Annotated in this window: 105 protein-coding genes, 1 tRNA gene and 1 pseudogene (1 of these 107 running past the window's edge); 57 read left to right on the top strand and 50 right to left on the bottom strand. The window is 35.6% G+C overall.

Annotation, left to right across the window (positions count from 1 at the left end; genetic code table 11):
- From VJJ03_RS03830 to VJJ03_RS03795, 8 genes are all read right to left on the bottom strand, one after another.
- On the bottom strand, window positions 1–397 hold the 5' portion of the coding sequence (locus VJJ03_RS03830; protein WP_323973944.1) for a DUF6427 family protein. The gene continues 521 nt to the left of window position 1, outside the view; 397 of the gene's 918 nt are visible here — the first part of the coding sequence; its start codon is at window positions 395–397; the stop codon falls past the left edge of the window.
- Window positions 398–808 carry a Rieske (2Fe-2S) protein gene (locus VJJ03_RS03825; protein WP_117601744.1) on the bottom strand — a complete coding sequence of 137 codons (411 nt, stop codon included), beginning with the start codon at window positions 806–808 and terminating at the stop codon, window positions 398–400. It lies immediately after the preceding gene.
- Window positions 809–831: 23 nt separating this feature from the next.
- The gene (gene gldD / locus VJJ03_RS03820; protein ID WP_009746301.1) at window positions 832–1383 is read right to left on the bottom strand and encodes a gliding motility lipoprotein GldD; all 552 of its coding nucleotides are present in this window, start codon (window positions 1381–1383) and stop codon (window positions 832–834) included.
- A complete protein-coding gene (gldE, locus tag VJJ03_RS03815) occupies window positions 1380–2678 on the bottom strand; it encodes a gliding motility-associated protein GldE (protein WP_009746300.1) in 1299 nt (432 codons plus the stop codon). Before gldE ends, gldD begins: the two co-directional genes overlap by 4 nt.
- 111 nt (window positions 2679–2789) lie before the next feature.
- A complete protein-coding gene (locus tag VJJ03_RS03810; RefSeq protein ID WP_162859676.1) occupies window positions 2790–3146 on the bottom strand; it encodes a single-stranded DNA-binding protein in 357 nt (118 codons plus the stop codon).
- A gap of 25 nt (window positions 3147–3171) precedes the next feature.
- Entirely contained in the window at window positions 3172–4227 is a 1056-nt protein-coding gene (gene mutY / locus VJJ03_RS03805; RefSeq protein ID WP_009746298.1) for an A/G-specific adenine glycosylase, read from the bottom strand.
- Between the two features lie 11 nt (window positions 4228–4238).
- Window positions 4239–4886 (bottom strand): phosphatidylserine decarboxylase family protein, encoded by a 648-nt coding sequence (locus tag VJJ03_RS03800; RefSeq protein WP_323973941.1) that lies wholly within the window; start codon window positions 4884–4886, stop codon window positions 4239–4241.
- Window positions 4887–4924: 38 nt separating this feature from the next.
- On the bottom strand, window positions 4925–5281 hold the full coding sequence (locus tag VJJ03_RS03795) for an SPOR domain-containing protein (protein WP_009746296.1): 357 nt from the start codon (window positions 5279–5281) through the stop codon (window positions 4925–4927).
- 186 nt (window positions 5282–5467) lie between these two features.
- On the opposite strand from VJJ03_RS03795, the gene VJJ03_RS03790 reads away from it, so the two are divergent.
- From VJJ03_RS03790 to bshB1, 4 genes are all read left to right on the top strand, one after another.
- On the top strand, window positions 5468–7084 hold the full coding sequence (locus tag VJJ03_RS03790; RefSeq protein ID WP_009746295.1) for a CTP synthase: 1617 nt from the start codon (window positions 5468–5470) through the stop codon (window positions 7082–7084).
- Window positions 7085–7171: 87 nt separating this feature from the next.
- On the top strand, window positions 7172–9022 hold the full coding sequence (gene yidC, locus VJJ03_RS03785) for a membrane protein insertase YidC (RefSeq protein WP_323973939.1): 1851 nt from the start codon (window positions 7172–7174) through the stop codon (window positions 9020–9022).
- Window positions 9023–9134: 112 nt separating this feature from the next.
- Window positions 9135–10427, top strand: a complete 1293-nt coding sequence (gene eno / locus VJJ03_RS03780; protein ID WP_009746293.1) for a phosphopyruvate hydratase — start codon at window positions 9135–9137, stop codon at window positions 10425–10427.
- Between the two features lie 150 nt (window positions 10428–10577).
- Window positions 10578–11297 (top strand): bacillithiol biosynthesis deacetylase BshB1, encoded by a 720-nt coding sequence (gene bshB1, locus VJJ03_RS03775; protein WP_009746292.1) that lies wholly within the window; start codon window positions 10578–10580, stop codon window positions 11295–11297.
- A gap of 456 nt (window positions 11298–11753) precedes the next feature.
- Here the strand turns inward: bshB1 and VJJ03_RS03770 are convergent, their stop codons facing one another.
- Window positions 11754–13220 carry an MFS transporter gene (locus VJJ03_RS03770; RefSeq protein ID WP_323973937.1) on the bottom strand — a complete coding sequence of 489 codons (1467 nt, stop codon included), beginning with the start codon at window positions 13218–13220 and terminating at the stop codon, window positions 11754–11756.
- A 163-nt stretch (window positions 13221–13383) separates the two neighbouring features.
- Between VJJ03_RS03770 and VJJ03_RS03765 the strand changes: the two genes are divergently transcribed.
- On the top strand, window positions 13384–14727 hold the full coding sequence (locus tag VJJ03_RS03765; RefSeq protein ID WP_323973936.1) for an SWIM zinc finger family protein: 1344 nt from the start codon (window positions 13384–13386) through the stop codon (window positions 14725–14727).
- A 9-nt stretch (window positions 14728–14736) separates the two neighbouring features.
- Here the strand turns inward: VJJ03_RS03765 and VJJ03_RS03760 are convergent, their stop codons facing one another.
- From VJJ03_RS03760 to VJJ03_RS03740, 5 genes are all read right to left on the bottom strand, one after another.
- Window positions 14737–16191, bottom strand: coding sequence for an MFS transporter (locus tag VJJ03_RS03760; RefSeq protein WP_323973934.1), 1455 nt, complete (start codon window positions 16189–16191; stop codon window positions 14737–14739).
- An 88-nt stretch (window positions 16192–16279) separates the two neighbouring features.
- Window positions 16280–17191: a dialkylrecorsinol condensing enzyme DarA gene (locus VJJ03_RS03755; RefSeq protein WP_323973933.1), complete on the bottom strand. Its 912-nt coding sequence runs from the start codon at window positions 17189–17191 to the stop codon at window positions 16280–16282.
- Between the two features lie 7 nt (window positions 17192–17198).
- Window positions 17199–20870, bottom strand: a complete 3672-nt coding sequence (gene purL, locus VJJ03_RS03750; RefSeq protein ID WP_323973931.1) for a phosphoribosylformylglycinamidine synthase — start codon at window positions 20868–20870, stop codon at window positions 17199–17201.
- A gap of 83 nt (window positions 20871–20953) precedes the next feature.
- Window positions 20954–21421: a DUF192 domain-containing protein gene (locus VJJ03_RS03745; protein WP_009746286.1), complete on the bottom strand. Its 468-nt coding sequence runs from the start codon at window positions 21419–21421 to the stop codon at window positions 20954–20956.
- Window positions 21422–21763: 342 nt separating this feature from the next.
- On the bottom strand, window positions 21764–22219 hold the full coding sequence (locus VJJ03_RS03740) for a hypothetical protein (RefSeq protein ID WP_009746284.1): 456 nt from the start codon (window positions 22217–22219) through the stop codon (window positions 21764–21766).
- Between the two features lie 125 nt (window positions 22220–22344).
- Here VJJ03_RS03740 and VJJ03_RS03735 point away from each other — a divergent pair, with 125 nt between their 5' ends.
- Window positions 22345–23583, top strand: a complete 1239-nt coding sequence (locus VJJ03_RS03735) for a 3-deoxy-D-manno-octulosonic acid transferase (protein ID WP_323973929.1) — start codon at window positions 22345–22347, stop codon at window positions 23581–23583.
- Between the two features lie 268 nt (window positions 23584–23851).
- On the opposite strand, the gene VJJ03_RS03730 is transcribed toward VJJ03_RS03735, so the two are convergent.
- From VJJ03_RS03730 to rpmH, 11 genes are all read right to left on the bottom strand, one after another.
- The gene (locus VJJ03_RS03730; protein WP_002670441.1) at window positions 23852–24004 is read right to left on the bottom strand and encodes a DUF4295 domain-containing protein; all 153 of its coding nucleotides are present in this window, start codon (window positions 24002–24004) and stop codon (window positions 23852–23854) included.
- A gap of 8 nt (window positions 24005–24012) precedes the next feature.
- The gene (gene rpmG / locus VJJ03_RS03725) at window positions 24013–24195 is read right to left on the bottom strand and encodes a 50S ribosomal protein L33 (RefSeq protein ID WP_009746282.1); all 183 of its coding nucleotides are present in this window, start codon (window positions 24193–24195) and stop codon (window positions 24013–24015) included.
- 19 nt (window positions 24196–24214) lie between these two features.
- The gene (rpmB, locus tag VJJ03_RS03720; protein ID WP_040358085.1) at window positions 24215–24451 is read right to left on the bottom strand and encodes a 50S ribosomal protein L28; all 237 of its coding nucleotides are present in this window, start codon (window positions 24449–24451) and stop codon (window positions 24215–24217) included.
- A gap of 95 nt (window positions 24452–24546) precedes the next feature.
- Window positions 24547–25209 carry an ABC transporter ATP-binding protein gene (locus VJJ03_RS03715; RefSeq protein ID WP_009746280.1) on the bottom strand — a complete coding sequence of 221 codons (663 nt, stop codon included), beginning with the start codon at window positions 25207–25209 and terminating at the stop codon, window positions 24547–24549.
- 23 nt (window positions 25210–25232) lie between these two features.
- Window positions 25233–26192, bottom strand: coding sequence for a lytic transglycosylase domain-containing protein (locus tag VJJ03_RS03710; protein WP_323973926.1), 960 nt, complete (start codon window positions 26190–26192; stop codon window positions 25233–25235).
- 362 nt (window positions 26193–26554) lie between these two features.
- Window positions 26555–27418 (bottom strand): endonuclease I family protein, encoded by an 864-nt coding sequence (locus tag VJJ03_RS03705; protein ID WP_009746278.1) that lies wholly within the window; start codon window positions 27416–27418, stop codon window positions 26555–26557.
- Window positions 27419–27533: 115 nt separating this feature from the next.
- Complete coding sequence (locus VJJ03_RS03700) at window positions 27534–28394, bottom strand: endonuclease I family protein (protein ID WP_323973924.1); 861 nt, start codon at window positions 28392–28394, stop codon at window positions 27534–27536.
- Between the two features lie 23 nt (window positions 28395–28417).
- Entirely contained in the window at window positions 28418–29737 is a 1320-nt protein-coding gene (gene tilS / locus VJJ03_RS03695; RefSeq protein ID WP_323973922.1) for a tRNA lysidine(34) synthetase TilS, read from the bottom strand.
- A 49-nt stretch (window positions 29738–29786) separates the two neighbouring features.
- Window positions 29787–29868, bottom strand: a tRNA-Leu gene (locus VJJ03_RS03690).
- A gap of 110 nt (window positions 29869–29978) precedes the next feature.
- On the bottom strand, window positions 29979–31199 hold the full coding sequence (locus tag VJJ03_RS03685) for a cysteine desulfurase (protein WP_323973920.1): 1221 nt from the start codon (window positions 31197–31199) through the stop codon (window positions 29979–29981).
- Between the two features lie 113 nt (window positions 31200–31312).
- The gene (gene rpmH / locus VJJ03_RS03680) at window positions 31313–31471 is read right to left on the bottom strand and encodes a 50S ribosomal protein L34 (protein ID WP_002669412.1); all 159 of its coding nucleotides are present in this window, start codon (window positions 31469–31471) and stop codon (window positions 31313–31315) included.
- A 187-nt stretch (window positions 31472–31658) separates the two neighbouring features.
- Here rpmH and rsmG point away from each other — a divergent pair, with 187 nt between their 5' ends.
- Window positions 31659–32270, top strand: a complete 612-nt coding sequence (gene rsmG, locus VJJ03_RS03675) for a 16S rRNA (guanine(527)-N(7))-methyltransferase RsmG (protein ID WP_323973918.1) — start codon at window positions 31659–31661, stop codon at window positions 32268–32270.
- Here the strand turns inward: rsmG and VJJ03_RS03670 are convergent.
- The 5 genes from VJJ03_RS03670 to der all read right to left on the bottom strand — a co-directional run bounded on the left by VJJ03_RS03670 (window position 32265) and on the right by der (window position 35909).
- Window positions 32265–32501, bottom strand: a complete 237-nt coding sequence (locus VJJ03_RS03670; RefSeq protein WP_009746273.1) for a hypothetical protein — start codon at window positions 32499–32501, stop codon at window positions 32265–32267. The two genes, rsmG and VJJ03_RS03670, sit on opposite strands and share 6 nt — an antisense overlap.
- A gap of 165 nt (window positions 32502–32666) precedes the next feature.
- Window positions 32667–33743 (bottom strand): hypothetical protein, encoded by a 1077-nt coding sequence (locus VJJ03_RS03665; RefSeq protein ID WP_323973916.1) that lies wholly within the window; start codon window positions 33741–33743, stop codon window positions 32667–32669.
- Window positions 33744–33815: 72 nt separating this feature from the next.
- The gene (locus tag VJJ03_RS03660) at window positions 33816–34001 is read right to left on the bottom strand and encodes a hypothetical protein (RefSeq protein WP_323973914.1); all 186 of its coding nucleotides are present in this window, start codon (window positions 33999–34001) and stop codon (window positions 33816–33818) included.
- Between the two features lie 357 nt (window positions 34002–34358).
- Window positions 34359–34574 (bottom strand): hypothetical protein, encoded by a 216-nt coding sequence (locus VJJ03_RS03655; protein WP_009746270.1) that lies wholly within the window; start codon window positions 34572–34574, stop codon window positions 34359–34361.
- A gap of 30 nt (window positions 34575–34604) precedes the next feature.
- The gene (der, locus tag VJJ03_RS03650) at window positions 34605–35909 is read right to left on the bottom strand and encodes a ribosome biogenesis GTPase Der (RefSeq protein WP_323973912.1); all 1305 of its coding nucleotides are present in this window, start codon (window positions 35907–35909) and stop codon (window positions 34605–34607) included.
- Window positions 35910–36040: 131 nt separating this feature from the next.
- Here der and VJJ03_RS03645 point away from each other — a divergent pair, with 131 nt between their 5' ends.
- The 6 genes from VJJ03_RS03645 to VJJ03_RS03620 all read left to right on the top strand — a co-directional run bounded on the left by VJJ03_RS03645 (window position 36041) and on the right by VJJ03_RS03620 (window position 41455).
- Window positions 36041–36169, top strand: a complete 129-nt coding sequence (locus VJJ03_RS03645; protein WP_009746268.1) for a hypothetical protein — start codon at window positions 36041–36043, stop codon at window positions 36167–36169.
- Window positions 36166–37134 carry a hypothetical protein gene (locus VJJ03_RS03640; protein WP_009746267.1) on the top strand — a complete coding sequence of 323 codons (969 nt, stop codon included), beginning with the start codon at window positions 36166–36168 and terminating at the stop codon, window positions 37132–37134. The genes VJJ03_RS03645 and VJJ03_RS03640 overlap by 4 nt, the downstream gene beginning before the upstream one ends.
- Window positions 37135–37148: 14 nt before the next feature.
- On the top strand, window positions 37149–38099 hold the full coding sequence (locus tag VJJ03_RS03635; protein ID WP_040358491.1) for a hypothetical protein: 951 nt from the start codon (window positions 37149–37151) through the stop codon (window positions 38097–38099).
- 94 nt (window positions 38100–38193) lie between these two features.
- Window positions 38194–39210, top strand: coding sequence for a hypothetical protein (locus VJJ03_RS03630; protein ID WP_009746265.1), 1017 nt, complete (start codon window positions 38194–38196; stop codon window positions 39208–39210).
- Window positions 39211–39219: 9 nt separating this feature from the next.
- A complete protein-coding gene (locus VJJ03_RS03625) occupies window positions 39220–40047 on the top strand; it encodes an ethanolamine utilization protein EutH (RefSeq protein WP_009746264.1) in 828 nt (275 codons plus the stop codon).
- Window positions 40048–40279: 232 nt separating this feature from the next.
- Window positions 40280–41455, top strand: coding sequence for an alpha-hydroxy acid oxidase (locus VJJ03_RS03620; protein WP_009746263.1), 1176 nt, complete (start codon window positions 40280–40282; stop codon window positions 41453–41455).
- A gap of 72 nt (window positions 41456–41527) precedes the next feature.
- Here VJJ03_RS03620 and VJJ03_RS03615 read toward each other — a convergent pair whose 3' ends face one another.
- Both VJJ03_RS03615 and VJJ03_RS03610 read right to left on the bottom strand, forming a co-directional pair.
- The gene (locus tag VJJ03_RS03615; protein WP_323973910.1) at window positions 41528–42160 is read right to left on the bottom strand and encodes a DUF417 family protein; all 633 of its coding nucleotides are present in this window, start codon (window positions 42158–42160) and stop codon (window positions 41528–41530) included.
- Window positions 42161–42240: 80 nt separating this feature from the next.
- A complete protein-coding gene (locus tag VJJ03_RS03610; protein ID WP_323973908.1) occupies window positions 42241–43065 on the bottom strand; it encodes a helix-turn-helix domain-containing protein in 825 nt (274 codons plus the stop codon).
- A 108-nt stretch (window positions 43066–43173) separates the two neighbouring features.
- Between VJJ03_RS03610 and VJJ03_RS03605 the strand changes: the two genes are divergently transcribed.
- From VJJ03_RS03605 to VJJ03_RS03575, 7 genes are all read left to right on the top strand, one after another.
- Entirely contained in the window at window positions 43174–44343 is a 1170-nt protein-coding gene (locus tag VJJ03_RS03605) for a DKNYY domain-containing protein (protein WP_323973906.1), read from the top strand.
- Between the two features lie 68 nt (window positions 44344–44411).
- Window positions 44412–46130, top strand: a complete 1719-nt coding sequence (locus VJJ03_RS03600) for a DKNYY domain-containing protein (RefSeq protein ID WP_323973904.1) — start codon at window positions 44412–44414, stop codon at window positions 46128–46130.
- 36 nt (window positions 46131–46166) lie between these two features.
- Window positions 46167–47876 carry a DKNYY domain-containing protein gene (locus VJJ03_RS03595; protein ID WP_323973902.1) on the top strand — a complete coding sequence of 570 codons (1710 nt, stop codon included), beginning with the start codon at window positions 46167–46169 and terminating at the stop codon, window positions 47874–47876.
- Between the two features lie 29 nt (window positions 47877–47905).
- Entirely contained in the window at window positions 47906–49594 is a 1689-nt protein-coding gene (locus tag VJJ03_RS03590) for a DKNYY domain-containing protein (RefSeq protein WP_323973900.1), read from the top strand.
- Window positions 49595–49616: 22 nt separating this feature from the next.
- Window positions 49617–51230: a DKNYY domain-containing protein gene (locus VJJ03_RS03585; RefSeq protein ID WP_323973898.1), complete on the top strand. Its 1614-nt coding sequence runs from the start codon at window positions 49617–49619 to the stop codon at window positions 51228–51230.
- Window positions 51231–51267: 37 nt separating this feature from the next.
- Entirely contained in the window at window positions 51268–52935 is a 1668-nt protein-coding gene (locus VJJ03_RS03580; protein WP_323973896.1) for a DKNYY domain-containing protein, read from the top strand.
- Between the two features lie 29 nt (window positions 52936–52964).
- Entirely contained in the window at window positions 52965–53879 is a 915-nt protein-coding gene (locus VJJ03_RS03575) for a hypothetical protein (RefSeq protein WP_009746256.1), read from the top strand.
- A gap of 279 nt (window positions 53880–54158) precedes the next feature.
- Here VJJ03_RS03575 and VJJ03_RS03570 read toward each other — a convergent pair whose 3' ends face one another.
- Entirely contained in the window at window positions 54159–54968 is an 810-nt protein-coding gene (locus tag VJJ03_RS03570; protein ID WP_009746254.1) for a hypothetical protein, read from the bottom strand.
- Window positions 54969–55180: 212 nt separating this feature from the next.
- Between VJJ03_RS03570 and pheT the strand changes: the two genes are divergently transcribed.
- The 9 genes from pheT (at window position 55181) to VJJ03_RS03525 (ending at window position 69680) form a co-directional block, all read left to right on the top strand.
- Window positions 55181–57607, top strand: a complete 2427-nt coding sequence (gene pheT, locus VJJ03_RS03565) for a phenylalanine--tRNA ligase subunit beta (RefSeq protein ID WP_323973894.1) — start codon at window positions 55181–55183, stop codon at window positions 57605–57607.
- A 16-nt stretch (window positions 57608–57623) separates the two neighbouring features.
- The gene (gene recR / locus VJJ03_RS03560) at window positions 57624–58232 is read left to right on the top strand and encodes a recombination mediator RecR (RefSeq protein WP_323973892.1); all 609 of its coding nucleotides are present in this window, start codon (window positions 57624–57626) and stop codon (window positions 58230–58232) included.
- An 81-nt stretch (window positions 58233–58313) separates the two neighbouring features.
- Window positions 58314–60164: a 2-oxo acid dehydrogenase subunit E2 gene (locus VJJ03_RS03555; protein WP_323973890.1), complete on the top strand. Its 1851-nt coding sequence runs from the start codon at window positions 58314–58316 to the stop codon at window positions 60162–60164.
- Between the two features lie 18 nt (window positions 60165–60182).
- Window positions 60183–61061, top strand: a complete 879-nt coding sequence (locus VJJ03_RS03550; RefSeq protein ID WP_323973888.1) for a lysophospholipid acyltransferase family protein — start codon at window positions 60183–60185, stop codon at window positions 61059–61061.
- A gap of 147 nt (window positions 61062–61208) precedes the next feature.
- Window positions 61209–64007, top strand: coding sequence for a 2-oxoglutarate dehydrogenase E1 component (locus VJJ03_RS03545; RefSeq protein ID WP_323973886.1), 2799 nt, complete (start codon window positions 61209–61211; stop codon window positions 64005–64007).
- Window positions 64008–64322: 315 nt separating this feature from the next.
- Window positions 64323–65051 (top strand): iron-sulfur cluster repair di-iron protein, encoded by a 729-nt coding sequence (gene ric / locus VJJ03_RS03540; protein WP_323973884.1) that lies wholly within the window; start codon window positions 64323–64325, stop codon window positions 65049–65051.
- Window positions 65052–65202: 151 nt separating this feature from the next.
- Window positions 65203–66807 carry a signal peptidase I gene (gene lepB, locus VJJ03_RS03535; protein WP_323973882.1) on the top strand — a complete coding sequence of 535 codons (1605 nt, stop codon included), beginning with the start codon at window positions 65203–65205 and terminating at the stop codon, window positions 66805–66807.
- Window positions 66808–66818: 11 nt separating this feature from the next.
- Window positions 66819–69056 carry a DNA methyltransferase gene (locus VJJ03_RS03530; RefSeq protein WP_009746246.1) on the top strand — a complete coding sequence of 746 codons (2238 nt, stop codon included), beginning with the start codon at window positions 66819–66821 and terminating at the stop codon, window positions 69054–69056.
- Window positions 69057–69059: 3 nt separating this feature from the next.
- Entirely contained in the window at window positions 69060–69680 is a 621-nt protein-coding gene (locus tag VJJ03_RS03525) for a WbqC family protein (RefSeq protein ID WP_009746245.1), read from the top strand.
- An 18-nt stretch (window positions 69681–69698) separates the two neighbouring features.
- On the opposite strand, the gene VJJ03_RS03520 is transcribed toward VJJ03_RS03525, so the two are convergent.
- From VJJ03_RS03520 to rpsU, 3 genes are all read right to left on the bottom strand, one after another.
- Window positions 69699–70538, bottom strand: coding sequence for a DUF6048 family protein (locus VJJ03_RS03520; protein WP_323973877.1), 840 nt, complete (start codon window positions 70536–70538; stop codon window positions 69699–69701).
- Window positions 70504–71001: a DUF6452 family protein gene (locus VJJ03_RS03515; protein ID WP_323973875.1), complete on the bottom strand. Its 498-nt coding sequence runs from the start codon at window positions 70999–71001 to the stop codon at window positions 70504–70506. Before VJJ03_RS03515 ends, VJJ03_RS03520 begins: the two co-directional genes overlap by 35 nt.
- Before the next feature lie 61 nt (window positions 71002–71062).
- Window positions 71063–71257 carry a 30S ribosomal protein S21 gene (gene rpsU / locus VJJ03_RS03510; RefSeq protein ID WP_040358084.1) on the bottom strand — a complete coding sequence of 65 codons (195 nt, stop codon included), beginning with the start codon at window positions 71255–71257 and terminating at the stop codon, window positions 71063–71065.
- A 532-nt stretch (window positions 71258–71789) separates the two neighbouring features.
- On the opposite strand from rpsU, the gene nadE reads away from it, so the two are divergent.
- The 4 genes from nadE (at window position 71790) to VJJ03_RS03490 (ending at window position 76791) form a co-directional block, all read left to right on the top strand.
- Window positions 71790–72569 (top strand): NAD(+) synthase, encoded by a 780-nt coding sequence (gene nadE, locus VJJ03_RS03505; RefSeq protein ID WP_009746241.1) that lies wholly within the window; start codon window positions 71790–71792, stop codon window positions 72567–72569.
- Window positions 72570–72704: 135 nt separating this feature from the next.
- A complete protein-coding gene (locus VJJ03_RS03500) occupies window positions 72705–74798 on the top strand; it encodes a carboxy terminal-processing peptidase (protein WP_009746240.1) in 2094 nt (697 codons plus the stop codon).
- A gap of 97 nt (window positions 74799–74895) precedes the next feature.
- A complete protein-coding gene (locus VJJ03_RS03495) occupies window positions 74896–76092 on the top strand; it encodes a serine hydrolase domain-containing protein (RefSeq protein ID WP_253908271.1) in 1197 nt (398 codons plus the stop codon).
- 24 nt (window positions 76093–76116) lie between these two features.
- The gene (locus VJJ03_RS03490) at window positions 76117–76791 is read left to right on the top strand and encodes an SDR family oxidoreductase (protein ID WP_323973873.1); all 675 of its coding nucleotides are present in this window, start codon (window positions 76117–76119) and stop codon (window positions 76789–76791) included.
- Window positions 76792–76794: 3 nt separating this feature from the next.
- On the opposite strand, the gene VJJ03_RS03485 is transcribed toward VJJ03_RS03490, so the two are convergent.
- From VJJ03_RS03485 to VJJ03_RS03475, 3 genes are all read right to left on the bottom strand, one after another.
- On the bottom strand, window positions 76795–77775 hold the full coding sequence (locus VJJ03_RS03485) for a DUF4837 family protein (protein ID WP_009746237.1): 981 nt from the start codon (window positions 77773–77775) through the stop codon (window positions 76795–76797).
- A 379-nt stretch (window positions 77776–78154) separates the two neighbouring features.
- Window positions 78155–79678: a carbohydrate-binding domain-containing protein gene (locus VJJ03_RS03480; protein WP_323973871.1), complete on the bottom strand. Its 1524-nt coding sequence runs from the start codon at window positions 79676–79678 to the stop codon at window positions 78155–78157.
- An 11-nt stretch (window positions 79679–79689) separates the two neighbouring features.
- The gene (locus tag VJJ03_RS03475) at window positions 79690–80355 is read right to left on the bottom strand and encodes a porin family protein (RefSeq protein WP_009746235.1); all 666 of its coding nucleotides are present in this window, start codon (window positions 80353–80355) and stop codon (window positions 79690–79692) included.
- Window positions 80356–80695: 340 nt separating this feature from the next.
- Between VJJ03_RS03475 and greA the strand changes: the two genes are divergently transcribed.
- The 3 genes from greA to VJJ03_RS03460 all read left to right on the top strand — a co-directional run bounded on the left by greA (window position 80696) and on the right by VJJ03_RS03460 (window position 83577).
- Window positions 80696–81169, top strand: a complete 474-nt coding sequence (greA, locus tag VJJ03_RS03470; protein WP_173301506.1) for a transcription elongation factor GreA — start codon at window positions 80696–80698, stop codon at window positions 81167–81169.
- Window positions 81170–81181: 12 nt separating this feature from the next.
- Entirely contained in the window at window positions 81182–81571 is a 390-nt protein-coding gene (locus VJJ03_RS03465) for an HIT family protein (protein ID WP_009746233.1), read from the top strand.
- Window positions 81572–81768: 197 nt separating this feature from the next.
- Window positions 81769–83577, top strand: a complete 1809-nt coding sequence (locus VJJ03_RS03460; protein ID WP_009746232.1) for a GNAT family N-acyltransferase — start codon at window positions 81769–81771, stop codon at window positions 83575–83577.
- Between the two features lie 71 nt (window positions 83578–83648).
- On the opposite strand, the gene VJJ03_RS03455 is transcribed toward VJJ03_RS03460, so the two are convergent.
- From VJJ03_RS03455 to smpB, 3 genes are all read right to left on the bottom strand, one after another.
- Window positions 83649–85763 (bottom strand): TonB-dependent receptor, encoded by a 2115-nt coding sequence (locus VJJ03_RS03455; protein WP_323973868.1) that lies wholly within the window; start codon window positions 85761–85763, stop codon window positions 83649–83651.
- Between the two features lie 239 nt (window positions 85764–86002).
- On the bottom strand, window positions 86003–86707 hold the full coding sequence (locus VJJ03_RS03450) for a tRNA1(Val) (adenine(37)-N6)-methyltransferase (RefSeq protein WP_323973866.1): 705 nt from the start codon (window positions 86705–86707) through the stop codon (window positions 86003–86005).
- Between the two features lie 6 nt (window positions 86708–86713).
- Window positions 86714–87181 (bottom strand): SsrA-binding protein SmpB, encoded by a 468-nt coding sequence (gene smpB, locus VJJ03_RS03445; RefSeq protein ID WP_009746229.1) that lies wholly within the window; start codon window positions 87179–87181, stop codon window positions 86714–86716.
- 131 nt (window positions 87182–87312) lie between these two features.
- On the opposite strand from smpB, the gene trpS reads away from it, so the two are divergent.
- The 4 genes from trpS (at window position 87313) to VJJ03_RS03425 (ending at window position 93280) form a co-directional block, all read left to right on the top strand.
- Complete coding sequence (gene trpS / locus VJJ03_RS03440; RefSeq protein WP_323973864.1) at window positions 87313–88284, top strand: tryptophan--tRNA ligase; 972 nt, start codon at window positions 87313–87315, stop codon at window positions 88282–88284.
- A gap of 15 nt (window positions 88285–88299) precedes the next feature.
- Complete coding sequence (locus VJJ03_RS03435) at window positions 88300–90216, top strand: amino acid ABC transporter substrate-binding protein (protein ID WP_323973863.1); 1917 nt, start codon at window positions 88300–88302, stop codon at window positions 90214–90216.
- 139 nt (window positions 90217–90355) lie between these two features.
- Window positions 90356–91540: an OmpA family protein gene (locus VJJ03_RS03430; RefSeq protein WP_009746226.1), complete on the top strand. Its 1185-nt coding sequence runs from the start codon at window positions 90356–90358 to the stop codon at window positions 91538–91540.
- 348 nt (window positions 91541–91888) lie between these two features.
- Window positions 91889–93280, top strand: coding sequence for a decarboxylase (locus VJJ03_RS03425; RefSeq protein WP_009746224.1), 1392 nt, complete (start codon window positions 91889–91891; stop codon window positions 93278–93280).
- A 274-nt stretch (window positions 93281–93554) separates the two neighbouring features.
- Here VJJ03_RS03425 and VJJ03_RS03420 read toward each other — a convergent pair.
- A pseudogene (locus VJJ03_RS03420) lies at window positions 93555–93677 on the bottom strand (IS982 family transposase); the annotation flags it as partial.
- A gap of 449 nt (window positions 93678–94126) precedes the next feature.
- Between VJJ03_RS03420 and VJJ03_RS03415 the strand changes: the two are divergent.
- From VJJ03_RS03415 to VJJ03_RS03390, 6 genes are all read left to right on the top strand, one after another.
- Complete coding sequence (locus VJJ03_RS03415) at window positions 94127–94822, top strand: MotA/TolQ/ExbB proton channel family protein (protein WP_040358082.1); 696 nt, start codon at window positions 94127–94129, stop codon at window positions 94820–94822.
- Between the two features lie 2 nt (window positions 94823–94824).
- Window positions 94825–95214, top strand: coding sequence for an ExbD/TolR family protein (locus tag VJJ03_RS03410; RefSeq protein WP_009746220.1), 390 nt, complete (start codon window positions 94825–94827; stop codon window positions 95212–95214).
- Between the two features lie 8 nt (window positions 95215–95222).
- Window positions 95223–96083, top strand: coding sequence for a hypothetical protein (locus VJJ03_RS03405; protein WP_323973858.1), 861 nt, complete (start codon window positions 95223–95225; stop codon window positions 96081–96083).
- Window positions 96084–96216: 133 nt separating this feature from the next.
- On the top strand, window positions 96217–97128 hold the full coding sequence (locus VJJ03_RS03400; protein WP_323973856.1) for a J domain-containing protein: 912 nt from the start codon (window positions 96217–96219) through the stop codon (window positions 97126–97128).
- Window positions 97112–97387, top strand: coding sequence for a chaperone modulator CbpM (locus tag VJJ03_RS03395; protein ID WP_009746217.1), 276 nt, complete (start codon window positions 97112–97114; stop codon window positions 97385–97387). The genes VJJ03_RS03400 and VJJ03_RS03395 overlap by 17 nt, the downstream gene beginning before the upstream one ends.
- 37 nt (window positions 97388–97424) lie before the next feature.
- Entirely contained in the window at window positions 97425–98135 is a 711-nt protein-coding gene (locus VJJ03_RS03390) for a head GIN domain-containing protein (RefSeq protein WP_323973854.1), read from the top strand.
- A 1-nt stretch (window position 98136) separates the two neighbouring features.
- Here the strand turns inward: VJJ03_RS03390 and lnt are convergent, their stop codons facing one another.
- Both lnt and VJJ03_RS03380 read right to left on the bottom strand, forming a co-directional pair.
- Window positions 98137–99726, bottom strand: coding sequence for an apolipoprotein N-acyltransferase (gene lnt, locus VJJ03_RS03385; RefSeq protein ID WP_323973853.1), 1590 nt, complete (start codon window positions 99724–99726; stop codon window positions 98137–98139).
- Between the two features lie 21 nt (window positions 99727–99747).
- On the bottom strand, window positions 99748–101265 hold the full coding sequence (locus VJJ03_RS03380) for an aromatic amino acid ammonia-lyase (protein ID WP_323973851.1): 1518 nt from the start codon (window positions 101263–101265) through the stop codon (window positions 99748–99750).
- Between the two features lie 817 nt (window positions 101266–102082).
- Here VJJ03_RS03380 and mltG point away from each other — a divergent pair.
- Window positions 102083–103120 (top strand): endolytic transglycosylase MltG, encoded by a 1038-nt coding sequence (gene mltG, locus VJJ03_RS03375; RefSeq protein ID WP_009746211.1) that lies wholly within the window; start codon window positions 102083–102085, stop codon window positions 103118–103120.
- Window positions 103121–103169: 49 nt separating this feature from the next.
- Here mltG and VJJ03_RS03370 read toward each other — a convergent pair whose 3' ends face one another.
- Both VJJ03_RS03370 and VJJ03_RS03365 read right to left on the bottom strand, forming a co-directional pair.
- A complete protein-coding gene (locus VJJ03_RS03370; protein ID WP_009746210.1) occupies window positions 103170–104339 on the bottom strand; it encodes a MalY/PatB family protein in 1170 nt (389 codons plus the stop codon).
- A gap of 59 nt (window positions 104340–104398) precedes the next feature.
- Entirely contained in the window at window positions 104399–104692 is a 294-nt protein-coding gene (locus VJJ03_RS03365; protein ID WP_009746209.1) for a DUF721 domain-containing protein, read from the bottom strand.
- Window positions 104693–104845: 153 nt separating this feature from the next.
- On the opposite strand from VJJ03_RS03365, the gene thrS reads away from it, so the two are divergent.
- The 4 genes from thrS to rplT all read left to right on the top strand — a co-directional run bounded on the left by thrS (window position 104846) and on the right by rplT (window position 108041).
- Window positions 104846–106795 (top strand): threonine--tRNA ligase, encoded by a 1950-nt coding sequence (gene thrS / locus VJJ03_RS03360; protein WP_323973849.1) that lies wholly within the window; start codon window positions 104846–104848, stop codon window positions 106793–106795.
- A gap of 17 nt (window positions 106796–106812) precedes the next feature.
- The gene (gene infC / locus VJJ03_RS03355) at window positions 106813–107364 is read left to right on the top strand and encodes a translation initiation factor IF-3 (RefSeq protein WP_083808008.1); all 552 of its coding nucleotides are present in this window, start codon (window positions 106813–106815) and stop codon (window positions 107362–107364) included.
- 46 nt (window positions 107365–107410) lie between these two features.
- Window positions 107411–107608, top strand: coding sequence for a 50S ribosomal protein L35 (gene rpmI / locus VJJ03_RS03350; RefSeq protein WP_009746206.1), 198 nt, complete (start codon window positions 107411–107413; stop codon window positions 107606–107608).
- An 88-nt stretch (window positions 107609–107696) separates the two neighbouring features.
- On the top strand, window positions 107697–108041 hold the full coding sequence (rplT, locus tag VJJ03_RS03345) for a 50S ribosomal protein L20 (protein ID WP_009746205.1): 345 nt from the start codon (window positions 107697–107699) through the stop codon (window positions 108039–108041).
- A 72-nt stretch (window positions 108042–108113) separates the two neighbouring features.
- Here the strand turns inward: rplT and lysA are convergent, their stop codons facing one another.
- Complete coding sequence (lysA, locus tag VJJ03_RS03340; protein WP_323973847.1) at window positions 108114–109319, bottom strand: diaminopimelate decarboxylase; 1206 nt, start codon at window positions 109317–109319, stop codon at window positions 108114–108116.
- A 150-nt stretch (window positions 109320–109469) separates the two neighbouring features.
- Here lysA and VJJ03_RS03335 point away from each other — a divergent pair, with 150 nt between their 5' ends.
- The 5 genes from VJJ03_RS03335 (at window position 109470) to pyk (ending at window position 113333) form a co-directional block, all read left to right on the top strand.
- Window positions 109470–110009 (top strand): YfiT family bacillithiol transferase, encoded by a 540-nt coding sequence (locus VJJ03_RS03335; protein ID WP_323973845.1) that lies wholly within the window; start codon window positions 109470–109472, stop codon window positions 110007–110009.
- Window positions 110010–110020: 11 nt separating this feature from the next.
- On the top strand, window positions 110021–110875 hold the full coding sequence (locus tag VJJ03_RS03330) for a DUF4240 domain-containing protein (protein WP_323973843.1): 855 nt from the start codon (window positions 110021–110023) through the stop codon (window positions 110873–110875).
- A gap of 64 nt (window positions 110876–110939) precedes the next feature.
- Window positions 110940–111392, top strand: coding sequence for a deoxycytidylate deaminase (locus VJJ03_RS03325; protein ID WP_009746201.1), 453 nt, complete (start codon window positions 110940–110942; stop codon window positions 111390–111392).
- Window positions 111393–111406: 14 nt separating this feature from the next.
- Window positions 111407–111883 carry an IPExxxVDY family protein gene (locus VJJ03_RS03320; protein WP_009746200.1) on the top strand — a complete coding sequence of 159 codons (477 nt, stop codon included), beginning with the start codon at window positions 111407–111409 and terminating at the stop codon, window positions 111881–111883.
- A gap of 13 nt (window positions 111884–111896) precedes the next feature.
- A complete protein-coding gene (gene pyk / locus VJJ03_RS03315) occupies window positions 111897–113333 on the top strand; it encodes a pyruvate kinase (protein ID WP_009746199.1) in 1437 nt (478 codons plus the stop codon).
- Window positions 113334–113391: 58 nt separating this feature from the next.
- On the opposite strand, the gene VJJ03_RS03310 is transcribed toward pyk, so the two are convergent.
- The gene (locus tag VJJ03_RS03310) at window positions 113392–113985 is read right to left on the bottom strand and encodes a master DNA invertase Mpi family serine-type recombinase (RefSeq protein ID WP_323973841.1); all 594 of its coding nucleotides are present in this window, start codon (window positions 113983–113985) and stop codon (window positions 113392–113394) included.
- A 69-nt stretch (window positions 113986–114054) separates the two neighbouring features.
- On the opposite strand from VJJ03_RS03310, the gene VJJ03_RS03305 reads away from it, so the two are divergent.
- Window positions 114055–114735, top strand: a complete 681-nt coding sequence (locus tag VJJ03_RS03305) for a restriction endonuclease subunit S (RefSeq protein ID WP_323973839.1) — start codon at window positions 114055–114057, stop codon at window positions 114733–114735.
- On the opposite strand, the gene VJJ03_RS03300 is transcribed toward VJJ03_RS03305, so the two are convergent.
- Window positions 114732–115343, bottom strand: a 612-nt coding sequence (locus VJJ03_RS03300; RefSeq protein ID WP_323973838.1) for a restriction endonuclease subunit S, incomplete at its 5' end; no start/stop codon positions are given. The two genes, VJJ03_RS03305 and VJJ03_RS03300, sit on opposite strands and share 4 nt — an antisense overlap.

The following is a 115343-nucleotide window of genomic DNA, read 5'->3' as shown; positions in this document are numbered from 1 at the left end:
AACTTGCTATAAAAATAAGCATAGAAGCATTAAAAAAGACCTCTCTGCCATCTATATTTCTTAGACTAATAATCTGATAAAATACAAATAAAATACATGTATTAGCAACTATTATTGCAGCATCCACATAAACTTCTGGAAAGAGAGAACCTAATAAAATCCAAAAGAAAGGCACCAATAAATTTCCCTCACTTAATTGATTTTTTCTAACCATTAGTGTTATTACAGAAATATCAACTAATAATAAGAAAGATATAAAAATAGTTTCTAATATATTTACCAAAGAAAAAGGCAAAGAAAGCAAGGAAAATCTGTATAAAAATATTTGCAATACTCCTATTCCATATATGGTGAATAAACGTGCTGTCTTTGTGGTATTAAGAAAGTTATAAAACATTTAGTTAGATATTGTTAGAAAATCACCATTAGTAACTACTTGATAATTAAGCATTGGATAGGGAGAATTCCCTGTTTGAGGTTGCCCATTAAGCAAACTATATCGTACTCCATTACAAGGGCAGTACATAAAATAATTATTATCTTCAAGAGTCATTTGGCTACACTCAGAAAGCGCTTGTGAAGGACAAGCGCGATCCCAGGCGTAATAACTGTTTCCCACATTTGCCACTACAACTCCTCTAAGCCCTATATTATCAATCAGCACGGCATTCCCTGGTATTTTAAGTTTATTATATTCTACCAAACGAAGATTAATAGTTCTACTGAATTTAGCCTCTTGTAGGAAAGGGTTTCGTTGTATATCATTTTTTTTACAAGCAATAAATAGCAATAAAAATAAAGCTACCATGCAAAAATATTTATTCTTCATGTTCATTTCCAGTGAGTTGTTTCCATAATCTTACGGATATCATTTTTTAAATAAATAGCTGCAGGATAGATAGAATCAAAATTAGGACGTACCTTGAAATAAATGGATCCTGTTATAAAATGCTTTGTACTATCTGTAATATAGAATTGAGATTGAGAAGCAGCATTTCCATCAACTTCATAAAACATACCATATACTTTATCCTTCTCATTTAAGTAAGGTTGTTCTATAATATTAGTAGCCTTGATAGTATGTTCGTAAGTAAAGTTCTGGGCATCACGAAGTAGGTTGGTTAAATTATCCTTAACAGGCTTATAGGTTATATATATAGTTGCTCTCATAGAAGGATAATCCAAATTCAGACTACAATTATCCTGTTTGCTCAATTTAGAATTCGTGTTTTTCTGAAAAGAAAAAGGACAATCTAATGACAAAGTATCATACTGAGGTACCCCGTACTCTAAGCGGAGAAAAGCCTTTGGTTTTGGTTGTACATCTGAATTACAACTTATTAAAAATAGCCCTATACAAATAATAATAGTTCTATAGATCATTTGATAGTAACTCTTAATTGTTTTATTCGTTTTTTATCAATATTTTCAACTGTGAAGGTATAATCCTCGAAAAGAACCACTTGCTTTTTTTCAGGAAATACCCCTATAAGCTCTAAAAGAAATCCTGCAATAGTTTCACTTTCCCCACGTACCTTTTCAAAATTCTCTTGTTTTTCTTCATTAATATTCAATATTCTGTAAAAATCCTTCAAGGAAGTTTTTCCATCAAATAAGAAATTATGCTCATCTATCTTAGAGAAAAAGGAATCATCGGCATCATACTCATCACTTATTTCTCCTACTATTTCCTCTATAATATCCTCTAAAGTGACTACTCCCAAAGTTCCTCCATATTCATCAACTACTATAGCCAGATGAATCTTTTTTTGTTGGAATTCAGCTAATAAATCATCTAACTTCTTATTTTCAGGGACGAAAAAGGCTTTTCGCTTAATTTGATTCCATTCAAAATCTTTTTCATCAAGATATGGCAACAGATCTTTTGCATAAATAATTCCTGTAATTTTATCAATATTCTCCTGATATACAGGTACTCTTGAATATCCGTTTTCTTGAATAAAAGCAAGTACTTCTTGGTAAGTCATCGTTTCATCTATGGCAGATATATCTATTCTTGGACGCATTACTGCACGAATGTCTGTATTACCAAAAGAGACAATCCCAGAAAGTATCTTGTGTTCTTCCTGAGTGGTATCCTCCTCTGAAGTAAGTTCTAACGCTTGAGAGAGCTGCCCTATAGAAATAGAAGAACTTTTGTGTATTTTATTGTTAATGAATGTAGTAAACGAGGTCATGGGAATACTTATCGGAGAAAGTAATATATCCAATCCTCTAATGATAGGAGACACCTTTCGAGCAAATAGGAGATTATTGCGATTAGCGTATATCTTAGGAAGAATCTCTCCACAGAGTAAGATTACAAAGGTCAAAATTCCTACATCAAAGATAGTTTTAAGCCATATAGGTAGGCTTCCCAAGAGAAACTCTCCTAAAGGAGCAAAGACTAAGACTATAGATATATTGATTAAGTTATTAGCTATAAGTATGGTAGCTAATAATCGTTGTGGCTTCTTAAGTAATTGAAGAACTATTCTATCTGAAGAACTTATTTTCCCTTCTTCTTGCTCTAAGTCAGTAGGAGAGATAGAAAACAATGCCACTTCTGCTCCTGAGATAAGAGCAGAACACCCTAAAAGAAAGATAAAAAAGAATGCTCGTATGAGCAAGTCTGCTGTAGGGGATGATAAAAATTGACTTATCGAGTCTGTGTCCAAAATTTAAAAATTAGTTATACAATCAAGAATGTTTAAAAAACCATTCTCTTTATTTTATTTGAAAAAGGTATTTCTCTTCAAGAAGGAGCTATTATTAAGATTAAAACCTACTTATGATACAGCTCCATTATTCTTTGATGTCAAGAATTTAACATCTATAACAATAATTTCTGTAACATAGCGAAGAGAATTATCCTGTGCTTTATATTGTCGTGTGCGCAACTTACCCTCCACATAGATAAGGTCTCCCTTCTTCACATATTTAGCAGTAGTCTCAGCTAATTTATTACTAAACACCAAATTATGCCACTGAGTATTTTCTACTTTTTCTTGCGTATTTTTATCTGTATAGGATTCATCCGTTGCTAATGATACTTGTCCTATACAAGAGTCCTTCTCGAAATAGGTTAGCTTTATATCATTACCTAACCTACCTATAAGCATTACTTTATTAAGAGTTCCATTCATAATTAAAATTTTCCTCAAAGATACGTTATCTTTCAAAAATATCCAATGTTTTTAGGAATTTTATAATCAGAATTGGCATAGGATATTCATATATAGAAGAAAAAGGAATTCCTTCTGTTAATTTTTCCTCAAGAGTAACTTTCCAAAAAAATGCATGTATATACTGATGTGTAAGCTTATGGACAAAGGTTGTTATATATTTTTCTACTTGTACCGCTTTAGGATATTTTTCTTTTATCCTCTTTATAAGTAAACTATCCTCTATAGTATTCTCCTTTAGTTCTATAAGGGGAAATTCGTATAAGCCTTGCCATATATCTTTTTCTTTTCGCTTCTCCAGAGAGGTTTGTCCTTGAGTATCTATAAGTATACAATAATGAAAATAGCGATATGTGATCTTTGTTTTAGGTAGCTTCACTGGGAGTTGATTTACTTTCTGTAGCTTATACGCCAAGCACTTACCGTTCATTACACATTGGGAACAATTAGGAGATTGAGGCTTACACTGTATAGCTCCAAAATCCATGATAGCTTGATTATATTCTCCCGCCCTTTTTTTATCTAACAAACAGGTCGCCAATTGCTTAAAATATTTTATTCCTTCCGAGGAATTAATAGGAAGTTCTATATCAAAGATGCGACTCAATACTCTATAAACATTTCCATCTACAGTTGCTTTAGGTTCATTAAAACAAATAGAAGCTATAGCACTTGCCGTATAATCTCCTACTCCTTTAAGGAGTAATAATTTATCATAAGTCATGGGGAAAACCCCTTGCAACTCATCAGTAATATACTTTGCTGCCAAATGGAGGTTTTTTGCTCTTGAATAATAGCCTAAACCTTGCCAAACTTTGAATATTTTTTCCTCAGAAGCTTCAGCAAGAGCCTGTATTGTAGGAAAATTCTTTATAAAGTTCAAATAATAAGGTAAGCCTTGTGATATGCGAGTCTGCTGTAAAATTACCTCTGAAAGCCAAACATAATAAGGATTTTTTACTCCTCTCCAAGGCAAGTCTCGCTTATGAATTCCATACCATTGAAGTAAAATTTTTGAAAAGTCAGCAAAATCCTCTCCCATAGATATGCTTATTATATTTCAGCTATTACATCTATTCCGCCTTTCACCTTCTGACCAAGAGTTACTTTAATTTTGGCAGAGAGAGGTAAATAGATATCCACTCGAGAACCGAACTTAATAAATCCAGCATCAGCACCTTGCATTACTATATTTCCTTCTTTGGCATAATTAACAATACGTTTGGCAAGAGCTCCTGCTATTTGTCGGTACATAATCTTTCCAAATCGCTCACTTTCAATAACTATAGTTGTTCTCTCGTTCTCCTCAGAGGCTTTAGGATGCCAAGCTACTAAGTACTTACCTGGATGATATTTACTATATACAACCTTTCCACTGATTGGATAACGAGTAACATGTACATTTAAGGGGGACATAAAAACAGATACCATGCGCCTCTTATCTTTAAAATATTCCTTCTCCTCAACCTCCTCAATAACCACTACTTTTCCATCTACTGAGGAAATAATATGATCAAGACTCAAGGGTGTATTGCGCTTAGGATTCCTAAAAAATTGCAGAATTAACAGGAAAAACATGAGGACTATAATTTCTAAAACAATAGATAAATCTATAGATACAAGAGCATCTATTAGGAAAAATAATCCCATTGTTATTACTGCACTTATAAAAATAATTTTTGTACCTTCTTTATGGAACATATCTTTTAATCTTTATCATTAAAAATGCTGCTAACTCTTTAATAAGGGGCTATAACAAAGGCTGCTGGATAGCTTCCCTTTACTTTAGTTAATGCTTTTTCTGCTTCTAATCGTGTACGAAACATTCCTATTCTTACCTTATAATTGGGTGTTTCAAAAGTTAATGAGCAAGGATAACTAAACTTTGAAGCGGCTCTCTTAATCTGTTCATTTGCCTCAGAGATATTACCATTATATATCTGAATCTGATAAGTTTTCTCTTGCTTAGCAAATTCCTTTTTTACCTCCATAAGGTCTTTAATTTGTTGGCTTTGATTAATTTTCAATTGTTGTGAAAAAGTATATTGACTGAAAAAGAAGAATCCTACAGCCATTAAAAAATAAAATCTTTTCATTGTCTTAATAATTTAGGGGCAAATGTACAACTTTTTTTGAAAAATAAATATTTTTATTTCCTTTACTTCTTCGTTTGAGAGATAATATACTATAGATTAGTTAAATATGCTTTTTTAAATCAACCATAAAGAAATTGCTTTATTCACAAAATATGCTTACTTTTGCCCTATGTTTACAAGACTCTCATGAACACTACCAAGTATATTTTTGTAACAGGAGGAGTTACCTCCTCTTTAGGAAAGGGAATCATTGCTGCTTCGCTTGCTAAACTCTTACAAGCCAGAGGATATAGGGTTACTATCCAAAAATTAGATCCTTATATTAATATAGATCCTGGAACTCTTAACCCTTATGAGCATGGAGAGTGCTATGTTACTGAGGATGGTGCCGAAACAGACCTAGACTTAGGGCATTATGAACGTTTCCTTAATGTATATACCTCACAAGCCAATAATGTAACTACAGGGCGCATCTATCAAAGTGTTATAGAGAAGGAGCGCCGAGGCGAATTCTTAGGAAAAACTGTACAAGTAATCCCTCACATCACCAATGAGATAAAGTACCGTATTCAGCTTCTTGGAAAGAGTGGGGAGTATGATATTGTTATTACTGAAATTGGAGGTACTGTAGGAGATATAGAATCTCTCCCCTATATAGAAGCTGTTCGACAATTACAATGGGAATTAGGAGATAATAATGTTATTGTGATACATTTAACTTTAGTCCCATTCTTAGCTGCAGCAGGAGAATTAAAGACAAAACCTACCCAGCATAGTGTAAAAACACTTATGGAGAGTGGACTCAAAGCAGATGTATTAGTCTGTCGTACAGATAGAGATCTTCCTGATGAATTACGAGGGAAATTGGCTCTCTTCTGCAATGTAAAGAAGGAAGCTGTCATTCAATCTATTGATGTTCCCACCATCTATGATGTTCCTAATCTAATGCTTTTAGAAGGATTAGACAGTGTAGTTCTTAAGAAATTGTCCTTATCCGATGCCACTGCACCTGACCTTACTAAGTGGAATACTTTTCTCCAACGTCACAAGAACCCCAAGCATCGTGTACGGATAGGTCTGGTAGGTAAGTATGTGGAGTTACCTGACGCTTACAAATCCATTTTAGAAGCCTTCATACATGCAGGAGCAGAAAATGAAGTAAAAGTGGAAGTTTCCATGATTCACTCTGAATATTTAGATGATGGCAATTTATCCGATAAGCTCAGTGGACTTGATGGAGTACTTGTTGCTCCTGGTTTTGGAGAGAGAGGTTTAGAAGGGAAAATCAAGGCTATTCAATATGTGCGAGAACATAATATCCCTTTTCTAGGAATATGTTTAGGTATGCAAATGGCTGTAATTGAGTTTGCTCGTCATGTTGCTGGTTTTGAGAATGCTAATACTGCAGAAGTAAATCCTGATACCTTGTATAAGGTGATTGATCTTATGCAAGAACAAAAGAATATAACTCAAAAAGGAGGAACTATGCGCCTTGGTGCTTGGGATTGTATACTCTCCAAGGGAAGTAAGATATATGAAGTATATAAGCAAGAACTCATATCCGAACGCCATCGCCATCGGTATGAATTCAATAATGAATATCGTAAACCTTTAGAAGAAGCGGGGTTGCTCTGTTCTGGTATTAATCCTATCACTGGTTTAGTAGAAGTAATAGAACTCCCTTCACATCCCTGGTTTATAGGGGTACAGTATCACCCTGAATACAAAAGTACCGTAGCACGACCTCATCCTCTTTTTGTTGCTTTTGTTCGTGCTGCTTTAAAATATAAATTAGAAAAATAAATTTATTGAATATTCTAAAATTGTTTGTATCTTTGCCCTCCAAAGAAGTTACTCATAATTTTTAAGTATATAATAGAAAATCAATCTATGGAAGAAAAGCGTACGAATATTTATTCACTTATAGGTATGATGCTTATGTTTATTATACTTATGTACTATATGTATAATCATCAACCTACAAAACCTAATACTCAAACATCCACTAAAGAAACTACACAGGTTCAAAAGACATCTACTGATAATGTGCCTACAGCTACCATTCCTACAGATTCTTTAGAACTGAGTAAGTACCAAGAACAGTTAGGCGCTTTTGGTTATTCAGCAGTACTTCCTTCTGCTAAAGAAGGAAGCTATACCGAAATAGAAAATGAACTCTTAAAACTGAAAGTAAGTAATAAAGGAGGGCAAATCATAGAACTCCTTGTAAAGAATCAAAAGACATACCAAGGGAAACCTGTATATCTGGTCAAAGATAATAATGCTTCTTTCTCTATAGAACTTGCTACCAATGATAATCGTACTTTACATACGAAGGACTTATACTTTGAGCCTTCTCTTTCAGGAAATACTCTCTCCATGAAACTTAAAGTATCAGCTACCCAATACCTTGAATATACCTATATGCTCCATCCTAATGAATATTTGCTTGACTTTAGTATTCATAGTGTAGGATTAAGCAATGTTCTTAATACTGGAAAAGTTCCTGTTCTCTCTTGGAATCTCACTGCTCGCCGTATGGAAAAGAGCGTTACTTATGAAGATAGATATGTTCAAGCTATTGTACAATATGAAGATAACAGAGATGATAAACTCAGCGCTGGAGGAGAAGATTCTGAAGAATTCAAGCAAATACATTGGATAGATTTCAAGCAACATTTATTTAGTTCTTTTCTTATTACGGATAAACCTTTTGCCACAGGGAAACTTTCTTCTAAGAACTTAGCAAATTCAGAGGGAGAAAATGTTCGAAAAACGAAGGATTTCTCTGCTGTATTCCCTATTGCTTATAACTCTGGAGAGATTAGTGAATCTTTGCACTTCTATTACGGTCCTTCAGATTATCATTTATTAAAGAAATATGATAAAGAATATGAACTTACCAAGGCGATTCCTCTTGGTTGGGGGATCTTTGGTTGGATTAACAAATGGTTTGTTATTCCTGTATTTGACTTTTTAAGTAAATTTATGTCCATGGGATTAGCAATCATTGTGCTAACAATTATTGTGCGCATACTCCTTTCTCCTGTTCAATATAAGTCATATCTATCACAAGCTAAGATGAAGGTACTTCGTCCTGAAATAGAAGAGATTAACAATAAATATAAAGGACAAGAGAATGCTATGAAACGTCAACAGGAAACGATGGCTCTTTATAGTAAAACAGGTGTGAATCCTCTCAGTGGCTGTATTCCTGCACTTTTGCAAATGCCTGTTTTCTTTGCTCTATTTAGTTTCTTCCCTACTGCTTTTATGCTTCGCCAAGAATCTTTCCTATGGGCAAATGACCTATCATCGTATGACTCTATTGCGCAACTTCCCTTTAGTATACCTTTTTATGGAAATCACGTTAGCTTATTTCCTATTTTAGCCTCTGTAACTCTACTCATATATATGCTTATGACAGCAGGGCAAACACAACAACCACAACAGGAAGGGATGCCTAATATGAAGTTTATGATGTATATCTCTCCTCTTATGATGCTATTCTTTTTCAATAACTATGCTAGTGGATTGAGTCTGTATTATTTTATATCTAACCTTATCACTATCTTTATAATGCTGGCTATCAAGTACTGGATTATTGATGATAAACGTATTCATGCCAAAATACAGGAGAACAAACAAAAACCTCGTAAGGAAAGTAAGTTCCAACGAAAGATGCGTGAAATGATGGAACAAGCCGAGGCGCAGCGTAATGCACAAAATAAAAAGAAATAAGGACTTTAAGGGTCAGTAGTCAGTTCACACTGATTACTGACCTTTTCCCTATTATCTAAAAAGCCTTACTATGGGCTTAATATAAATATTAACCATTTTAAATATTAACAACATGAGTATCATTTTAGATGTACATGCCCGACAAATCCTCGATTCAAGAGGTAATCCTACCGTTGAGGTAGATGTAGTAACCGATAGTGGCGCCAAAGGACGTGCTGCTGTTCCTTCTGGAGCCTCTACAGGAGAATATGAGGCCGTAGAACTACGTGATGGAGGTAAGGAATATTTAGGTAAAGGTGTACAAAAAGCTGTAGAAAATGTGAATGACATTATTGCCGAAGAGATTATAGGTATGAATGTCTTTGACCAAAATTTGATAGATAAGGTACTTATCGAGCTTGATGGCACTCCTAATAAATCCAAATTGGGAGCAAATGCTATTCTTGGTGTCTCTTTAGCTGTTGCTAAAGCCGCTGCTACAGAATTAGGAATTCCTTTATTCCGCTACGTAGGAGGGGTAAGTGCTAATAACCTACCTGTCCCTATGATGAATATCATTAATGCAGGCTCTCACTCTGATGCACCTATTGCTTTTCAAGAATTTATGATTATGCCTATCAAAGCAAAGTCTTTTTCTCAAGCTCTACAAATGGGATCAGAGATATTCCATAACCTTAAAAAAGTACTCCATGAGCGTGGACTTAGTACAGCGGTGGGGGACGAAGGAGGATTTGCTCCTACCTTTGAAGGGACAGAAGATGCTATCGAAACTATTAAAAAAGCCGTAGAAAAAGCAGGATACAAATTCGGTGACGAGGTAAAAATAGCTCTTGACTGTGCTTCTTCTGAGTTCTATGATAATGGAATCTATGATTATACCAAGTTTGAAGGAGAAAAAGGTAAAAAGCGTACTTCCGCTGAGCAAGTAGCTTATCTTACTGAACTGGTAAACAAATATCCTATTATCTCTATTGAAGATGGAATGGATGAGAATGATTGGGATGGTTGGAAACAACTTACCCAAGCTATAGGAGATCGTGTGCAATTAGTAGGAGATGACCTTTTTGTTACCAATGTGGAAAGATTGGAAAAAGGAATCCAACTTGGAGTTGCTAACTCCATTCTTATTAAGGTAAATCAAATAGGGACTCTTACTGAAACTATTGCTGCAGTGGATATGGCACATCGTGCAGGCTATACCTCCATTATGTCCCATCGTTCAGGAGAGACAGAGGATAATACCATTGCTGATCTTGCAGTAGCTCTTAATACTCGTCAAATTAAAACAGGGTCTGCTTCTCGTTCTGACCGTATGGCAAAATACAATCAACTCCTTCGTATAGAAGAAGAATTGGATGAAGTCGCTTACTACCCACAGGAACAAGCTTTCCGTGTAAAGAACTAATAATTTCATTCACCTCTTTTAAGGATAAGCATATTTTTTAGTTATAAACTTTGTCTTTAGTAAAAACTTTTCCAAATCACAAGTGTTTGGAAAAGTTTTTGTATTTTTGCTGCAATTATACAGAAATATAACTTTTAAATTAGTCATATCATGAAATTAGATATTTTAGCCTTTGGAGCACATCCTGATGATGTAGAACTTGGAGCAGCAGGTACCCTCTCCAAAGAAATAAGTCTTGGAAAAACTGTGGGAATTATTGACCTTACCCAAGGAGAGTTGGGTACTCGTGGTAGTGCAGAACTCCGTAGGAAAGAAGCCGATGAGGCTGCTCGTATCCTTGAGATAAAAGTACGTGAAAACTTATGTTTTGCCGATGGTTTCTTTGTTAATGATAAAGAGCATCAAATAGAGGTCATTAAAAAAATCCGCAAGTATCGCCCTGAAATTGTTATTTGTAACCCCTTTGATGATAGGCATATTGATCATGGCAAAGGAGGGAAGCTCGTTAGTGATGCCTGTTTCCTAAGTGGCTTGCGCCGTATCGAAACTACTGACGAAAATGGTACTCCTCAGGAGGCTTGGCGTCCCAAAGTGGTCTATCACTATATTCAATGGAAAGACTTGCGCCCCGATTTTGTGGTGGATATCACAGGCTTCTTAGGTAAAAAACTGGAAGCCGTCCTTGCTTATCGCTCTCAGTTTCTGGATGAAAATACTAAGGAACCTCAAACCCTTATCAATAGCCAAAACTTTCGTGATAGTATTACCTATCGTGCACAGGACTTAGGGCGACTTATCAATAAGGAATATGCTGAAGGATTCAATGTCGAACGTTATGTAGCCGTTAAGAATCTTAGCGACCTGATATAGTAGAGGCTTTGTTCATTAGTATTGGTGGCTAGTAACTCAAAATTTCTATTATATCTGTAAGAACCGAATTATACTTTGATGGGATAAAGGAGGCATTCTTCATATCAGTTTGAGATGAAAAGAAGAACAGATGCGGAAATCAAGTATCTACCTTTTCGATGAAGTGACTTTTGAATTAGAAGTTTGATCTTGAGAGAGAGAAGATGAATTTTTTATACGTTGGATGGTAGGACAAGAAAGCCAACGAGTAGAAATAGTTCTTTATAACATTTGTTGAAAGCAAGTGGTAGAGCGTTTTTAACTGATTTATTGCACTTGCTAATTGAATTGACTATTCATAATATTGCCTAGCTGAGCAATATTATGAACAACAAGGACCTATTCAAAGTCTTTACTAAAAAATTTAACTTATTAATGGAACTTATATGTTGTTGATTCTATTATAGAAGTAATCTTTTATTTAGCAGATTCTGTATTATCCCTAAACATATATTTATTATAAATAAATACAGAAATAGCTGTGAAGGCTCCCATAGCAACTACTACAAACCATAGCTTGTTAGGCTGATAATTATTCCATAGAAAATCAATCAACTGACTGTGAGTCATCTGGAGTTTCTCTTGTGCATATTCAAAATATTGTCTTTTACTTAATCCTTCAGGAACTGTGATATTTCGTTTTGATATTTCTATCTGTAAAAGAGAATATTTATCAGACCACTTTTCATATAAATTTCCTGTAACAAAGCCTGTAAGATAATTAGCGGCTGCTACAGGTAAGAAAGAAGTACCTTGATAAAGAGCTTCTTTTCCCTTTGGGGTAATCTGTGCAATAAAAGCTGAAATAGTAGGACCTGTTACCATTTCTCCTATAGCGAAGATAACTGTTCCAATAATAGTAAACCATACATTGTTAAAGAAAAAAGTAAGTACAACACCTACAGTTGCAATAGCTGTCCCACGAATAAGTGCATTTACTTGTTTCATTTTCATTACAATATAAGAAATGGTTACTTGAAAGAAGATAATCATTACACAATCAATATTTCCGTACCATTCGGCTTTAATTTGTCCGTTTTCAGTAAGGGTCGTTCCTAAGAAAGGTAGATTTTGGTTAATCCAATTGCTCTGTGGAGTGGAGTCCACCCAGTCCTCTATGAAATTGGGAAGGGTATAGAAGAGTTGATTATACACCAACCAATAACCTATCATAAATACAAGCAGAATAGATAAACGTTTATCCTTTAGAGCTTCTATAATATTTTTAAAAGAACCTTTTATTTCAATGAGGATAGGTATATTATATTCTCTTCGTATTTTTTTCTCCTTATAAAAGAATAAGACAACTAATAAGTTAATAAGGATTACTATAGTTGCTTGTAGAAAAATAATACGCCATCCCATAGTGGTACGTAGGTAAGAAGAAAGAGCAGGACCAAAAAAACCTCCAATATTTGCCATCATATAGAAGAGACCAAAACCCATAGTGTTTGTCTTTTCATCGGAGGAACGAGCAATAATTCCAGAGGCTACAGGTTTAAAAAAACTTCCTCCTATAGCTGCAAATAAAAACGCTAGATATACTGCCCAATAGGTGCTAACGGTTCCCATTAAGTAATAACCTGTTCCTATAATTATAAAGGCAATAATCAGAGAAAGCTTATAACCAATACGATCGGCAATCACCCCAAAGAAAAGAGGTAGAAAAAATTGAATAGCCGTTACATTAGCTAATATATTTCCTTTTTCTATATGGCTTAATCCTAATCCTCCCTCATCAGTAGAAGCAACTAAGTAGAGCCCTAAGAGAGAAAAAATACCAAACCATGCACCACGTTCCATAATTTGAAGAAAATTTACAATCCAAAAAGTAGGTGAAAATGATCTAAATGTTTGTAGAAGTGAAGGTTTGCTTTCTGACATTTTTATAAAATTTTAAAAAGCGCAAAACTAATACTATTTTTGTATTTATAAAAATAAAAACTTTCTTTTAACATACTATTTAGAGTTTTGTTATATGAAGGTTTTGATGATAAGATAATTATCTGTATTTTTGCACTTATAAATGATTAATAACTGCTGACGAATGGTTGATTTTGAGTATACATATCCGTTTGCCTCTGTGATAGAAGAGGGGGTGACGCACCAGAAGAACTTTATCTTTTCCCACTGTTCGGAACTGAAGGAGGACAATGCGGTGCCTTGCTTTTTCTGGGGTAATATCACCCAACCCTTTGTCGCGGCTAAGTGCTTAGCTACTTTAGCAAAGACGGTAGCTTCCCAGTTTGCTATTGCTCCTGGGGTCTTAGCAAAGCTACGAGATCCTATTATCTCGGTAGGAAACCAGCAACTGCTTTTTGAAGCATTTTCCTCCTGTAATAGTGTCTATGTACGGGTATCACTCCACAATGAGATACTTGATGGTGAATTCATAAAAAGTGGATGTACTAATATTGACTTCAATAGCCATACCGTTCGGGCTTTTAATGCAGTAACTGCTTCAGAGAAAATGATTCTTGGTGTAGGACAAAAAGAAATGCATTTTATCACCGACAAGCATAAGACTGTAGAAAAGAAAGTAACCCTCCCCAACCGCTGGATTAAGGGATTAGGAAATGTACAAGTATATTTGGCTGAGATGGAACTCGCTTATCGGCTGAACAAGGCTGAAGCTATACAGCTCTTCCGCTCTTTGCCCAAACAACCTGTAAAAAATGATTATTACCTGATAAAACGTGGGGTTTCTTATGTTTTTGCTCCTAGTCCTTTAGAGGATGCTATCAAGATAGGAGGTGCTCATCGTCTGAACCTTTTGCAAGGCTTGCTGTTACTTGCTGATAGCCTTTTTATCTATCGTCATCCTAGTGAACGAACGGTGGCTTTTGTTCTGAATTTCAAGGGGGTGGATATGCTTTTCTTACTTTCAGACAATGTATATCGTAGTTTTTCTGGGGACGGACGCTATTTGGAAAACATGATAGAGGACATACCCATGGAATGGCTGGTGGGGATTAACAACTTCTTTAAGACCAATGAAGTTTTTTCCCCTACTATGGTATCTATAGAGAATGATATCAACTTAGGAACGATGAGCACCTTACAGGCATCTCTGTCCAGTATTGGGTTGTTAGGCTATAATTTATTGGATCATAATTATTTCTATCGTCGTTTGCCCTTCAAGCCAGAGCGGTTAGTTAGTCTTAATCCACGACTACAAAATGCTAAAAAACTCACTGAAAACAATGAGGTAGAAATCGTAGAACAGCGTGAGGGCTTTATCAAAGCCCATGTAAGAGGCACTGCAGGAGTTATCCATACAGTCATCATAGACGGCGATCATGCCCAATGTACCTGCAATTGGTATACCAATCACCAGACAAAACGCGGTTTGTGTAAGCATATTTTGGCAACCAAGATAATTAACCAATGAGTCAATGTGCTAATGAGCCAATTTCTTTAAGTAGCGGTTAAAGAGGTATATGGAAATAGCGGTAAGTAGTCCCAAGCTAAAGATGATATACCAATATTTATTAGGATGATAGGTATTCCATAGTAGGTTGGTAATTTCGGTGGGGCTCATCTGTAACTTCTCTTGGGCTTGTTCAAAAAATTGCTTCTTACTTAAACCTTCAGGCATGTCTATAGCACGCTGTTTCATTTCTAACTGCAACAGATAATGCTTATCTGACCACTTATCGTACATATTTCCTGTGAAAAAGCCCGTAAGATAGCTTCCTAAAGCCATAGGTAGGAAATAGGTTCCTTGGTAAAGGGCTTCCTTACCCTTAGGAGTAATCTTTGCAATAAAAGCTGAAATTGTAGGACCTACTGCTATTTCTCCTATAGCAAAAAGAGTTGTTCCCAATACCGTAAAGATAACTTGGTTAAACATAAAAGTAAGGGTAACCCCTATGGTCATTATGATGGTTCCACGAATCATAGCTGATACTTGATCCATCTTCATCACAAAGTAAGAGATAATCATTTGGGTCATGATAATCATCACACAGTCTATATTACCAAACCACTCCGCCTTAATCTGTCCGTTCTCAGTAAAAGTACTACCAAAGAGCGGAATATTACGATTGATCCAATCACTCTGGCGGGAGGAATCCACCCAATCCTCTATAAAATTAGGTAAAGTATAGAAGAGTTGGTTATAAACCGTCCAAAATCCAACCATAAGGAACAATAATATAGTCAGTTTCTTGTCCTTGAGTGCTTCTATGATATTTCGCACAGAGCCTTTTATCTCGGCTAATAGTGGAATATTATATTGTCTTTCTGTCTTGGGCTCTTTATAGAGAAAAAGAATCACTAAGAGATTAAAGAGTATTATTACAGTTGCCTGTATAAATATCACCTTCCAGCCCATAGTGGTACGTAAATAGGAAGAGACCCCTGGTCCCAATAGTCCACCTATGTTACCCACCATATAGAAAAGTCCAAAGCCTAAGGTGCCATTCCCTTCATCGGTATGGCGAGCTATGATTCCTTGTACTACAGGGCGAAAGAAGCTACAACCTATCGCTGCCAAAAGAAAAGCAAAGTAAGTATCCCAATAAGAAGTAGCCATTCCCATTAAGTAATAGCCAACTCCCATAATTACACAGGAAATTAGCAAGGAGAGTTTGTAACCAATCCTGTCTGCAATCACTCCAAAGAACAAAGGCAAAAGGAATAGGATGGCCGTAATCTGAGCCATGATATTTCCCTTTTGGGTGTGGGTAAGCCCCAATCCTCCCTCATCGGTGCCCGCCACTAAATAGAGGGCAAGTAGTGAAAAGATACTAAAATAAGCCCAACGCTCGGTCAGTTGTAAGAAATTTCCTACCCAAAAAGTTGAGGAAAAAGACTTGAAAGTCTGTGAATATGATTCCCTTTTTTCAGACATTAAGTAGTGTTTATGAAAGTACAAAAATACTACTTTTTTATAATTGTAATAATAAAACTATTTTATTTTAACAATTAATATTAATTTTTTAAAAGTTAGAGTTCTTTATCCTTTTAACTTCCTTGACTTCTTTTCTTATACTTCTATAAAAAAATGGATAGGTAAGGTAATAGAATACCCAAACAATAGGCATCATTATCCATATAGCTACATACAAATACACATGAAAACACTTAAGAAGAAGTTTCCGATGAGAACTTTGATGGATTATATTTGCCCAAATACGAAACAAGCGGTTTCCTTTCTTTTCGGAAGAAAGTAAGAAGGACTTTACTTGTACCCCTCCTTGAGTTATAATTTCTTCTTGGAGATTATTGTATATTCCTGTTTTTAAATATTTTAATAATATTTTCCCATATGAGGTAGCTCCTTCTATATCCTTTTGGGAAACCCCTGCCTTAGGAAAAATACCTAAATACTTGTCCTTCTTTCCTGTAAAGAGCCAATGGACGATAGTAATAACACTGATATGATTGTAATTACGATCTGTAAGAGCTATATTCCCTATTAAGTATGCTTTGTTTTTGTTAATCAATAGATTAATTTTTTCTTGTGCTTTTATCCACATATTGCGTGTTCCCGAAAGGGTCATAATAGGAGTCTCTTCTAAAAGTTGTTTCGCTTGTTTACTCTTAAGAAAAGAATTAATAGGTATAGAGGGGGAAAGATACCACACTTGATATGCCAATATGATAAGATCATAATTTTTCTCCAATATAGAGGAAGGAATAGGTTTTATGGGCTGAGGAATCTGCAAAAAAGATTCAGGGAAAACTCCAAAGAAAGTTTCATTTGTCCAAGGAAAGGGAAACTCCTGTTCCATCTCTATTCTATAGTAATCAACTGCAATATCTGCATCCCGTAAAGGTCTTGCAAAATTATCAATAATCTCCTTGAGTTGTCCTGATTGGGTATAATATATGACTAATATGCGTTTCATCAAAATCTTATTTCTCCATATTTTGCGCTTCAATCCACTTGCGGGCATTGATAAAAGCCTCTAACCAAGGGCTAATTGCTGTTTTTTCACTCGGATAGTACGCCCATTGCCAAGGAAAAACTGAACGCTCTATGTGAGGCATCGTTACCAAATGTCGCCCTGTTTTGTCGCATAACATAGCCGTGTTGTAATCAGAGCCATTAGGGTTGGCAGGGTACTCCTGATAAGCGTATTTACCTACGATATTATATTCGGCTTCTGCCAATGGCAAGTGAAATTTCCCTTCGCCGTGTGATATCCATACCCCTAAGGTACTACCTGCAAGGGTGGAGAGCATCACCGAGTTGTTCTCTGGAATAGTTACTGATACAAAGCCACTTTCGTGCTTGCCACTATCATTATGCCACATTTTACCGTGCTCTGCGTGCTCAGGATTGATGACTTCTAACTCCATAAACAACTGACAGCCATTGCAGATACCTACTGAAAGGGTATCGGGGCGGGCAAAGAAGTTGTCTAATGCTTTTTTAGCTTGCTCGTTGTAGAGTAGTGCTCCTGCCCAACCTTTGGCACTGCCTAACACATCGGAGTTAGAGAAACCGCCCACAGCCCCTATAAATTGTACATCTTCTAAGGTTTCACGTCCGCTGATAAGGTCGGTGGTATGCACATCTTTCACATCAAAGCCTGCTAAGTATAGGGCATTTGCCATTTCGCGCTCGGAGTTGCTACCCTTTTCGCGTATCACTGCTGCTATAGGGCGTTTGCCTGCAGGGCGTGCAGGTTTTTCGCCCGTGAAATGCGCTGGGAAAGTGTATTGCAGAGGCTGTTCGGAGTAGTTTTGATAACGCTCGGTCGCCTTGTCATTTTTCGTTTGTTGTTTGTCTAACAAATAAGAAGTGAGATACCACACATCGCGCAATTCGGGGATATTGAAATGGTACGATTTTCCGAAATGGTGAATAGTAAGTTCCTGTGAAGTGGTTACTTCGCCTATATTAGCCCATTCTAAGAAGTGTGCTTCTAAAGTAGCTTCAATGCTGCTATCGGCTTGTATGACTACCCCTGCATTTTCAGCAAAAAGGGTTTTGATAAGGTCTTCATCGGCTGAAAGTCCACTTAAATCGATGGTCGTTCCTAAGTCGTTTTCGGCAAAACACATCTCTAAAAGCGTTGTGATAAGTCCACCGCTACCAATGTCGTGTCCTGCTTGTATTTTACCTTCTTTTATCAGTGATTGTACTACGTTGAAAGCTGTTTTAAAGCCTTCGGCATCTGTTACGGTAGGGGCTTTATCGCCTATTTTATTTAATACTTGGGCAAAAGCCGAACCACCTAATTCAAAATGAGCGCCTGAGAAGTTGATATAATAAATGTTGCCTCCATTGCGTTTCAATACGGGTTCTACCACTTTTTGCACATCGGTACAATGGGCAGCTGCCGAAATAATCACTGTACCTGGGGCAATTACATCACCTCCTTCGGGGTATTTTTGTTTCATCGATAGAGAATCTTTACCGGTAGGGATATTGATGCCCAATTCAATCGCAAAATTAGAAGCGGCTTCTACAGCTTCGTACAAACGCGCATCTTCTCCTTTATTACGGCACGCCCACATCCAGTTGGCGGATAGCGATACACTTTGCAAACCGTCTTTTAGTGGCGCCCAAACAATGTTTGTCAATGCTTCGGCAATAGCATTGCGACTGCCTGCGGTAGGGCTGATGAGTGCCGTAAGAGGTGAATGACCTATGCTGGTAGCGATTCCTTCTTTGCCATTGTAGTCCAAAGCCATCACTCCTACGTTGTTCAAAGGGAGTTGTAGCGCGCCTGCACATTGTTGTTTGGCGACTTTGCCCCCTACACAACGGTCTACCTTATTGGTAAGCCAGTCTTTACAAGCCACACTTTCTAATTGCAGTACTTGTACCAAATAGTTCTGTAACTGACTTGCATAGTAGTGTAACTCTTCGTAATTAGTAACTACTGTTTCATCGGTCATTACTGTTTTTGGCGAACTACCAAAGAGCGCGCTGAGGTCTAAATCCATTGGGTGGGTACCTTTCTTTGCAGAGGCAATGCTGAAATGCTTGTCGCTGGTAACCACACCTACCTCGTACATAGGCGCACGCTCACGGTCAGCAATGGTTTTTAGTTTGGCAATAGCCTTTTCGGGCAATACCAATCCCATACGCTCTTGAGATTCATTGCCTATAATTTCCTTATCCGATAGGGTAGGGTCGCCTACGGGCAGTTTGTCTAAGTCGATTTTACCACCGGTTTCCTCTATAAGTTCTGAAAGGCAGTTGAGGTGTCCGCCAGCCCCGTGGTCGTGTATAGAAACGATAGGATTCTCGTCCGATTCTACCATTGCGCGGATAGCATTGGCAGCGCGTTTTTGTATTTCGGGGTTAGAACGCTGTACGGCATTGAGCTCGATACCTGTGCCAAAAGCACCAGTATTGGCAGATGATACAGCAGCACCTCCCATACCGATGCGGTAGTTTTCACCGCCTAAGATAACGATTTTATCGCCTTCCTTGGGGGTGTGTTTTATAGCTTGTGAGGCTTTGGCATACCCCACGCCCCCTGCTTGCATAATTACCTTATCGAAGCCTAATTTGCGTCCGCCTTCTTCGTGTTCAAAGGTGAAGAGAGAGCCCGTAATGAGTGGTTGCCCGAATTTATTACCAAAATCGCTTGCCCCGTTAGAGGCTTTGATGAGGATATCCATTGGCGTTTGGTACAACCATTGGCGCTGAGCCATTCCTTTTTCCCAAGGGCGGTCTTCTTCTAATCGCGGGTAAGCCGTCATATACACAGCCGTACCTGCCAATGGCAAAGAACCTTGTCCGCCAGCGAGGCGGTCGCGTATTTCACCTCCCGAACCTGTAGCCGCCCCGTTGAAAGGCTCTACGGTAGTAGGGAAGTTGTGAGTTTCGGCTTTGAGTGAGAGCACTGCCTCAAAAGGTTTTACCTCGTAGAAATCGGGTTTATCGGCACTTTTGGGTGCGAACTGGTTGACGGTAGCCCCTTTGATGAAAGCCACATTGTCCTTATAAGCTGAAACAATGCTATTAGGGTGTTCTTGTGATGTCTTTTTAATGAGTTTGAAGAGGGTAGAAGGTTTTTCCTCACCGTCGATAACAAAAGTGCCGTTGAAGATTTTATGTCGACAGTGTTCGGAGTTGATTTGCGAGAAGCCAAACACTTCCGAGTCGGTGAGTTTGCGCCCCAATTGTTGAGAGAGATTTTGCAGATAGGCAACTTCTTCGCCGCTTAGCGCAAGTCCTTCTTGCTGGTTATACGCTTCAATATCATCGATTTCGAGTGTTGTTTGCGGTTGAATGTCGATAGTAAAACTATCTTGGGTAAGACCGTTGTATCGCTCAAAGAGCATAGGGTCGAAAGGTGTATTGGGGTCGGTTACCTCGTGGAACTCTTCGATGCGAGTAATCCCGTGAATGTCCATATTTTGGGTAATTTCCACCGCATTGGTACTCCAAGGGGTAATCATCGCCACACGAGGTCCGATGAAAGTACCGCTAAGGGTAGGGGAGGGGAGTTGCTGGGCATTGCCAAACAGCCATTTCAGTTTGTTGAGGTTGGCCTCAGTAAGGGTAACTTCGGTAGCTACCACATAGATAGTGTTTTTGGGGTTTTTAAAGAAGAGAAGCATCTTTTTCAATTAACAATTGACAATTAATAATTTAAGTTTCACAAATTGTTTTTTGCGTATAGGAGATCGTTCAGCTTCATCGGCTACGGCAGTTTGATTGTACAGCCCTTTCCTATATTGTTCTTTTCGAACCATCCTTGAGGCACTTCAAGAGCATAACGCACAGGTTCTGATGAGTCCACGCTTTGATGGCTGAACGGTGTCATATCGTGTGTTTCGCGGATTTCACCACTCGAGTTAATGAACGCAATTGAAAGAGGGGTAGGTGTATCTTTCATCCAAAAGCTTAACTTTTCGTCTCTTTTAAAGATAAAAAGCATACCCGTTCCTTCGGGGATATTTTCACGCCCCATATAGCCTTTTGACATCTCTCGTATGGAGCGAGCAAGCTCAACTCTTATGGGAATGATCTTGCCGTCAAGATTTGTAATAGTCAAATCCCTCTCTTCAAACTCAAGCGTGAGTGCTGAACAGGCTGTAAAAACAAGGTAGTACGATAGGATAACTCCCATCAGCAATAGCTTGGCAGATGTAAATATTTTCTTTTTCATAGGCTTCTAAAATTAAATATCTTATAAATTCGATAGTATACGACAAAAAATAATTATTTAAAAAATAATGTAAATATGTTTCGCATCGTTTTATAGCGAGGGTCGGTAGTAATATCTTTTTTGGTACACAAATGATATTTGCGTTCACTCTCTTCCGCCATTTTGCGAAAGCGACGTGCTTCTTTACCATATAAGGTAGATATTGCTTTGATTTCTAATGCTATAATGTTATTTTTTCCGTTTTTAATATCAATATAGGCCCAAAGGTATAAACTTTTTTCAATTGGCAATAAAAATAAAAAACTCCTTCTTATCCCAAAAATAAGAAGGAGTTTGCATTTTTTACATTTTTGTTTTTTCTCCCTTGTATGTGACTTTACCATCGATAGAAAGCTCTTGCATTTTAGGGTTATAAACATATTTGCCATTTTTGTAAGTACCATTGGTTTCCTGTTTTAAAATAGGATTCTGATCTTCATTTGTAATAAATAGCTCTACTTGGCTGTTATCCCCTTCTTTGGCTACAATAAAGGCACTGATTACAGCCACTTCTTCCTTCTCTTCCACAGGATTCAGGCGGGTACCTACCTCAAATACTTGGATACATTCTCCACGAAGGGCACTCCAAGTGAATCCTGCACTACCTATACAGCCGTGCTCATCTCTGTCATCTCCTACCATAGGAGTGTCCTGAGTAACTTCAGGGGCGCCTGTAGTGTTTTCTGATTGGTTGGGAGTGGTATTGTTACATGCGGTAAAAGAAACAGCAATTATAGGAAGTATAAATGTTGCTTTCATGAAACTTCATTTTGGATTAAGGCACAAAGGTAATAAATAAATATCAAAATTACCTATTTCACAAAAAATAATTTTTATTTTCATACTTATAGAAAAATATGTACATTTGTAAAATTTTTCACCTTATGAATTTTCTCTATACCCTCGCCACTCATTTAGTAGCCTACATGCTACCTTTGTTTGCTTTATTCAACCGGAAAGTAAAACTTTTTTGGAAGGGACGACAAGAAAGTTTTCATATCTTGCAAACTCATATAGGGGAGGGCGATCGAGTTATTTGGCTACATGCGGCTTCCTTGGGCGAATACGAACAAGGGTTACCTATTCTCAAGCGCTTGAAAGAGCTATATCCAGAGAAAAAACTTGTGGTTACCTTCTTTTCCCCCTCTGGTTATGAGGCTAAAAAACATAGCAAAGATGCCGATGTACTCTTATACCTACCTCTTGATCTTCCTGTGCGTGTGGATCGCTTCCTAAGGCTTCTACACCCTGAGATGGTTATCTTTGTCAAATATGAGTTTTGGCAGAACTATCTCTTTGCTCTAAAAGGCCAAGGTATCCCTACTTATTTGGTTTCTGGAGTGTTTCGCAAGGAGCAATTGTTCTTTAAGAAACGAAGTTGGGGTATGCGAGCGGTGCTTCCTTGTTTTACGCACTTCTTTGTTCAGAACGAGAACGCTAAACTTCTTTTACAATCCATAGGCTTTACCAATGTTACCGTAAGTGGAGATACGCGTTTTGACCGTGTCATGGAGATTCTCTCTCGTGATAACAAGATTCCTTTCGTGGAGCAATTTCTTGCTGGAGCGCCCTGTATGGTCTTTGGTAGTTCGTGGCGGGAAGATGAGCAAGTGTATGTACCTTTTCTAAACGCTTATAAGGGGAATATGAAATTCATTATTGCTCCCCATGAGGTACATGACAAAGAAAAAATACATGTATTGAGAAACAGCTTGCGCAAATATGTGGCCATACTTTCCGAGGTAGAGGGCAAAGCTCTTTCCTCTTACGAAATACTTATTGTGGATAAAATTGGGTTACTTACCAAGATTTACAGTTATGCAGCGATTGCATACGTAGGTGGGGGCATGGGGAACAAAGGTTTGCATAATATTCTAGAACCTGCTGTATTTAGTATTCCTGTTATTATAGGGAAGAATTATGAAAAATTCAGTGAAGCTAAAGACCTTATTGAGAGAGAGGGTGTATTCTCTGTAAAGGATACAGATGAATTTACTCAAATTACTTCTTTTCTTTTCACTGATGTTATACAAAGAAAAAAAGCAGGAGTCCTCAATTATAATTATATCAATTCAAGTACTGGTGCTACAGATATTTTTATTAATTTTATAGATAAAAATTAATTCTTATAGTCTATTTTTTTAGTAAAATATAATTAATTAAGAGGATTCTTTTTTATTAATTTAAGTTGTCTTGTTTTTTTGTATCAAATTTGTTACATTTTAAATAATTTTTTACTTCTTCAAACAATAAGACAAGATGTAAAGACATTTTTAAAGAGTAGAGTTTAGATACTAATTCCTATATATAGGAAAGAGACTACCCCTTTCCGGACAGTCTCTTTTTTTATGTGTTTCTTAGTATAATAGATAGAAATTTCTTTCTATTGAATTATTTCTTTTTCAAGAACTCTTCAGCTAGTTCAGGAGCCATAACTCCCTCTACGAAAGTATATGCACCTGTTTTTGGAGATTTCACCATTTTAATTACTTTGGTTAATCTTTTTGATTTTCCCTGTAAAGTTGCTACTGTTTTCTTTGCCATAGTACTATTTATTTAATTTCTTTATGAACAGTTACTCTCTTTAGAATAGGGTTAAACTTTTTAAGTTCCAATCTATCAGGAGTATTTTTTTTATTTTTAGTAGTAATATATCTTGAGGTTCCAGGCATTCCAGAATCCTTATGTTCAGTACATTCCAAGATCACTTGTATTCTATTTCCTTTTTTAGCCATTGCCGTAGTAATTTATGAGTTATTTTATAAATCCTTGTTTTTTTGCTTCTTTTAGAACCGCAGTAATTCCTTTTTTGTTAATGGTTTTAATAGCGCTTGTTGAAACACGCAAAGTAATCCATCGGTCTTCTTCAGGAATATAGAAACGTTTGGTTGTCAAATTCGCTTTAAATTTCCTTTTTGTTTTGTTCATGGCGTGAGAAACATTGTTCCCTCCCATCGCTTTCTTACCTGTCAATTCACAAACTTGTGCCATTTTATCTCTTTTTAGTTCATTATTTAATCGGGGTGCAAAATAACGAACTTTTATTGAAACTACCAAATATTTTTCGTTATTTTTTTATTTAATTCTCAAGGAATTATTTTGCCATCTTGCATGGTAAATACTTTATCTGCCATCTGGGCTAATTCTGTATTATGTGTTACAATTACAAATGTCTGTGCGAATTTATCTCGTAAATCGAAGAATAGATGATGTAGCTGTTGCGCACTTTCTGAATCTAAATTTCCACTAGGTTCATCAGCAAAAACGACGGCAGGTTGATTAATTAGAGCTCGGGCTACAGCAACACGCTGTTGTTCTCCACCTGAAAGAGCTTCTGGTTTATGTGAAATTCGGTGAGAAAGCCCTAGATAATTTAATAATTCTTCAGCCTTATGTTCTGCTTGTTTTTTTGATGTTCCTTTGATGAGAGCAGGTATACAAACATTCTCTAAAGCTGTAAATTCAGGTAATAATTGGTGAAACTGAAAGATAAACCCTATCTGCTCATTTCTAAAATAGGCTATCTTCTTTGCAGAAAGTCTTTTAATATCTATATTGTTGATAAGTAGCGTACTTTCTTCTGGATGGGTCATAGTATCCAAAGTTCCTAAAATGTGTAGCAAAGTAGTCTTTCCTGCTCCTGAAGCTCCTACAATGGAAACTACTTGTGCTTTCTCTACCTGTATATCTACACCTTTGAGTACTTCCACATTTCCAAACTTCTTGTGTATATTGATTGCTTTTATCATTAGAAAATTCTTAGCTATTTTAGTTATTTGGGAACTTTGATAATGTATGTCTTTCCAGTTTTATTCTGTAGGGAGAAGTCGCGTATCCAAGGATTTAGCAAGCGAATAGTCTTATAATTTGTTTTATAGATTTTTGCAAAATCTGCTAAGTTAGTGATAGTAGAATCCACAGTGATATATTGTACAGGTTCTAAATCATATAACTGGTTTTTCTTATAAATGAAGCCATATTTTTTAGGATTTTTCATGATTTCTTTGACTGCTAAGATACGGAAAACATAGCGACTGGTTTCATTATTAAGATATAAGTCATAATAATCGGTTACTTGTTGTTTGCTTAGTTGGGTACGAATTCCATTTTTTCCTGCATTATAAGCAGCAGCGGCAAGTGTCCAACTTCCTATCTCTTCTTTAGCCTTCTTTAAGTATAAGCAAGCTGCTTCTGTAGCCTTCTCTAAGTGATAGCGTTCATCTACAGTATCCTCCATCTCTAAATTATATTCTTTTGCTGTATTTTTCATAAATTGCCAAAATCCAGCAGCTCCCGATGGTGAGACAACATTCTGTAAACCGCTTTCAATAAGTGCTAAATATTTGAAATCATTAGGGATATCATATTTGTTGAGGATAGGCTCTATGATAGGGAAATACTTATGAGCACGCTTGATAAGAAGTAATCCATTAGATTGCCAATAAACATTAACAAGTAACTCACGATCAAGTCGCTCACGTACATCTGGAATATGCAGAGGTACAGCTTCTCCTGCAAAATCCATCTTTTTAGGCAAATCCCATGCTCGAATTTGGTAAGGTGGTAGGCTATCTCTTTCTGTAAGTGCATCTATTATAAGAGGGTCATCCTCACTAAGAGAGAGGACTTCTCCATCAGAAGGGGTAGCTACGGCATTGATAAGCAACAAAGCTATGGCTAATACTCCTATAGCACTGAATACCTTCTGACAAACAGAACATATTTTTTTCATCATTTAATAGTTTATATTTTAATACTCAAGATTATTATCTCCATCTTTTGAGACTAAATGGATTGACTGTTATTTTAGTTTGCAAAGATAATTAAAAATCCTTCTAAAAATCAAATTCTCTTCGTATTTTATTTTTTCGTCAATTCAGCCATCATGTACACATAAAGTTGCCCATATAACATTTTCTTTTTTGATGGTATCTAATTTTTTTACAATTGGAGCAAAGATAATCATTATCTGATAGTTAACAAAATATAGGAGGTATGTCTTTTAAACATATCTCCTATAAGATATTAATTTGTAAGTTTTTCTCTTTGAAAGAGTAACTCTTAATTTTTGAGTCTTAAGCTAGCTGATATGGATTATTTCCAAGTATTCTCTGCAGTATCACCTCCCCAAAGTTTAGTAGCCAAATAAGGATTATCAATGAAAGGATTACGATTGCCTTGAGCTTCTTCTATAACATTATTGCGTTGTAGTTCTAAAGGAGATACTTTATCCTCTGCATTCCATTTGAGAAATAGCTTTATACCATTGGTACTTACTGCATTCCAAGGAAGGTTGTAGTGTAAGTGCATATACATAATCATACGAGCCACATCCCCTTTGAACTCATCGGAAGGATACCAACCTCTTCCTATTTTTCTAGCTTTTCCACTTCCTTCAGTAAAAGGTAGATTTCCACGATTGGAATTTACATTAATATCACAAGCACGTAAGTGATGTAAGTCTCCTTTGGGTTTAGCCGCTTTGTTAAATAAACTCTGTGGGTAAATATGTTCTGTATTAACATGGTTTTGATAATTACGACTTTCACCTGTATATACCAATATAACATTTCCTCCATGAGAGAGATCCGCATCGGCTTTAGGTAAGTAGTTATGACGTCGCTCATACCCAAGATAAGTCCTGTGCTTGGTTATGGTAAGGGTGGCTAACTCATCTTTAAGAACTTCTCCGCTCTTAGTGAAATCCACACCTTGATAGTAAGCCTTCAACTTTAGGGGTACTGTTATATCCCCTGTATTGGGGGTAGGTTTTGGAGGTGTGGGAGGAGGGGTAGGTTTATCAGGAGTTTTAATAGAATCCTTATGATTTGGAGTAATTGGATTTTGAGGATTTTCCTGAGGATTTTTAGGTTTTTCAATCTGCATATCTGCAAAATTTTCTCCACTGCATCCTATCAAAGAGATAAGTAGGGAAGAAATAAAGAATATTTTTTTCATAGCAAAGTGTTTTTATTATAAAGTTGTTATATCCTTATGGGTAGTGCAAAGATATGAATTCTATTTTTCTAAAGCAAGAAAAAAGAGATAAGATTTAATTTTTCGCTTTAATAAGTTATTTCCAAGAATTTTCAGGAGAATAATTCTTTATTTCTCCAAATATTTTGGTAGCTAAGTATGGATTATCAATAAAAGGATTACGGTTACCTTGAGCTTGTTCTATTTCATTATTACGTTGTAGTTCCAAAGGAGATACTCTATCTTCAGCATTCCATTTGAGAAAAAGACCTATTCCCTCAGTGCTTACATGATTCCAAGGCAGGTTATAACGCAGATACATATACATAATCATACGAGCAATATCTCCTTTATATTCATCAGAAGGGTACCAGAATTTTCCTTTAGTGCTTCTGTTTGCTTCTCCTTTTCCTTCACCATAAGGGAGGTTTCCACGAGAAGAGTTCATGTTGCTATCAATATACTGTAAATGATGTAAATCGCCCAAGGGAGATTCAGGATTATTGTATTTCTTTAAGTAGCTCTGAGGATAGATATGTTCTGTATTCACATCTCCTTGAGAATTATAGCGCTTTTGAATATGGCTCTTAGGACGACTTTCACCTGTGTAGACTAGTAAAATATTCTGAGGGTTGTTAGGGTCTGCATTGGCTTTTTCTAAAAAAGGATGTCGCTCTCCATAAGCAAGGATTTTTGTATGTTTAGTAATGGTAAGGATTGCTAAATCTTCTTTTAAAGCTTCTCCATTTTTATTGAAATTAATGCTTTGATAGTAATATTTTAGTTTAGAAGGAACGGTTATCTTCTGATAGTTTATTGGAAGATGAGGAGTATAAACTTCCTTCCTCTTTTGAATTTCTTCTATTTTTTTGTAAGGATCATTAGGATTTTCTTTAAGATTTTCACCTCCACAGGCGATAAAAGTAATAAGAGAGGATATAATTAATAATTTCTTCATAAGAGGATATTTTAGGTTAATATTTATTGTATTGTTTTTATGGAAATATCTAATATTCTTTTTGTATTCTTTGTAGCGAGAAAGCGTTCATCAGGTCGCTTGCCTATTACCCAGAGGATTTGGTCGGTATTATCTACTAAAAGCCATTGATTTTCTTTTTCATAGAGTGAATATTTCTCATCTTTAAAATATTTGCTTAAGGTTTTTTTCTTTCCATTCATCCCATAAGGATAGAAAATGTCACCTTTTTTACGTTTACGAATACATAAAGGAAACTGAATTTTTTCCTTATCAAGAAAAATGGTTCCTTTCTTAGATTTTTCTATAGCTGATATCTCCTCTAAATGAATAGTTAAAGGGTAATCAATACTTTTATCTTCTTTATGGATATAAAAGATATTAGTTGTAGTATTTTTTTCTATTGGGAGAATAAGCCATTGTCCTCTGTTTGAAAGAATACGATGAGTGTTGGAAAATATTTGTTTACCTGTGGATGCATACAAAAATCGTTCCAAGATTTCTATTCCTGTAAACCCATAAGGGGAAAGTAATTCATATAATAGAAAACTTCTGTGAGGATGATCCTTGAGTATATTAACTAAAAATATAATAGGTGTCCCTATGATAAAGCATTTTTTTCTGTACTTTTCTAATTGTTCTTCTATAAAAGAATATGTTAGTTGTAGGATATGTTGGGTCTTTTCAAGGTTTTTTAAGAAATTGGGATGTATCTGAGATAGAATAGGGGAGATATGATGCCGAATCTTATTACGGGTATAAGCATCGGAGTTATTAGAGCTATCCTCACGCCAAATAATATTATTTTCCTTAGCAAAAGCAAGAATTTCCTCTCTAGAGAATCCTAATAGTGGACGTAAGATAGTATTATTTTGTACAGGAACTCCTAAAAGGCCTTTAAGCCCTGTACCACGTGAGGTATTTATTAAAAATGTTTCCCAAGAATCATTAGCCTGATGAGCGGTAAGAATATAGTCATATCCTTTTTTTTGTCGGATTTGTTCAAACCATTCATAACGGAGAACACGGGCAGCTAATTGGGTATTGAGTGCATGTGTTTTTCCATACTCTTTTGTAGTAAATCGCTTGACCTCCAAAGGCATTGAGAGTTTCTGAGCCAAGGCTTCTACAAAATGCTGATCACCTTCACTTTCTTCTCCTCGTAATTGAAAGTTGCAATGTGCCATAAGGAAAGGGATTTGTAATTCCTTGAGCAGGTAAGCCAATACTACGCTATCAATACCACCGCTAATGGCAAGGATGATTCTTTTCTGCCACAGAAAAGGGAAATTTCGCTGGAGATGATTTTGGAAAGATGCTAACATACAGACTCTTTTATATAAAAAAACTCTCAGAACTTTTCTGAGAGTTTAGTGCGGGTGATAGGACTCGAACCTACACACCTCACGGCACCAGATCCTAAGTCTGGCGTGTCTACCAATTTCACCACACCCGCATGTGGCTTTTAAGACATGGCAAAGGTACAACTATTTTTTTAATTGACAAGTGAAAAATAAATATTTTTTTACTCAATAGAAATAGTTCATTTTGAATAAGTTAAAAATATTATAAAAGCATCTTTATTGCCTTTCTGATACCTTCAATGAGTCTATCTACTTCCTCAAGAGTGTTATAGACAGCGAAACTTGCTCGCACGGTACCTGGAATATGGTAGAAATCCATTACAGGTTGAGCACAGTGATGTCCTGTACGTACAGCAATTCCCATTTGATCAAGGAGGGTTCCTATATCATAAGGATGAGCACCATTGATATTAAAGGAGATTACTCCTGCCTTATGATCTAAATCGTTTGTACCATAGATGGTAATGCCACCTATGTTGTGAATTTGCTTGTGGGCATATCTTAGCAGGGCATGTTCATGGTCAGCAATGTTAGTCATGCCCAAGGAATGCATATAATCAATAGCTACCCCGTATGCGATACCACCACAGATATTTGGCGTTCCTGCCTCTAACTTATAAGGGAGATCAGCATAAGTAGTTTTATCAAAACAAACGGTTTTAATCATATCTCCACCACCTTTGTAAGGAGGGAGTTTCTCAAGCCATACCTCTTTTCCATAGAGAAAGCCGATACCTGTAGGGGCATACATTTTATGACCTGAAGCCACGTAGAAGTCAGCATCTAAGTCCTGTACATCTATAGTAAAGTGTGGACAACTCTGGGCACCATCAATGAGAGTTACGGCGCCTACACTATGGGCTAAAGTAATGATTTCCTTGACAGGATGTACATTGCCCAAGGCATTGGACACATGTTGACAGCTGACTACTTTGGTACGCTCTGAGAGTATTGATTTAAAATCCTCTAGAATAATCATTCCTTTTTCATCTATAGGAATAGGGCGGAGGATGGCTCCTGTACGCTCGCATAGAAACTGCCAAGGTACGATATTACTATGATGCTCTGTAGTGAGGACTAATATCTCATCATTTTTCTTTACAAAAGGAGTAAGGCAAGTAGCTACCAAATTAATCCCTTCAGTAGTGCCACTGGTGAAAATCACCTCGTAGGATTTGGCTGCATTAATATGCTTTTGGAGTTTTCTCCTTGCCTCTTCATAAGCATTAGTCGCCTCTTGGCTGAGGGTATGTACTCCTCGGTGGATATTGGCATTGTACGTTGTATAGAAGTTTACAATACTATCAATGACCTGCTGAGGCTTCTGAGAAGTAGCCCCATTGTCAAAGTATACTAAAGGATTCTCACCTATCTTTCTTTCTAAGATAGGGAAATCACGACGAATTTCTGCGATAGACTTCATAAGTGAAAAATAAATAATGAATAGTAAAGTTGCGTAAGTGAGTATGTGAAAAACAAAAAAAGGTGCTATCTATCTTCAGATGGCACCTTACTTGTTACAGAAAGTTATAAACATTATTTCTTATGTCTTGGTTCAGAGGAAACAGTAAGTTTTTTTCTTCCTTTAGCTCTACGGCGTGCCAATACCTTACGTCCGTTTGCTGTTGCCATACGTTCTCTAAAACCGTGTTTATTTCTTCTTTTTCTCTTTGAGGGTTGAAATGTTCTTTTCATCGGATTGAATATTAATATCTTAAATTAAATGTTTACTTATTTTTAACTCTGTAAAGCTTCCATAAAAGAAAGCGCGGCAAAGGTACTATTATTTTTTGGAATGTACAAATATTTTTAAAATCTTTCTTGATAATTTGTAGGAATGGAAATATTATCCTACTTTTGGCACTCTTAATACTTTGTCCTTATGGAGTTGTTACTTAAGTATTTTCCTGAACTTACCCCTAAACAAATCGCACAATATACTGAGGCGATAAGCCTTTACAAGGATTGGAATACACGTATCAATGTGATTTCTCGCAAGGATATGGAGCATTTTGTGCTACATCATCTCTTGCATTCTTTAGGAATAGCTAAGATATGTTCTTTTGAGTCAGGAATAAAGGTCTTGGATGTAGGTACAGGCGGTGGTTTTCCTGGGATTCCACTGGCTATTCTCTACCCAGAGGTGTCTTTCCACTTGGTGGATTCCATAGGCAAAAAGATAAAGGTGGTACAGGAAGTAGCCAATGCTTTGTCTCTTACCAATGTAACCTACCAGCAGGTACGGGTGGAGACCCTTGAGGGTCAGTACGACTATATTGTAAGCCGTGCGGTTACCCAAATGGACGACTTCTACAAGCTTACCAAGCATCTGCTCAAGCCTGTAACCAATAAGGGAGATAAGCGGGGAATCCTCTATCTGAAAGGTGGCGACCTTACTGAAGAATTGTCGGCTTTTCCTTCTGCTGCTGTCTATAACCTTTCCGATGTCTTTGAAGAAGACTTTTTTGAGACCAAGAAAGTGGTATACCTATAGTAATACCCATTGCCCCTCTGTGATATAGTACTCCATCCAGTATTGGTTTTCTTTGCTTATTCCTTTTAGAATCAATGTATTGTCTGAAAAAATGATTTCTTGTATAAGGTCGAAGACTTCTCGTTGTGCTTCTTCACAAATCACTTCTGTAGGTTTGATATAAGGAGCAGGAGAAAGGAATATCTTTACCAATGGCGTCTGTTTCTCCTGACACTTTATATACACTACCATTTTCACTCGTATTCTCTTCCGAAACTTGTACATTACCAACACAGGTGGTGATGGAGTTGTAAGAAATAGACACAGCTGGTATTATAAAAAACTCCAAATTGATAAAATATGATAGTAAAGGAAGTCGTTACAATCAATATCTCGGATAGGAGCCTTTTACAAATTCTATTCCTTGGAGAAATCCAAGTTATTGAATGATTCGACTATTAACTCTATACATCGTTTGCTTGCTTCCCAATAATAATTATTTAAGCTGGGTCTCGGTCCAATTGATTCAATATAACAGATGCCACTATTACTTTGTATAAGATATGATATAAGAAAAGCTCTGAGTTGCTTTTTAGGATATTCTAAATCTCCTTGAATGTACCATGCTTTTTCTAATTTTGGATTCAGAATATTATCAGCTACCTTTTTTTGTATTTTGCATTCAAATTCTGATATGTTTTTTAAACGTGTTTCTATATTAGAGGCGATGCTTTCAAAATTTTCTTTGCTTGTCTTCGCATACAAATATATATTGACTACACTAATATTCTTTCCTTCGTTTTCATGCTTAAGAAGAAAACGAATAGGTTGGGTGGACAAATTATCATGATTGCTATCCTTGAACATCTTCCATGATGTTGGGAAATAAAATGTGAAATTATTTTGTTTGAAGTTGAAACTAAAGGGTTGTAAATTTTCTGCCATGTTCCAATTCGTCTTGTTTATCAAATCCCAATTATTTGTGATTTGGAGCATATCGAACATCCTTTCTTGATAATCTTCTTCAAAGCACGATGTTTTTACCATAAAATAATTGGATCCTGAAAAATCAGGATCATAGTCTTTTAGCACTGAAAAACGAGATATTACACTCTCACCTTTATTTGTTGTCTTTGCCGTGAGGATGTCAGCATAGGTTCCTGTTGAAGTTCCATTAATCTTTCTGTAATGAAGAATATCTTCTCCCATCAGATTAAGTTTTTTAGCAAGCCAATCTGCAGAGTTCATTTCATACCAACAATGTTCATAATATACGGAGACCTCTAACATCGAACAGGTTTTGTCAACACTAACATATTGCCCGATATTATTAATGTCAAGTCCTTCTATAGGTCGCTTTTCAATCTGTACAGGTTTTACGTCCTTAGGTAGCAGAATCCAATACGCTAATTGTGATTCTGCAGCTGTATAGTTACATTTCCAATAACGCTTAATCTGTTCTTCTTTCGAATAAGATTGTTGGATGGGAAACATTTCTTTGTTATTTATATCTTTCATAAATCGTTTCTATAATGAGAGTTTTACAATAAACAGTAGGAACCTCCTTTAACTAAACATACATCCTGTAATTAAAATTATACACCCTGTTAGATAAAGGATTCTACCCCATTTTATGAATAAGGATTTGAACTTATCTATTACTTGAATACGTTCATCATTCATAACAAAACCATTGTATTTTACATGGAAACTCATCATAAACTTAATGAGGAAATTTACAAGAGCTTCCATTATAATGATTATTAAATTTGTCATAATAATAACAAGTATAGAATTGTAGAAATCATGGCAAACATCCATCATTTCCGTACTATACTTTGCGACTAGAACTAAACTAAGCATATACATTATGCATGCACCTAAAAGGCATGCAAGATAATAGAATAGTAATTTCTTGCCATGATATTTCTTGTACATTACTATCGATAAGATATAAAATACAAGGACTAAAATGATGAACAAAATAATTCTCATATTTTTTATTCTATTTTATTTTGTTAGAGATTTTTAAAATCTCTAAGTGATCAAGAAATTTTTTAGTTTCTTCAAATGTATATTCTTCCTTTTCTAGCTCTATTTCCTCTTTTATCATTTTAAATATCTTTGTCTAAGTTCTTCAATAGTTACTTTTTTTCCCTCTTGTTGTATAGCTTCATCAATCATTGCAAAGTATTCCTTTTCACTCATCTCGGTTGGATCTTTCTTTTCAAAAACAACTTTTTTAGCATTGATTCTTTTGAAAAATTGCTCTAGTAAGGGGATGTTAACGGTTTGAATTTCAGCATGTACTATTAAAGTTTCCATAGAATTAATTTTATAAGGTTTTATAAATCATTACTTTTCCCTAAAGAAAATATCCAAAGGTACCCCTTCAAAGTTGAATTTCTCTCGGAGTTTGTTCTCCACAAAGCGGCGGTAAGGATCCTTGATATATTGGGGAAGGTTGGCAAAAAAGACAAACTGAGGCAAGTTGGTAGGTAGCTGCATACAGTACTTGATCTTGATATACTTTCCTTTGGTAGCAGGTGGGGGAGTAGCCTCGATGATTGGGAGCATATACTCGTTGAGCTCGGAGGTCTTGATACGCTGGCTACGGTTTTGATATACCTCTACCGCTTTCTCTATTGCTTTATAGATACGTTGTTTAGTTAGGGCGGAGATAAAGATAATAGGCACATCGGTAAAAGGGGCAATGATCTTGCGAATCCCTTCCTCAAAGTGCTTGGTGGTATGGGTGTCTTTCTCTACCAAATCCCATTTGTTGACCAAGATGACTACGCCTTTCTTGTTGCGCTGTGCCAGCCAAAAGATATTGGCATCTTGCCCCTCGAAGCCACGAGTGGCATCTACAAGGAGCAGACATACATCGGAGTGCTCAATGGTGCGTACCGAACGCATCACCGAGTAGAACTCCAAGTCTTCTTTGACTTTTGCTTTGCGACGAATCCCTGCCGTATCTACCAGATTGAATTCAAAGCCAAAGCGATTATAGCGGGTGTCAATCGCATCGCGGGTAGTACCAGCGATGTCGGTTACGATATAGCGTTCTTCCCCGATAAGAGCATTGATAAAGGATGATTTACCAGCATTGGGGCGCCCCACTACGGCAAAACGAGGGAGGGTCGTTTCCTCCTCTTTTTCCTCTTCAGGCAGTACCTTAACCACCGCATCCAAGAGTTCACCTGTGCCACTCCCATTGACACTGGAGATAGGGAAAAGCTCCTCAAAGCCCAAGGCGTAGAACTCATTGGCGTCCATGGCTCGCTTGGTATTATCCACTTTGTTCACAGCAAGGAAAGTAGGCTTTTTGCTTCGACGTAGCAACTGGGCAATTTCCTCATCGGTACTCATGATACCACTCTCCACATCGGTTAGGAAGATAATGGCATCAGCTTCTTCTATGGCGAGGTTCACTTGCTTGTCTATTTCTTTTTGGAATACGTCATCACCTCCTGCTACATAACCACCTGTATCAATCACGGAGAAATCACGTCCGTTCCAGTCGGTTTTTCCATAATGGCGGTCGCGGGTAACCCCACTGATGCTATCTACGATAGCCTCACGGCGCTGAACAAGACGGTTGAAAAAAGTGGATTTGCCTACATTAGGGCGTCCAACAATGGCTACAATGGCACTCATTAGTTATATTTTGGGACAAAGGTAGTCAAAAAAATAAACATAGCAATAAAGTCGTAAGAAATTCTGCTTTTTTAAAAGGAATTTACTATATTTGTTGCGCTATAGGGATAGTGTTTTTAAAGTTTAATTATATGAAAAAGAGGATTCTCTTTTTCTTTGCCCTTTGCTCTTATATGATGCTTACTCAAGGCGATAGTCTTACTATTACCCTTTCTATAATTACCGATATTCGATTGCTTAGTTATCCTTTACCTTTATGAAAACAAAAATACTTTTATTACTAGCTTTCTTTTCTTTAGGAGGCTTTATACAGGCTCAAAATAACCAACTTGAAGGTTTCTACCAAGGGCGTAAGTGGGGGCTTTTCTTGCTCTCTGATAAGAAGTTCTTACTATGGAATCCCTTGGCAGGGGTAAAGGGAGACTACCAAGTACAAAAAGATGGGATGATATGGTTGCAACCTCAGAAGGAACCGCTTTTTCTGGTCTATGCGCGTAATGATAAGGACTTATCCAAGGATAAAATACGGGTGGAGCTAGTGAATTTTCAGCTGGGAAAGAACTATATTCACTTGGAGAGGGGCGGATATTACTCTGTTTTCAACGAAGATAATGATTTGGTACATACTTTTGATAGAAAAGAGGTAGGGAAATCTATTACTTTTATAGGGGAAAGCCTCTTTGAAGAATATAATAAGAAGTTTGTAGGCATAAAAAATGCTTACGAAGTAGGTATGAATCCAGCTTATAATGATTATATCATTTTCTGTCATAGTTATTCTCTATATCAGAGGGAAAGTATAGCTGCTTTTATGAATAAAGATGGAATGGAGATACTTCTTTTAATGAACGAAGAAGAAACCTTAGAAAAGAATAAAGAAGCACTTGCAAAAATACGCTCTAATATAGAAAAAACACCATTAAAGGAAATAAAAAACTATATTTATATCAGGAAAAAAAATGAAAATGAAAAAGAAATGTTGAAGGTGGTACAATCTCAATTAGGGATAGAGGATTCCAATACTATCTTTAGAGAAAAATATGAAAGAGAGGGTACTTCTCCCTATGAATATATGGGGAAAATTACTTATGATAAAGAAAAAAATATATATAAAGAGGCGGAACGAGATCGGACATATCACAAATATAATCTTATAGATACAAAAAAATCAGAAATAGATATGAAAAAACTAAAAATAAAAATCTCACCATTGTTTCCTGAATAATGACTAAAATGCTTATGAAAACAAAAACACTTTTATTACTGACTTTCTTTTTCGTAACCAATAACCTTCTGTCTCAAGATAGGAAACTAATAGAAAGCTACAAACAGCCCGAATCGGGCATTATGCTTTTCCCGAATAAGACTTTTGCCGCTTGGACTTATATGACAGTTATTCGTGGCTATTACCAAAAGATACCCGATGGGGTCTACTTATTAAAGCCTCAGCGGGAACCTTTGTTCTTAGTATATGGATATCACAATGATTCCATTGGGAAGGATAAGGTGCGTATCCGCTTTACCAATTTTGAAGAAGGGAAGAGCTATATTCAGTATGAGAGTGGAAAGACCTATAGTGTGTTCAATGATCACCCTAACTGTTTTTCTCACGAGTATATACATACCTTTGACAGGAAGGAGGTAGGTAGTACGCTTACTCTTATACATCATATAGGATACTATGATGAAGAGGTGTCTTATTTATTTGAGGGAGAGGGGATTAAGAATACATTGCAATTTGACTTGGGAGCGTATAATGATTTCTTGATTTACTATGATAGACTTAGTCGTGAGAAGGCAAATGTAGTGCTCGTACCTATGGAGTTAGAAGGGGAAAAAGGGGCTTTTTTCCATAGAGGGAAATGGCCAGAGGAGGAACTAAAAATGGTTAAGGAAAGATTGAAGAAAGTACCTAAAGAGGATCTCAAAAGGTTTTTTGTTCCTAAAGAAAAATCAAAAGATATAAGTCAGAAGTCTATCTCTTTCCTTTATGCAGAGAACATAGAGCCTCCTACGGCACTCATTGTTCTAAAGAAAGATGGGAGAGTAGTGGCGGGTAGTTATACTTCAAAGCCTTTTGAAGATGATGAAGTTAGGCTATACTTGCAGGTCAAGACACAGGGGAGCATCACAGACCCTAAGCAGCTCAAGGTAGCGCCTAAAACCATCTTTGTCTCCGAGTGTGAATGACCTTCCCAAAGAAGAGAAATAATGGCTAATTAGCCAATCTTCAAAGGAATCGTAATTGCAAGCAGTTGAAAGATGAAATTTTAAAACTGATATCATGAAAACAAAAATACTCTTATTGCTGGCTTTCTCTTTTATAGGAAGCCTTGTATATGCCCAAGAAAAAGATATTTCAGGCAATTACAGAGGGCGTGGAGGGGGCATTATGCTCTTGCCTAACAAAATATTTGTCCTTTGGGGCTATATGACAGCTGTACCAGGGAGTTATGAGGTTCAAAAGGACGGTATCATCCTCTTCAAACCGAAAAAGGAACCACTATTTGTTGTGTATGGGCAGCGGAATGACTCTATTGGGAAAGACAAAGTCCGTATTCGTTTTGCTAATTTTGAAGATGGGAAAAACTATATCCGATTTGAGAAAGGAAAAACATATTCAGTTTTCAATGATAACCCCAATTGTCTTTCTTCTCGCTATGTACATACGTTCTCAAGAGAAGAGGTAGGGAATTCTTTTTCTCTGATTACAGATCTGAAAACGTTCGGGTTTGCTCAACTTTTTGGTGAACTAAAGAATACCTATCAGATTGACTTACAGGATAATAATGACTTTCTTATTTCTTTTCAGAAACTTTCAGAATACCAGATAGATGGGGCAGGCGCTTTGGTAACCAAAGAGGGCTATGAGTGTTTGCTCTTTTTTAACCAAGCTGATGTAGAGAGCAGTAAGCAACTTATACGGGAACTCAAAAAAGGAATTGATAAAATCCCTATGAAAGAGCTAAGAAAGGTGCTTTTTGCTAAGGAGAAGTCGGGAGACCAAGGGGATAAGGAGCTTAAAGACTTCCTTAGTATCTCCAACTTGGAAGAACCTAAGGCGTTTTTTATGAAGATAAAAGGGGGTAGTGTGAAGCCCGATCCTATTAATCGGGATTTTTTAGCGTATGATAAAGGTAAAAATATCTATAAGGATACCCTAAATAATATTGAGTATTATAGGTTTGACTTTGTACAACCCAAGTGTTATCAGACAGACCTTAAAAAGCTCAAGGTGGAGCCTAAAACCATTTTTGTATCTGAATGTGAAAAACCTTCTAAAAGAAGGATATATCAATAATAACCGCTTATGGATGAAATAGTTATCAATAGAATCATTGTCTTCCTGTTTTTTGCCATTTCAGTAGGACTTACATATCTGATTATCAGAAAAAGCAATCGTAAGTCTAAGGATAAAGACAAAGGGAAAGCGGGCTGCCTCACTGCCTTTTTTATCTGGGTGCCTATCTCCCTATTGGTGGGGCTTACCCCCTTTATGTTACTTTTAGGGACAAGTACCGTGAAACAACTCTATCAGCTGGCTTCTGATAGTGACTTTAAGCCCTATACCGCTCAGGTGGTAAGGTATGAGGATACCTATACGAGTGAGGAAAGAGATTCAGATGGACGCACAAGATATGTAGAAATGGGTACGCCTGTGGTTACGTTTACTGTAGAGTCAGGGCAGGAATTAGAGCGAGCACTGCCTTTTGCCACTAATGTAGGGGGGGATTCTTCCTACGACATTCGCTATAAAGCCTCCACAGATGAGATCATTGTTACAGATGTATATATTGTAGTGAAAATCATAGCACTAATTATATTTTTTGTCATTGCAGTTTTCGCCTATTGGGGAATTTACGGCTATCTTACCGACCGACCTATGAAGAACTATGGCAACTATTTAGCCCAAGGGTTGCTCTATGGGGTCATTCTCACTATGACTATGGGGCTATGTGCGGGACTTATCTATGGAGTGCTTACCAAGGAATTACCCCTATGGGTACAAGTGCTGTGTATATTTTTCGCTTTGTCACTTGTGATGGTAATTGTAAGGATTTTCCGCTCTATGTTCCGCTCCGAGGTCAAGGATCCTCTCAAGCGAAGACGGAAGACTACCTATCGTAAAGATTATTAGCTTCTACCCCAAAATCTTACTGATGTGAATTACATATTCGTCTACAGGTATTCAGTGACTTTAACTTGTATCCTATCATAAAGAATGGGGAATCTTTCTTCCATATATAAAAAAAATAAGAAATAAATATGACATATACTAAAATAAATTCTTACATTTGCCACCGAAAAGGAGAAGATACTTTTTTACTGAATTTATTTCTAATAAAAACAATATAATAAAAATTTATAGAATGAGAGATTTAACAAAAATGACTGATATTGAGGACTTGCGTGTAGTTTGTAAGCACAATGTACCTAAGATGTTCTATGAATATGTGGATACAGGATCCTGGACACAAGCCACCTATCGTGAGAATGAAACAGACTTTAATCCTATCAAATTTCGTCAAAGGATATTGGTGGATATGGATAACCGTACTCTTGAAACTACCCTGTTGGGACAAAAAGTGAAATTCCCTGCTATGACCGCTCCTGTGGGCTTTATGGGAATGATGTGGGCTGATGGGGAGATTCACATGGCAAAAGCAGCACAGAAGTTTGGCATTCCTTTTACCCTTTCTACTATGTCCATCTGTTCTATTGAGGATTTGGTAGAGGCAGGTGTAGAACCCTTCTGGTTCCAGCTCTATGTGATGCGTGACCGTGCGTTTATGAAAGACCTTATTCGCCGTGCTAAGGAAGCCAAATGTTCTGCTCTTATGGTAACTGTGGATTTGCAAGTGCTCGGAAACCGCCACCGTGATATTAAGAATGGACTTTCTACCCCTCCAAAATTTACCATTCCTAATCTACTTAATCTTTCTACTAAAATTCCTTGGGGCTTGCGTTATGTATTTGGTAGTCGTCGTTGGACGTTCCGCAACATTGCAGGACATGCCAAGAACGTATCCGACCTTTCTTCACTCTCTTCTTGGACAAAAGAACAGTTTGACCCAAGCCTTAGCTGGAAGGATATAGCCGAGATTAAGGAACTTTGGGGAGGACCTATTATCCTTAAGGGGATCATGACCCCCGAAGATGCGCAAGAAGCGGTAAAATACGGAGCTGATGCCATTATTGTCTCCAACCATGGAGGTCGCCAGATGGACGATACTATCTCCACTATCAAAGCCTTACCCGATATCGTAAGTGCTGTAGGTAGCCAAACAGAGGTATGGATAGACTCTGGTTTCTATACAGGACAGAACATGCTTAAGGCATGGGCATTGGGAGCCAAGGGTATCATGCTCGGTCGTGCTCCCGTATACGGATTGGGTGCTTATGGAGAAGAAGGGGTAACTCGTGCCCTACAAATCCTCTATGATGAAATGGATACTACTATGGCCTTCTCTGGTCATCGCAATATCCAAGATGTAGATAAGAGCATTCTTGTAGAGGGTACCTACCCACTACCTACCAGAAAATAAGACCATAATATATTAAATAAGAATAGCCCCAAACCACTCGGTTTGGGGCTATTTATTTCTTAGATAGGTTCTTTATTTGTTCTCTGCTAACAGGCGTCTTGCTGCATCAGAAGCGGCAATAAGTCCGCCAGCCGACATGATAATGTCTTTCAGTACCAAGCGTCCTGCTCCTGATAGGTAAGGGAAGCCATGGTTAGGGGTAGGCATATCACCCCCTAAGTTAGGTACATATACCTCTGGGGTAGTGATAAGGAAGGAAAGGGTAACGATAGACATACCAAAAGTAAGTAATCCCCCGATAAGTCCTATTTTAGGAGACCAAATACCCAAAAGCGTAAGCAAACCAATTAGGCAGATGAACGCTCCTAAGCCATAAGAGAAAGTATAGGTGTTGTTTTGCTTATGCCATTCTATATTGGCAGCTACCATTTTCCCCTCTGGGTTTTTGTGCAATTTGTATTCTGCTATTTCTTTACCTTTGTTAGCCTCACCTGTAACACCGTTCTCATCAATAGCGGTTTTACCTGAGTTGGCATAGAAGAAACTCATAAAAGGGCTATTGGTAACAAAGGGAACAATCCCATCGGCTTCGTACTGACATACTTTGAGGCCGCCAATCCACGCCATTACGATAAAAATCGCAATGCGAATAAAGTTGATAAACTGTGACTGTAATCCAGCCAATTTTTCTAATAATTGTTGCATATGACTATGTATTATTTTCAGGGTGCAAAAATACAAAGCATTTTCCAAATAAGAATGGACTTTTTTGCCACAAACATAGATTATTTTGCCACTATCGAAATTCCTACACTCTCCCTAAATTGCTTTGGGGAAACCCCTACTTCCTTCTTGAAATAACGGCTGAAGTAGAAAGCATCCTCAAAGCAGAGTTCAAAGGCGATTTCCTTGACCGACTTATGGGTGAGGTGCAGTAGCTTTTTGGCCTCCAAAACCAAGCGCTCCCTTAGCAGCGCCGAAGGGGTCTTCCCATAATACTGCTTGATACGCTTGGAGAAAGCACTGATTGAAAGGTGATAGGCCTCGGCATAGAAGCTGATATCCTTTTCCTTGAGAAAGTTGGCCTCCAAAAGCTCTTGGAAATTGGCCACAGGGTTTTGCAAAGGGTTCTCTTCTTTCAAGTGGCTCAAAAAGTGCTGTTTTTCTCGGCTTCCGATGGCCAAGATTAGTTGTAAATAGCTCTTAAGTACTGCAATTTGGTAAGGATTGGAGTCTGAAGCAATGGCTTGCATTTTGTCCAATAGCCCCTTGAGTTCTCCAAAAACCGCCTGAGAGACCTCAAAATGGGGTTGTTGGTATATATTGTTGAATAATAAGCCGTTACAAGCTACTTCCTTCTTGTGATACTCTATACAATAGAAATCCCCATGGAAGGCGATAAAGTCCATTTTGGGTGCGATTTCTTTCCATTGGAAATACTGGTAAGGGGAGAGGAACAGCAGGGAATAGCCTTGGGAAGTATAGTCGTTGAAGTCGACACTAAAGAGGCTATCTCCCTGTAAGAGAAAGATATAATATAGGGTCGTGTGTGCTCCTTGGGCAAAATCCTCAGGGGTAGCATTGTTGATATGAATATTCTGGTAAGTCATAAATAATCAGCTATCAGGGTACAAAATTAAGAAAAAAAGAGTATATTTGCAATCTAATAAGCCAATTAGCCAATGAGTCAATTAGCTAATAACCAACTCAAAACTATCATGAATCGTCTTTTACTTTGTACTTTGTTACTCGTCGCTTGCAAGCAAAAGCCTGCGGAGCAGAAAGATTACCCAGAGGGTTTGACAACTCATATAGTGTCCATAACTGACCCAGATGACTATAAAGGCTATTTCTCTGACCAATATGGTAATAACTATAGTGAAGAATATGTTGTCTATGAGGATTATGTACTCTATCAGGGCAAGAAAGCCACCCTACGCCTTAGCCCTGATATGGCTACTTTCAAGGGAAAAGGAGATGGGTTTGCCATGGACAAAAACGGCATCTATTACCGTGGCTATTTCTTCCCAATGGATACCACAGGCTTTAAAATAGTTGGTGTAAAAGAGATACCTCTGAGTGAGGAAAATACGCCTATTTGGAAAACCAATAAGAAAGTGTTCTTAGGTACGCAACCTATGGAGGTAGCCCACCCAGAATCCTTTGAAATGGCGTATGATCATTATACTCCATGCTATTATTTCAAGGACAAGGAGTTTTTGTATTTCTGTGAGAAAAAGATAGAAGGTTCTGATAGCCAATATATAAGATTATCTGGTATTACCTATGCAGTAGCAGATAAAAACCATACTTATTACAAGGATAAAATCCTCACTTATAAGGGAGAGCCTGTAGAGCTCGTGACAGAGGATTTTTTCAAGACCTCTCGGTATGTACTTGCTTTAACATTGGACGTTGGGGGAGATGACGCTCCTTATTGGAAGGAAGTATCCTATATGGATGTTGCCACCCTTAAGGGACTTTTTATTGATAGCCTTTCAGGCGCTTCTTCAGATTATCTTATGGACAAAAACCATGTGTTCTTTAGAGAAAAAGTACTCCCTATCAAAAAAAGAGATTTTGACAAGATACAAACTTTTGGAACCTATTCTTATATCTCCGATGGTAAGACTATTTATCATGGGAGCGACCCTACACCCTATGATGCTCATACTTTTGGGATAGTGCCAGAGTACCCTGGAGATCTTGTTTATGACAAAAATGGTATTTACATGGATGGAGAAAAACTCCCTTTCAAATATACCACTCCGCTCGTATGGGGAAAAAATGCTTTCTTAGAAGGCGAGAAGGTTATCTATGAGCAACAAACCTATGATATCAGTAAACGATGGCAATGGATGACCGATGAACCAACAACTAATGAATAGTGACTAATGACAAGTGACTACTTACTTGTCATTATCTAAAACCCTATAACTCAAAACTCAAAACTATCATGAATCGTCTATTACTTTGTACTTTGTTACTCGTTGCTTGCAAGCAAAAGCCAGTAGAGCAACTCCCTACTACAGCCGAAAAGGAGGCTGTGGTACAAGATACTATAGCTGTATCCGATATCCATCGCACGGATTCCCTATGGAGTTCCTTTTGGGAATATAAGCGCCCCTATGTGGAGGGCTATATCATCAATAGGGATTATGTCATCTACCAAGAAAAAGATACCCGCAAGATCATAAAACCTGATATGGCGAGCTTTGCAATCCTCAATGTATCGGGATCGGCAGCTGACATAATCCTGATTTTTGCCAAAGACAAAAATGGGATCTATTACCAAGGAGATTTTATAAAGATTGATACCACAGGCTTTAGAGTAGTGGGCGTTATAAGCCATCATGACAAGCCGTCTGACTATTGGGAAGAACCTATTTGGCGAACTCATAAGAAGGCTTTTAGGGGAACAAAACCGATTGCTATCTCCGATCCTGCGACCTTTGAGTCGGTTTCCACTTGTTATTTCAAGGACAAAAACTATCTATACTATTATGACCGAAAGGTAGAGGGGGCTGATGTGGCTACCCTTCAGAAGGAACGGGCAGAGGGGAAATTTGTCTCCGACAAGGACAATACCTATTACCAAGGGAAGCCCTTTATCTACAAAGGAGAGCGGGTACAGCAGGTATCGAATAATATATACAAAACCACTACCCATGTATTGCGCTATAATGGAGGAGATGATGATAAGGAAAAGGAGAAGGCGAAGGATTATTTTGTGGAACTCCCTGATTATTTTGATATTCCTACCTTAAAAGGACTGAATGATCTCTATTTGATAGATAAAAACCACCTCTATTATGATGAAAATACCTATCCGTTAAGGGACAAAGACCTTAGAGTGCCTATTCCCAAGGAGAATTTGAGTAAAATAAAGTTGTTTAAAGTTTTTGTAACTGATGGGGACAAGCTCTACAGAGGGAAAGAGCCACTCTATGACTATGATGTGGCTACTTTTGGGATTGTCCCAGGGCATTATTACTATCAGTATGATAAGAATGGGGTGTATAATTGGCGTAAAAAGCTGCCTTTCCACTATACAAACCGCCCTGAGTATGGGAAAAACTTTTTCTATATGGATAATCAGCTCCTATTTATCTATGAGGATCAGGCTTATTATAAGACTTATGACGATAGCCTCTATGTACCACACCTCAACCCCCAGCAGTTGGCGCTGCTAAAAGAAGGAAATACACCTCTAAGAGAATTATTCCCTTCTCAAGACGATAAGCAAAAGAATAAAGAAATAGACACCACAGGCTTTGAGGAGCTTTCCTATTTCTTTTGGAGACACCAGGGACAGATTTATCATTTGATTTATAAGGAGTGGTATGATAGTGACCAACATGATTGGAAGAGCGAACGTAGATATGTAGTAGTAAAGGGCTATGACAATGCCTCGCTAAAGGTAGTTCCCAATGGTTTCTTAGCCGATAAAGATTATTGGTATGATGGTACTACAAGGCTGTTCCCAAGCAAGGACGTGGAGCTTTTGGCTATCTATGAGGGCTATGAGAAAGGCTGGGGTATGGATCCCGCCCCTAGTCCTAATTTCTATCTCTTTAAGAATGCCCAGGGGTATTGGTTGGCCGAATTAAGCGGAGAGGGGGCAATGTGTCCATTGACCAATGAGCAAGCCAGTAAATTATTAAACCAACAATAGTAACTCAAAACTCAAAACTCAAAACTCAAAACTCTTATGAATCGTCTATTACTTTGTACTTTGTTACTCGTTGCTTGCAAGCAAAAGCCTATGGAGCAACTCCCTACTACAGCCGGAAAGGAGGCTGTGGTACAAGATACCATACTTGTATCCGATATCCATCGCACGGATTCCCTATGGAGTTCCTTTTGGGAATATAAGCGCCCCTATGTGGAGGGCTATATCATCAATCAGGATTATGTCATCTACCAAGGAAAAAATACCCGCAAGATCATAAAACCTGATATGGCGAGTTTCGCGCGCCTTGATATATCGGGATTAGCCAAAGACAAAAATGGGATCTATTACCAAGGGGATTTAATAAAGATTGATATCACAGGCTTTAGAGTAGTGGGCGTTATAAGCCATTATGACAAGCAGTCTGACTATTATTGGGAAGAACCTATTTGGCGAACTTATAAGCAGGCTTTTAGAGGAACAAAGCCGATTGCTATCTCCGATCCTGCCACCTTCGAGTCGGTTACCACTTGTTATTTCAAGGACAAAAACTATCTATACTATTATGACCAAAAGGTAGAGGGAGCTGATGTGGCTACCCTTCAGAAGGAATTGGCAGATGAGGAATTTGTCTCCGACAAGGACAATACCTATTACCGAGGGAAGCCCTTTATCTACAAAGGAGAGCGGGTACAGCAGGTATCGAATAATATATACAAAACCGCTACCCATGTATTGCGTTATAATGCAGAATACGATAAAGAGAGGGCGGAGGATTACTTTGTAGAACTCCCTGATTATTTTGATATTCCTACCTTACGAAGGCTGAATGATTCCTATTTGATAGATAGAAATCACCTCTATTATGATGAAAGTAGCTATCCGTTAGAGGACAAAGACCTTAGGGTGCCTATAGCTAAGGAAGATTTGAGCAAAATAAAAAAGTTGTTTGAGGTTTTTGTAACCGATGGAAACAAGATCTACAGAGGGAAAGAGCCACTCTCTGGCTATGATGTGGCTACTTTTGAGATTGTTCCAGGGCATTATTACTATCAGTATGACAAGAATGGGGTGTATCATTGGTTTAAAAAGCTGCCTTTCCACTATACAAACCGCCCTGAGTATGGGAAAAACCTTTTCTATATGGATTATCAGAGCCTATTTATCTATGAGGATCAGGCTTATTATGAGACTTATGACGATAGCCTCTATGTACCTCACCTCAGCCCCCAGCAGTTGGCGCTGCTAAAAGAAGGAAACACACCCCTAAGGGAATTATTCTCTTCTCAAGACGATAAGCAAAAGAATAAAGAAATAGATACCACTGGTTTTGAGCAGCTTTCCTATTCTTCTTCGAGGCATAATCCTTTTTGGAGGCATAACGGACAGATTTATCATTTGATCGAGGGGTGGTATGATAATGACCAACATAAATGGAGGAGGAGCGAACGCCGATATGTAGTAGTAAAAGGCTATGACAATGCCTCTCTAAAGGCAGTTTCCAGAGGTTTCTTAGCCGATAAAAATTATTGGTATGATGGTACTACAAGATTGTTCCAAAACAAGGACGTAGAACTTCTGGCTATCATTGTGGGCCGTCGAGGAGGTTGTCGTGTGGATTCCGCTCCAGGTACTAATCTCTATCTCTTTAAGAATGCTGAGGGCTATTGGTTGGCCGAATTAGGTCGCGAAGGGGTAATGAGTCCACTAACCAATGAGCAAGTCAGTAAATTATTAAACCAACAATAGCAACTCAAAACTCGAAACTCGAAACTCTTATGAATCGTCTCTTACTTTTTACGTTATTACTCGTTGCTTGCAAGCAAAAGCCTGTGGAGCAACTCCCTACTACAGCCGAAAAGGAGGCTGTGGTACGAGATACTATAACTGTATCCGATATCCATCGCACGGATTCCCTATGGAGTTCCTTTAAGAAATATAAGCGTCCCTATGTGGAGGGCTATATCATCAATCAGGATTATGTCATCTACCAAGGAAAAAATACCCGCAAGATCATAAAACCTGATATGGCGAGTTTCGCGCGCCTTGATATATCGGGATTAGCCAAAGACAAAAATGGGATCTATTACCAAGGGGATTTAATAAAGATTGATATCACAGGCTTTAGAGTAGTGGGCGTTATAAGCCATTATGACAAGCAGTCTGACTATTATTGGGAAGAACCTATTTGGCGAACTTATAAGCAGGCTTTTAGGGGAACAAAGCCGATTGCTATCTCCGATCCTGCCACCTTCGAGTCGGTTACCACTTGTTATTTCAAGGACAAAAACTATCTATACTATTATGACCAAAAGGTAGAAGGGGCTGATGTGGCTACCCTTCAGAAGGAATTGGCAGATGAGGAATTTGTCTCCGACAAGGACAATACCTATTACCGAGGGAAGCCCTTTATCTACAAAGGAGAGCGGGTACAGCAGGTATCGAATAATATATACAAAACCGCTACCCATGTATTGCGTTATAATGCAGAATACGATAAAGAGAGGGCGGAGGATTACTTTATAGAGCTCCCTGATTATTTTGATATTCCTACCTTACGAAGGCTGAATGATTTCTATTTGATAGATAAAAACCATCTCTATTATGATGAAAATAGCTATCCATTAGAAAATAAAGACCTTAGAGTACCCATACCCAAGGAGAATTTGAGTAAAATAAAGCTGTTTGAGGTTTTGGTGACCGATGGAAACAAGGTGTACAGAGGAAAAAAGCCACTCTCTGGCTATGATGCAGTGACTTTTGGGATTGTTCCAGGGCATTATTACTATCAGTATGACAAGAATGGGGTGTATAATTGGCGTAAAAAGCTGCCTTTCCACTATACAAACCGCCCTGAGTATGGGAAAAACTTTTTCTATATGGATAATCAGGACCTATTTGTCTATGAGGATCAGGCTTATTATAAGGCTTATGACGATAGCCTTTATGTATCTCACCTCACCCCCCAGCAGTTATCGCTGCTCAAAGAAGGAAATACTCCCCTAAGGGAATTATTCCCTTCCCAAGACGATAAACAAAAGAATAAAGAAATAGACACCACAGGCTTTGAGCAGCTTTCCTATCCCTTTTGGAGACACCAAGGGCAAGTTTATCATCTGCTCTATAAGGAGTGGTATGATAATAACCAACATGATTGGAGGAGCGAACATAGATATGTAGTAGTAAAGGGTTATGACAACGCCTCGCTAAAGGTAGTTCCCAATGGTTTCTTAGCCGATAAAGATTATTGGTATGATGGTACTACAAGGTTGTTCCCAAGCAAGGACGTGGAGCTTTTGGCTATCTATGAGGGCTATGAGAAAGGCTGGGGTATGGATCCCGCCCCTACTCCTAATTTCTACCTCTTTAAGAATGCCCAGGGGTATTGGTTGGCCGAATTAAGCGGAGAGGGGGCAATGTGTCCATTGACCAATGAGCAAGTCAGTAAATTATTAAACCAACAATAGCAACTCAAAACTCAAAACTATTATGAAGATATTTTATATTTTCCTCTTCTGTATAGGAATATACTCAGCAGTAGCTCAAGAAGATACTGATACAGTTTATATAAAACCTGCTCAGACTAAAGAAGGGCTCAAAGCAGAGGTACAGCTTATCTATAACCAAGGGTATCTTATCAATGATAATTATGTAATTTATCAAGAAGAACAGTCAAGAGAAATAATCCATCCAGATATGGAGACTTTCCAATTGGATGATTGGAATAATTATCTTATAGGGGATAAAAATATTGTTGCCAAGGACAAAAATGGTGTCTATTTTGAAGGAAAGTTTTTCCCTTCTGATTCTGGGTGTTATTTGATTGCTGTCATGGATAAGCCTATTGCTCAGGGGGAGTACTTCCCCTCAGGCAAAGATTGTATTTGGAGAACCAATTATAAAGTATATTTCAATACAGAAGAAATCCCAGAGGCAGACCCTCAGACTTTCAAAAGTCTGAGATATTTTAATGATTTATATCATAGGGATAAGAATTATCTATACTATCGTGGCAAAAGAGTAGAAGGAGCCGATGTTCAAAGTATTCGCCCCTCGTATTCTCTTTCAGAGGTTGTCGCTGATAAGAATAATACTTATTACAAAGGGGAAGTCTTCACCTACAAAGGAGAAAGCCTAACACAGCTGACAAGTAATATCTTTAAAACACCTCACTATGCGCTTATATTCAAAAATAATAAGAATACTTATGAAGATGAATTCGTAGAGCTTCCTGCTTTTGTGGATGTACATTCTCTTAAGGGATTATCCGAAACTTATGCGATGGATAAGAAAAATGTCTATTATGCCCAAACTTATGGGACAGATACCTTACTTGTTCCTCTCAAAAACAAAAGAAGAATTCGAGCTTTTAATGAATATATTACTGATGGAGTGGATATTTTCAGAAAGCGAAATGAAAAAGTAAATCTTGATGCCAAGACATTTGGAATATTAGACAAATATTATCTATATGATAAAAATGGTGTTTATAGAGATCATGATGTGTCAAATAAAATTCCTTTTGATTATAAAGCGCCTGTTAAGTTGGGAAAGAATCTATCTTATCTCAATGGAAATATTTTTTATAACAATCAAGTGTATGATAATTGGGAGGACAAAGTGTATACCCTTACTCAAGAGCAGATAGAAGAAGTCAAAAGAAGAAATATTTATCCACATCAGTTATGGGAGAAAACCTCAAAAAAATCCTGCCCCCAAAATGCAGACGAAGCTACTTTCAAGTGGCTATATACAGGACAATATAATTCATTAGGTAAAGATAAAAATAGAGTGTATTTTTCTGTCCAACAAAAAATATCTTTTATAGAGGGATATGATATAGCTTCTTTGAAGGCTGCTTTTGATAGATTTTTCCTAAAGGATAAGGATTATGTATATTATCTTTCCATACGGCTTATAAAGAGTGATAAAGCAGAACTTTTGGCTTCTTACCAAGGACATCGTCATCATTGTAGTCGCCCTTCTATGCCTATTTCTGATTTCTATCTCTTCAAAAACTCCGAAGGCTATTGGCTGGTTAAGATAGGGGGCGGTGTCTTTGTAGAGTTCTTAGGAACTGAACATAATCTGCTTATTAGATAGTGAACAAATTAACAGCAACTCAAAACTCAAAACTATTATGAGATTTTTTATATTACTTTTATGGCTTTTTTGTGTAAGCCCCTATCTTTTTGCCCAAAAAGAAATCCTACAAGTTACCGATGCCACTAAGGTGAGTAGCTTAGACGTATCGCAAAACTGGAATAGTGGTTGCCGATATGTAGAGGGGTATATCCTAAACCAAAATAGGCTGATATACCAAACCTGTGATACGCGCCATGAATTCTCGGCAGATATGCCTTCTTTTCAGCTTAAGAGAGATGGATTTGCGATGGACAAAAATGGTATTTATTACCAAGGTGTTTTCTTTCCTATTGATACTACAGGATTTAAGGTAGTAGGGGAGAAGGAACGCCCCAGAGGGGAAGGAGGCGTCTATAAGGGGGTGGAATATCTATGGCGTACCAATCAAAAGGCTTTTTTAGGGACTCAAGAAATAGAGGTAGCTGACCCAGCCTCCTTTGAGGCGGTAGAGTATTTTAGTGGCTGTTATTTTAAGGATAAGGATTACCTCTATTATTACGAAAATAAAATAGTAGGTTCTCATAGCCCTTCTGTGAGAACAAATAAATATTTTGAACTAATCTCTGATAAAAATAATACTTATTATAAGGGAGAGCCTGTCTTATACAAAGGGGAAAGAATAGAAAATATAAACAATATACTTTTTAAAACCTCAAAATATGTGCTATATAGGCCTGATTTTGGTTTAGGAAGTCTTAAATGGATAGAAATGGAGGAAGTTGATGCCAAGACACTTAGACCACTTTCAAGGCACTATGCTATGGACAAAGATCACATATTCTATGGAAAAGCTAAGACTCCTATAGAAAAGAAAAACTTTGCTAATATACGTGTTTTTGACCAAGTAAATAGTGAGTATATCTCCGATGGGAAAACTGTCTATTCAGAGGCTGATTACAAAACAAATTACGATGCTCCTACCTTTGGAATGCTTCCTAAATCAGATTTTAAGTATGATAAAAAAGGTATTTATTACAATGGTAAAGAAAAAATGCCTTTCCACTATACCGTTCCTCCTGTGCTTGGGAAGAATACTTTCTATAATTTTGACAAGGGAGCTTATGTAATCTATCTCAATCAGGCTTTTTATCCTTTCGGAGAAGGTAAAAAAGACTATTTTCCTAATCTGACCCCAAAACAAGTAAAAGATCTCAAAGAGGGAAAATTATTTTTGGTGAATAATGCTATGGATAAAAAGGCTGAAATACAAGATGCTTTTGCATATAATTTGTACAAAGCTAATAATAAGATATACGTTGCACAAACGCCTCAAAGGGCAGATGCCAATACATTTGTAGGTTTGGGCAGTGGTTTCTATAAGGATAAGGACAAAGTGTATTATTACGACAGATGGGGAGAAAAAGAAAAGCTACGGGTTGTTCAGGGGTATGATACACCTACCTTAACCCCAGCGGGCAATGGTTTCTTAGCCGATAAAGATTATTGGTATTATGGTACCACAAGGTTATTCCAAAACAAAGATGTAGAACTCTTAGCTATCTATACAGGTTACCGAAAGGGCTGTGGTATGGATACTGCTCCTGGTACTAATTACTATCTCTTTAAGAATGCCCAGGGGTATTGGCTTGCCGAGTTAGGTGGAACAGGGGTAATGTGTCCATTAACTGATGAGCAAGCCAGTAAATTATTAAACCAACAATAGCAACTCAAAACTCAAAACTCAAAACTCTTATGAAGATAGTTTCAATAATTTTCCTATTGCTTTGCTTCTCTTTACAAGCACAGCAGAAACATTGGCAATTGGATAGTATCCAGCAGATCCAGTTCCATTCGGATAAGACAGAGTATATATATAAGACCCTCCATCAGTCCTATGATCCCAAGACAAGGACGGTTACCATGATAGATGAGATAAAAGGAAAATGGAACGATAAGTATAAGTATGTATGTGAGTATAGCCCGCAAGATAGCCTACTGAGTAAGTTAGTCTATAAGTACGACCGAGCTACTGAAAGCTGGCGGGAGCGGGAAATGATCCATTATGTATATATGGGAGCGGAAATCCAAGAGAGAATATATGATAAAAATGAAAAAGGAGACTGGCAATCCTTTAGGACCTTCTATTTTGAGAATATAGACGGGAAGTTATATCTCAAAAAAGATGAGAGTCGAGATAATACTGAAAAAGGTTGGGGAGGCATTACCTATGACCCTCCCAAGGAATGGTATCATTTCTCTATACAAGAGACAACCTACAAGAAAGGTGTACCCCCCCAAGTGAGGTATAACAGTAAAGGGGAGGCTATAGAAAAACTGTATATAAGGGAGAATGGCTATAGAGATAAGCAAAAACTCTCCTATGATGATTTAGGAAATATCCATGAATTGGAACTGTACGAACCGAGAGATTCCAATATAGGACTTAAAAAAGAAGAAAAAAGGGTATATACCTATGCCCCCGATATTCCTTATGAGGAAGTCTTAGACAAATGGAAAAAAAATAATGAAAACCGACAGCCTAAGAATGCCATTCTTTCTAAAAAAGTGTACAGACATAAGGCCTTAGGAGGCTACGAATTTATCTACGAAGATCGTTATTTCTACTCGCCTATTAAGAATGAGCAAATCAACAAATTAACTAATTAAATTGATATGAAAATATGTTCAATAATTTTCCTATTGCTTTGCTTCTCTTTACAGGCACAGCAGAAGCATTGGTAGTTAGGGTAGTATTCAGCAGCTACAAAAGCTCTTAAGCAAACAAGTCTATGTATATAAGACTCTCCATCAGTCCTATAATCCTGAGAAAAGGATGGTTACTAAGATAGATGAGATAAAAGGAAAATGGAAGCAAAACCCAGGTTGATAATCTATAGAATACAAAAAAGAAACTGTCCGAAAAGGGTAGCCTCTCCCTCTCTTTTATTACTTATAATATTCAAATTGTTGTTCAATGATTGAAAAGAGTTCCCCATTGTGAAATTCGGTTTTCTTCGTCCAGTTCTTCATCTTGTCATATTCGTAAAGATAGGTCTTCTTTTCTGAGATGGTTCCATCACCTTCATAGGTAATAGTCTCTATCTCATTACCCTGAATATCATACTTAGAAGTTACTTTCTTTAAGAGCTTATCAGAGGAATCATAGAGGAACTTTTCCAAAGGATTTCCTGTAGCATCATTCTTATAAAGAGTTTTACTGGTAAGTACATTCTTTTTATACTTATCCTCTTGAATAAGAAATCCCTTCTTATCATAGGTAAAAGTAGTTTTCTCATCACATTTTCCTCTTACACATTTAGATTTCTCTATAAGTAAACTTTTATCATTATATTTTGAGAAAGTACTCATAGAAAGATTCCCTTCAGCGGTGAGCAGGTCGTTCCTAATTCGATTGCCTTTGTTATCATATTCGTAAAGATTGGTAGAAAAGGTTTTGTTATCTTCATCTTTTGAAACTGATTCTACTAAATACCCTTGATCATTATAGGTGTCATGATAGGACATGATTACTCCGTTATTATTGATTTGAATTTTAGTAGTTCTCCCTACAGGACTGAATTCTATTAGGAGTTCTGAGTTGCCTTTGAAAGGCTTCCCATCTTCATCTATTCGATAATCTAATATACGATATATCTTTACCTTTCCTTTAAGTTTGACAGCATCCCAACCATTTTTTTTGTTTTGACTAAAGGCTATGGTACTTGCTAAAAGCAAGATTAATCCTAATTTTTTCATTTTTTTATAAATTACTTTTTTTGAAAGGCAAAGATACAATATTTTTATTCTTACAAAATTGCTGAAAATGTTTTGTTTAATTCTTTTAATTATAATTATATTAGAAAGAATACTTAATTATCAAATAAAGATATTATGTATTCAATTAAAAAAAATTTTCTCATTACAATAAAATATAGTAATTTTGCGACTCCAAAACATAGCATCATTTTATGAAAATCTCATATAATTGGATTAAGGACTTTCTTAAGATTGACTTACCTAAAGAAAAAGTAGGTGAGATTCTTACAGACTTAGGTTTGGAAGTGGAAGGTATAACTACTTATGAAAGTATAAAAGGAGGACTTGCAGGAGTAGTGGTAGGTGAAGTATTGGAATGTGTTAAGCATCCTAATGCAGATAAGTTGAGCCTTACTAAGGTAGACTTAGGAGAGGGAGGGGTAGTCCCTATAGTATGTGGTGCTCCTAATGTAGCCCAAGGACAAAAGGTGGCTGTTGCTACCATAGGTACAACACTCTATGATAAGGAAGGAGTTCCTTTTAAGATAAAAAAGGGAAAGATAAGAGGAGAGGAGAGCTTTGGAATGATATGTGCAGAAGATGAACTTGGCTTAGGAGATAACCATGAAGGCATTATAGTTTTGGAGAATACCTTACCTAATGGGAAGCCTTGTGGTGAGGTGTTCAATGTGGTCTCTGATGTGATCTTTGAAATAGGGCTTACTCCTAATCGTGCTGACGCTATGAGCCATCTGGGAGTGGCTCGTGATCTTAGAGCAGGACTCTTACAACAAGGAATTAATAAAGAAATTATTACCCCTTCAGTAACTGATTTTTTTGTTAATAACCGATTACTTAAAATAGATGTTTTAGTAGATAACAAAGAATTAGCTCCGCGTTATTGTGGAGTGAGTATCTCTAACATTAAGGTAGCTCCTTCACCTGCTTGGTTACAGAACAGATTGAGAGCCATAGGAATCATTCCTAAGAATAATGTGGTAGATGCAACCAATTATGTACTTCATGATTTGGGACAACCTTTACATGTCTTTGATGCCTTACATATCTCAGGTAAGAAGATAATTGTACGTAACGCCACAGAGGGAGAGAGAATTCAAACTTTGGATGGAGTAGATCGCAGTCTTTCCGCTGAGGATTTGGTTATCTGTGATATGGACAAGCCTTTATGCCTTGCAGGGGTACTCGGAGGTAATAATTCAGGAGTAAGCCAAGATACTACTCATATTTTCTTGGAGAGTGCTTACTTTAACCCTATAGCTATTCGTAAAACAGCGAAACGATATGGAATTAGTACAGACGCTTCTTTTCGGTTTGAAAGAGGCATCAATGTGGATACTTGCAAATATGCACTTTTACGTGCTGCTATTCTTATTAAAAAATTGGCAGGAGGAGAAATTTCCTCTGATGTGATTGATTTCTATCCTAAGAAGATAGAGGATTTCAAAGTGTTCTTGACTTATGAAAAAATAGATAATCTTATAGGGCAGGTAATTCCTCGTGATGAAATTAAAAGCATTCTTCACTCTTTGGATATTCAAATTAATAGTATTACTGAAATAGGAATGGGACTCACTGTACCCTCATATCGAGTAGATGTACAGCGTGATGTAGATGTGATAGAGGAGATACTGCGTGTATATGGCTATAACAAAATAGAGTATTCTTCCAAAGTAAGTGCTACTATGGCTCATTCTAGTAAGTATGAGGATACTAATATACAGAATATCATAGGTGCACAGCTTGCAGGACAGGGCTTTTTTGAAATAATGAATAATAGCCTTACTACAGCAAAATATAATGAACTTTCTACAGATATTGATCCCAATCAAGCAGTCGCTATACTCAATCCATTAAGTCAAGATTTGGCAGTAATGCGGCAGAATATGCTATTCTCAGGATTGGAAACTATTGCTTATAATAATAATCGTAAGCGTAGTGATTTGGCTCTCTTTGAGTTTGGTAAAACTTATCATAGGATAGGAGATAATTTTGAGGAGCCTAAGCATCTTACACTTTTTCTTACAGGAAATGTATATCCTGAAATGTGGAATGCTCCTACCCAGAGAACGAATTTCTATTATCTGAAGGCATATATAATGAGGATCCTTGAGCGCTTAGGTATTAAGGAGGTTGTTGAAAGTCCTACTGATGAATCTGTTTTTCAAGAAGGTATTCAGCTTAGTTTGGGAAAGATACATTTAGCATCCCTTGGAGAGGTGAAAAGGAGTATTTTAAATTATTTTGATATTAAGCAGGAGGTTTTCTTTGCAGATATTAGTTGGGATAAAGTATTGGAGAATCTTTCGAAGAAAGTATTTTACACAGAGATTCCTAAATACCCTGAAGTGCGCCGAGATTTGGCACTACTTTTGGATGAAAATGTTCTTTTTGAACAACTCTATCAGATAGCTTTTAAAACGGAAAAGGAACTTCTTAAGAAGGTTTCTTTATTTGATGTTTATCAAGGAGATAAACTTCCTAAAGGAAAGAAGAGTTATGCGCTTAGCTTTGTCCTTCAAGATAAGAATAAAACTCTAACAGATAAACAGATTGATAAGGTCATGAATGTTTTGCTTGATACATTTAGTAAGGAGGTAGGAGCGGAATTACGGTCTTAATTAACCATAAGAAATTATGAACTTTTCTTCCAAATTATTGGAAAATGCAGTATATGAAATATCTCAATTACCAGGAATAGGTAAGCGTACAGCCCTTCGGTTGGCATTACATTTGCTCAAACAACCTAATGGACAAGTAGAACAATTGGCAAATTCTTTAGTGAGATTTCGTAATGAAATTACTTATTGTAAAAATTGTCATAATATATCGGATACTGAAATTTGTGAAATTTGTGCCAGTTTCAATCGTGATCCTTCTGTAATTTGTGTAGTGGAGGATGTACGTGATGTAATGGCAATAGAGAACACAGGACAATATAATGGTTTGTACCATGTACTTGGTGGTAGGATATCACCGATAGATGGAATAGGACCTAATGAGCTACATATTGCTTCTTTAGTAAAAAAGGCTAAGGAAGGAACAGTGAAGGAAATTATTTTTGCATTGAGTAATACAATGGAAGGAGATACGACCAACTTTTATATATTCAAACAATTGGAAGGTCTTGATATTACTACTTCCACCATAGCAAGAGGAATTTCTGTAGGAGATGAATTGGAATATACCGATGAGGTAACTTTGGGTAGAAGTATTCTTCATCGCATACCCTTTGAGGTACAGTAATTTGTAATAAAATTAAAGGTAGATAATAAATTTCACCTTTTAAGAGTAACATGATTCTGAACAGTTTAAAAAGAATTAAAAATGGCAAGATATGAGCTAAAATTACCTCAAATGGGGGAAAGTGTGGAAGAAGCAACAGTTTCTTCTTGGCTTAAAAAGGTAGGAGATACAGTACAGGTTGATGATATTTTGGTGGAAGTAGCCACCGATAAGGTAGATTCTGAGATTCCTAGTGAAGTATCAGGGATAATTATGGATATTTTAACTCCTGAAAAAACAGTAGTTAAAGTGGGACAGCTTATGGCTATTATAGAAACCGAAGTGCAACAGCCTACTATAGCACCTATTTCTATGCCAGAGTCGCTACAACCTTCTGTGACAGAAGTTTCTGTAATTTCTACTCAAGAAGAAAAATCTCCTTTGGAGACTAAGGAGGAAGAACTCAGTGATGAACAAAAGCAGATAATACAACAGGTACCTTACTTGCCAACTTCTGTACCTACAATTGCCTCTAAGGAGGAAAGTGGAATGAATACTTTTTATTCTCCATTAGTAAGAACTATAGCAAAAGAGGAGAATATTTCTCAGGATGAATTAGCTTCTATAAAAGGAACAGGAGCCGAAGGACGTGTTACCAAATATGATATTTTACGTTATATTGAGGCAAGAAAGGGAATTGTACAACCAAGGGAAGAAAAAGAACCTATACCAGTGCAGCAATCTGTTGAGGAGACTCCTGTCTCTACTCAGGAGAATTTGTCTAGGGAAAGTTCTATTCCTACTGATGATAAAATAGAGGTGCATGATCCTCAAGTAAATGTCAAAGAGCAGTCAATTCCTTCTCAAAAGGAACCAATGATATCTTCTCTGGCACATCCTATATCAGAATCTCAAGTGCAAATGAATGAAGCCCAAACTCAAGTGCAAGAAGGACTTCCTAATCAGAATAGTACAGAGAAAGAGGTTTTAGCTACATCTACTCTTGAACAAGAAAAGGTGCCTATTCCTGAAATACCCGTACAAGAAGAAGTAAAGTATCCAGATATAGCGGATTTCATGAAAACATTTACTGCAACACACACTAAAGATGAATCTCCTCAGAAGTCTACAAAAGAAGAAGTAAAGAAAGTGTCCACTACAGAGGTGCCTAATAATACTTTACAAATACCAGAGAACAAGCCAGAAGAAAAACCTACTACCTATACACCTTCTCCAGTAGATGAGAATGTAGAGGTGATAGAGATGACTCGTATGGGTAAACTGATTGCTAACTATATGAGTGAAAGCAAGAAGATAGCGGCTCATGCAACTAGCTTTATTGAGGTGGATGTTACTCGTATTTGGAATTGGCGTAACAAATACAAGAAACAGTTTGAGGTTCGTGAAGGAGAAAAACTTACATTTACCCCTATTTTTATTGAAGCAGTGGCTAAAGCGTTACGTGATTTTCCTTTAATGAATATTTCTACAGATGGAGAGCGTATTTTCAAGAAAAAGAATATCAATATAGGAATGGCGACTGCGCTTCCTAATGGGGATTTAATAGTACCAGTGATAAAGAATGCGGATCAATTAAGTTTAGTAGGTCTAGCTAAGAATGTGAATGATTTGGCTAAGCGTGCTCGTGAGAATAAGCTTAAGCCTGAAGAGGTAAAGGGAGGTACTTATACAGTAACTAATATTGGAGCCTTTGGTAATCTCTTTGGCACCCCTATACTAAACCAACCGGAATCAGGTATTTTAGCTATTGGTGCTATACAAAAAGTTCCTGCAGTGGTGGAAACTCCTGAAGGAGATGTTATAGCTATACGTTATAAGCTTATGCTTTCTCATAGTTTTGATCATAGAGTGATTAACGGAGCATTGGGAGGTATGTTTGTACAACGAGTTGCTCAATATCTTGAAAATTGGGATAATAATAGAGAGGTATAATCCGGCTATAATATTTCAATGCAATTGCTCGTTTTTATCCTTATTTATCCTTTTCTTTGGGTGATCTCACGATTACCTAATAGGCTTTTGTATGGACTTTCTGATGGTCTCTACTTTATTATTTATAGAGTGATTGGTTATAGAAGAAAGATAGTAAGGAATAATTTGTTACTTTCTTTTCCTGAGAAAACATTTGCTGAAATAAAGAAAATAGAAAAAGAGTTTTATCATCATTTTTGTGATATTTTTTTGGAAATGCTCAAAACTATGGCTTTTTCCCAAAAAGAAATGCAGCAAAGAATGGTATTTCCTAATAAGGAGCTTTTAAATATTTTTTTTCAAAAAAGGCAAAGTTTTATTATTATGTGTGGGCATTATAATAGCTATGAATGGTTACTTTCTTTGGCTTCTCAGATTCCTCATACTTCCTATGCCTTATATACACCTATTACAAACAGATACTTTGACCAGTTTATACGTAATCTCAGGGAAAAGTTCCATAGTTATCTTATTTCTCGCTATAGGGCGATAGAAGAGATACGTAAGCAACAGCACAGAGGTGAATTATGTGCTTACGGACTTGCTAGTGATCAATCCCCTTCTGATTCTCCTAAGGGATATTGGCGTAGTTTTATGGGGATAACAGTACCTGTATTCACGGGTGCGGAGCGTATTGCTAAACAGTTTAATCTTCCAGTGGTTTTCTGTGATATCCAAAAGGTAAAGAGAGGTTATTATGAAGCTACTTTTACCATAATTTCCCAAGAACCATCCCTAACAGCAAAATACGAAATAACAGATACTTTTACCAATATGTTAGAAGCACAGATAAGAAAAGCTCCTCAATATTATTTATGGACACATAATCGCTTCAAACATGTAAAAATTCATGATTAAATTCTAAAATAGCAACTATTATTAGATAAAAATATTATTTATAAACTATGAGTAAAAAATATAGAAAAGCATGCTATTTTTATGATTATTTTTTGTATATTTGCCCTTAATATAATTGTAAGAAATTTTTAAAAATATATTCCCCCTATGGATAAATATTCTTTTCTTAATGCAGCAAACACACAGTTTTTTGCAGATCTATATGACCAATATTTGGAGAATCCAGATTCGGTAGAGGCTAGTTGGAGAGCTTTTTTTCAAGGATTTGATTTTGCTCGTGAGAGTTATGGAGAGAATTTCTTTGAAATAGAATCTTCAGAACAGACAAGCAGGACAATCCCTGTAGAAACTCCTCAGGAAGTTGCCATACCTCTTTCTGGTAAGGTTGAAAAGGAATTGAGAGTACTGAATCTTATCAAGGCTTATCAACAATATGGACACTTATTTGCTCAGATTGATCCTCTGAAAGAACGTAAAACAACCGTTGTCTCCCTTGATTTAGAGAGTTTTGGACTTTCCAAAGCTGATCTGAATACAGTGTTTGATGCAGCAAAAGAGTTGCAATTAGAACCTTCTACTTTAAGTGTAATTCTGAAAAAACTACAGGATACCTTTACACAAACTATTGGAATAGAATTTGAACATTTAGATTCTCCTGAAGAAAGGAAGTGGTTTCAAAGTAAATTGTACTCTAAGTCTTTTACAGCAGATTTCTCTAAAGAAGAAAAAGTTCGTATTCTGAAAAAAATAGCAGAATCCACGACCTTAGAGAACTTCTTCCATAATAAATATGTAGGACAGAAACGTTTTTCATTGGAGGGAAATGAGGCAGTGATACCTGCTTTGGATGCTCTTATAGAAACGGCTACTGACCAGAAAGAAGTTAAAGAAGTAGTGATAGGAATGGCTCACCGTGGTCGACTCAATGTTCTTATTAATATTTTAGGAAAAAATCTTCAAGATGTATTTTCCGAATTTGATGGGAAGGATTATGAAAATCCTGAATTTGATGGAGATGTAAAGTATCACTTAGGACTTACGACTCTTCATACAACGGAAAAAGGAGGTGAAGTAATATTGAACTTAGCACCGAATCCTTCACACTTAGAAACAGTTAGTGCAGTATTACAGGGAATTACACGGGCTAAGCAAGATAACCATTATAAAGAAAACCCTTCTAAGGTATTGCCAATAGTAGTGCATGGGGATGCAGCCGTATCAGGGCAAGGAATTGTATATGAAGTAATGCAGATGGAACGCTTGCGTGGGTATAAAACTCATGGAACTATTCATATAGTGATTAATAATCAAATAGGATTCACGACCAATCCTTCAGATTCCCGTTCTACTACCTATTGTACAGATATTGCTAAGGGATTCCAAATACCAATTTTACATGTAAATGCAGATGACACAGAAGCTGTTGTTCGTGTTATGCTTCTTGCCTTGGATTATCGTATGACTTTTGGCCAAGATATATTCCTTGATGTAATTGGTTATAGAAAATATGGACATAATGAGGGAGATGAGCCAAGATTTACGCAGCCAGCTTTATATAAACTTATAGGAAATCACAGCAATCCAACGGTTATCTATACCGAAAAGCTAGTGAATCAGGGGATAATCTCAGCTAAGGAGATAGAGGCGTATGAAGAGAATTACCGTAATCATTTGGATACAGAATTAGAGGCTTCTCGCTTAAAGGATCTTACCATTATAAACCCTATTATGCAAAATGAATGGAAAGGCTTTGATCATATTGCCTCTCAGCAGGATATGCTCCTAAGGGTAGATACTTCTTTTGAAAGAGAGAAACTTGATGCACTGGCTTCTCTTATAACCACTTTGCCTGAGGACAAAAAATTTATTAATAAGATAACTAAAATTATTAGAGAACGACACAATCTTTACTTTGAACAACAGAAAGTAGACTGGGGAATGGCTGAACATTTAGCATTTGCGACACTCTTGGCTGAAGGTCATGATGTACGTCTCTCTGGGGAAGATGTGGGTAGAGGTACATTCTCTCATCGTCATGCAGTAGTTAAGGTAGAGGATACAGAAGAAGAGATTATTCCTCTTACTCGTATCAAAAATGAAGGAGGAGGAGGAACATTCTATGTGTATAACTCCTTATTATCTGAATATGGAGTATTGGGTTTTGAATATGGTTATGCACTTTCTTCTCCACAAACACTTACTATCTGGGAGGCTCAGTTCGGTGATTTTGCCAATGGAGCTCAGATCATGATAGATCAGTATATATCTTGTGGAGAGGACAAATGGAAGAATCAAAGTGGATTGGTGATGTTACTTCCTCATGGTTATGAAGGACAAGGGGCGGAACACTCTTCTGCTCGTTTGGAACGTTATTTACAATTGTGTGCTTCTCAGAATATGTTTGTTACCAATTGTACTACTCCAGCTAACCTCTATCATTTGCTCCGCCGACAACTTAAAGCTCCTTTCAGAAAACCTCTTATTGCACTTTCTCCAAAGAGTCTCCTAAGACATCCCTTAGTAATTTCTTCCGTTGAGGAGCTTACAAATGGGCATTTCCAAGAAGTGTTAGATGATACTCAAGTGAATCCTGAAGAGGTAACTACACTTGTGTTCTGTTCAGGACGATTCTATTATGATTTGCTAGCAGAACGTGAAAAATTAGATAGAAGAGATGTTGCCTTAGTACGTATAGAGCAGTTATTCCCATTGCCTACTGAACAATTGAAAGAAACGATTGCTCGTTATCCTAATATAACTGACTATGTATGGGCACAGGAAGAACCTAAGAATATGGGAGCTTACGGATATATGCTTATGAACTTTGATATGGTAAAATGGAGAGTAGCAGCAATGGATGCTTATGCCGCTCCAGCACCGGGTAGTCCTATGCGACACAAAGCGCGTCATCAAGAAGCTATTGATAAAGTTTTCTTAGCTATATAAGATAATAGATTATTTCTGAGAAAAAGGGAGAGACTTTCAGTACTTTCCCTTTTAATTTTTTATATGATCCTTATAAAAATAGATTCTAATATAAGGAAAATCTATATCTGTTTGCTTTCTCTGATTCTTGATTCATTTTATTTTTTTAATGTTATTATTTGTTAATGTAGAATTATCTATAATATGTAAATTATTTATAATAAGCATGTAGTGTGTTTTTAAATATTTTCAAATAGTTAAAAAAGGATTTTTATGTATTTTTATAGAGATAGAGTAAAAATTAATTTGTACCTTTGCCAAAAATTTTAAAATAATATGGATTTTAAGAATAAAACAATTGGAGAGATAGTAGCAGATGATTTTCGTACTGCAGCAATCTTTAAAAAATATGGAATAGACTTTTGTTGTCGTGGAGGAAGAACGATAGAAGAAGCTTGTGAAAAAAAGAAGGAATCAGAGAAAGAACTTATAGAAGAGCTTGCCGCTTTACCTTCAGGGAAAGAAGAGATGGTGGATGTAAGTGGGTGGCCACTGGATTTGTTAGCCAACTATATTGTAAAAATACATCATGAATATGTAAGAGAGAAAACACCTATCTTATTACAATTTCTTGATAAGATTTGTAAGGTGCACGGAGAAAGACATCCTGAATTGTTTGAAATTAAGGATCTTTTTACTGAAAGTGCTCATGATTTGGCGGAACATTTTCAAAAAGAAGAACGAGTACTTTTCCCTTTTATAGAAAAATTGGTGAAAGCATCTCAAACAGGAGAACCATTGGAAGCTACTCATTTTGGAACTATAGAGAACCCTATTGAGATGATGAAGCATGACCATACTGTAGAAGGAGATCGTTTTGCTAAGATAGCGGAACTTACTCAAGGATATAATCCTCCTGCGGATGCTTGTAATACCTATCAAGTTACTTTCTCTATGTTGGAAGAGTTTGAGAATGATTTGCACCGACATATTCATTTAGAGAATAATGTTTTGTTTCCTAAAGCCATTGAATTAGAGAAGAAATTACGAGAGAGAAACGCTTAATAACTCATAGCAATTTGATTTAAGGAGAAAACTACTTAGAAATTTTCTAAGTAGTTTTTTTGTATAAAAGCATAAATAGTTCTATCTTTGTGCGCTTAAACTCTTTATTAGAGTATTGGATTATTTGATAACAGAATTATCGCAATTATCTATGTTAACTTATCTTATTGTTTTTTTAGGAGTTCAACTCCTACAGGGGATCCTTCTATGGAAAGGTTACCAGAAAGCAGGATATAAGGGCTGGCAAGCTTTTGTCCCTGTATGGAATATGCTTATTCTTTTTAAGATTATTCAACGTCCTTGGTGGTGGATATTCTTAGTATATCTGCCTGTGATAGGGAATATTATGGCAATAGTATTGGTGTATGAGTGGCTGCATGTTTTTGGCTATCGCAAAAAGCGTTATACACTTATAGCTATATTTACGTTAGGACTTTATTTGGGATATATAACTTACCAACCTAAGACTCAATATGTAGGAAAAAATGAAGCAATTATTGCAGAGAATGTTCCCTCATGGCTCAATGGAATTATTTATGCTGTGGTAGCTGCATCTGCCATTCATACCTACTTTATTCAACCTTATACAATCCCTACTTCCTCTTTGGAAAAAACCCTTTTGGTGGGGGATTTCCTTTTTGTGAGTAAGTTTCATTATGGGGCACGTCTTCCAATGACACCTCTCTCTACTCCTATGGTACATGATACTTTACCTCTAGTAGGAATTAAATCATATTTGTCTCATTTTCAATTGCCTTATTTGCGTTTACCGGCTCTTGAGAAAGTAAAACGTAATGATATTGTGGTATTTAACTGGCCTGTGGATACTGTGCGTTTCTTTCGTGATCCTTCAGGAATTTATGCTTATAAGCCTGTGGATAAGAAATCACACTACGTGAAAAGAGCAGTGGCTATAGCTGGAGATAAGTTAGAGATACGTGATGGAGAGGTTTTTATCAATGGAAACAAAGAACGTTATCCTGTAAGGGCTAAGTTACAAACTTCCTATAGTGTACACGTCTCTCCTCAGTTTGAAGGTTATCTTATGGGACTCTATGGAGGGCAATATACAGCAGAACAGTTGCTTCCAGTTTTTTTATTTCAGAACTTTGGAATCACAGATGCTTCTATCTTCAGAGATAAAACAGAGTTCCTTGTTCAATCCGCTACTGAGGAAGTAGCAGAAAAGATACGCCAATTACCTCATGTAGAAAGTGTAACTAAAATTCTAACTCCTAAGGAATATAATCCAGCTATTTTTCCTCACAGTAAGAACTTTGCTTGGAGTGAAGATAATTTTGGTCCTGTGGAGATTCCTGCACAAGGTAAAACAATACAACTTTCTGTAGAGAATTTACCTTTGTATAAGCGTATTATTACAGAGTATGAAGGAAATAAATTGGAAGTAAAAGGGAATGATATATATGTAAATGGACATAAGGCGACCACTTATACTTTCCTTCAGGATTATTATTGGATGATGGGTGACAATCGACATAACTCTGAGGATAGCCGCTATTGGGGCTTTGTGCCTTTTGATCATATTGTAGGTAAACCTGTACTTATCTGGATGAGCTGGGATAGCAATGCCTCTGGTTTTAACAAAATTCGTTGGAACAGACTCTTTACTACTGTTAATGGAGAAGGAGAACCTGTCTCTTATCTTTATTGGGTATTGGGAATAGGTATTTTGAGTTACATTGGTTATGAGGTGTATAGAAAAAGGCGTAAAGGAAAAACTAAGATTAAGAAATAACACTCTTACAAATGAGTTTATATGACAACTTTGATTTTGAACTTCTTAATTCACCTGATTTTAAAGAAGATGCAGTACGAGAGGAACTGATTAATCCTATCCTAAAGGAATTAGGGTATAAGGCTTATGGACATAATCGTATCATTTATAGCAAAACTTTATCTCATCCTTTTGTGAAAATAGGCTCACAAAAACGACCTATTAATATAGTCCCTGATTATTTGTTGGAAGTAGATGGTCGTTACTCTTGGGTGTTGGATGCCAAGGCTCCTACAGAGAATATTTTATCAGGAGAGCATATAGAACAGGTATATTCATACGCTATACATCCTGATATTAATGTACAAATATTTGCTTTATGTAACGGCAGAGAGTTTGTTGCTTTTGATCGAGATAGAAAAGAACCATTACTTTATTTTCCCCTTTCAGAGTTTGATAAGCATTGGGAAGTGATGGAAAACTTACTAAGCCCCGATCGCTTTACAGAGAAAAAGATTAATATAGAAAAATCTCTTACGAATAAATACGAGCATTTTTCTTATGTGGATTTGCCCTTACCTAAACCATTATTAAAGGTTAGAAAAAGAGCAACAAAGAGACATTTTGGAGTTCATGGGTATTTCACTAAACAAAGTTGGGATGTTGTGCAACAATATATTAAACATTTTACTAAACCTAATGATGTCATATTGGATCCTTTTGGTGGATCTGGAGTCACAGCTATTGAAGCTATAATGCTTGGAAGGAAAGGAATTAATATAGATATTAACCCATTGGCTATATTCTTAGTATCAGCACTTACTTGTCCAGTGAATTTTGATAATTTATTAGAGGAGTATTCTTATCTGATGGATAAGTTTAAGAAAAAATATCCAGTAACAGATGATGAAATCCAAAAAGCTAAGAAAAGATATTCTTATCCTATAACCGAAATAAATATGAAAGGAGCAGATGTGTCTACTGTTGATGCTTTATTTTCTGATAAACAACTTGCTCAGCTTGGTCTTTTGAAATATCTTATTAAACAAATTAAAGATGAATCTATTCGAAAGACTTTCTTATTAATGTTTTCTGGGCTTTTAACAAAAGCTAATTTGACTTATCATACATCTACTTATGTTAAAAAGGAAGGTGGAGGGAATGCAAGTGCATTTCAATATTATCGATATCGCATTGCCAAAGATCCCGTGGATATAGATATTTTAACCTATTTTGAATTACGATTTAAAAAAATTTTTGATGCAAAAAAAGAAATAGCTCCTCTCATTAATGAATCTACTATAAATAATTTACAAATTATCAAGGGTTCCGCTACACACTTAAGCACTATTGAGGACTTAAGTATAGATTATATCTATACAGATCCTCCTTATGGAGATAAGATTCCCTATCTTGACCTTTCTGTAATGTGGAATGCTTGGCTGGATCTACCTATTACAGAAGAAGATCGCAAGGAGGAAGCCATAGAAGGTGGTAGTTTACATAAAACCAAAGATGAATATAGTGATCTATTGAGCCAATCTATCAAAGAAATGTATCGCGTATTGAAGTTCGACCGTTGGCTTTCTTTTGTATTCTCTCACAAAGATCCTCATTATTGGCATATCATTGTTGAAGCAGCTGAGAAATGTGGGTTTGAATATGTGGGCACTGTCAAGCAAAGTAATGGACAAACTAGCTTTAAGAAAAGACAAAATCCTTTTTCTGTGCTTTCAGGACAATTGATTATCAACTTTATTAAAAAAGAAACACCTAAGGCTATACAAAAGTTTAAGTTAGGGAATGATATTTATGATTTAGTGATAGAAACGATTGAAAGTGTCATTGCTGCAAATGATGGAGCTAACTTAGAACAAATAAATGATGAGCTTATTATCAAAGGATTACAATTCGGGTTTCTACATATATTAAGTAAGGAATACAAAGATCTTACTCCTTTACTCAAAGCAGAATTTGATTATGAGCCCTCAACAAAAAAATTCTATATCCGTAAAAATCAGAAATTTAAGACTAAAATTCCTTTAGATCTCCGAATTAAGTATTTCTTGATCTCTTATCTTAAAGAGAAAGAATCTCATAAGGAATACCCATCCACAGATGATATTATCTTGGATATCATACCTTTACTTAAAAATGGCATTACTCCTGAGAAACAAACAATTATAAATGTTCTGATAACTGTTGCGGAAGAATATGAAACGAATAAATGGCGACTCAAACAAACAGGACAACTCTCTTTTAATTTTTAAAAAATGACCTCATTATTACATCCTACCTATTTTCCTTCTATTGCCTTATTTTCTATTCTAGTTAAGACCTCTTGTCTTTTAGAGGTTTCCGATAATTATCAAAAGCAAACTTTCCGTAATCGTACCTATATCTATGGGGCAAATGGCAAACAAATTCTTACAGTTCCTATCTTACATACAGGAGGAGAAACAGGTAGGCAACTCTATAAGGATGTACAGATAGATAATGGTGTAACTTGGCAGAAATTGCATTGGAAAACTCTGCAAACAGCTTATCGTACTTCTCCCTATTTTGAATATTATGAAGATAGAATAGCACCCATATTTGAAGAAAAGTATACTTTTTTATTAGATTTGAACTTTAGAACTATGGAGGTAATTTTAGACTGTTTACATGTACAGTTGGACTGGGAAAAAACTACAGAATATAAAAAGGTTTATCAGCAAACAAATGATTTTCGTTATCTTTCCCACGCGAAAATAGTGCATGATATAAAGCAAGATGCTTATTATCAAATATTTTCAGATAAGCATGGATTTATAGGGAATCTTAGTACCTTGGATTTGCTTTTTCATGAAGGGAATCATGCACTTGGCTATCTGAAAGAAAAAGTGATGGTATAATAGGTAGAAAAAAATACCTTAAGGTACTTTTTTTATTTTATCTTTTTCCTTTTCAGGGGATTTATAAGTTTTTTCTTTTACTTTTTTATAGAGAGGAATCATATAGGAGAGAGTATAATTGTAGTTGATACCAAAATTGCTACCTTCCCATACACGCTGTATCCCAGGAATCCAGAAATTAGGAAAATCATTTTTCTTTTGGAAAAGTAAAAAACTAAATCGTATAGAGGCACCTGCATAGAAATGCTTAAATAGTTCTACCTTGATTCCTAAAAAAGCCTCCAGCCAATGAGCGGTACGTCCCTTATATGTGGTAAGAATATCTGATTTAGTTCCTATGAGAGATTCTTCCCAGTAGTTATGTAATGTATGTAGTGTATAGTGGCTTACTTCTTGATTAAAAATAGAAAAACCATAACGACCTCCAAAGTAAATCATATTCTCCATACCATACCAATTATCATAAGAGTTATAGTCTATTCCTAACTTAATATATTGTCCATTAGTAGTATAGTCAAAGTAGTTAGTTTGATTCTCCTTACGTTCTTTGCCTATTTCTCCAGCCAAGTAATACCGATAATTCCAACGATAATCGGCAACAAGTTCTAATCCTTGGTATTTTTTATCCAAAATAGAGTAAATAGGCTTAGAAATATCAGCACCAATACGTAATCCATAATGTTGGTAGTATACTTTTTCAGGATTATCTATCTTATTATCTGTAAGAGAGGAAACTTTTTCTTTGATTTTAGTCTTTTCAGGGAGGGTATCGAGTTTTTTCTCTTTATTATCCTGAGCAAAACTACAGAAAATAGCTAAAGTACTAATAAAAAATACGAACACTGGCTTGTTTTTCATCTTCTATTTTTCTAAACATTACTTGTACACGGGCAATCCAAGGAGTATATCCTGAGATAGAATTGGAAGTGGCAGTGATTTGGTCATAAATTACTTTATAACCACAGCCTTTCCCAGAGAATACTTCTGAAGCAATAGCATTAATTTTTAATTCTACTCGTGCCCCCCCTGTGATATTACCATTATTATCCACCACCGCATCCTTTATTAGAACAAAGGACGATTCTCCGGAGGTTAGTTTCAAAGGAAGTGCTAAGGAATCAGTAGTAGCAAGAGGTTGTATAGCTTGGGCTTTGTCTTTTCCAAGAATTACTAAGTTATTGATTGGTTTGGTGCGGCGTGGAGTATCCTTATCATACACGCGTACAATAAGTCGTGGAGTCACTACAGGATCATCACATATATCATCACTTTCGCAGTTGATAAAAATAAAAAGAACAAATAAAAATAAAAATTTTCTCATATTTCAATTATATTTATACAAAAAAATCCCTGCTTAACAGGGACTTTTTTATAAAGAAAAATTATATTTCTTCTAAATCTCTTAATCGCTGGATGAACTCTGCTCTTTGAATTACATTACGGCGAAGTACAGAGGGCTTACTAAAGTGCTGACGTGAGCGAAGCTCTCTTACAATCCCTACACGATCAAATTTCCTTTTGTAACGCTTTAGGGCTCTATCAATATTTTCTCCTTCTTTTACTGGTATAATAAGCATAGTATAACACCTCCTTTCATTTATGGGCGCAAAGATACAACTATTTTTTGTTTTGACAAATATATTTTCCATTTCTTCCATTTTTCTTTTTTAATGTGTCAATTCAACTATACCTGTATTAAAATATGGTGGAGTACTTTGTTTTACTTTTATAGAGTTTTATAAGGCAAACATCTATTCCCAAATGGTATATGATATAGGTTACCTTCCTCTGAATAATCATTTCTCGTGCAGGTTTTTGGAAAATGAGATTAGGACTTAATTACCTATTTCAAGGGAAGGTAGTTATAACTAATAACAGAGATTTATCTGACTGTTATTTCAAATTCTCTACAAGAGACATTGTTAAATAGTTCAGCGGCTTCTGATAGAGTTGGGTATGATGGGATAGGTTTTAGTTTAGCGGTTCATTTTAATAACTATTTGATAATAAAGGAGGCTATCTGAAAAGGATAGCCTTTGTCTTTTCTATGATTTTTCTCCTTGCAAGGTTCAATAATTATCCCTAATTTTGTGCTCTAATTTTGTGAAAATGAATACACCTAAAGTAACTGAATATATTGTTCATTGGCTTTTGGATTATCTGCAACAAACAGATATTCAGGGAATGGTTATAGGCATCTCTGGAGGAATTGACTCAGCGGTGGTTTCTGCTCTATGTGCTCGAACAGGTAAGCCTGTCCTATGTTTGGAAATGCCCATTCATCAAGCCCAGAATCAAATAAACAGAGGAAAGCAACATATTAATTTTCTTAAAGAAAAGTATACTAATGTTAGCAACCTGCAGGTAGAACTAACCTCTGTTTTTGATACTTTCATAGCTCAACTCCCCCCTGCTCAGAACAATGCTTTAGCTCTTGCTAATACCCGAGCTCGACTTAGAATGACTACTCTCTATTATTTTGCCGGTTTACATAGATATATGGTTGTGGGAACGGGTAATAAAATTGAGGATTTTGGGGTGGGCTTCTTTACCAAGTATGGCGATGGAGGAGTAGATGTAAGTCCCATTGCTGACCTAATGAAGAGTCAGGTATATGAAATAGCAGAATATCTTGATATTTTGCCACAGATTCGTCAAGCTCCCCCTACCGATGGGCTTTTTGGTGATAACCGTACTGATGAGGATCAATTAGGAGCTTCCTATCCTGAACTGGAATGGGCTATGCAATATGTGGAAAGTGGTAATGACTCTGTTCTCCTTTCTCCACGACAAAATCAAGTACTTGCTATCTTCAAACGATTGAATAAAGCAAACCAACATAAAATGAATCCTATTCCTATTTGTAAAATACCACAAGAACTAAAATAATATTTACTTTTTCATAAAATCTAAGATGTGTAAATATCAGTACTTAAAACAACTATTTTTCTCTTTGTTAAAAAATAAAAAAAATATTCTATTCTCATAATAAAGTAGTACCTTTGCCAATTATAAAATGAACCAATGAAAAAAAATATTTTTATTCTTTTCCTTTTAGGAATTATTTCCTTTGCTTCTTGTAGTTTTACAGATAAAAAATTTGAATACACAGGAGATAGAGAAAAACTCCTTATGGAGATTATCCAATATATGATTTCTCGTGGGCATTATGACCAACAACCTTTGGATGATGCCTATTCCAAACGTGTTTTTAAGGGTTATTTACAATATTTAGACCCTCAAAAGCGCTATTTCATCCAGTCGGACATTAATGAATTTAAGAAAAATGAGACAAAAATGGATGATGATCTAAAAAAAATGGATGTGTCTTTCTTTACTCTTACCTATAACCGTTTGCGTCAAAGAATGGAAGAAGCCGACAAACTTTCTCAAGAACTTCTTAAGGAATCTTATGAATTTTCTAAAAAAGAATCAGTTGATTTAGATTATGAGAATATTCCTTATACGAAAGATAAGAAAGGGCTTCGTGAACGTTGGCGTAAGCTTATTAAGTATTCTATACTCTCTAACCTAGTAATTAAGCAAAAAGAGGAACAGCATAAAAAGGAAAAAGATAGTAAGTATACAGAAAAATCCTATAAGGAACTTAAGAAGGAAGCTACAGAGACTACACGAAAAGCTTTTGAGGAAATGTTTGTTTCTTATAAGGATCTTACAGAGGAAGATTGGTTCGGTATATATCTTAACAGTTATGTTGAAGCTACAGATTCCCATTCAAGTTATTTGGCTCCAGATATTAAGGAACGCTTTGATTTGGATATATCAGGAAAATTTGAAGGAATAGGAGCAGTGCTCCAAAAAAAATCTGATGGAATACGCATTTCTGATATTATTATGGGAGGTCCTGTATGGAAAGGAAAACTTCTTGAAGTAGGAGATCTGATTCTTAAGGTAGGACAAGGAACAAAAGACCCTGTAGATGTTATAGGAATGCGTTTGAAAGATGCAGTAAAGCTTATTAAAGGAAAAAAAGGAACAGAAGTACGCCTTACTGTGAAGCGTGTAGATGGTAGCATTCAAGTAATCCCTATTATCCGTGATGTAGTAGAAATAGAAGAAACTTTTGCTAAATCAGCTCTTATCAAAGATAAAGAGCATACCTATGGAATAATTGATTTACCTAGTTTCTATATAAACTTTAATGATACTCGTGAACGTAATTCTGCATCGGATATGGCTTTAGAAATAGCCAAACTTAAGAAGCAAAATATAGATGGGCTCATTGTAGATTTGCGTAATAATGGAGGAGGCTCTTTGGCAAAGGTGGTGGAAATAGCAGGTTTATTTATCAAGGAAGGTCCTGTGGTACAGGTGCGTGATGCCAATGGAAATATACAAGTACTCCGCGATACGGATAGGGCTATTCAGTGGGATAAGCCTTTAATCATCCTTATTAATGAACTTTCGGCATCGGCTTCTGAAATATTGGCTGCTGCTATGCAAGATTACAAACGTGCTATAATCCTTGGAAGTAAGCAATCCTATGGGAAGGGAACGGTACAGGAACTTATAGATCTTAATCGGGAAATTCGTAATAGTTCTTTAGGGGATTTAGGAGCTATAAAGTTGACACGACAGAAATTCTATCGTGTGAATGGAGGTTCTACCCAGCTTAAAGGAGTAAATAGTGATATAGTAATTCCAGATCGTTATCAGTATATTAAAGTAGGAGAAAGAGAACTGGAAAACCCAATGTCATGGGATGAGATTACTAAAGCTGATTATACCCCTTGGACAGAAAATAGAAATTTTGCACAAGCAATTGCTAATAGTAAAAAGCGTATTGAAGCCAATTCTCTTTTTAAATTAATTGATGAAAATGCACGTTGGGTACAGAAACAGCGAGATGAAAACACTTATTCTCTTCAGTATGATACTTATAAAAAACAGGTAGAGGAGAGTGAAGCTATGATTAAGAAGTTTAAGGAACTTACTGAATACAAATCTCCTCTACATTTTTCATCTTTGCCTTCTGATGAAGAAAAAGCAAAGAGTAATGAAGATGTGAAGATACGATTAGATCGTTGGCATGAGAATTTACAGAAAGATATTTATGTAGAAGAGGCAGTTTCTGTATTAGATGATTTATTAAAATAAAATTTGTTTATATTATAGGTTTAATTCATGACGCTTTGAAGATAATATTATCTTTAGAGCGTCTTTTTAGGTAAAAGTAAATGAAAGGAATATGAAAATGAAATCAATATTTATAATAATGTCGGTTTTTTCTTTTTTTCAACAATTATTTGCACAGACAATCACACAGAAACAAATCTTTGCTGAGGAACTCTCTAAGATTAATTCTCTTGAAAAAGGTATTGAACAGGCGGAAATGGTTGTTAAGTATCTCCTACAAGAACACTATACTCCCAGCATTTCTATTTGTGTAACCAAGAGAGGTTTCCCTATTTGGGAACAAGGGTATGGATATGCTGATATAGAGAATAAAGTGCCTGTCAATACTCGTGAGACGCTTTATCGTATTGCTAGTGTTTCTAAGCCTCTTACAGGGGTATCACTTACTCTAATGCAAGAGCAGGGATGGATAGACTGGAATTGTTCTTTGTACGATTATGTACCCTATTTCCCTAAAAAAGAGTATGATTTCACGGTAAAGCAGTTGGCAGGGCATTTGGCTGGAATACGTGCATACAAAGGTAAAGAAGTTTTCCTTGATAAATTTATGAGTATTAAGGAAGGTATAGGTGTATTTGCACAAGATCCCTTACTTTTTGAGCCAGGAACTAAGTATTTTTATAATAGTTATGATTTTAATTTGATAGCATTGGCTATGCAAGAGGCAAGGAAGGAACCTTTTGAGTGGTATGTAACCCATAATGTACTCCAGCCTTTGGGAATGAATCATACCTTTCCTGATATGGGAGGATTGTCTCCTAATCAATCTGTACCTTATTCTGTGGATAAGAAAAAACAATTTAAAAAAGCGTCAGAGGTAAATAACTTTTTCAAGTTAGGAGGAGGGGGATTTCTTTCTACAGCCTATGATGTTAATCTGTTAGGGCAAGCAATATTAAGTAAATCTTTTCTGGAGACTGAATATCAGGAGCAAATGCTTACCTCTCAACATCTGAATAACGGACAAGAAACAGGATATGGTGTTGGGTGGCAGTCAACTAAAGACTGGAGAGGACGTACTTACTATGGTCATATAGGAAATGGCATTGGGGGATATGCTTGGTTTTATGTATATCCAGAGGAAGAAATTGTATTTACTTTCCTATTTAATGTAACCAATCCTTCTATTAATGATTATATGCATCGTATTATGGATTGTATTCTTAAGGGGGCTGAGTATAAGGAATATACAACAAATAATTATCCAATTATTAAGAAAGTAGAAGAAACAGAGAAGCTTTCTAGAGAATCATAAAGAAATAGAATTAAGTAATAGAGGATGAAAACGGTTCTAATTACAGGAACGAGTAGAGGAATAGGAGCCAAGCTTGTCAAAGAATTTGAAAAAGAGAATACTAAAGTATTAGCACTTTCCCGTAGCTATACTAAGAAATCACAACAAGGCAATGTTACCTATATTTCATTTGATATTTCTAAGGAGAAAAGCATACAGAGATTAGTTTCTTTTTTGAAAGAACAAAATATCTTTTTGGATATAGTGATTAATAATGCAGGAAAACTTGTAAATGCATCATTTGAGCGACTTTCTTCTTATTATTTGAGACAAATATTTGAGGTCAATGTACTTGGGGTATTTAGGCTTTTACAGTGCTTGATTCCTTTTTTTTCAGAAAAAGTGCATGTTGTTAATATTAGTAGTATGGGAGGGATACAAGGAGCTATGAAGTTTGCAGGGCTCTCTGCATATACCTCTTCTAAGGCAGTTCTTATTTCTCTTACAGAATTATTAGCCGAGGAATATAAGGATAGTCAATGGCACTTTAATTGTTTAGCTTTGGGAGCGGTACAAACAGAGATGCTTTTAGAGGCATTTCCAGATTATAAGGCACCTATTAATGCTGAGGAAATGGCTAAGTATATTAAAGACTTTGCTCTCTATCAATATCCTTATTTTAATGGGAAAATATTACAGGTAGCCACCACAACACCATGAAATTTAGTCTAAAAATCTTACAGATTTTATAATAGTTTCCAGTTCAAAGAGTAGGTCTCGCTTGGAAGTGCCTGGAGCAGCTATAAACCCTTCTATTACTACACAACGCTCTCTCTTAGGATCCTCTATAATATAGTTACTGAAGGGACCACCCAATATGAACCCTTTTACTTCCCATAATCCTTTGCTCTCAATAGTGGAATAGGAATTAATATGAATTCTTGAATAAGTAGGAGCAAAGGCAGTACTGGTAATCATATACATACCTTCTTCAGGACCAGGAACATATTGTGCTCCAATAGAGTCTCTCATGTGGATAATTTGTTCTGTACAATCCTTATTATTGGCACAGATTTTCCCTTTAGGAACTTCATAGATAAGGATATTAGCTGTTCCATTCTTTACTTTTCGCTCTAACCAAAAGAAATTATTCTCTTGTTTTACTATATTATATACAGAAGGGAAAGTAAGGTGTATATTAAGGATTTGCTCGATAGCTTTGGTATTGTTAAGTGTCTGTCTGAAACGATTCTGTACTTCCTTCATCTCATTTTGCTTGAAAGTAAGAATAATTTCAGGAGCAAATCTCTTTATTTCACTAATCAGATCATCTGTGGTTTCTCCAATGAGAAAAGCTACTTTCTGAGGTTTAGCAAATAAAGTATCACGAATATCAAAGCGGTTCTTGGAATCTGTGGTTACGATGAGAACATTTCGGCTTGCACGTGTCATCCCCTTGAAAATATCCTCAGGAATCTGTTGAATATCAAAAATGGGTTCGCGTGCTCCAGAGATTTCTTCTACAGGAGAAGCAAAATAATGACGAAGACTATCTCCTACTATTCCATTCCATAAGGGAGGATCTATGACAATAGTTAATGAATTGATACTTCCTACGGATTGTGGTAAGTATTGTTTTTTCTCTCCTTCATTACAACTTATTAATAATAGAGTAATAAAATTGTATAAAAAGATTTTTTTCATAAAAGGATTTGAATTTTTCTTATATATAGCTAATATTGTTCCAAAAATGTAGAGATTATAAACTTTGTGTTTTATTTAATACATTTTTAACTATTTGATATCTAATTTTAACAAACTATATAGAAAAAATAAATGTATTTGCCTACTTATGGTATGAAAGTTTTATAAAAGGAACAATATAGAGATAATAGAATATATTCAGAATACTCTATAGAAAGTGATGACGTAAGAGTTCTCTTAAGATAACAAATTATTGAACATAAAATTAGGAATTCGCTACTTCAAAAACCATTTATGTGGAAAATATTAATTTATTGTTATCATTATTAGTACCTATGCAAGAATATCTTACAAGAGAATAATTATATCTTTGATATTTTTATAATACTGAATTACTACCTCTTTTAGAGGTAAATTGTTTTATAAGTGTGCCTCCTTTGTAATAGCCATTTATATAAAGACCTTCCTCTTGAGATGCGTTTTGGGTTTCTCCATTTTGGTAAAACATATAATTTTTTCCTGCAAGAAATTTACTACTGCTAAAAATAAAATAAGTAAAGGGAACAGGAGTTAAGAAAGTAAAGACTTCACGTGTATTTTCTCTTAGGTGTAACAGAGTATTTGCTTGAAGATTTCTGTTAACAATAAGGGTAGGAGCCGAGTCCTGGCTAAGAGTGGCTCTATCCTGTGGAGTTCCTCCCATAGCTATGATAGTTCCAGCTTTTATAAGAAATATACCAGAATTAGAAATATCAATAGGTGTTTTAGGAGAGGCTCCACTTTTGAGAATACTTCTTCCTCCAGTGAAAGCGATTTTCTCGTGACTCTCTAAAGTACTTCCTGTAGTGGCTTGTAAAAGATACATACCACTGTTGATATAGATGGCTTTTTCTCCATAGAGTGCAGTATCAATGGAGTTGAGATCCATGGTTGCTTGAGTAAGAGTTAATATACCAGTAGTTGAGATTCCCCTTGCCCATGCATTGATATTTAGTTTACCACTGTTAATTGTAATATAGGGTATTACAGTGGAATTGGTATTAAGAGCAGTCATACCATTCTTTTTCGTATTTAGGATATATTTCCCATTATTGATAATGATGTGACCATTATTAACTCTTATACCATCTCCTGTACCTGATTGAGTATTTACTTGAATGGTTCCTCCATCTCCAATGTAAGCATTTTGGGAATGAATGCCATCTTCTATAGCTTCGGTAACAGAAATATCACCATTTATAATACGGAGGTAGCCATTACAAGCAATCCCGTGCTTGTATTTACCTTTAATAGAAAGAGAACCCTCTCCATCAATAACTATATCTGCTATACTATAAAGAGTTCCTGTAGAAATCTGTCCATAGTTATTGGAATGATTCTCTGAGTCAGAAAGAGTATTAGTAGTATGCTTGGGAAGATATACAAAAGCTTTGCTATTGCTTTGTAATTCAATAGCAGAACCTTTATCTGAGGAAAGTGTAATATTATCAAGAGTTAGTTTATAAGGATGAGTACTTGATATTTTGAGTCCTCCTTTATTTGAATTACCAGAGAGGATATATTCTACATTCGGTAGGGTAGAGGTGATAGAAATATGAGCATTATCTTTGTGAATAACTATGTTAGGGATAATATCTGTAGTTACAGTATTCTCGGAGAAAGAAATATGGACTTGTTTGTCAAAAGAATGATTGGAAAGTAAGTCATTGGCATTAAAATCAGTTTGGCTACCTCCTAGATTATTTGCATTGGAATCCGTAGTATTAGTGATAAGAATATTTTCCTCAGGAGTGGGAACAGGAATAGGTGGGGTAGGTGTTTTCTTAGAAATTTTGTCATCTATATCATCAGAACAAGCACCTAATAACCCTATTATGATGACGAAAAAGAAATATTTTTTCATTTAGAAATCCTTTAAAAAATAGTAAGTTGTTTTAAGCGATATTCTACTCCAACAGAGAAGTAGGAGTGACGAAAATTATTTTTTTCACCAAAATTGGCGGTCTCAAGAGCTGGGTGGTTCTTATCAAATAAGTTAGTAAGAGAGTTGGTATAACGAAGTTCAGCAGAGAAATTTTCGTAGAACCTAAACTTAAAACCTATGCAAATAGCAAAATCAAAAGAACGATAGATCCCTTTATCTAAATAATTCTCTCCATCAAATATATTTTCTTCAGATCCAATTTCAGGTTTTACTGCTAAAAACCCAAATTGAGGGCCTGCTTGGAGAGAAAACTTCTCATAGAGCTTTACATTGGCTAATATAGGTACGTTGACATAATCAGTATTGATAGAGGTTTTGAAAACTTCTCCATTGGGTAGAAGTCCTTCTCTTTCCCATTTTGCTCCTTGTCGAGAGAAAAGAAATTCAGGTTGTAGCGAAAAAATACGCCCTAAGAAGAGTTCCCCATAAGCTCCTACATAAGCTCCTAATTTTCCTTTTAAAGAAGAAACCTCAGAAGTGGTTCCTCTTAAAGTAACATAGCTTAAGCCTCCCTTTACTCCCACATCAAACTCTTGTGCTTTTCCAATAAACTGAGAAAACAAGAGAAGTGTGAAAATGAAAATATTTTTTTTCATAATAGTATTGAAAATAAAGTAGGTTTAAATAGTGTGCAAATGTAATAAAAAATGGAAAACGAAGGATAAAAGGTACAAATTTTTAACATAAAAGATATTCACATTTGAATAAGATTATTTTTCTTCATAAAAATAAAGAGCTTTTTGTTGGAAAATAAATATAAGTTTGTATCTTTGCATCAGGAAAGAGAATAGCCTATAGGATTATCTATAGTGTTGATTATTAGTATATACGTCATTTCAGTAAAGAGGAATTAATCCTTAATTTTTAATCTGTCTTTGCTGAGATGTCATTTTTTTATGGATTATTTATTTAATTGAGAAGAAATAAAATAATTTAATTATGAAAGTAGCTTATTATACTGAAGAAGGGTTGAAAGCACTAAAAGCAGAACTTGATCAATTGAGAGATGTAGAACGTCCACGTGCTTCACAAGCTATAGCAGAGGCTCGTGATAAAGGAGATCTCTCTGAGAATGCTGAATATGATGCTGCTAAAGAAGCACAAGGTTTGTTAGAACTGAAAATTGCTAAGTTAGAGGAACTTGTTGCCAATGCTCGGGTGATAGATGAATCTCAGTTGGATACTTCCAAAGTATTGATTCTCTCTACTGTTAAACTTAAGAATAAAGCAAATAATGCTATAATGACTTATACTTTAGTAGCAGAAAGTGAGGCAGACCTTAAAGCAGGAAAAATATCGGTGAGTTCTCCTATAGGTAGAGGTTTACTTGGTAAGTCTGTAGGGGACATAGCAGAGATTAAGGTGCCTAATGGAGTCCTTCAAATGGAAATTATTGAAATAAAACGATAAAACTGGATAAAAATGGCTTCTGTTTTTACAAAAATTATTAATGGAGAAATTCCTTGCTATAAAATAGCAGAGGATGAACATTGTTTGGCTTTTTTAGATATAAACCCTAATGCAAAAGGGCATACTCTTTGTATTCCTAAAAAAGAAATAGATAAATTTTTTGATTTGGATGAAAAATCATATCATCATTTGCTAGAATTTGCTAGAAAGGTAGCAATAGCTCTTGAGAAGGCGATAGAGTGCGAACGAGTAGGAATGGCTGTAGTTGGGCTTGAGGTACATCATGCTCATATACACTTAATCCCTATTTCTCGGATGAAAGAGATGACCTTCGAAGAAAAAGTGAGCCTGTCTCCAACAGAATTTCAAGAGATAGCTGATAGAATAAAATCCTTTATATAAAGTTTTTATTTTTTGAACTTAATTAAGATGCACTCCTGCAAGTATTATGTAAGAGTGTATCTTTTTGTTTATAAAATTGAAAGCTATAACTATTTTTTAGAAAAAAAAGTCTTATATTTGCATTTTGAAAAAGTGTTATTTCTGAAAAGGAGAAGAAGCTTTATCTTGCAAAATTATATAATGATTTACAATAACTTATGAGTTTAATCACAGCAAAGGAACTGGCAAAGGTTATCAAGTTAGATAAATTAGGATTTATAGGGACTTCCATAGGTTGGGGCCTTTTACATTTATTGCGTTTGGCTCCTTTGAATAAGATATATGATAAAAATAAGGATCTTCAAGGATTGGAATTCCTTAATACTTTATTGAAGGAGTTTAAGGTACATTATGAAATTCCTGAGGATGATTTACGAAAAATTCCTAAAGAAGGAGCTTTTATTACTATATCCAATCATCCTTTAGGTGGGTTAGATGGAATTTTACTACTAAAAATACTAATAGAGCAACGTCCCGATTATAAGGTGATGGCTAACTTTTTACTCACTAAGATAAAACCATTGGCGCCTTATATTATTCAGGTAAATCCCTTTGAAAATCACAAAGAAGTTTCTTCAAGTTTAATGGGATTCAAACAATCTATAGAACATCTGAAAGAGGGAAAACCTTTAGGTATGTTTCCTGCAGGAGAAGTCTCTACACAACCCAGTGGTAATATTTATGTAGATAAAACATGGGATAAGTCTGCCATTAAGCTTATTAAGAAAGCAAATGTCCCCGTTATTCCTATTTATTTTCATGCAAAAAATAGCCCTTTATTCTACCAATTAGCTAAACAAAGTGATACTTTGCGTACTGCAAAGCTTCCTTCTGAACTTCTTTCTCAAAAGAATAAGACTATAGGAATACGCATTGGTCGTCCTATATCACCAAAAACACAGGATGAAATAGAAGATTTATATGAATTTTCTAACTTTCTTCGTAGAAAAACTTACTTACTTTCTAATACTTATGAGCAAAAGAAACATTTCAAGTCTTTTGCTTCTATGATAAGAGTAAGTAAAGATGCTGATAAAGATCCACAAGAAATAGCCCCAGCAACTCCTCCTGAAGTCTTAGAAGAAGAGATAAATGCCTTGAGAGCCAAGAAAGTAACACGTCTTTTACAACATAAGGAATATGAGATTTTCCTAGCGAAAGCAGAGGATATTCCAAATATTCTTCATGAGATAGGTAGGCTAAGGGAACTGACATTTCGTGAAGTAGGTGAGGGAACAAATCTCTCTATTGATTTGGATGAATATGATACTTACTATCGCCATCTTTTCCTTTGGGAAAGTGATACTAAGCGCATAATAGGAGCCTATCGTATGGGGCTTGGGAGTGATTTTTTTGATTTATATGGCATTAATGGATTCTATACTCATAGTTTGTTTCGCTTCGAACCAGAACTTTATACAATGATGCGACAAACAATAGAAATGGGGCGTGCTTTTGTGGTAAGTGAATATCAACAGAAACCTATGCCCTTGTTTTTGCTTTGGAAGGGAATTGCATTAACTACCTTACATTTCCCTGAACATAAGTATTTGTTAGGAGGGGTGAGTATAAGTAATCAGTTCTCGGATTTCTCCAAATCACTTATGATTGAATTTATGAAATCCAATTACTATGACCCATATATTGCTCAATATGTAAAGCCTAAAAAAGAGTATAAAGTAAAGCTCAAGGACGCCGATAAGGATTTTATATTTGATGAAACACAATCTGATTTAAATAAGTTTGATAAAATTATTGATGAATTAGAGCCAGGAAACTTACGTTTGCCTGTGTTGATTAAGAAATATATTAAGCAAAATGCAAAGGTAATTGCTTTCAATGTAGACCCTCTCTTTAATAATGCTGTAGATGGACTTATGTATATTAGGATAGATGATCTCCCGGAGAGCACTATTAAGCCAGCTATAGAGGAATTCCAATCTCAATTAGAACGAGGAGAATTTTAAAAAAAGAGGCTGTCCCAAAAGGGTAGCCTCTATTGATAAGGAATAAACTTAGTTGGAATACATTTTAGTAATTAGAAAGAGAGAACTACCCCAACCATTCCATTGGCTTCTGCAGCAGGAAAATATAAAGGGGTACCTTTTTTATATCTTCCATGGGAAACATACTTCCTGTTTAGCAAGTTATTTCCAGTAATAGAAAAGAGTACAGATTTAAATACCTTTCTGGGGAATATCTCATAAGAAATATTTAAGGAATGAATAAAGAAGTCCTCTAACTTAGCATTATCTTCATTCTCATTGGTTAGATATCTTTCTCCTATATATTTAGAATTCAGGCTCATTTGTAGGTTTTCAATAGGAATAAATGTAAAAGTATTTCCTATTACCCAATTAGGAGAAAAGGATATATCTGTATTGCCCAAGTTAATTTTTTTAGTAGGATTGTTGGGATCCTTAATTGTATAATCAATATTTTTATTTTTACTATAGGATATGTTGGGATTCCATACCCATTTTGGGCTAAGAGTAATGTTAGCATCTATTTCTATTCCTGTGCGATAGCTCTTTCCACTGTTTTTTCTTAGAGAGTATCCTGTATTGCTAATATCACCGGTGAGTACTAATTGGTCTTTGTATTGCATGTAGTATAAGGAAGTATTTATTTTTATCTTTTCAGCAATATATCTCCACCCTAATTCAAAATCATTTACTTTTTCTTCTTTAGGAAGTTCTGCTCCATTAGAGATGTTTCCAGCATATTCTTTATAATCACTTCTGTTAGGCTCTTTAGTAGCATGAGCAAAAGAAAAGAAGAATTTGTTCTTTGAATTCATGTGATAACTAATACCTGCTTTGGGATTAATCATAGGAACACTTTCATCTATATCTACTCTTTTGATAGTAGATTTAAAGTTAACATATCTATATTGAATATCTCCAAAAAGATTTATTCTTGGAGAGACTTGCCAAGAGAGTTTTGCGAAAGCAGAACCTTCTTTTTTGTTGCCGTATACAACAGGAGAAGGAATCTCTTTGTATGAGGCAACTGCATTTTGTGTCCAGATAATTTCATCATAATGCCTGCCTTCGTATACGTTTCCTGCTCCACCTAAAGTGAAGTCTATTGTTTGTTTGCGGTAATTAATAGAGAAAGTTGTCCCATAGAAATCATTATCTAATTGATAACGTATAACGAAATTACCTTTTGTATCACCCCAATTATCCATTTGTTCCCAATAACCTCGTCCTTTAGTATAGTGGAAAGAAAGGTTAGTATACCAGAAATTTCCCCATTTTTCACTCCAATGTAATTGGGAATGGTCTTGCTGGTAATTATCGGTTTCATTATCATAGAAATAAGTTTTCCCATTGATAGTATATTTTCCAGCAGGATTATATCTTCTATCTTTTTCTAATTGTTCAGCACTGATACCTTTGTAGGTAAGATAAGTTTTTTCCTTACCACCAAAAATAAGTCCTTTAATAAGAGTTCTATCATCAGAATAAGCTCCTTGTAAGAAATAGGATTTTAGGTCAGAGGATGCTCTATCAATATAACCATTAGAGTTGATTTTGGAAAAACGTCCAGAAATTTCGAAATAATCATTAAGTTTCCCTGTAGATAGCTTTACAGAATGTTTATGAGTAGTATATGCTCCAAAATAGTTAGCAATTTCTCCATAGGGTTTTTCAGAAAGTCCTTCTGTAAGTACATTAAGGCTTGCACCAAAGGCAGCAGCACCATTAGTAGAAGTTCCCACACCACGTTGTACTTGGATACTCTCGGCGGAAGAGGCAAAATCAGAGAGATTATACCAAAAAACTCCTTGTGATTCTGAATCATTATAAGGAATTCCATTAATAGTTACATTAGTACGATATAAGTCATTTCCTCGAATGAATAACGCTGTGGCACCATATCCTGCTCCGTCTTCAGAATAAGAGACTATATTAGGGAGTCCTTCTAGAAGGATGGGGAGTTGCTGTCCAGAATTCTTTTGTTGAATTTCTTTTTTGGATACATTGGAGAAACTCATAGGAGTACTCTCTTTTGCACGAATACCTTGGATGACTACAGCATCAAGTTGGATAGGATTCTCTCTAAGGGAATCTTTGCTAGTGGAAGTCTCTTGAGCAAATAAGTGAAGAGAAAACATCATTGTTCCACATAACAATACATTTTTCATTGTAAAAATATTTTTTACAAATAAAAGAGGCTGTTATTTGTTTGTTAAATAAAAAGGCTTATCTTTGCTACCCAGATGCAAAAATAAGCCACCAATTATAGTAATTAGACTTTATTTTTCCTTTGACTGCATTACCAGCCTAAGTTCTATGGGTATAATCTCAGCTTTTTACAGCACCCCTTTGAGATACTGCAAAATTACGATTTTTTTTAAGATGGAGAAAGTATTTAGGAGTATTTTTAGAATTTTAAATAGAAATTTTTGGTAAGTTCTTGATACTCCTTTGTATATAAGTGTCGTTCTTTTTCAATAGTGAGGACTTTAATAAGTGGATTTATCTTCTGTTCAAAAGAGAAGAGGAGTAGACTACGCTTAATAGGAGTATTTATGTTCCCTTTAACATGAAGTATATCAGAGGGGTATAGATTATCTTTTTGAGCCAATTGTTTAAAAACGGATTCTTCTTTGTAAGGAATAATTACGGCAAATGTTCCTATAGGAGAGAGTAATTGTGATACACAATAGAGGAGTTCCTCAAAAGGAAGTTCCAAGTTTGAACGAGAAAGAGAGCGTTGAAAATTTGGAGATAATACTTTTTCAGTGAAAAAAGGAGGGTTGCTTATAATAAGATCATACTTGTGCTTATCTACTTTTGAGAAAATACGTATATCCTCTTGATAAACTGAAATTCTGTCCTTCCAAGGTGATAAAGATATATTCTCTCTACATTCTTGAGTGGCTTCAGGGGTTATTTCTATAGCATGAATATAAGCAGTAGGAAATCTTTGTGCCATCATAAGAGAAAGAATACCTGTTCCGGCTCCTATATCTAAAATTCTTTGAGGGTTATTTGAAGCAGCCCAAGCTCCAAGAAGAACGCTATCTGTCCCAATTTTCATAGCGGAATATTCTTGTTTGACGGAAAATTGTCTGAACTGAAACATTCTTCTTTAAATTTGTTTAAAATCCTTTTTTATGCGATCTAATTGCCGCTTATTATCCCTTTCTTTAATAGTTTCTCGTTTATCATATAGCTTCTTACCTCTTACTAAAGCAATTTCCATTTTAGCCAACCCTTTCTCTTGTATGAAAATTCTTAAGGGCACTATAGTAAGACCTGTATTCTTAACCTCTTTGTGGAGCTTTCTAAGTTCTTGTTTTTTTAAGAGTAATTTTCGTTCACTTTTAGGTTTGTGATTGTAATAGGTTCCCCAAGCATATTCTTCAATAGTCATATTGATTACAAAAAGCTCTTCCTTTTCATTGAATTCACAGAAACTTTCTACAATGGAAGCCTTTCCTAATCGAATAGATTTGATTTCAGTCCCTTTAAGAACAATGCCAGCGATATACTTATCTAAAATCTCATATTCAAAATGAGCCCGTTTGTTTTGGATATTTATATTGTTATTTTGCATAGCTAAATAGATAAAATGATTTGTCTAACGGAAGGTGCAAAGATACGTTATTTTTATGTAAAAAAGCTTCTATGTAAATTAAAAATTGTACTTTTGTGCCTTATAAGGAAATATTATTAGGAATAACAATTATGGCACGTGTACTTACAGGCATACAGAGCACAGGAACTCCACATTTAGGAAATTTGTTGGGGGCAATTCTTCCAGCCTTACAAATGGCAGAGAATCCCAAAAATGATTCATTCTTTTTCATTGCAGATCTTCATTCACTTACACAAATAAAGAATGGGGCTCTTCTTCGACAAAATACTTATGAAGTGGCTGCTACCTGGCTATCTTTTGGTCTTGATTATCAACGAGTTACTTTTTATAGGCAGAGTGATGTCCCCCAAACAGCCGAATTAGCGTGGTATTTAGAGTGTTTTTTTCCTTATCAGAGGCTTACTTTGGCACATTCTTTTAAGGATAAAGCAGATCGTTTGGAAGATGTTAATACAGGTCTATTTACCTATCCAATGCTTATGGCAGCAGATATACTACTTTATGATGCTCAGATTGTTCCTGTAGGAAAGGATCAACTTCAACATATTGAGTTTGCTCGGGATGTGGCAGGACGTTTCAATTATCAGATGGGAGAAACGTTTGTCCTTCCTAAAGAAAGTGTTAGGGAGGATATTATGATTATTCCAGGAACTGATGGTGAGAAAATGAGTAAATCACGACGTAATTTCATTAATATTTTCTTACCAGAAAAAGAACTTAAAAAGCAAATAATGTCAATTCAAACAGATAGTACTCCATTAGAAGCGCCTAAAAATCCAGATACTTGTAATGTATTTGCCTTATATAGGTTATTAGCTTCCTCGGAACAAATTAAGCAAATGGAAGTTAATTATAAGGGAGGAAATTATGGATTTGGACATGCAAAAACAGCTTTATATGAGCTTATATTGGAGAGATTCTCTCATCCGAGAGAAAAATTTGCTTACTATATGCAACACCTTTCGGAGGTAGATGATATTTTGAAAGAAGGAGCTAATAAGGCATCTATCATTGCTGAAGAAACTTTAATAAGAGTACGTAAAAAATTAGGGTATTTATAAATAAAAAAACAGGAAATGAAAAAAATATTACTATTATTATGTCTTGGTATAAGCTTTTCGATTTGGTCACAACCCAAACAACACAATAGCTATACAGTAAAGGATGGAGATACTTTAGAAACAATTGCTAAGATTTTCAGAGTATCCCCTAATGATATAAAATCATTAAACCCTTCTCTGGAAAAAGGATTACAGAAAGGGATGCTTCTTGTGATTCCAGGTAATGAAGTAAGTTATTTTAATAAGAAACAACCTACAGGGTTTGAGATACATACGGTAAAGGAGGGAGAAACACTTTATGGGCTTGCTCAAAAGTATAGTATTTCACAAGATGATTTGAGACGTTATAATATTGTTCTTTATAAGAAAGAACTTCGTAAAGGACAAGAACTTACTATCCCTCTCTACAGGGAAGCTCCTAAGGAAATCACCAAAGGTAAAGAGGGATTAACTAAATATATTGTAAAGCCAGGAGAGGGCAAGTGGCGTATTGCTCAGAATTATGGGATTAGTCAAGAGACTTTGGAAAAATTAAATCCTAACATGCCTAATCCTTTGAAAGAGGGGACTGAGATATGGGTGCCCGCAGGAAAGACAGGAACTCCTGAAATAGGAAATGATAATAAATCTTTAGTACTTTATCAAGTGGAAAAAGGGGAAGGATTTATGAGTTTAGAGCGTAAATTTGGACTTTCTCAAAAGGAATTAGAAAAACTTAATCCAGAACTTAAAGATGGAATAAAATTGGAGGCACAAATATGGATACCTAAAAATAATTTCATGGATTATGTAGCTACTTTAGGAGGAGTTTCACAGGAAGGAATATCTAATGCCGTTGATGCAAATCCTAAAATAAGATCAGGAATGCATCCGGCTAATGCTAAAACAATTTCTTTTGTATTACCTTTCCGAGTGAATAATATTCAAGCGGGGAATGTAGCAGATATTAAAATAAAATTACAAAAAGAAAAAATTACTGCTATTGCTTCTGATTTCTATTCTGGAGCACTTATTGCTTTGGATTCTTTACAAAAAATGGGATTCTCTCTTACAGTGAATGTGTATGATAGTAATGGGAATCCCCAAGGAGTAAAGGCAATTTTATCCAGTGAGGCTTTAAAGAATTCACAGGTAATTATAGGACCTTTTTCTCCTTCTGCTTTTAATGCTTTGTCTGAAGGAATCTCTACAGATAATACAGCTATATTGGCACCTCTTTCTAATAAGAATATAGAATTAAGACCTAATGTATTTCAGACAGTGCCTACGATAGAAGTGCAGCAAAATAGTATGATTAGCTTTGTAAATCAAAAATATCCTGATGCCAATATAGTATTACTTTCTGATGCTAAAAGTAAAGATATGAATGAGAAGCTCTTATCCTCTTTTGGGCGAGCTAAAAATGTAGATAATATTCAAGCAGTACAGAAAGCATTGGTAAAGGAAGCAACGAATATTGTGTTTGTTTCCTCTGATGATGTTGTGTTCCTTTCGGACGCTATACGAATTTTATATAATATAGCAGGAATCTCAGGAAAGAATAAGAATTATAACATTATCATGGCGACCTTGGATAAAGGAGATGCTTATGACCATAATAGTATTTCAAATACACAACTTTCAGCTTTGAAATTTACTTATCCGGCAGCTAATAGATATGCAGGAGAGACAAATCCTTTTATAAGAAAATATTATAAAACATATAAAATTTCTCCAAGTAAATATGCCTTCCGGGGATTTGATCTTACTATGGATGCGGTTCTACGAACAAGTATAGAAGGGAACTTTATAAAAGAAGCAAATATAGGGGAAACATCTTATCAGGAAAATAAATTTCAATATATGAAAACCTCTCACAGAGGGGGAGGATATGAAAATCAAGGAGTTTATATCCTTCGTTATGAGGATTTGCAAGTAAGTGAAATTTACTAAATGAACAACTAAAAAATCATAAAATAGAATAGAGGTAGGATAAAAAGATAAAAATATTTTTGGTAGGAAAAAAAAATGTTTTACCTTTGCCCCACGTTTGATGAAATTTAATTAAGAATTTTATTTTAAAATCACATTTATGAGAAAGCAAATTTTAGCTTTGACAGCTTTTGTAGCCTTGGGTGCAAATGCTCAAGAATACAACAAATGGTCGATAGATGTAAATGGAGGAGTAAATAAACCTGCTCGAGAATTTACATCAGGGTATTCGACAGAGACACCTAACTTTTGGACAGTTAACGGAGGAGTTCGTTATATGTTCAATAATAAGTTTGGTTTGCGATTAGGAGGAGGTTATGATAAATTTGTAGAAAGTGATGACTCTCCTAAGTTTGATTCCAATATTTGGAATATTAACTTACAAGGAGTAGCTAATGTTGGTCGTGTACTTTCATTTGAAGATTGGACACGCGATATTGGCTTATTACTTCACACTGGGGTAGGTTATGGACAGTTAAGTGGTAAGAACTTTGATGATCCAGATAACTTAGCTTTTGTAACTTTAGGTCTTACTCCACAAGTGCGTCTTAGTAACCGTATTTCCTTATTAATTGATGGTTCTTTTTATTGGTATGCAAAACAAAATAGAACCTTTGATGGATTAAGCAATGTATCCCACTCTGGATTTAAGGGAGTTAATTTTACAGGTACAGTTGGTCTTCAAATAGCTTTAGGACGACACATGATCCATGCTGACTGGTATAGTGAAGGCAAAGAGCTTGAAAGAAAGCTTCAAGCTGCTGAAGAACGTATCGCAAAGGCTGAAAGTGATGTGGCTTCTTTAGCTAAGAAATTAGATGAAAAAGAAGATAGAATGATAGATACCAACGGAAATCGTATTCCTGATGAAATTGAAAACTATCTTAATGAAAAATATGGAAACTCAGCTAATGCCCAAAATTATGCTACAGGTGATACAGCTCGTGATCTTATTGAAAAAGGATATATTAATGTATACTTCGATTTCAATTCTTCAAAACCACAAAAATCTTCTTTGTGGGCAGCAGATTTCGTAGCTAATTACTTGAAACAAAATTCAGGATCTAGTGTGAATATTGTAGGATATGCTGATGAAATTGGTGGAGAAAACTATAACCAAAAACTTTCTAACAAGCGTGCTGAAGCTATAAAACAATTGTTAGTGGATAGAGGTATAGATGCATCTAGACTTTCTTTCGAAGGAAAAGGAGAAGACAAGACAGTTAATGTGAAAGCTCCTAATGCTCGCCAATTGGCACGTAGAGTAACTTTTGAATTAAAATAATTTAAAAGGAAAATCTTTGAAAACCTTCCCTCTTGGGAGGGTTTTTTTTATGAAAAAAATTTTCCATTTTTGTAGAAAAGTATTATATTTGCCCATTGATTTTTCAACTAATTTATTTTTACAATTTATTAATAATCAATGAAAAAACTTATTGAGCCTCCCTCAATTTCTTTTTCTATAAGATTTTCTTTACCTTACTTAGGAGGTAGAGAATCTTTCTTTTTCTATATTTTAAACACAAAAAATATACTTCAAAGATCAAATAATAAATATTCTCCTTTAAGAATTTGAATTTTATTTTCTATTTATTCTAAACTATCTTATCAATAAAATAAATATGTAAATAAAATGAAAAATAAATATATAGATCTGATAGATCAAACTTACTATTTTCCTCAAGAGGAATTTACTTTAGAAGGGGATGAACTTCGCTTCCATAATATTGACCTAATGGAACTAGTTCGCCAATATGGTGCTCCATTGAAGTTCATGTATCTGCCAAAAATTTCAGAAAATATTCAACGAGCCAAACGCTGGTTTGAAAAGGCTATTAAAAAACACAAGTACAAAGGAGATTATAATTATTGTTATTGTACTAAGAGTTCTCATTTCAAACATGTAATGGTAGAAGCTCTAAAGAATGACATCCACATGGAGACTTCTTCAGCGTTTGATATTGATATTATTAATAATTTAATAAAAGAAGGATTTCTAAATAAGGAAAATTATATTCTTTGTAATGGTTTTAAAAGAGATGCATATATAGATGGAATAGCAGATTTAATTAATAGAGGTTACGATAGATGTATACCTATTATTGATAATTATGAAGAAATAAATCTTTTTGACCAGAAGATAAAAGGAAAATATAATATAGGGATTCGTATAGCTTCAGAGGAAGATCCTCGTTCAGAGTTTTATACCAGCCGATTAGGAATTGGATATAAGAATATAGTCCCCTTTTATAATAAAGAATTAAAAGATAACAAGAAGGTGTCACTTAAAATGTTACATTTCTTTATTAATACAGGGATAAAAGATAATGCTTATTATTGGAATGAGCTCCTTAAGTGCTTGAAAGTGTATATTCAGTTGAAGAAAGTAGCTCCTGAATTAGATAGTCTTAATATAGGAGGAGGATTTCCCATAAAAACTTCTTTAGCATTTGAATATGATTATGCTTATATGGTAGACGAGATAATTCGTCAGATAAAGATAGCTTGCGATCAAGAGAAAGTACCTGTCCCTAATATTTTTACAGAATTTGGCAGTTTTACAGTAGGAGAAGCAGGCGGAGCTATTTATGAGATTATGTACCAAAAACAGCAAAATGACCGTGAGAAATGGAATATGATAAATTCATCTTTCATTACAACTTTACCTGATACATGGGCTATAAATAAGCGCTTTGTATTGCTTCCGATTAATCGTTGGAATGATGAGTATGAACGGGTATTCTTGGGAGGACTTACTTGTGATGGAGATGATTATTATAATAGTGAACAAAATATGAATGCAATTTATTTACCTAAGTATAATAGAAATAAACCCTTATATATAGGATTTTTCAATACAGGAGCCTATCAAGATTCTATTGGTGGGGTGGGGGGATTACAGCATTGTTTGATACCTCAGCCTAAGATAGTGCTTATTGATAAGAATAAAAATGGTGAAATTATCTCTAGACTTTTTATGGAGCAACAAAAGGCAGAAGAGATGCTCAAGATATTAGGGTATTAATTGAAGAATTTTAAGAGGCTGTCGGAAAAGGATGGCCTCTTTTTATTATCTTTGTCCTATAGTATCTCTACTCAAAAAATGTATATTTCGTTTTGACTTTTGGTATATTTCGTTTTGCTGATTATAGTTCATTGGCAGTTTCTTGAGTTTGTTTAGTAAAATATCCATCTTCTTTTGGAGGTATTTCTCTTTAGCTTATTAGATATCATTACTGGAGAACAGCCTATAATTGAAGCAAGTTACCTTAATGAATATTAGTAACTTGAGCCCACCTAAATGATTTAGCATAATTACGTTTTATCATAAATCGGTCGCATAACTGCAAAAATAAAATCTCTATTCTTTTTCGCTTCTTTCTGAAAAGATCAAATTGTGGTTTATAATTTTTTTGATTACTTACTTCTAAATTAGGTGTTTTGTTTTTTCTTCTCTAATAACTTCGTATTGGCGGGAAAGGCTAAAAAATATAATTCTTATATATCGTTTAGGAATCAAAAAATCCGAGAACTTTCGTAACTCGGACTTTCGTGAAAAAACTAAACAATTATAAGATTATCTTCCATGAAGCAATTTACTAAAAAATTACCTACACTAATTTGTCAAACGATGAATAAATATATTCTTTATTATTTCGGTGCAAAGGTATGAATATTTTCTGAAATAATAAGTAGTATTCATAGATAAAAAAAAGTTAAATTTTTGTATAGGATGATTAAAGAAAAAGAATTGTTATAAAGTGTTAATATCATTATAGTTTGTAGGATAAAATGATAAAATATTTAAAAATAATTTTTCTTTATAAGAAAAGATGTACTTTTGCTATTTAAAACAGATAAAATTATAAGTATGTTATTTTTACAAACAAATCCACTAACAGAAGGAACTCAACCTACAACAGAAATGAATGAAGAAAGCCTCTCTATTATGCAACTTATTTTTGATGGAGGACTGGCTAATACCATTATTATTGGTATTCTGTTTTTGATGCTTGCTACAGCTCTCTATATTTATTTTGAGAGGACATTTGCTATTGGTGCAGCAAAGCGAATAGATACTAATTTCATGAATGTAATTCGTGATAATATTTCTTCAGGTAGAATAGACGCTGCTAAGAACCTTTGTTACCAATATAATAGCCCTGTGGCTCGTTTGGTAAGTAAAGGTCTTTCACGAATAGGAAAACCTATAGATGATATTCGTAAAGCTATTGAGAACGCAGGCTCTTTAGAGGTATACAAATTGGAAAAAAATGTATCACTATTGGCAACTCTTGCAGGGGTAGGTCCTATGATAGGTTTCTTAGGGACAGTTGTAGGTATGGTGATGTCTTTCCATGCAATGGCAACAAGTGGAGGGCAGGCCGATATGACCATTCTCGCAGGAGGTATTTATACAGCGATGACTACTACTGTAGCAGGGCTTATTGTTGGAATTGTAGCTTATTTGGCTTATAATCATTTGGTAATGAGGATTAATAATGTAACTCAAAAGCTTGAAGCTACTACAGTTGATTTCTTAGATATGTTAAACGAACCTGTTTAGATATGAGTATTAAGTCAAGTAATAAAGTATCCCCAGAATTTAGTATGTCCTCAATGACAGATATCGTATTTCTGTTATTGATATTTTTCATGCTTACTGCTTCCAATAATCCTAAAGTATTGGATATGTTGTTACCTAAAGCACATGGAAAATCATCAAGTTCACAGAATGTATCTGTAAGTATTAATAAGGATTTACAGTATTTTATTAATAATAAAGTGATAACTCCATCGGAGATGGAAACAGAGCTTAAATCAGCTTTAAATGGGGTAGAAAATCCGACAATTATTCTTCGTGTAGAGGAAAGTGTTCCTATAGAGAATGCAGTTTTAGTGATGGATATAGCTAATCAAAATCAATACAAACTTATTTTAGCCGTTCGCCCTAAATAGGATATATTATGGTGTTAGATACAGTATATAAGCAAAAATCATTTGTCATTACTTCAATAATTATGGGACTTGTTATTTTATTGTTGTTATTGGCAAAAATGACTACCTCTAATACGCTCCCTCCTGATGAGGAAGAAGGGATTGCTATTACTTTTGGAACAGATAATAAAGGAATGGGAGCAATCAATCCTCCTAAGTCTGTAGAGCCTGCTGTATCTCATTCACAACCTACAGAGAGACCTCAAGAAGTGGAGAATACACCTGAGAGACAACCTTCTGAACAAGTACTAACACAAGATACAGATGCAGAAAGTGTAGTAATTCCTAAGAAAGAAAATAAAAAACCTAAAAGAGAAACTCCTAAACCAGAGAAAACAACTCCTAAAAAAACAGAACAGAGACCCTCTTCTTCTACAACAGATGCTCTATCAAGTGTATTAAATTCCTCTGTAAAAAATCCAAGAACAGGAACAGGAAATGGGAATCAAGGAGATGACGGTGTTGCAGGTTATAAAGGGGATCCGAAAGGAGATCCTTATTCTAATAGCTTTTATGGAGGAAATGGAGAAGGTTCAGGGGGAGGAGCAGGAAAGGGATGGGGACTTAATGGACGTAAATATATAAGTGGAAAGAATATGAAACAAGAGTGCAATGAGTCGGGTTTTGTAATTGTACGAATAGAAGTGGATAGAACGGGCAAAGTAGTTAGGGCTAAGGCAGGAGAAAAAGGTACTACAAATAATGCTCCTTGTCTGTTGGAAGCAGCTCAGAAATCAGCATTGACTTATCGTTTTAATTCCGATGAAAAGGCTCCACAAACGCAGATAGGTTTTCTAGCTATAAACTTTAAATTAGGAGAAGGAAAATAATTCTATAGGAAGTCTCTATAGTTTCTATAAGAAGTATTTAAAGATAGTGATATTAAAATTAGTTTCTAAATTATTTAGTTTTATTCAATAAATTGTAGTATATTTGTCACATCATAAAAAATAATAAACTTAAATGGCATATATTGATTACTATAAGGTATTAGGTGTAGATAAGTCTGCTTCTGCGAAAGACATAAAAAAGGCTTACCATCAACTTGCTCGCATACATCATCCAGATATGAATCCAAATGATAAAACAGCAGAGCAACGATTTAAACAAATTAATGAAGCTTATGAGGTATTAGGGAATCCCAAAAATCGGGCTAAGTATGATAAATATGGTAAGGACTGGCAACAGAGTGAAGCTTTTGAAAGAGCCCAACAACAAGGAGGAAATCCCTTTGATGGTTTTGAAGGAGCTACCTATACTAATGCAGGTGATTTTTCGGATTTTTTTAAGGAGATATTTGGTCAAGAAGCAGGTTTTTCCAGAGGTAATTATGGCTCAGCTTATGGAAAGTTTAAGGGGCAAGATTTGCAAACAGAACTCACTTTAACTCTTAGAGAAGCTGCAACTACCCATCCGAGAACATTTACAGTTAATGGAAAAAATATTCGAATCACATTGCCTGCAGGAGTTCAAAATAATCAACAAATAAAACTTAAAGGTTATGGAGGAGAAGGAGTAAATGGTGGGCCTAATGGTGATTTGTATATAACCATTAGGGTATTGCCAGATCCTATCTTTGAGCGTGTAGGAAATGACCTGAGGACAAAGGTAACAATTGATATGTATACAGCCATCCTTGGAGGGGAAGTACAAGTGGCTACTCTTTCTGGAAAGGTGAAACTAAAGGTAAAGTCCGAAACCCAACCAGGAACTACTGTCCGTCTAAAGGGGAAAGGTTTCCCTGTATATAAAGGAGGTACATTTGGAGATTTATTTATTACATATAGTGTGGAACTCCCTAAAAATTTGACAGACAAACAGAAAGAACTTTTTGAACAATTACGAAAATTACAAGAAAATGGAACAGCCGCTTAAAATATCAAAAACAAAGATAATTAGACTCTATAAAATAAAGTCGTCTTTTTTCAATGAATTGGTGTCCAATGGACTAATAAAAACAGAGAGGATAGATAGAGTTACTTATGTACATTATGATCAATTACCTGCTCTTGAACGTTTTGTAAATTGGCATTATGATCTTGATATTAATGTGCCTAGTATGCAAATTATTCATCGTCTGTTAGAAAAAATTCGTTTATTACAGGAGGAAAATCAAAAACTAAAGAGAAGGTAATATTTTTTATAGAAGAAATCTTAAATATTTATATATCATGAAAAAAGTAATTGTATTTTTATTTTTTTTAATTTTTTTCTCTGTCAGTTGTGGACAAGATATTGTGGGAAATAGGATAATTATTTCAAAGGAGCGAAAAGTGCCTACTTACTCTCAGATTAAAATAACTGGAAGTGGAGATGTCATTTTAACAGACGGGCAAGTGGGGCATCTTATTGTAGAAACCTCTGAGAATATAGAACCCTATGTACTTACAGAGGTAGAAAGAGGTACCTTGGTGGTGAGATTGAAATCGGGTCACACTTATAGATCTATAAAAAAATTAAAGGTTTATGTGCCTGTTGATCAGAATTTTAATAAACTAACGATGTCAGGCTCAGGTGATGTTGACTCCTCAAAGGAATTGGTACTGAATGATTTGACTTGCCACATGTCAGGTAGTGGAGATTTAGATCTTTCTCTACGAGCAAAATCATTAAATATTTCTATGGAAGGTAGTGGCGATATTGAACTTAAAGGGAATGTGGATACTTTAAAAGCAGATATTGTAGGTAGTGGAGATTTGGAAGCTAAAAAGCTAAAAGCTAACAAGGCAACACTCTCTGTATCAGGCTCAGGTGATATGGATATTTTTGTCTCACAGGAACTTAGTGCAACTATTTCAGGTTCAGGTGATGTTACTATAAGTGGGAATCCACAAAAAAGAGATACTAAAATAAGAGGGAGTGGTGATGTGAAATTCTTATAGGTTATACTTCGCTTCGTTTTTTAAGAAAAGAAGTGAGTAGAATTCCTAATCCTATAAAAACACTGATGCGTGCTATATAATCTCCGTAACGAACATAAACGGTAATTTTGTCATTGGCAAGGATAGTCTCTCTTAGGCTTCCTTGCTTTTTGTATGCCAATTGTTTTATGATATTACCACGTTGGTTAATGAATGCTGAAGTACCTGTATTAGCACTCCGAGCAATGCTTTTACGCGTTTCGATTGCTCTGAGACGTGTATAACTGAGTAATTGCTTATGTCCTTGAGTATTTCCCCACCAAGCATCATTGGTAAGTACTCCTAGTAATTGAGCTCCTTGTTTTACATACTTAGTTATATATTCTCCATAAACGGATTCATAGCAAATAACAGGAGCCACTTTTTCTCCTTCTTTTGATATAAAAACGGTAGGCATTTTCTGGGTAGTTTTCACCGCTACAGTTCCTCCTAAATCTATCATTATATCTCCTAAAATAGGCTTTAGGATGGATTGAAAAGGCATATTTTCTACTCCTACTACCAATTTAGATTTGTGATAAAAATTTATTTCCTTAGAACTATTAAGTAGGAATGCACTATTATAATCATTGAACCAATAATCTTGGTAGGGATTGTAATTGCTTTGTGGGGTAATCTTATCTTTGTCATTAATTACTTGAAAAATAGAAACACCTATTACCCAGTTCAATTGGGGATATCTTTTTAAGAAAGATCTGAAAGAATCGGTTTCCTTACTATCAAAAATATCATTTAGGTTATTGACTTCTTGAGATATTACTGTCTCTGGAGTGAATATAAAATGAGTGTTTTTGCTAATTTCTTCTTGAGTAAGTCTAAGCAAAAGGGTTATAGTTTCTCTATTGGAAAGTGTATATTTTTCAGAATAAGGATCTATATTAGGTTGCAATACGACTATCTCTACAGGTTTTCCTTTCTCTTTGTAATAGGTATATATCCACAATGAGCAACTTATTGGTATAATGATAGTTAATCCTATTCCACAAATTCTTCTATAAAGTAGAATTTTATCTCTGATTTTTATAAAAGATAGGAGGGTATAGAATGTCAGTATATTTACTAATAATATCCAAAGACTTCCTCCAAATATACCGGTATATTCATACCATTGTATCCAGGCGATATTTTCTGAAAATACATTTCCTAAGGTGAGCCAAGGCCAAGAGAAATCCCAATGATGATGAAATTTTTCAAAAGCTATCCAGATTGTTATAAAGAAGATACTACTAATTTTGAAAGTATTCCTTTTAGCGACTAAATGATAAAGAAGGAAAACTAAAGACATCAAAAGGCTATTAACCAAAATAGCAAATCCAGCCCCTAATTCTGTTGAATTCCATATCCACCAAGTTGTGATAGTGTTCCAAATAAAGAAACTAAGATAGGAAAGTAAGAAAACTTTGCCTTTACAAGATTTCCCTGTAGAACGTAGCTGGTATTCCATTAAGAGTAATGGAACAAAAGCTATAAAGATAAAAGGAGAAAACCCATAAGTAGGCCAAGCTACAGCCAATAGAATTCCTGAGAGAAATGCCAAAAGTAAATTTTTCATTATAGAATATATAGACAAAACTTAAGAATTAGACTTTAAAAATGTTTTCACTTTTTCCAAAAAGGGATATGGGGTAATATCTTCCGAGAAGAAAGGAATGATTTTACGTATTTCTTGATACCACTTTTGGGTAGTGGTTGAAAATTTTTCTTTATTTCCCAAGATATCAATCGCTTGTGCTATAGTAATGGCTTCTATAGCCAATACTTCAAAAGTATTTTCAATCACCTTATGCGTAATCGTGGCTGCATTGGTACCCATACTTACAATATCCTGATTATCATTATTGTTAGGGATACTATGTACATACATGGAATTTGAAAGGGTTTGATTTTCAGCAGTTGTGGAGGTAGCTGTGAATTGTATTCCCTGCATACCAAAGTTAAATCCTAATTTTCCTGCATTAACAAAAGCAGGAAGAATTTCATTAATTTTAGGATTAAGTAGGTAATTTAATTGTCTTTCACTAAGCATACTAAGGCGAGTGATAGCTAATTTTAGTTTATCCATTTCTAAGGAAATATAATCACCATGAAAGTTTCCTCCATGATATACTTGTTGTGTTTCTAAATCAACAATAGGATTATCACTAGCTGAGTTAAATTCATTAGTTACAACTTCCTTAGCGGAACAAATAGTATCATAGATTGCTCCTAATATTTGAGGGAGACAGCGCAAGGAATAATATTCTTGAACTTTATCCTTGAATACAGATTCCTTATGTTCTCCTGTATAAAGATGTTCAGATCGTTTTCTGGTGAGAAGGCTATCAGAGAGGTAATTACGCATTTTCAGGGCAATAACTTGCTGTCCGTGATGTTTTTTAGCAGCATTGAGTTCTTTTGAAAAATGATCATCATAGGTTTGAACCAGTTCATTTATAGCAATGGAGAGTTTAATAGACCATTCCAAAAGAAGAGAAGCATAATGGACATTAATAACAGCAATTCCTGTCATGACGGAGGTACCATTCATCAGAGCAATGCCTTCACGTAAGTGAATTTGCAGAGGTTTAAGTCCTTCCTCTTTGAAAACCTCTTTTGTGGAACGTCTTTTTCCTTTATAGAAAACCTCTCCCTCTCCAATAAGTACTAAGGCTAAGTGAGCTAATTGGACTAAATCACCACTAGCTCCTACACTTCCATGCTGAAATATTAAAGGAGTAATATCTCTATTAATAAGTTCCTTCATAAGATGGATAAGGGAGATATGGACACCTGATTTTCCTAACGATAGTGTATTTAATCTGCATAGAATAGCTGATCTTACTATCTCGGGAGAAAAATATGTTCCCATTCCAGAAGAATGACTATGGATGATATTGTATTGTAAGGCTAATTGATCTTTTTCTTCAATTCTATATTGAGCCATAGGTCCAAAACCTGTATTTACTCCATAAATAACTTTATTTTTAGAAAAATCTTTCAGGAAATTATAACTGTCTATTATGATTTTTTCTGTTTTATGAGAAATTTCCACTTTTTTATGGTTAAAAAGAATCCCTATAAATTCATCAAAGGAGATTGAATATTGTTCCATGTCTTGTAGGTGTTTATTTTTTATATAGTTTTCTCAAGCAGGAGCAAAGTTAGTTAATTAAAGTTTATTGAGCAAGAATCGTAAGAGAATTATTTTCTTATATTGGGAATATATTATATTTTAATAAGAAATATAATTCCTAAGTGGGTGTGAAGTAGAGGTTTTCACTAAATAGAAATCTTTTCCTTTGTGTGAGTATAAGTTTTTTTGTACATTTGTCCCCTTAATAAAGAGTATAATTGTAGTATAATGGGTAAAATATTTCCTTTCCCATTATTGTTATCATCTTAATATTTTTGTGATAAAAATGGGTATTGAGGATACTGTAGTTAAATAATGGAAAATATTCTATTATATTGAATTATATATAGGAGATAATTATTTTATAAATGTTTGTTTTCGAATATAATGAAGTAATAAAAAATAAAAAGGTAAAAATAGTAAGTGTCCTTTTCATTCTATTTTATACGATAAATATATATTCTCAACAAAGAGATACCCTAATATATACAGGAATCCCATGGGGAGTTCCTCCTCAATGGTTATTGGCAGGAATGATATCAATAGGAGCTAATTTTGGAAATAATTCAGAATCTTTTACTTGGAAACATATTTAAGAGTAGATCCCTATGAGTGTTGTACACCATACGATAATATAATAAGGAAGATGGTCGCTTGCTTTCTCTGGAATATTCAATAATAAATCTGTATATTCTCCCGATCAAAAACCTTTTTTACTGCTTGTACCGATGTTACAGTTATCTTTTACAAAACAAATAAAGTAAATATTTAAGATTTAAATTTTTATACTGGTATAATGATAAAGAAAACTTTAAAAATAATAAGTATTCTCTTTCTATTAATTATTTTTATAGGAGGGGGAGCTATTTGTTATGTCCTATTTTATCCTAACACTTCTTTTCAAAGTAAAAAACAGATATTGTATATTCCTACGGGAAGTGATTATAGGTTCATCTTAAATGAACTTTATCCTATGTTATCCAATAAGAGTACTTTTTTTTGGGTGGCAAAGTACCTCAAATATACAGAACATGTAAGAGCAGGACGTTATGTAATTCGTAGGGGAATGAATAACTTAGAGATGGTTCGTATGCTCAGAAATTTAAGTGAGCCTGTGAAAGTTTCTTTTAATAATCAAGAGCGTTTGCAAAATCTTGCTGGAAGAATCGCCAAAGAAATAGAAGCAGATAGCACTTCCCTTATGAATGCTTTTTTAGATCCTGATTTCCTATATAGAAATCAGATGGATTCACTCAATGTGTTGGGGTTATTTATTCCCAATACATATAGTTTCTATTGGAATACTTCAGCCAAAGGATTTGCTCAAAGAATGGAGAAGGAATATAAAGATTTTTGGAATGATAAAAGGAGAGAAAAGGCTGCTGCTATAGGATTAACACCACAACAGGTAACAATTCTCGCCTCTATTGTACAGAAAGAAACCTATAAAGTGGAGGAAAGACCCATGATAGCAGGTGTATATCTTAATAGATTGAATGAAAAGATGTTGCTTCAAGCAGATCCTACTGTAATCTATGCCATAAAGGAAAGCACTGGAAAATATGATACTATTATAAAGAGAGTGCATATTAAGGATTTATCTACTGTATCTCCTTATAATACTTATTTGAATACGGGATTACCACCGGCTCCTATCTGTATGCCTGATATTTCTTCTATTGATGCGGTACTTTCTCCTCAGAAACATGATTATATATTCTTTGTAGCTGATACGGCAAGGATAGGATACCATAAGTTTGCCAGAACTCTTATGGAACATAATAAAAATCGTGATGCTTATAAAAAGTGGCTTAATAGCAGAGGTATAGAATAATGATTAATGGTTAATTATCAATGAATTAACCATTAATCATTTAGTTTTACTAATTATTAGAAAAAGCTTCTTTGAGTTGGTTGAGTGCTTTTTCAATTACTGAACGAGGAGATGCTAAATTAATTCGCATAAATCCTGTTCCTTCTTTTCCAAATACACTTCCATCTACGAGGGCTAAATGAGCCTTGTTAGTACAGAAAGATACTAATTCTTCTTGAGAGAGTCCCAGTTCTCTAAAATCTAGGAAGACTAAATAGGATGCTTGTGGGATAAGATATTTTACCTTAGGAAGGTACTTATCCACATATTGAAGTAAGAAATTGATATTTCCTTGTATGTACTGTAAGAGTTGACTCAACCATTCTTCTCCTTCTTCATAAGCAGCTACTGTAGTTTGGAAAGCAAAGATATTTCCATCGGTAAGCATATACCCTACAGTTTTGTCTAGAAATTTTTGCCGAACTTCAGGATTAGGGATAATAGCGTAAGCGCTAGCTAAACCAGCCATATTAAAAGTTTTACTTGCTGAGGAGAAAGTAACACAGTTCATAGCAACTTCCTTAGAAAGGCTTGCCAAAGAAGTATGTTGGTGAGAAGGTAAGGTAAGATCAGCATGTATTTCATCTGAAATCATAAGTACTTGATACTTACTACAAATATCAGCCAGTTTCTGGAGTTCTTCACGAGTCCATACACGTCCACCAGGATTGTGAGGATTGCATAGAATAAAGAGTTTACAAATTTTAACTTTTTCCTCAAAATCTTCAAAATTAATGCGATACTGTCCGTTCTCTATGAGAAGAGGATTGGTAACCACTTTACGAGAGGTATTGCGGATAGCTGCTTCAAAAGGGTAATATACAGGTGGCTGTATAAGCACATTATCACCTACATTAGTAAAAGCTTCCATAGCCATAACAATAGCAGGTACTACTCCAGGGACGAAGCAAATCATCTCCTTGGTGATATTCAAATGGTGACGTCTTTTTTGCCAATTGATAATGGATTGGTACCAAGCAAGAGGTTTGTCTGTATATCCAAAGACCTCACATTGGATACGTTTTTTTACAGCATTTACAATGAATGGAGGTGTTCTGAAGTCCATATCAGCTATCCACATAGGGATTAGATCCTCACGACCCCAGCGAGGCAAAAGAGCTTCTAATTTTAGAGCATCAGTGCCTTTTCGGTCAATAATTTCATCAAAATTATAATTCATACTTAAAATGATTTAGATATATACAAAACTTAGATATATACAAAACTAAGATATAAATATTACAAAAATATAATCTCTTTCACTACTTCTTTTTGTAAATAATCATTGATAAGTTGTGCCAATTCACTTTTACGAAAGCTTAAGTTCTCTTTTAGGGCAGCATTGTTTAAGGTAATGAATAGTTTTTCCCCTTGTAATCGTACATTGTCTGTATATTTTACAATCCCTGTTCCTGCAATTTCCACCCATGCTTCTCGGGTTCGTATCTTGTCAATTCCATAATTGAGATTGTATTGGCTAAAGAGTTCTGAAATAATTTCCTTTAAGGAAATCTCATCATTATATCTACTCATTTTTTGCTACAAAGGTAATAATAAATTTTCATAAATCATACAAAAACAGAAATAAAAAATTACCTAAAAGTTTTTGAATAAAAAACTGTAAAAAAATTTTGTCAGCAGAGAAAAAAACCTTATTTTTGCCGAGTTTTTAACAACTATTAAATAATGATAAAAATTACACTACCTGACGGTTCTGTCAAAGAATATAGAAAAGGAGTAACTCCAGCTGAAGTAGCGCATGATATTAGTGATGCTTTTGCACGTAATGTAATATCGGCTAGCTTTAATGGTAAAACGATAGAAACAGTTACCCCTCTTGAAACGGACGGAAGTTTAGTGTTATATACTTGGGAGAATCCCGAAGGGAAAAAAGCTTTCTGGCATTCTTCTGCACATATATTAGCACAGGCATTAGAGGAACTATTTCCCAATATAAAGCTTACTATAGGTCCTGCTATAGCTAATGGATTTTACTATGATGTGGATTTCAATGGTAATACTATTACGGACAAGGATTTTCCAGCTATAGAAGCAAAAATGCTTGAGATTGCTCGTGGCAAATATGAGTTCAAGATGCGCCCTGTAAGTAAGGCTGAAGCGCTTTCCTATTACAAAGGGAAAAACGAATATAAGACAGAGCTTATTGAAGCTTTAGAAGATGGAACGATAACTTTTTGTGATCATAGTACTTTCACCGATCTTTGTAGAGGAGGTCATATACCCAATACAGGCTTTGTGAAAGCTGTAAAAATATTAAGTATAGCTGGTGCTTATTGGCGTGGAGATGAGAATAATCCTCAACTTACTCGTGTATATGGGATATCCTTTCCTAAACAAAAAGATTTGACCGAATACTTAACTCTCTTGGAAGAGGCTAAGAAACGTGACCATCGTAAGTTAGGTAAGGAATTGGAACTTTTTACCTTCTCCAATAAAGTGGGACAAGGACTTCCTTTGTGGTTGCCTAAAGGAGCTGCTCTTAGGGAACGATTGGAAGCATTCTTGCGTAAGGCACAAAAACAAGCAGGCTATGAACAAGTAGTAACACCACATATAGGGCACAAGAATCTATATGTAACTTCTGGACACTGGGAAAAGTATGGGAAAGATAGTTTTCAGCCTATAGCCACTCCTAATGAAGGGGAAGAATATTTGCTTAAACCTATGAATTGTCCTCATCATTGTGAAATATATAATTCACACCCATGGAGTTACAAGGATTTACCTAAGCGTTTTGCTGAATTTGGTACTGTATATCGCTATGAACAAAGTGGAGAATTGCATGGACTTACTCGTGTACGTTGCTTTACCCAAGATGATGCTCATATCTTTTGTACTCCAGAGCAATTAGATGCTGAGTTCAAGCATGTAATTGATTTGGTACTTTATGTGTTTGGTTCTCTTGGTTTTGAAAACTTTACAGCTCAAGTATCCTTGCGTGACCCTGAGAATTTGTCCAAGTATATTGGGAGTGATGAGAATTGGGCAAAAGCAGAAAGTGCTATTATTAATGCCGCTAAGGAGAAAAACTTAACTTATGTAATAGAGATAGGAGAAGCAGCTTTCTATGGTCCTAAGTTGGATTTTATGGTTAAGGATGCTTTAGGTAGAAGTTGGCAATTGGGTACTATCCAAGTGGATTATAATCTACCAGAACGTTTTGACTTATGGTATAAGGGAGCGGATAATGAAATGCATCGTCCTGTAATGATTCATCGTGCTCCTTTTGGTAGCATGGAACGTTTTGTAGCGATTTTATTGGAGCATACAGCAGGGAACTTGCCCTTGTGGTTAGTACCTGAACAGGTGAATATTCTTTCTGTTAGTGAAAAGTATGAAGGTTATGCATATAAAGTGGCTAATCTTCTGCAGGAAGCTGACCTACGTCCACATGTGGATAATCGTAATGAAACAATAGGAAAGAAAATTCGTGAAGCAGAAACTCAAAAATATCCTTATATGATTATTGTGGGAGAAGAGGAAGAAAAGAATGGAACTCTTTCCGTACGTAAACATGGAGGAGCAGATTTGGGTACTATGAAAATAGCTGATTTTATTACCCTTATACAAGAAGAGATTAATAAAAACATACGACCTTTCTCAAACGAAGTTTAACTTAAAATAGAAAAGCCATTAATAGCAAAGTACCTAACAGTAAGAACGCAAGTGAAGAGAAAGCTTCACATCGGGTAAATAGAGATATTCGTGTCCCTGAAGTGCGTTTGGTAGGAGATAACGTGGAAACAGGTGTATATCCTACAAGAGAAGCCTTACGGCTTGCCGAAGAGATGGAGTTGGATCTGGTAGAGATATCTCCCAATGCTCAACCTCCTGTATGTAAAATCGTAGATTATAAGAAATTTCTCTACGAACAAAAAAAGCGTGCTAAGGAACTAAAAGCCAAAGCTACTAAAGTAGAAATCAAGGAAATACGTTTTGGTCCTCAAACCGATGATCATGATTATGAGTTCAAAAAGAAGCATGGAGAAAAATTCCTAAAAGAAGGTGCTAAAGTGAAGGCTTATGTATTCTTTAAAGGGCGTTCTATTGTTTACAAAGATCAGGGTCAGGAGCTCTTACTTCGCCTTGCTGTGGATTTAGAGGAGTTTGGGAAAGTAGAGCAAATGCCTAAATTAGAAGGGAAACGTATGACTATGTTCATTGCTCCTGTTAAGAAGAAATAATAGAAAATATAACAGATATTTCATTCATTAATTTTTAAGTAACAAAATGCCAAAGATTAAAACTAAATCCAGTGCGAAAAAACGTTTTAAATTAACGGGCTCTGGTAAAATCAAAAGAAAGCATGCTTTCAAAAGTCACATCTTGACTAAAAAAGCTAAAAAACGTAAGTTAGCTCTTACACACGCTACTTTAGTTCATACTAATGATGAAGCTAGCGTAAGAAAACAATTAGGATTAAAATAATAATTGTTTTAGGTAAATTAATTGTCTCACCTTGGAGTATGGCTCAAAAAGAACGTAAAGTCGCCTACTACAAAAAAAATAGAAATTTATGCCAAGATCAGTAAATGCAGTTGCGCGAAGAGCGCGTAGAAAAAAAATAATGAAGCAAGCCAAAGGATACTTTGGTCGCAGAAAAAACGTTTGGACAGTTGCCAAAAATGCGGTTGAAAAAGCGTTAGTATATGCTTACAGAGACCGTCGTAATAAGAAAAGAACCTTCCGTGCATTGTGGATTGTACGTATTAATGCCGGAGTTCGCCCTTATGGGTTGTCTTATTCTAAGTTTATGGGAGCTCTTAGAGCTAATGAGATAGAACTTAATCGTAAAGTTCTTGCCGATTTAGCTATGAATCATCCAGAGGCTTTTAAAGCAATTGTAGAAAAAGTAAAATAAACGTTTAATTAAAGAGATATCTGTTATAAAAGAGGCTGTCCAAAGAGTTTTTTGGATAGCCTTTTTAGTATTTTATACCTTAACTTCTATCTGGTTATGGAGCAAATCCTCAAAAGTTTCTGCTTTGCGGATAAGTTTTGCTTGCCCACCTATCCAAAGTACTTCGGCAGGACGTGGACGTGAATTGTAGTTGCTTGCCATAGTATAGCAGTAAGCACCTGCATTCCTGAAGCAAAGGATATCTCCTTCGGAGATTTCAGCAATTTGTCGGTTTGAGGCAAAAGTGTCCGTTTCGCAGATATATCCTACCACGGAGTAGAAGCGCTTTTTCCCTTCAGGATTGGAGAGATTCTCTATAAAATGGATAGCTCCATAAAACATGGGGCGGATCAGATGATTAAATCCTGAGTCAATTTCAGCAAAAACAGTGGAAGTAGTTTGCTTGATTACATTTACCTTTACTAAAAAGAAACCTGCTTCACTCACTAAAAATTTTCCAGGTTCGAAGGCTAAGGTTAGATTTCTTCCGTACAACTTACAAAACTCTAAGAAACGATTGCTAAGTTTTTCTCCTAATTCCTCTATATTAGTTTGTACATCTCCTTCCTTGTAAGGTATCTTGAAGCCACTACCAAAATCAATAAATTGTAGTTCTCTAAAATACTTTGCTGTGTCAAAAAGAATTTCGGCAGCGTAGAGGAAGACATCTATATCCAAGATATCACTGCCTGTGTGCATATGAATCCCATTGATGTGCATTTTGGTATTTTCCACAATGCGCAGAATATGAGGTATTTGGTGAATGCTGATACCAAACTTACTATCAATGTGTCCTACAGATATTTTAGAATTGCCTCCTGCCATCACATGAGGGTTAATACGTATACACACGGGGATATTAGGATGTTTGCTACCGAATTGTTCCAAGATAGAAAGATTGTCAATATTCAGTTGCACCCCCAAGGAAGCTGCTTCCTCGATTTCCTCTATAGAGACTCCATTTGGAGTAAAAATGATTTGTTCTGGAGTAAAACCTGCATGAAGTCCTAGTTTGACCTCTTGTATAGAGACGGTATCTAATCCTGCTCCCAACTTTCGCATAAGCTTGAGAATGGAGACATTGGACAGCGCTTTCATTGCATAATTAATCCTAAGGCTTGGTATATGATCAAAAGCCTTTGTGAGACGTTTATATTGAGAGGTAATCTTATCAGCATTATACACATATACAGGATTCCCGAAGGTATGCGCTATAGAAAGTAAATCTTTGATTTCCATTCTTTAAGATTTAATTTGTTTTTGATGTGCAAATATACTATATCTTTTTGGACTGTAGAGAGAAAACTCAAAAAAGAAGGAGATTTTTTAATAATTAAATTGTTTTTTTGTATATTTGCCTGTTGTTAATAGTTGAGTTTTTTATTAGTTATGGATAAAAATAAATACCCTATAGGTGTTTTTGAAATGCCACAGATGATAACTCAAGAGCAAATAACTACTTATATAAAGGAATTGTGGCAGTTTCCTTATTTGTTAGAGGAAGCAGTAGCCGAGTGTCCTCCTAATATACTTAATCTTACTTATAGGGAAGATGGTTGGACAATAGCACAGATAGTTCACCATTTAGCAGATGTGAATATGAATAGCTTTATTCGTTGTAAGCTTGCCTTGACGGAAGAAAATCCCATTGTAAAACTCTATGAGGAAACCCTGTGGGCAACAATTTCTGAGGCAAGAGATTTTTATATAGCATCCTCATTGTATATAATCAATGGAGTGCACTGGCGCTGGTATAACCTATTGAAAAGTCTTTCACCTCAAGATTTTGAAAAGACCTACCGGAATCCTCAAAGCGGTCAAACAGTGTCCATTAAGCAAGAAATAGTTAAGAGTGTTTGGCATGGAAAGCATCACTTAGCTCATATTAAGTTGGCTAAAGAAATTGGAATTGTCAGTAGAATATTATAAATCAAAAGCATATGAAAAGAAGGTTTGTCTATCAAGATGCGAAATCCGATAAGTTTTGGGATATTGACTTTGAAGGTACTACCCAAATGGTCGTTTATGGAAAAACAGGTACTGCAGGACGAGAAGCTGTAAAGGAATTTCCTACAGCTGAGGAATGCACTAAAGAAAGTGAAAAATTAATTCTTCAAAAGCTTAAAAAAGGCTATACTGAACTTGGGAAGGGTGAAGCCGCTCCTGAAAAAAGGGAATATTCTGAAGAAGAAAAAGCCGATTTTTTCTTTTGGGAAGCCATAGAAAAAAGTTATAAATACAATAAAAAGGACTGGAAAGCATATAATTTGGAAGAACATATAGAAAAACTCACCCTCTTTCTTTCCAAATATAGTGAAGAAAGGCTTATTTCCTTTCAAAAAACTTTGCAACAGAAACTTATTTCCCTTTATACAGCTCCTATTGCCGAACTTTATATCATTCTTGGAAATGAATATGAGAAAGAGGGGGATACTTACAGCTTTGATGGTTTTATTTCAGATGATGGTTTTCTCTATTTTCGTTGTTGGCTTTTACTCAAGGGCAAAGAGTTTTATGAGGATATTACCAAGGATATAGAGTCCTTTGTCTCTGGTAAATACCATTTTGATATAGGTGATACTTGGGGGGAAGATCTTCTTTATGTAGCAGATGAGGCTAATATAGAAGCACGTCCTGATAGTGATGAGGATATTATTCGAGATACTGTATATGAGAAGTGGCCTGAATTGAATTATGATTTTGGGGAGTTCTCCATGGAAAGAGAACCTAAAAGCGGAGAAGAATTACAAAAGATGTATCCTAAGTTAGTAGCTGAGATTATGCCTATACGTTAGAATAAATAAAAAAACTTAATAAAATAGAGATATTATTTAAAAAGTAGTACCTTTGCCGCGAATTATGGAAAAGCAAGAACGATATGACCGTGCCTATATGCGTATGGCACAGGAATGGGCAAAGCTCTCTTATAGTCAACGCAAACAAGTGGGAGCTATTATTGTTAAAGACCGTATGATTATCTCTGATGGTTACAATGGGACCCCTACAGGCTTTGATAATTGTTGTGAAGATGAACAAGGGCAAACCCTTTGGTACGTATTACATGCTGAGGCAAATGCTATACTTAAGGTAGCTGCTTCTACTCAATCCTGTGCAGGAGCAACTCTCTATATTACTATGTCACCCTGTAAAGAATGTAGTAAACTAATACACCAAGCAGGGATCATACGAGTGGTATATAAAGAAGCTTATAAAGATACCAGTGGGTTGGACTTTTTAGCCAAAGCTGGAGTGGAATTGGTATATTTGCCTTGTTCTTTACATGAAGAAGTGCATGAAGAAGTGAAGGATTAATAATACTGTTAGTCATGGGATTGGTGTTAGAATGGGATTTTGATCAATATGGAGAAGATGAGTGTTTTATGGCTATTCACAGTTCATTAGCTCCCTGCAAATTTGTCTATTGGCTTAATAAGGAGTTGGATATCTGCTTTTCTCGTGCTCCTGAAGAGCTAAATGATAAAGTATCAAGAAGTTTATTCCCTTTGTTTATCTATCAAAGAGAAGAAGAACAATGGTACCTTATTGGAAATAAAGTATATCAAACGGTACAGATGGGATTATTCTCACAAATGGAACAGCTACAAGTACTTATTAGAGAATTGCCCAAAGTAGACTATTTTCTACGAATTAAATCCAGTGACCATCAAACGGATTACCTTTCTCTATTCAAAAGGGCGCGATGGATAGATTTTATCTATGAGATATTACTTTTTCCAGAGGAGAAAATATCTCAGAAGGAACAAAAAAAACTCAATGAAATTAAAGCAAAATTAATATTTTAAAAATTTATATAGTATGATAGGACGAAAAAAAACTAAAATAGTAGCTACCTTAGGACCTGCTACCGATAGCCCTGAAATTTTGAAACAGATGATATTAGCAGGAGTTAATGTATTTCGTATTAATTTCTCTCATGCTAATTATGAGGAGGTAAAACAACGCATACAACAAGTACGTGCTATAGAAGAGGAACTCAATACCCATGTAGCCCTCTTAGGCGACTTACAAGGTCCCAAGCTCCGTGTAGGAGTAATGGAAGAAGGAGTAGTGGTAGAGAAAGGTGATCAGATATCTTTCATTACTGGCGAGCCTTTCGTAGGGAATAAAGAGCGTGCTTATATGAACTATACCCAATTCCCTTGCGATGTGAAAGCAGGTGAACGTGTACTTTTGGATGACGGAAAACTCATCTTTGAGGTGCTTTCCACCAATGAAAAAGATACCGTAGTGGCTAAAGTATTACAAGGAGGCGTACTTAAATCCAAAAAAGGGGTGAACTTGCCTAATACTAACATTTCCCTGCCTGCCCTTACTGAAAAGGATATCAAGGATGCTATCTTTGCCATAGAACAAGAGGTGGATTGGATTGCGCTTTCCTTTGTGCGTCATGCTAAGGATATAGAGGACTTAAAGATGCTTATCAAAGAACATACTACTGAGAATATTCCCATCATAGCCAAAATAGAAAAACCAGAAGCCTTAGCCAATATTGATGAGATTATAGCTAACTGTCAAGGGCTAATGGTAGCACGTGGAGATTTGGCAGTAGAAACTCCTGCACAAGAGGTGCCTCTACGTCAAAAGGAATTGGTTCGAAAAGCTAAAGAGGCTCGTATTCCTGTGATCATCGCTACCCAAATGATGGAAACCATGATAGAAAGCCTGACTCCTACTCGTGCTGAGGTAAATGATGTAGCAAATTCTATTATAGATGGTGCTGATGCTGTGATGCTTTCGGCTGAGACTTCTACAGGGAAATATCCTGTACAGGTCATTGAAAAGATGTCTGATATTATCAACAGTGTAGAAAATTCTGAGTTTATCAAGGTACCTCGAATCTCTCCTATACGTGAAGGTAACGAGCGCTTTGTTACACAATCTATCTGTTTGAGTGCTGCTAAACTTGCTGATGAGATGGATGCTAAAGTTATCTCTACCTTAACAGGGAGTGGTTATACTGCTTTTCAGGTATCTGCCTTGCGACCTAATGCTCATATTTTAGTATTTACTTCTAATAAACGCTTACTTAGCAAATTAAGTCTACTATGGGGAGTAACTACTTACTACTACGATCGTTACGTATCCACCGATGAGACTATTGAGGATATTAACCGTATAGCCACTCGTGAAGGACATGTGAAGGTAGGTGATATTGTTATTAGTTTAAGTGCTATGCCTATAAGCTACCAAGGACGCGTGAATACCGTACGTGCCACACAGATATTAGCCTAATTTAGTGAATGGCGAAAAGTGAATAGTGAAAAATGCTTAACTATTCACTTTTCGCTTTTTAAAGTTTTTCCTTTACAAAGCTGCTGACGGTAAGGCGGTGTACGCCAAGGATACGCCCAATAGCGGAGTAGGACACTCGCTTGTCCAGCAGCTCCTTGATGCGTTTTTCTTGTCCTGTGAGTTTGGTTTTAGCCGACTTACTTCCCTTGGGACGCCCTAATACTACACCTTCTGCTTTTTTACGCGCTAAGGCCTCCTTAGTACGCTGACTAATAAGGTTGCGCTCAATCTCGGCAGATAGTCCAAAGGCAAAGGCAAGTACCTTGCTATTGATATCGCTCCCTAAGCGGTAGTTATCCTTGATTGTCCACACCTGAATATCACGGTTCATACACTCATTGAGCACTCCCATAATCATTAAGAGGTTACGTCCTAAACGGGATAGCTCCGAACAGATAAGGATATCACCCTTTTTCATACGCTTGAGGAGCTTACCGAGTTTTCTATTGTCTACTCTTGTCATACCAGAAATAGTTTCTTCTACCCAAGTACCTGTAGTCAGGTTATTCTTTTCACAGAAATTGCTAATTTCAAAACGTTGGTTTTCTACGGTTTGTTTATCGGAACTCACCCGAATATATCCATAAATCATTGTATAAGTAAATTTGATTAAACTAATAAATATAATCAAAAATAATAAAACAATGAAGGGCGTTTGTTTTTGACAAATCTATCAGAAGTAACTGGAGAAAGAATTGACCCTGATTATTATTCTATATATTATAAGAAAATAATAACTAAAGTAGAGAAAGGTAAATACCCAATAGATACGATTAATCATAATTGTATAAATGTTTTCTCGGGTAAGACTCCTTCAAGTTCTGAATATTCTAAGGATAACACAGTTTATCCTATAATTAAAGTAAGTAGTTATACAGATTACAAGATTGATATTGAAAAAGTAGCTTTTACAACAAACAAACAACCTTTTAGTATACTAAAAGGGGATATTTTTATTCTTTCAGCAGCTCATCAAGCTGAATATGTTGGAAAACATATAAAATATTTAGAAGAAACTCCTGAATATTCTACTTCTTTTGTTGGGGAACTATTATGTATTAGAGTAAATAAAGAAAAGTTATTATCAAACTATCTGTTTCCATTGCTAAATACTAAATGCTATAAAATATTAATTAATCGAGAAAAAACAGGACAAACATCACATATTTACCCTAAAGATATAGAAAATATAAAAATACCTTTACCTCCCTTAGAAAAACAGAATGAAATGGCTACCCATATCTCACAAATACGCAGTAAAGCTAATGTATTAATGCAACAAGGAAAAGAAACTTTAGAGAAAGCCAAACAAGCTGTAGAGCAAATGATATTAGGAAATTAGTCGCCTAATATCATTTGTTCAATATTCCTTTTTGCTGTTTCTAATGTATTAATAGCTTCTATTTGCAATTGTTTAGCCTCTTCTCTAATAGCTGTAATTTTATTAGTAATCTCTTTTTGTTTTTGCAGAGGAGGAATAGGGATATTTATCTTTTCCAAATCTCTTACATACACGTGAGGTTGTCCAGCTCCTTGTTGCAAATTGTAAATTTCCTTTTGTTTTAGTTTCAATATTTCAGATAAATATAAAGTTGTTATCTCTGATTCTTCTTTTGAAAAAACGACTGTACAATCTGAAGCAAAAATAGGATAATTATGATACCAAACATATCCTGAATAAGCACCTGAAGCACTTATAGTAATAACATTTCCTTTAAAATTATACCGATTATGAGTATAAGGACTTATTTGTCCTCCTGCTATTACAGGATAATCACCTTTTTCTATTTCATTTGAAGTAATACTTTGTCCTTTTAATAAATGCGCTAAATGTTTCAATGTTTTATTAGGATAATTTCCATCTCCTAATTTTAGTTTTCTATTTTTAAATTCAAAAGCATTCCAACGTTTCCCTGTTACTTCTGATAGATTTGTCAAAAACAAACGCCC

Source organism: Capnocytophaga sp. G2, from assembly GCF_035282625.1.
Lineage (GTDB): Bacteria > Bacteroidota > Bacteroidia > Flavobacteriales > Flavobacteriaceae > Capnocytophaga.
The sequence above is the reverse complement of the archived record's forward strand: the minus strand, read 5'-3'. Positions and strand labels throughout refer to the sequence as shown.

What these genes read in the sequence shown, in the direction of transcription:
- VJJ03_RS03825 (WP_117601744.1), bottom strand. Translation starts at nt 808, where the DNA reads ATGGTAGCTTTATTTTTATTGCTATTTATTGCTTGTAAAAAAAATGAT.
- gldD (WP_009746301.1), bottom strand. Translation starts at nt 1,383, where the DNA reads ATGATCTATAGAACTATTATTATTTGTATAGGGCTATTTTTAATAAGT.
- VJJ03_RS03810 (WP_162859676.1), bottom strand. Translation starts at nt 3,146, where the DNA reads ATGAATGGAACTCTTAATAAAGTAATGCTTATAGGTAGGTTAGGTAAT.
- mutY (WP_009746298.1), bottom strand. Translation starts at nt 4,227, where the DNA reads ATGGGAGAGGATTTTGCTGACTTTTCAAAAATTTTACTTCAATGGTAT.
- VJJ03_RS03800 (WP_323973941.1), bottom strand. Translation starts at nt 4,886, where the DNA reads ATGTTCCATAAAGAAGGTACAAAAATTATTTTTATAAGTGCAGTAATA.
- VJJ03_RS03795 (WP_009746296.1), bottom strand. Translation starts at nt 5,281, where the DNA reads ATGAAAAGATTTTATTTTTTAATGGCTGTAGGATTCTTCTTTTTCAGT.
- VJJ03_RS03790 (WP_009746295.1), top strand. Translation starts at nt 5,468, where the DNA reads ATGAACACTACCAAGTATATTTTTGTAACAGGAGGAGTTACCTCCTCT.
- yidC (WP_323973939.1), top strand. Translation starts at nt 7,172, where the DNA reads ATGGAAGAAAAGCGTACGAATATTTATTCACTTATAGGTATGATGCTT.
- eno (WP_009746293.1), top strand. Translation starts at nt 9,135, where the DNA reads ATGAGTATCATTTTAGATGTACATGCCCGACAAATCCTCGATTCAAGA.
- bshB1 (WP_009746292.1), top strand. Translation starts at nt 10,578, where the DNA reads ATGAAATTAGATATTTTAGCCTTTGGAGCACATCCTGATGATGTAGAA.
- VJJ03_RS03770 (WP_323973937.1), bottom strand. Translation starts at nt 13,220, where the DNA reads ATGTCAGAAAGCAAACCTTCACTTCTACAAACATTTAGATCATTTTCA.
- VJJ03_RS03765 (WP_323973936.1), top strand. Translation starts at nt 13,384, where the DNA reads ATGGTTGATTTTGAGTATACATATCCGTTTGCCTCTGTGATAGAAGAG.
- VJJ03_RS03760 (WP_323973934.1), bottom strand. Translation starts at nt 16,191, where the DNA reads ATGTCTGAAAAAAGGGAATCATATTCACAGACTTTCAAGTCTTTTTCC.
- VJJ03_RS03755 (WP_323973933.1), bottom strand. Translation starts at nt 17,191, where the DNA reads ATGAAACGCATATTAGTCATATATTATACCCAATCAGGACAACTCAAG.
- purL (WP_323973931.1), bottom strand. Translation starts at nt 20,870, where the DNA reads ATGCTTCTCTTCTTTAAAAACCCCAAAAACACTATCTATGTGGTAGCT.
- VJJ03_RS03745 (WP_009746286.1), bottom strand. Translation starts at nt 21,421, where the DNA reads ATGAAAAAGAAAATATTTACATCTGCCAAGCTATTGCTGATGGGAGTT.
- VJJ03_RS03740 (WP_009746284.1), bottom strand. Translation starts at nt 22,219, where the DNA reads ATGAAAGCAACATTTATACTTCCTATAATTGCTGTTTCTTTTACCGCA.
- VJJ03_RS03735 (WP_323973929.1), top strand. Translation starts at nt 22,345, where the DNA reads ATGAATTTTCTCTATACCCTCGCCACTCATTTAGTAGCCTACATGCTA.
- VJJ03_RS03730 (WP_002670441.1), bottom strand. Translation starts at nt 24,004, where the DNA reads ATGGCAAAGAAAACAGTAGCAACTTTACAGGGAAAATCAAAAAGATTA.
- rpmG (WP_009746282.1), bottom strand. Translation starts at nt 24,195, where the DNA reads ATGGCTAAAAAAGGAAATAGAATACAAGTGATCTTGGAATGTACTGAA.
- rpmB (WP_040358085.1), bottom strand. Translation starts at nt 24,451, where the DNA reads ATGGCACAAGTTTGTGAATTGACAGGTAAGAAAGCGATGGGAGGGAAC.
- VJJ03_RS03715 (WP_009746280.1), bottom strand. Translation starts at nt 25,209, where the DNA reads ATGATAAAAGCAATCAATATACACAAGAAGTTTGGAAATGTGGAAGTA.
- VJJ03_RS03710 (WP_323973926.1), bottom strand. Translation starts at nt 26,192, where the DNA reads ATGAAAAAAATATGTTCTGTTTGTCAGAAGGTATTCAGTGCTATAGGA.
- VJJ03_RS03705 (WP_009746278.1), bottom strand. Translation starts at nt 27,418, where the DNA reads ATGAAAAAAATATTCTTTATTTCTTCCCTACTTATCTCTTTGATAGGA.
- VJJ03_RS03700 (WP_323973924.1), bottom strand. Translation starts at nt 28,394, where the DNA reads ATGAAGAAATTATTAATTATATCCTCTCTTATTACTTTTATCGCCTGT.
- tilS (WP_323973922.1), bottom strand. Translation starts at nt 29,737, where the DNA reads ATGTTAGCATCTTTCCAAAATCATCTCCAGCGAAATTTCCCTTTTCTG.
- VJJ03_RS03685 (WP_323973920.1), bottom strand. Translation starts at nt 31,199, where the DNA reads ATGAAGTCTATCGCAGAAATTCGTCGTGATTTCCCTATCTTAGAAAGA.
- rpmH (WP_002669412.1), bottom strand. Translation starts at nt 31,471, where the DNA reads ATGAAAAGAACATTTCAACCCTCAAAGAGAAAAAGAAGAAATAAACAC.
- rsmG (WP_323973918.1), top strand. Translation starts at nt 31,659, where the DNA reads ATGGAGTTGTTACTTAAGTATTTTCCTGAACTTACCCCTAAACAAATC.
- VJJ03_RS03670 (WP_009746273.1), bottom strand. Translation starts at nt 32,501, where the DNA reads ATGGTAGTGTATATAAAGTGTCAGGAGAAACAGACGCCATTGGTAAAG.
- VJJ03_RS03665 (WP_323973916.1), bottom strand. Translation starts at nt 33,743, where the DNA reads ATGTTTCCCATCCAACAATCTTATTCGAAAGAAGAACAGATTAAGCGT.
- VJJ03_RS03660 (WP_323973914.1), bottom strand. Translation starts at nt 34,001, where the DNA reads ATGGAAGCTCTTGTAAATTTCCTCATTAAGTTTATGATGAGTTTCCAT.
- VJJ03_RS03655 (WP_009746270.1), bottom strand. Translation starts at nt 34,574, where the DNA reads ATGGAAACTTTAATAGTACATGCTGAAATTCAAACCGTTAACATCCCC.
- der (WP_323973912.1), bottom strand. Translation starts at nt 35,909, where the DNA reads ATGAGTGCCATTGTAGCCATTGTTGGACGCCCTAATGTAGGCAAATCC.
- VJJ03_RS03645 (WP_009746268.1), top strand. Translation starts at nt 36,041, where the DNA reads ATGAAAAAGAGGATTCTCTTTTTCTTTGCCCTTTGCTCTTATATGATG.
- VJJ03_RS03640 (WP_009746267.1), top strand. Translation starts at nt 36,166, where the DNA reads ATGAAAACAAAAATACTTTTATTACTAGCTTTCTTTTCTTTAGGAGGC.
- VJJ03_RS03635 (WP_040358491.1), top strand. Translation starts at nt 37,149, where the DNA reads ATGAAAACAAAAACACTTTTATTACTGACTTTCTTTTTCGTAACCAAT.
- VJJ03_RS03630 (WP_009746265.1), top strand. Translation starts at nt 38,194, where the DNA reads ATGAAAACAAAAATACTCTTATTGCTGGCTTTCTCTTTTATAGGAAGC.
- VJJ03_RS03625 (WP_009746264.1), top strand. Translation starts at nt 39,220, where the DNA reads ATGGATGAAATAGTTATCAATAGAATCATTGTCTTCCTGTTTTTTGCC.
- VJJ03_RS03620 (WP_009746263.1), top strand. Translation starts at nt 40,280, where the DNA reads ATGAGAGATTTAACAAAAATGACTGATATTGAGGACTTGCGTGTAGTT.
- VJJ03_RS03615 (WP_323973910.1), bottom strand. Translation starts at nt 42,160, where the DNA reads ATGCAACAATTATTAGAAAAATTGGCTGGATTACAGTCACAGTTTATC.
- VJJ03_RS03610 (WP_323973908.1), bottom strand. Translation starts at nt 43,065, where the DNA reads ATGACTTACCAGAATATTCATATCAACAATGCTACCCCTGAGGATTTT.
- VJJ03_RS03605 (WP_323973906.1), top strand. Translation starts at nt 43,174, where the DNA reads ATGAATCGTCTTTTACTTTGTACTTTGTTACTCGTCGCTTGCAAGCAA.
- VJJ03_RS03600 (WP_323973904.1), top strand. Translation starts at nt 44,412, where the DNA reads ATGAATCGTCTATTACTTTGTACTTTGTTACTCGTTGCTTGCAAGCAA.
- VJJ03_RS03595 (WP_323973902.1), top strand. Translation starts at nt 46,167, where the DNA reads ATGAATCGTCTATTACTTTGTACTTTGTTACTCGTTGCTTGCAAGCAA.
- VJJ03_RS03590 (WP_323973900.1), top strand. Translation starts at nt 47,906, where the DNA reads ATGAATCGTCTCTTACTTTTTACGTTATTACTCGTTGCTTGCAAGCAA.
- VJJ03_RS03585 (WP_323973898.1), top strand. Translation starts at nt 49,617, where the DNA reads ATGAAGATATTTTATATTTTCCTCTTCTGTATAGGAATATACTCAGCA.
- VJJ03_RS03580 (WP_323973896.1), top strand. Translation starts at nt 51,268, where the DNA reads ATGAGATTTTTTATATTACTTTTATGGCTTTTTTGTGTAAGCCCCTAT.
- VJJ03_RS03575 (WP_009746256.1), top strand. Translation starts at nt 52,965, where the DNA reads ATGAAGATAGTTTCAATAATTTTCCTATTGCTTTGCTTCTCTTTACAA.
- VJJ03_RS03570 (WP_009746254.1), bottom strand. Translation starts at nt 54,968, where the DNA reads ATGAAAAAATTAGGATTAATCTTGCTTTTAGCAAGTACCATAGCCTTT.
- pheT (WP_323973894.1), top strand. Translation starts at nt 55,181, where the DNA reads ATGAAAATCTCATATAATTGGATTAAGGACTTTCTTAAGATTGACTTA.
- recR (WP_323973892.1), top strand. Translation starts at nt 57,624, where the DNA reads ATGAACTTTTCTTCCAAATTATTGGAAAATGCAGTATATGAAATATCT.
- VJJ03_RS03555 (WP_323973890.1), top strand. Translation starts at nt 58,314, where the DNA reads ATGGCAAGATATGAGCTAAAATTACCTCAAATGGGGGAAAGTGTGGAA.
- VJJ03_RS03550 (WP_323973888.1), top strand. Translation starts at nt 60,183, where the DNA reads ATGCAATTGCTCGTTTTTATCCTTATTTATCCTTTTCTTTGGGTGATC.
- VJJ03_RS03545 (WP_323973886.1), top strand. Translation starts at nt 61,209, where the DNA reads ATGGATAAATATTCTTTTCTTAATGCAGCAAACACACAGTTTTTTGCA.
- ric (WP_323973884.1), top strand. Translation starts at nt 64,323, where the DNA reads ATGGATTTTAAGAATAAAACAATTGGAGAGATAGTAGCAGATGATTTT.
- lepB (WP_323973882.1), top strand. Translation starts at nt 65,203, where the DNA reads ATGTTAACTTATCTTATTGTTTTTTTAGGAGTTCAACTCCTACAGGGG.
- VJJ03_RS03530 (WP_009746246.1), top strand. Translation starts at nt 66,819, where the DNA reads ATGAGTTTATATGACAACTTTGATTTTGAACTTCTTAATTCACCTGAT.
- VJJ03_RS03525 (WP_009746245.1), top strand. Translation starts at nt 69,060, where the DNA reads ATGACCTCATTATTACATCCTACCTATTTTCCTTCTATTGCCTTATTT.
- VJJ03_RS03520 (WP_323973877.1), bottom strand. Translation starts at nt 70,538, where the DNA reads ATGAAAAACAAGCCAGTGTTCGTATTTTTTATTAGTACTTTAGCTATT.
- VJJ03_RS03515 (WP_323973875.1), bottom strand. Translation starts at nt 71,001, where the DNA reads ATGAGAAAATTTTTATTTTTATTTGTTCTTTTTATTTTTATCAACTGC.
- rpsU (WP_040358084.1), bottom strand. Translation starts at nt 71,257, where the DNA reads ATGCTTATTATACCAGTAAAAGAAGGAGAAAATATTGATAGAGCCCTA.
- nadE (WP_009746241.1), top strand. Translation starts at nt 71,790, where the DNA reads ATGAATACACCTAAAGTAACTGAATATATTGTTCATTGGCTTTTGGAT.
- VJJ03_RS03500 (WP_009746240.1), top strand. Translation starts at nt 72,705, where the DNA reads ATGAAAAAAAATATTTTTATTCTTTTCCTTTTAGGAATTATTTCCTTT.
- VJJ03_RS03495 (WP_253908271.1), top strand. Translation starts at nt 74,896, where the DNA reads ATGAAATCAATATTTATAATAATGTCGGTTTTTTCTTTTTTTCAACAA.
- VJJ03_RS03490 (WP_323973873.1), top strand. Translation starts at nt 76,117, where the DNA reads ATGAAAACGGTTCTAATTACAGGAACGAGTAGAGGAATAGGAGCCAAG.
- VJJ03_RS03485 (WP_009746237.1), bottom strand. Translation starts at nt 77,775, where the DNA reads ATGAAAAAAATCTTTTTATACAATTTTATTACTCTATTATTAATAAGT.
- VJJ03_RS03480 (WP_323973871.1), bottom strand. Translation starts at nt 79,678, where the DNA reads ATGAAAAAATATTTCTTTTTCGTCATCATAATAGGGTTATTAGGTGCT.
- VJJ03_RS03475 (WP_009746235.1), bottom strand. Translation starts at nt 80,355, where the DNA reads ATGAAAAAAAATATTTTCATTTTCACACTTCTCTTGTTTTCTCAGTTT.
- VJJ03_RS03465 (WP_009746233.1), top strand. Translation starts at nt 81,182, where the DNA reads ATGGCTTCTGTTTTTACAAAAATTATTAATGGAGAAATTCCTTGCTAT.
- VJJ03_RS03460 (WP_009746232.1), top strand. Translation starts at nt 81,769, where the DNA reads ATGAGTTTAATCACAGCAAAGGAACTGGCAAAGGTTATCAAGTTAGAT.
- VJJ03_RS03455 (WP_323973868.1), bottom strand. Translation starts at nt 85,763, where the DNA reads ATGAAAAATGTATTGTTATGTGGAACAATGATGTTTTCTCTTCACTTA.
- VJJ03_RS03450 (WP_323973866.1), bottom strand. Translation starts at nt 86,707, where the DNA reads ATGTTTCAGTTCAGACAATTTTCCGTCAAACAAGAATATTCCGCTATG.
- smpB (WP_009746229.1), bottom strand. Translation starts at nt 87,181, where the DNA reads ATGCAAAATAACAATATAAATATCCAAAACAAACGGGCTCATTTTGAA.
- trpS (WP_323973864.1), top strand. Translation starts at nt 87,313, where the DNA reads ATGGCACGTGTACTTACAGGCATACAGAGCACAGGAACTCCACATTTA.
- VJJ03_RS03435 (WP_323973863.1), top strand. Translation starts at nt 88,300, where the DNA reads ATGAAAAAAATATTACTATTATTATGTCTTGGTATAAGCTTTTCGATT.
- VJJ03_RS03430 (WP_009746226.1), top strand. Translation starts at nt 90,356, where the DNA reads ATGAGAAAGCAAATTTTAGCTTTGACAGCTTTTGTAGCCTTGGGTGCA.
- VJJ03_RS03425 (WP_009746224.1), top strand. Translation starts at nt 91,889, where the DNA reads ATGAAAAATAAATATATAGATCTGATAGATCAAACTTACTATTTTCCT.
- VJJ03_RS03415 (WP_040358082.1), top strand. Translation starts at nt 94,127, where the DNA reads ATGTTATTTTTACAAACAAATCCACTAACAGAAGGAACTCAACCTACA.
- VJJ03_RS03410 (WP_009746220.1), top strand. Translation starts at nt 94,825, where the DNA reads ATGAGTATTAAGTCAAGTAATAAAGTATCCCCAGAATTTAGTATGTCC.
- VJJ03_RS03405 (WP_323973858.1), top strand. Translation starts at nt 95,223, where the DNA reads ATGGTGTTAGATACAGTATATAAGCAAAAATCATTTGTCATTACTTCA.
- VJJ03_RS03400 (WP_323973856.1), top strand. Translation starts at nt 96,217, where the DNA reads ATGGCATATATTGATTACTATAAGGTATTAGGTGTAGATAAGTCTGCT.
- VJJ03_RS03395 (WP_009746217.1), top strand. Translation starts at nt 97,112, where the DNA reads ATGGAACAGCCGCTTAAAATATCAAAAACAAAGATAATTAGACTCTAT.
- VJJ03_RS03390 (WP_323973854.1), top strand. Translation starts at nt 97,425, where the DNA reads ATGAAAAAAGTAATTGTATTTTTATTTTTTTTAATTTTTTTCTCTGTC.
- lnt (WP_323973853.1), bottom strand. Translation starts at nt 99,726, where the DNA reads ATGAAAAATTTACTTTTGGCATTTCTCTCAGGAATTCTATTGGCTGTA.
- VJJ03_RS03380 (WP_323973851.1), bottom strand. Translation starts at nt 101,265, where the DNA reads ATGGAACAATATTCAATCTCCTTTGATGAATTTATAGGGATTCTTTTT.
- mltG (WP_009746211.1), top strand. Translation starts at nt 102,083, where the DNA reads ATGATAAAGAAAACTTTAAAAATAATAAGTATTCTCTTTCTATTAATT.
- VJJ03_RS03370 (WP_009746210.1), bottom strand. Translation starts at nt 104,339, where the DNA reads ATGAATTATAATTTTGATGAAATTATTGACCGAAAAGGCACTGATGCT.
- VJJ03_RS03365 (WP_009746209.1), bottom strand. Translation starts at nt 104,692, where the DNA reads ATGAGTAGATATAATGATGAGATTTCCTTAAAGGAAATTATTTCAGAA.
- thrS (WP_323973849.1), top strand. Translation starts at nt 104,846, where the DNA reads ATGATAAAAATTACACTACCTGACGGTTCTGTCAAAGAATATAGAAAA.
- rpmI (WP_009746206.1), top strand. Translation starts at nt 107,411, where the DNA reads ATGCCAAAGATTAAAACTAAATCCAGTGCGAAAAAACGTTTTAAATTA.
- rplT (WP_009746205.1), top strand. Translation starts at nt 107,697, where the DNA reads ATGCCAAGATCAGTAAATGCAGTTGCGCGAAGAGCGCGTAGAAAAAAA.
- lysA (WP_323973847.1), bottom strand. Translation starts at nt 109,319, where the DNA reads ATGGAAATCAAAGATTTACTTTCTATAGCGCATACCTTCGGGAATCCT.
- VJJ03_RS03335 (WP_323973845.1), top strand. Translation starts at nt 109,470, where the DNA reads ATGGATAAAAATAAATACCCTATAGGTGTTTTTGAAATGCCACAGATG.
- VJJ03_RS03330 (WP_323973843.1), top strand. Translation starts at nt 110,021, where the DNA reads ATGAAAAGAAGGTTTGTCTATCAAGATGCGAAATCCGATAAGTTTTGG.
- VJJ03_RS03325 (WP_009746201.1), top strand. Translation starts at nt 110,940, where the DNA reads ATGGAAAAGCAAGAACGATATGACCGTGCCTATATGCGTATGGCACAG.
- VJJ03_RS03320 (WP_009746200.1), top strand. Translation starts at nt 111,407, where the DNA reads ATGGGATTGGTGTTAGAATGGGATTTTGATCAATATGGAGAAGATGAG.
- pyk (WP_009746199.1), top strand. Translation starts at nt 111,897, where the DNA reads ATGATAGGACGAAAAAAAACTAAAATAGTAGCTACCTTAGGACCTGCT.
- VJJ03_RS03310 (WP_323973841.1), bottom strand. Translation starts at nt 113,985, where the DNA reads ATGATTTATGGATATATTCGGGTGAGTTCCGATAAACAAACCGTAGAA.